This window comes from Burkholderia sp. SRS-25, assembly GCF_004343765.1.
Classification (GTDB): domain Bacteria; phylum Pseudomonadota; class Gammaproteobacteria; order Burkholderiales; family Burkholderiaceae; genus Burkholderia; species Burkholderia contaminans.
Genome location: NZ_PTXM01000010.1, coordinates 57672 through 172597, shown reverse-complemented (window position 1 = coordinate 172597; position 114926 = coordinate 57672). Strand labels below are relative to the sequence as shown.

97 protein-coding genes, 2 pseudogenes and 1 riboswitch (2 of these 100 cut by a window edge) are annotated in these 114926 nt (G+C 65.4%); of the genes and pseudogenes, 38 read left to right on the top strand and 61 right to left on the bottom strand.

From position 1 onward, the window contains the following. On the top strand, window positions 1-1185 hold the 3' portion of the coding sequence (locus C5O79_RS15795) for an MFS transporter (RefSeq protein ID WP_122475225.1). 264 nt of this gene lie to the left of the window's left edge; only the last 1185 of its 1449 coding nucleotides appear in the window; its start codon lies beyond the left edge, outside the window; it ends in the stop codon at window positions 1183-1185. A gap of 13 nt (window positions 1186-1198) precedes the next feature. On the opposite strand, the gene C5O79_RS15790 is transcribed toward C5O79_RS15795, so the two are convergent. After that, window positions 1199-1651, bottom strand: a complete 453-nt coding sequence (locus C5O79_RS15790) for a helix-turn-helix domain-containing protein (RefSeq protein ID WP_174242133.1) — start codon at window positions 1649-1651, stop codon at window positions 1199-1201. 153 nt (window positions 1652-1804) lie between these two features. On the opposite strand from C5O79_RS15790, the gene C5O79_RS15785 reads away from it, so the two are divergent. Beyond that, window positions 1805-3040, top strand: a complete 1236-nt coding sequence (locus C5O79_RS15785; RefSeq protein WP_122475218.1) for an MFS transporter — start codon at window positions 1805-1807, stop codon at window positions 3038-3040. A 132-nt stretch (window positions 3041-3172) separates the two neighbouring features. Here the strand turns inward: C5O79_RS15785 and C5O79_RS15780 are convergent, their stop codons facing one another. The 10 genes from C5O79_RS15780 to C5O79_RS15735 form a co-directional block, all read right to left on the bottom strand. Further along, window positions 3173-4339: a glycosyltransferase family 4 protein gene (locus C5O79_RS15780; RefSeq protein ID WP_046549987.1), complete on the bottom strand. Its 1167-nt coding sequence runs from the start codon at window positions 4337-4339 to the stop codon at window positions 3173-3175. Then, entirely contained in the window at window positions 4339-5523 is a 1185-nt protein-coding gene (locus C5O79_RS15775; protein WP_046549988.1) for a glycosyltransferase family 4 protein, read from the bottom strand. Before C5O79_RS15775 ends, C5O79_RS15780 begins: the two co-directional genes overlap by 1 nt. Continuing rightward, window positions 5520-6986 (bottom strand): glucose-6-phosphate isomerase, encoded by a 1467-nt coding sequence (locus tag C5O79_RS15770; RefSeq protein WP_046549989.1) that lies wholly within the window; start codon window positions 6984-6986, stop codon window positions 5520-5522. The genes C5O79_RS15775 and C5O79_RS15770 overlap by 4 nt, the downstream gene beginning before the upstream one ends. Window positions 6987-6996: 10 nt before the next feature. Then, window positions 6997-8145: a glycosyltransferase family 4 protein gene (locus tag C5O79_RS15765; RefSeq protein WP_122475215.1), complete on the bottom strand. Its 1149-nt coding sequence runs from the start codon at window positions 8143-8145 to the stop codon at window positions 6997-6999. Between the two features lie 43 nt (window positions 8146-8188). Further along, window positions 8189-9148: a glycosyltransferase family 2 protein gene (locus C5O79_RS15760; protein WP_122475213.1), complete on the bottom strand. Its 960-nt coding sequence runs from the start codon at window positions 9146-9148 to the stop codon at window positions 8189-8191. 64 nt (window positions 9149-9212) lie between these two features. Then, window positions 9213-11438, bottom strand: coding sequence for a polysaccharide biosynthesis tyrosine autokinase (locus C5O79_RS15755; protein WP_046549992.1), 2226 nt, complete (start codon window positions 11436-11438; stop codon window positions 9213-9215). 50 nt (window positions 11439-11488) lie between these two features. Beyond that, window positions 11489-12667, bottom strand: coding sequence for a polysaccharide biosynthesis/export family protein (locus C5O79_RS15750; RefSeq protein WP_039345284.1), 1179 nt, complete (start codon window positions 12665-12667; stop codon window positions 11489-11491). Beyond that, window positions 12661-13104 (bottom strand): low molecular weight protein-tyrosine-phosphatase, encoded by a 444-nt coding sequence (locus tag C5O79_RS15745; protein ID WP_027791027.1) that lies wholly within the window; start codon window positions 13102-13104, stop codon window positions 12661-12663. Before C5O79_RS15745 ends, C5O79_RS15750 begins: the two co-directional genes overlap by 7 nt. A 30-nt stretch (window positions 13105-13134) precedes the next feature. Next, window positions 13135-14547, bottom strand: a complete 1413-nt coding sequence (locus C5O79_RS15740) for a UDP-glucose/GDP-mannose dehydrogenase family protein (RefSeq protein ID WP_046549993.1) — start codon at window positions 14545-14547, stop codon at window positions 13135-13137. A 73-nt stretch (window positions 14548-14620) separates the two neighbouring features. Continuing rightward, complete coding sequence (locus tag C5O79_RS15735; protein ID WP_046550021.1) at window positions 14621-15994, bottom strand: undecaprenyl-phosphate glucose phosphotransferase; 1374 nt, start codon at window positions 15992-15994, stop codon at window positions 14621-14623. 428 nt (window positions 15995-16422) lie between these two features. Between C5O79_RS15735 and C5O79_RS15730 the strand changes: the two genes are divergently transcribed. Continuing rightward, window positions 16423-17949 carry a mannose-1-phosphate guanylyltransferase/mannose-6-phosphate isomerase gene (locus tag C5O79_RS15730; RefSeq protein WP_046549994.1) on the top strand — a complete coding sequence of 509 codons (1527 nt, stop codon included), beginning with the start codon at window positions 16423-16425 and terminating at the stop codon, window positions 17947-17949. Window positions 17950-18070: 121 nt separating this feature from the next. On the opposite strand, the gene C5O79_RS15725 is transcribed toward C5O79_RS15730, so the two are convergent. The 8 genes from C5O79_RS15725 to C5O79_RS15690 all read right to left on the bottom strand — a co-directional run bounded on the left by C5O79_RS15725 (window position 18071) and on the right by C5O79_RS15690 (window position 25228). Continuing rightward, window positions 18071-19012, bottom strand: coding sequence for a transposase (locus C5O79_RS15725; RefSeq protein ID WP_046549995.1), 942 nt, complete (start codon window positions 19010-19012; stop codon window positions 18071-18073). A 734-nt stretch (window positions 19013-19746) separates the two neighbouring features. After that, window positions 19747-20328, bottom strand: coding sequence for a DUF3501 family protein (locus C5O79_RS15720; protein WP_122475211.1), 582 nt, complete (start codon window positions 20326-20328; stop codon window positions 19747-19749). Between the two features lie 31 nt (window positions 20329-20359). Further along, window positions 20360-21697, bottom strand: a complete 1338-nt coding sequence (locus tag C5O79_RS15715; protein WP_046549997.1) for a heterodisulfide reductase-related iron-sulfur binding cluster — start codon at window positions 21695-21697, stop codon at window positions 20360-20362. A gap of 123 nt (window positions 21698-21820) precedes the next feature. After that, window positions 21821-22243 (bottom strand): rubrerythrin family protein, encoded by a 423-nt coding sequence (locus C5O79_RS15710; RefSeq protein ID WP_027791020.1) that lies wholly within the window; start codon window positions 22241-22243, stop codon window positions 21821-21823. 362 nt (window positions 22244-22605) lie between these two features. After that, window positions 22606-23874, bottom strand: coding sequence for a DUF6596 domain-containing protein (locus C5O79_RS15705; RefSeq protein ID WP_046549998.1), 1269 nt, complete (start codon window positions 23872-23874; stop codon window positions 22606-22608). Beyond that, window positions 23871-24287: an extradiol dioxygenase gene (locus C5O79_RS15700; RefSeq protein ID WP_046549999.1), complete on the bottom strand. Its 417-nt coding sequence runs from the start codon at window positions 24285-24287 to the stop codon at window positions 23871-23873. The genes C5O79_RS15705 and C5O79_RS15700 overlap by 4 nt, the downstream gene beginning before the upstream one ends. A 42-nt stretch (window positions 24288-24329) precedes the next feature. Beyond that, a complete protein-coding gene (locus C5O79_RS15695; protein ID WP_131931470.1) occupies window positions 24330-24749 on the bottom strand; it encodes a YciI family protein in 420 nt (139 codons plus the stop codon). Window positions 24750-24874: 125 nt separating this feature from the next. Beyond that, a complete protein-coding gene (locus C5O79_RS15690; protein ID WP_046550001.1) occupies window positions 24875-25228 on the bottom strand; it encodes a YciI family protein in 354 nt (117 codons plus the stop codon). A 204-nt stretch (window positions 25229-25432) separates the two neighbouring features. Between C5O79_RS15690 and C5O79_RS15685 the strand changes: the two genes are divergently transcribed. Further along, window positions 25433-27298, top strand: coding sequence for an ExeM/NucH family extracellular endonuclease (locus C5O79_RS15685; protein WP_131931468.1), 1866 nt, complete (start codon window positions 25433-25435; stop codon window positions 27296-27298). 33 nt (window positions 27299-27331) lie between these two features. Here C5O79_RS15685 and C5O79_RS15680 read toward each other — a convergent pair whose 3' ends face one another. Then, window positions 27332-27586, bottom strand: coding sequence for a hypothetical protein (locus tag C5O79_RS15680; protein ID WP_131931466.1), 255 nt, complete (start codon window positions 27584-27586; stop codon window positions 27332-27334). On the opposite strand from C5O79_RS15680, the gene C5O79_RS15675 reads away from it, so the two are divergent. The 3 genes from C5O79_RS15675 to C5O79_RS15665 all read left to right on the top strand — a co-directional run bounded on the left by C5O79_RS15675 (window position 27585) and on the right by C5O79_RS15665 (window position 29909). Next, complete coding sequence (locus C5O79_RS15675; protein ID WP_021157600.1) at window positions 27585-27971, top strand: DUF883 family protein; 387 nt, start codon at window positions 27585-27587, stop codon at window positions 27969-27971. The two genes, C5O79_RS15680 and C5O79_RS15675, sit on opposite strands and share 2 nt — an antisense overlap. 64 nt (window positions 27972-28035) lie before the next feature. After that, window positions 28036-28620, top strand: a complete 585-nt coding sequence (locus C5O79_RS15670) for a YSC84-related protein (RefSeq protein WP_039345326.1) — start codon at window positions 28036-28038, stop codon at window positions 28618-28620. Window positions 28621-28856: 236 nt separating this feature from the next. Then, window positions 28857-29909 (top strand): AI-2E family transporter, encoded by a 1053-nt coding sequence (locus C5O79_RS15665; protein WP_039345329.1) that lies wholly within the window; start codon window positions 28857-28859, stop codon window positions 29907-29909. A gap of 43 nt (window positions 29910-29952) precedes the next feature. On the opposite strand, the gene C5O79_RS15660 is transcribed toward C5O79_RS15665, so the two are convergent. From C5O79_RS15660 to C5O79_RS15635, 6 genes and pseudogenes are all read right to left on the bottom strand, one after another. Further along, a complete protein-coding gene (locus tag C5O79_RS15660; protein WP_122475205.1) occupies window positions 29953-30468 on the bottom strand; it encodes a thioesterase in 516 nt (171 codons plus the stop codon). Between the two features lie 206 nt (window positions 30469-30674). Next, window positions 30675-31691 carry an NADP-dependent oxidoreductase gene (locus C5O79_RS15655; protein WP_046549466.1) on the bottom strand — a complete coding sequence of 339 codons (1017 nt, stop codon included), beginning with the start codon at window positions 31689-31691 and terminating at the stop codon, window positions 30675-30677. A 37-nt stretch (window positions 31692-31728) separates the two neighbouring features. After that, the gene (locus tag C5O79_RS15650; protein ID WP_046549465.1) at window positions 31729-32517 is read right to left on the bottom strand and encodes an SDR family oxidoreductase; all 789 of its coding nucleotides are present in this window, start codon (window positions 32515-32517) and stop codon (window positions 31729-31731) included. Between the two features lie 467 nt (window positions 32518-32984). Beyond that, a complete protein-coding gene (locus C5O79_RS15645; RefSeq protein WP_047850332.1) occupies window positions 32985-33575 on the bottom strand; it encodes a phosphatase PAP2 family protein in 591 nt (196 codons plus the stop codon). An 81-nt stretch (window positions 33576-33656) separates the two neighbouring features. After that, window positions 33657-34973 carry an Nramp family divalent metal transporter gene (locus tag C5O79_RS15640; protein WP_047850333.1) on the bottom strand — a complete coding sequence of 439 codons (1317 nt, stop codon included), beginning with the start codon at window positions 34971-34973 and terminating at the stop codon, window positions 33657-33659. After that, a pseudogene (locus C5O79_RS15635) lies at window positions 34925-35974 on the bottom strand (helix-turn-helix domain-containing protein); the annotation flags it as partial. The pseudogene C5O79_RS15635 and the gene C5O79_RS15640, both read right to left, overlap by 49 nt. A gap of 497 nt (window positions 35975-36471) precedes the next feature. Here C5O79_RS15635 and C5O79_RS15630 point away from each other — a divergent pair. Beyond that, the gene (locus C5O79_RS15630; protein WP_122475199.1) at window positions 36472-37395 is read left to right on the top strand and encodes a LysR family transcriptional regulator; all 924 of its coding nucleotides are present in this window, start codon (window positions 36472-36474) and stop codon (window positions 37393-37395) included. A 104-nt stretch (window positions 37396-37499) separates the two neighbouring features. Then, window positions 37500-37901, top strand: coding sequence for an OsmC family protein (locus C5O79_RS15625; RefSeq protein WP_122475197.1), 402 nt, complete (start codon window positions 37500-37502; stop codon window positions 37899-37901). 103 nt (window positions 37902-38004) lie between these two features. Here C5O79_RS15625 and C5O79_RS15620 read toward each other — a convergent pair whose 3' ends face one another. Continuing rightward, on the bottom strand, window positions 38005-38886 hold the full coding sequence (locus C5O79_RS15620) for a Dyp-type peroxidase (protein WP_131931463.1): 882 nt from the start codon (window positions 38884-38886) through the stop codon (window positions 38005-38007). Window positions 38887-39375: 489 nt separating this feature from the next. Here C5O79_RS15620 and C5O79_RS15610 point away from each other — a divergent pair, with 489 nt between their 5' ends. Together C5O79_RS15610 and C5O79_RS15605 are read left to right on the top strand one after the other, a co-directional pair. Then, window positions 39376-41238, top strand: coding sequence for an ABC transporter ATP-binding protein (locus C5O79_RS15610; protein ID WP_122475192.1), 1863 nt, complete (start codon window positions 39376-39378; stop codon window positions 41236-41238). Between the two features lie 214 nt (window positions 41239-41452). Further along, a complete protein-coding gene (locus C5O79_RS15605; protein WP_046549458.1) occupies window positions 41453-42166 on the top strand; it encodes a riboflavin synthase in 714 nt (237 codons plus the stop codon). Between the two features lie 14 nt (window positions 42167-42180). On the opposite strand, the gene C5O79_RS15600 is transcribed toward C5O79_RS15605, so the two are convergent. The 3 genes from C5O79_RS15600 to C5O79_RS15590 form a co-directional block, all read right to left on the bottom strand. After that, the gene (locus C5O79_RS15600) at window positions 42181-42759 is read right to left on the bottom strand and encodes a hypothetical protein (protein WP_122475189.1); all 579 of its coding nucleotides are present in this window, start codon (window positions 42757-42759) and stop codon (window positions 42181-42183) included. An 88-nt stretch (window positions 42760-42847) separates the two neighbouring features. Beyond that, window positions 42848-44089, bottom strand: a complete 1242-nt coding sequence (locus C5O79_RS15595) for a voltage-gated chloride channel family protein (RefSeq protein ID WP_047851655.1) — start codon at window positions 44087-44089, stop codon at window positions 42848-42850. 79 nt (window positions 44090-44168) lie between these two features. After that, a riboswitch (Fluoride riboswitch) is annotated at window positions 44169-44272 on the bottom strand. A gap of 77 nt (window positions 44273-44349) precedes the next feature. After that, window positions 44350-45369, bottom strand: a complete 1020-nt coding sequence (locus tag C5O79_RS15590; RefSeq protein ID WP_122475187.1) for a chemotaxis response regulator protein-glutamate methylesterase — start codon at window positions 45367-45369, stop codon at window positions 44350-44352. Between the two features lie 119 nt (window positions 45370-45488). On the opposite strand from C5O79_RS15590, the gene C5O79_RS15585 reads away from it, so the two are divergent. Further along, entirely contained in the window at window positions 45489-46541 is a 1053-nt protein-coding gene (locus C5O79_RS15585; RefSeq protein WP_131931461.1) for an RNA-guided endonuclease TnpB family protein, read from the top strand. Between the two features lie 13 nt (window positions 46542-46554). On the opposite strand, the gene C5O79_RS15580 is transcribed toward C5O79_RS15585, so the two are convergent. The 9 genes from C5O79_RS15580 to C5O79_RS15535 form a co-directional block, all read right to left on the bottom strand. Beyond that, the gene (locus tag C5O79_RS15580) at window positions 46555-48864 is read right to left on the bottom strand and encodes a hybrid sensor histidine kinase/response regulator (protein ID WP_122475181.1); all 2310 of its coding nucleotides are present in this window, start codon (window positions 48862-48864) and stop codon (window positions 46555-46557) included. Continuing rightward, window positions 48861-49568, bottom strand: a complete 708-nt coding sequence (locus C5O79_RS15575; protein ID WP_122475179.1) for a chemotaxis protein CheW — start codon at window positions 49566-49568, stop codon at window positions 48861-48863. Before C5O79_RS15575 ends, C5O79_RS15580 begins: the two co-directional genes overlap by 4 nt. Before the next feature lie 46 nt (window positions 49569-49614). Then, window positions 49615-51033, bottom strand: coding sequence for a CheR family methyltransferase (locus tag C5O79_RS15570; protein ID WP_122475176.1), 1419 nt, complete (start codon window positions 51031-51033; stop codon window positions 49615-49617). Further along, complete coding sequence (locus C5O79_RS15565; RefSeq protein WP_046549451.1) at window positions 51030-51542, bottom strand: chemotaxis protein CheW; 513 nt, start codon at window positions 51540-51542, stop codon at window positions 51030-51032. The genes C5O79_RS15570 and C5O79_RS15565 overlap by 4 nt, the downstream gene beginning before the upstream one ends. Continuing rightward, complete coding sequence (locus C5O79_RS15560; protein ID WP_046549450.1) at window positions 51539-53215, bottom strand: methyl-accepting chemotaxis protein; 1677 nt, start codon at window positions 53213-53215, stop codon at window positions 51539-51541. Before C5O79_RS15560 ends, C5O79_RS15565 begins: the two co-directional genes overlap by 4 nt. A gap of 124 nt (window positions 53216-53339) precedes the next feature. Then, window positions 53340-54473 carry a hybrid sensor histidine kinase/response regulator gene (locus tag C5O79_RS15550; RefSeq protein WP_039344741.1) on the bottom strand — a complete coding sequence of 378 codons (1134 nt, stop codon included), beginning with the start codon at window positions 54471-54473 and terminating at the stop codon, window positions 53340-53342. Between the two features lie 483 nt (window positions 54474-54956). Continuing rightward, on the bottom strand, window positions 54957-56540 hold the full coding sequence (locus C5O79_RS15545) for a Na+/H+ antiporter (protein ID WP_046549449.1): 1584 nt from the start codon (window positions 56538-56540) through the stop codon (window positions 54957-54959). A 242-nt stretch (window positions 56541-56782) separates the two neighbouring features. Further along, window positions 56783-58216 carry an aldehyde dehydrogenase family protein gene (locus C5O79_RS15540; RefSeq protein WP_047851661.1) on the bottom strand — a complete coding sequence of 478 codons (1434 nt, stop codon included), beginning with the start codon at window positions 58214-58216 and terminating at the stop codon, window positions 56783-56785. A gap of 29 nt (window positions 58217-58245) precedes the next feature. Next, window positions 58246-59886, bottom strand: a complete 1641-nt coding sequence (locus C5O79_RS15535) for an acetolactate synthase large subunit (RefSeq protein ID WP_131931459.1) — start codon at window positions 59884-59886, stop codon at window positions 58246-58248. Between the two features lie 352 nt (window positions 59887-60238). On the opposite strand from C5O79_RS15535, the gene C5O79_RS15525 reads away from it, so the two are divergent. Both C5O79_RS15525 and C5O79_RS15520 read left to right on the top strand, forming a co-directional pair. Then, window positions 60239-60556, top strand: a complete 318-nt coding sequence (locus C5O79_RS15525; protein WP_163009049.1) for a type II toxin-antitoxin system RelE/ParE family toxin — start codon at window positions 60239-60241, stop codon at window positions 60554-60556. Window positions 60557-60559: 3 nt separating this feature from the next. Then, on the top strand, window positions 60560-60859 hold the full coding sequence (locus tag C5O79_RS15520) for an addiction module antidote protein (protein ID WP_039344756.1): 300 nt from the start codon (window positions 60560-60562) through the stop codon (window positions 60857-60859). A 48-nt stretch (window positions 60860-60907) separates the two neighbouring features. Here C5O79_RS15520 and C5O79_RS15515 read toward each other — a convergent pair whose 3' ends face one another. From C5O79_RS15515 to andAc, 5 genes are all read right to left on the bottom strand, one after another. After that, complete coding sequence (locus C5O79_RS15515) at window positions 60908-62194, bottom strand: DUF445 domain-containing protein (RefSeq protein ID WP_046549446.1); 1287 nt, start codon at window positions 62192-62194, stop codon at window positions 60908-60910. Window positions 62195-62364: 170 nt separating this feature from the next. After that, window positions 62365-63585: an anthranilate 1,2-dioxygenase system ferredoxin--NAD(+) reductase gene (gene andAa, locus C5O79_RS15510; protein ID WP_122475168.1), complete on the bottom strand. Its 1221-nt coding sequence runs from the start codon at window positions 63583-63585 to the stop codon at window positions 62365-62367. Further along, entirely contained in the window at window positions 63575-63901 is a 327-nt protein-coding gene (andAb, locus tag C5O79_RS15505) for an anthranilate 1,2-dioxygenase ferredoxin subunit AndAb (protein ID WP_006479527.1), read from the bottom strand. The genes andAa and andAb overlap by 11 nt, the downstream gene beginning before the upstream one ends. A 20-nt stretch (window positions 63902-63921) precedes the next feature. Next, window positions 63922-64410, bottom strand: coding sequence for an anthranilate 1,2-dioxygenase small subunit AndAd (gene andAd, locus C5O79_RS15500; protein ID WP_011355917.1), 489 nt, complete (start codon window positions 64408-64410; stop codon window positions 63922-63924). A 13-nt stretch (window positions 64411-64423) separates the two neighbouring features. Further along, window positions 64424-65695, bottom strand: coding sequence for an anthranilate 1,2-dioxygenase large subunit AndAc (gene andAc / locus C5O79_RS15495; RefSeq protein WP_039344770.1), 1272 nt, complete (start codon window positions 65693-65695; stop codon window positions 64424-64426). Window positions 65696-65908: 213 nt separating this feature from the next. Between andAc and andR the strand changes: the two genes are divergently transcribed. Further along, window positions 65909-66868, top strand: coding sequence for an anthranilate 1,2-dioxygenase regulatory protein AndR (andR, locus tag C5O79_RS15490; RefSeq protein WP_046549444.1), 960 nt, complete (start codon window positions 65909-65911; stop codon window positions 66866-66868). A 150-nt stretch (window positions 66869-67018) separates the two neighbouring features. Here the strand turns inward: andR and C5O79_RS15485 are convergent, their stop codons facing one another. Continuing rightward, window positions 67019-67909 carry a LysR family transcriptional regulator gene (locus tag C5O79_RS15485; RefSeq protein ID WP_046549443.1) on the bottom strand — a complete coding sequence of 297 codons (891 nt, stop codon included), beginning with the start codon at window positions 67907-67909 and terminating at the stop codon, window positions 67019-67021. A 91-nt stretch (window positions 67910-68000) separates the two neighbouring features. On the opposite strand from C5O79_RS15485, the gene C5O79_RS15480 reads away from it, so the two are divergent. The 3 genes from C5O79_RS15480 to catC are packed head-to-tail and all read left to right on the top strand — an operon-like array spanning window position 68001 to window position 70402. Beyond that, window positions 68001-69134: a muconate/chloromuconate family cycloisomerase gene (locus tag C5O79_RS15480; RefSeq protein ID WP_039344781.1), complete on the top strand. Its 1134-nt coding sequence runs from the start codon at window positions 68001-68003 to the stop codon at window positions 69132-69134. 31 nt (window positions 69135-69165) lie between these two features. Beyond that, complete coding sequence (catA, locus tag C5O79_RS15475; protein WP_039344784.1) at window positions 69166-70068, top strand: catechol 1,2-dioxygenase; 903 nt, start codon at window positions 69166-69168, stop codon at window positions 70066-70068. A gap of 43 nt (window positions 70069-70111) precedes the next feature. Continuing rightward, on the top strand, window positions 70112-70402 hold the full coding sequence (gene catC, locus C5O79_RS15470; protein ID WP_011355923.1) for a muconolactone Delta-isomerase: 291 nt from the start codon (window positions 70112-70114) through the stop codon (window positions 70400-70402). 105 nt (window positions 70403-70507) lie between these two features. On the opposite strand, the gene C5O79_RS15465 is transcribed toward catC, so the two are convergent. Both C5O79_RS15465 and C5O79_RS15460 read right to left on the bottom strand, forming a co-directional pair. Next, on the bottom strand, window positions 70508-71698 hold the full coding sequence (locus tag C5O79_RS15465) for a hypothetical protein (protein WP_047851666.1): 1191 nt from the start codon (window positions 71696-71698) through the stop codon (window positions 70508-70510). A 150-nt stretch (window positions 71699-71848) separates the two neighbouring features. Further along, a complete protein-coding gene (locus C5O79_RS15460; protein WP_122475166.1) occupies window positions 71849-72637 on the bottom strand; it encodes an NAD(P)H-dependent oxidoreductase in 789 nt (262 codons plus the stop codon). An 86-nt stretch (window positions 72638-72723) separates the two neighbouring features. Between C5O79_RS15460 and C5O79_RS15455 the strand changes: the two genes are divergently transcribed. Next, window positions 72724-73617 (top strand): LysR family transcriptional regulator, encoded by an 894-nt coding sequence (locus C5O79_RS15455; RefSeq protein WP_122475164.1) that lies wholly within the window; start codon window positions 72724-72726, stop codon window positions 73615-73617. A gap of 164 nt (window positions 73618-73781) precedes the next feature. Continuing rightward, window positions 73782-74186 (top strand): DUF2471 family protein, encoded by a 405-nt coding sequence (locus C5O79_RS15450; RefSeq protein ID WP_039344831.1) that lies wholly within the window; start codon window positions 73782-73784, stop codon window positions 74184-74186. Between the two features lie 176 nt (window positions 74187-74362). Here the strand turns inward: C5O79_RS15450 and C5O79_RS15445 are convergent, their stop codons facing one another. Then, the gene (locus tag C5O79_RS15445) at window positions 74363-76396 is read right to left on the bottom strand and encodes an NADPH-dependent 2,4-dienoyl-CoA reductase (RefSeq protein WP_131931457.1); all 2034 of its coding nucleotides are present in this window, start codon (window positions 76394-76396) and stop codon (window positions 74363-74365) included. 85 nt (window positions 76397-76481) lie between these two features. Between C5O79_RS15445 and C5O79_RS15440 the strand changes: the two genes are divergently transcribed. Genes C5O79_RS15440 through C5O79_RS38385 form a run of 3 tightly spaced genes read left to right on the top strand, consistent with a single transcriptional unit; the run spans window position 76482 to window position 78806 of the window. Beyond that, complete coding sequence (locus C5O79_RS15440; RefSeq protein WP_122475158.1) at window positions 76482-77564, top strand: AraC family transcriptional regulator; 1083 nt, start codon at window positions 76482-76484, stop codon at window positions 77562-77564. Next, window positions 77524-78207, top strand: a complete 684-nt coding sequence (locus C5O79_RS15435) for a hypothetical protein (RefSeq protein ID WP_240687913.1) — start codon at window positions 77524-77526, stop codon at window positions 78205-78207. The genes C5O79_RS15440 and C5O79_RS15435 overlap by 41 nt, the downstream gene beginning before the upstream one ends. Next, a complete protein-coding gene (locus tag C5O79_RS38385) occupies window positions 78204-78806 on the top strand; it encodes a hypothetical protein (RefSeq protein ID WP_063794578.1) in 603 nt (200 codons plus the stop codon). Before C5O79_RS15435 ends, C5O79_RS38385 begins: the two co-directional genes overlap by 4 nt. A 21-nt stretch (window positions 78807-78827) precedes the next feature. On the opposite strand, the gene C5O79_RS15425 is transcribed toward C5O79_RS38385, so the two are convergent. The 3 genes from C5O79_RS15425 to C5O79_RS15415 all read right to left on the bottom strand — a co-directional run bounded on the left by C5O79_RS15425 (window position 78828) and on the right by C5O79_RS15415 (window position 81134). Further along, a complete protein-coding gene (locus C5O79_RS15425; RefSeq protein ID WP_122475155.1) occupies window positions 78828-79277 on the bottom strand; it encodes a DUF126 domain-containing protein in 450 nt (149 codons plus the stop codon). Next, window positions 79270-80517 carry an aconitase X gene (locus C5O79_RS15420; protein ID WP_122475153.1) on the bottom strand — a complete coding sequence of 416 codons (1248 nt, stop codon included), beginning with the start codon at window positions 80515-80517 and terminating at the stop codon, window positions 79270-79272. The genes C5O79_RS15425 and C5O79_RS15420 overlap by 8 nt, the downstream gene beginning before the upstream one ends. A gap of 188 nt (window positions 80518-80705) precedes the next feature. Next, entirely contained in the window at window positions 80706-81134 is a 429-nt protein-coding gene (locus C5O79_RS15415; protein ID WP_122475150.1) for a MarR family winged helix-turn-helix transcriptional regulator, read from the bottom strand. A gap of 91 nt (window positions 81135-81225) precedes the next feature. On the opposite strand from C5O79_RS15415, the gene C5O79_RS15410 reads away from it, so the two are divergent. The 5 genes from C5O79_RS15410 (at window position 81226) to C5O79_RS15390 (ending at window position 86862) form a co-directional block, all read left to right on the top strand. Continuing rightward, on the top strand, window positions 81226-82146 hold the full coding sequence (locus C5O79_RS15410) for a LysR family transcriptional regulator (RefSeq protein ID WP_071332991.1): 921 nt from the start codon (window positions 81226-81228) through the stop codon (window positions 82144-82146). An 81-nt stretch (window positions 82147-82227) separates the two neighbouring features. Further along, window positions 82228-82659 (top strand): MarR family winged helix-turn-helix transcriptional regulator, encoded by a 432-nt coding sequence (locus tag C5O79_RS15405; protein ID WP_046549431.1) that lies wholly within the window; start codon window positions 82228-82230, stop codon window positions 82657-82659. Between the two features lie 64 nt (window positions 82660-82723). Next, complete coding sequence (locus tag C5O79_RS15400; protein WP_046549430.1) at window positions 82724-83818, top strand: HlyD family secretion protein; 1095 nt, start codon at window positions 82724-82726, stop codon at window positions 83816-83818. 13 nt (window positions 83819-83831) lie between these two features. Beyond that, on the top strand, window positions 83832-85406 hold the full coding sequence (locus tag C5O79_RS15395) for a DHA2 family efflux MFS transporter permease subunit (protein WP_122475148.1): 1575 nt from the start codon (window positions 83832-83834) through the stop codon (window positions 85404-85406). A gap of 19 nt (window positions 85407-85425) precedes the next feature. After that, entirely contained in the window at window positions 85426-86862 is a 1437-nt protein-coding gene (locus C5O79_RS15390) for an efflux transporter outer membrane subunit (RefSeq protein ID WP_122475146.1), read from the top strand. 105 nt (window positions 86863-86967) lie between these two features. On the opposite strand, the gene C5O79_RS15385 is transcribed toward C5O79_RS15390, so the two are convergent. After that, complete coding sequence (locus tag C5O79_RS15385; RefSeq protein WP_122475143.1) at window positions 86968-88203, bottom strand: IS256 family transposase; 1236 nt, start codon at window positions 88201-88203, stop codon at window positions 86968-86970. A gap of 485 nt (window positions 88204-88688) precedes the next feature. Here C5O79_RS15385 and C5O79_RS15380 point away from each other — a divergent pair, with 485 nt between their 5' ends. The 5 genes and pseudogenes from C5O79_RS15380 to C5O79_RS38570 all read left to right on the top strand — a co-directional run. Continuing rightward, window positions 88689-93305, top strand: coding sequence for an RHS repeat-associated core domain-containing protein (locus C5O79_RS15380; protein ID WP_163009017.1), 4617 nt, complete (start codon window positions 88689-88691; stop codon window positions 93303-93305). Between the two features lie 1311 nt (window positions 93306-94616). Next, window positions 94617-95132, top strand: coding sequence for a hypothetical protein (locus C5O79_RS15370; protein WP_131931455.1), 516 nt, complete (start codon window positions 94617-94619; stop codon window positions 95130-95132). A gap of 222 nt (window positions 95133-95354) precedes the next feature. Next, window positions 95355-95558, top strand: a complete 204-nt coding sequence (locus C5O79_RS38820) for an RHS domain-containing protein (RefSeq protein ID WP_167348401.1) — start codon at window positions 95355-95357, stop codon at window positions 95556-95558. An 18-nt stretch (window positions 95559-95576) separates the two neighbouring features. Further along, window positions 95577-95768 (top strand): RHS repeat-associated core domain-containing protein, encoded by a 192-nt coding sequence (locus C5O79_RS38815; protein WP_081421267.1) that lies wholly within the window; start codon window positions 95577-95579, stop codon window positions 95766-95768. 35 nt (window positions 95769-95803) lie between these two features. Then, window positions 95804-96029 (top strand): annotated as a pseudogene (locus tag C5O79_RS38570) (RND transporter); the annotation flags it as partial. Between the two features lie 259 nt (window positions 96030-96288). Here the strand turns inward: C5O79_RS38570 and C5O79_RS15355 are convergent. The 4 genes from C5O79_RS15355 to C5O79_RS15340 form a co-directional block, all read right to left on the bottom strand. Next, window positions 96289-96912: a LysE family transporter gene (locus C5O79_RS15355; RefSeq protein ID WP_046549426.1), complete on the bottom strand. Its 624-nt coding sequence runs from the start codon at window positions 96910-96912 to the stop codon at window positions 96289-96291. 144 nt (window positions 96913-97056) lie between these two features. Next, window positions 97057-97689, bottom strand: a complete 633-nt coding sequence (gene yfcF / locus C5O79_RS15350) for a glutathione transferase (protein ID WP_122475136.1) — start codon at window positions 97687-97689, stop codon at window positions 97057-97059. 143 nt (window positions 97690-97832) lie between these two features. Beyond that, on the bottom strand, window positions 97833-98243 hold the full coding sequence (locus C5O79_RS15345) for a TIGR02594 family protein (protein ID WP_122477349.1): 411 nt from the start codon (window positions 98241-98243) through the stop codon (window positions 97833-97835). 217 nt (window positions 98244-98460) lie between these two features. Beyond that, window positions 98461-99204: a helix-turn-helix transcriptional regulator gene (locus C5O79_RS15340; RefSeq protein ID WP_122475133.1), complete on the bottom strand. Its 744-nt coding sequence runs from the start codon at window positions 99202-99204 to the stop codon at window positions 98461-98463. A 151-nt stretch (window positions 99205-99355) separates the two neighbouring features. Between C5O79_RS15340 and C5O79_RS15335 the strand changes: the two genes are divergently transcribed. From C5O79_RS15335 to C5O79_RS15320, 4 genes are all read left to right on the top strand, one after another. Next, window positions 99356-99829, top strand: coding sequence for a cupin domain-containing protein (locus C5O79_RS15335; RefSeq protein WP_053060263.1), 474 nt, complete (start codon window positions 99356-99358; stop codon window positions 99827-99829). A gap of 105 nt (window positions 99830-99934) precedes the next feature. Next, window positions 99935-100846 carry a LysR substrate-binding domain-containing protein gene (locus C5O79_RS15330; RefSeq protein WP_122475128.1) on the top strand — a complete coding sequence of 304 codons (912 nt, stop codon included), beginning with the start codon at window positions 99935-99937 and terminating at the stop codon, window positions 100844-100846. Window positions 100847-100985: 139 nt separating this feature from the next. Next, a complete protein-coding gene (locus tag C5O79_RS15325; RefSeq protein WP_122475126.1) occupies window positions 100986-102302 on the top strand; it encodes an MFS transporter in 1317 nt (438 codons plus the stop codon). A 12-nt stretch (window positions 102303-102314) separates the two neighbouring features. Beyond that, window positions 102315-103556 (top strand): amidohydrolase family protein, encoded by a 1242-nt coding sequence (locus C5O79_RS15320; RefSeq protein WP_122475123.1) that lies wholly within the window; start codon window positions 102315-102317, stop codon window positions 103554-103556. Window positions 103557-103764: 208 nt separating this feature from the next. On the opposite strand, the gene C5O79_RS15315 is transcribed toward C5O79_RS15320, so the two are convergent. After that, on the bottom strand, window positions 103765-104061 hold the full coding sequence (locus C5O79_RS15315; RefSeq protein ID WP_075686987.1) for a hypothetical protein: 297 nt from the start codon (window positions 104059-104061) through the stop codon (window positions 103765-103767). A gap of 752 nt (window positions 104062-104813) precedes the next feature. Between C5O79_RS15315 and C5O79_RS15310 the strand changes: the two genes are divergently transcribed. Beyond that, complete coding sequence (locus C5O79_RS15310; RefSeq protein ID WP_131931453.1) at window positions 104814-109310, top strand: H-NS histone family protein; 4497 nt, start codon at window positions 104814-104816, stop codon at window positions 109308-109310. A 404-nt stretch (window positions 109311-109714) separates the two neighbouring features. Here the strand turns inward: C5O79_RS15310 and C5O79_RS15305 are convergent, their stop codons facing one another. The 4 genes from C5O79_RS15305 to C5O79_RS15290 all read right to left on the bottom strand — a co-directional run. After that, window positions 109715-110506: a hypothetical protein gene (locus C5O79_RS15305; RefSeq protein WP_131931451.1), complete on the bottom strand. Its 792-nt coding sequence runs from the start codon at window positions 110504-110506 to the stop codon at window positions 109715-109717. A gap of 18 nt (window positions 110507-110524) precedes the next feature. Beyond that, window positions 110525-113011: a VPA1262 family N-terminal domain-containing protein gene (locus tag C5O79_RS15300; RefSeq protein ID WP_131931449.1), complete on the bottom strand. Its 2487-nt coding sequence runs from the start codon at window positions 113009-113011 to the stop codon at window positions 110525-110527. Between the two features lie 425 nt (window positions 113012-113436). Continuing rightward, window positions 113437-114225: a hypothetical protein gene (locus C5O79_RS15295; protein WP_163009015.1), complete on the bottom strand. Its 789-nt coding sequence runs from the start codon at window positions 114223-114225 to the stop codon at window positions 113437-113439. Between the two features lie 105 nt (window positions 114226-114330). After that, window positions 114331-114926 carry the 3' portion of a methyl-accepting chemotaxis protein gene (locus C5O79_RS15290; protein WP_131931447.1) on the bottom strand. The gene runs 1267 nt beyond the window's last position, so 596 of the gene's 1863 nt are visible here — the last part of the coding sequence; the start codon falls outside the window, past its right edge; it ends in the stop codon at window positions 114331-114333.

The following is a 114926-nucleotide window of genomic DNA, read 5'->3' as shown; positions in this document are numbered from 1 at the left end:
GTGCTGTTCGCGCTGGCGTCGCTCGCGTGCGGCGCCGCCAGCGCGCCCGCGATGCTGATCGCGGCGCGCGCGCTGCAGGGCGTCGGCGCCGCGGCGATGCTGCCCAATTCGCTCGCACTGCTCAACGACGCGTGCCGGCACGACCCGCACCTGCGGGCGCGCGCCGTGGGCAGGTGGACGGCGGCCGGCTCGATTTCGATCGCGGCAGGCCCGGTGGTCGGCGGCGTGCTGATCGCGGCGTGGGGCTGGCGCGGCATCTTCCTCGTGAACCTGCCGCTGTGTGCGGCCGGGCTGGCGGCTGCCTTAGCATGGATCCCCGCGCGCCGTGCGGCGGCGGCGCCGGCTGCACCCTCCGGTTCCATCCGCGCACTCGACCTGCGCGGCCAGTTCATCGCGATCGCAATGCTGGCCGCACTGACCGGCGCCGTGATCGAATGGCGGCCGCTCGGCTTCACGCATCCGGTCGTCGCCGGCGGCTTCGCGCTGGCCGCCGTCGCCGCGCTCGCATTCGTTGCGGTGGAAGCGCGCACGGCCACGCCGATGTTGCCGTTATCGCTGTTCCGCCATCGCACCTTCAGCGCGGCCGTACTGTTCGGGATCTGCGTGAACCTCACGTACTACGGCACCGTGTTCGTGCTCGCGCTGTATCTGCAGCGCGCACGCGGCGAATCGGCGCTGCAGGCGGGCCTTGCGTTCCTGCCGCTGACCGGCGGCTTCCTGCTGTCGAACCTCGCCAGCGGGCGCGTCGTAGCGCGTCACGGCCCGCGTGCGCCGATGCTGGCGGGTGCGCTCGTCGCCGCACTCGGCTACGGGTCGCTGCATTTCATAGACGCGTCGACACCGCTGGCCGCCCTGCTCGTGCCATTCCTGCTGATTCCGACCGGCATGGGCTTCGCGGTGCCGGCGATGACGACCGCCGTGCTCGCATCGGTCGCGCCCGAACGGGCCGGCATCGCGTCGGCCGTGCTGAATACCGCGCGGCAGGCCGGCGGCGCGATGGGCGTGGCTGCGTTCGGCGCGCTCGCCGGCGGTAGCGGCGCGGGGCCGGTCGTGGACGGATTGCGGATCGAAACGGCCGTGTCGGTCGCGCTGCTCATCACCGCCGCGCTGCTCGCGACGCGGGTGCGGCCCGATGCGCATCGCGGCGCGCCGTCCGCGCGTCAGGCCGTGGCGGCGGCCGATTGAACCACGCGTGCGGTCACGCGTCGCCGATCTTCCTCACGACCGTCTCCGCCGCCTTCAAGGGCCGGCCGTCGTCATGCCGCAGCGCGAGCTTGCGGACCGCGCGCCCCGTGCTGCGATCGACCAGCACCGAATGCGGCTCGCCGCGCGCGAACAGGTTCGCCTCGCCCCACTGCCTCAGCATCACGATCACCGGAAACAGCCCTTCGCCCTTTTTGGTCAGCGCGTACTCCTGATACGCGGTGCCGTCGGATGCCGGCACGACGTCGAACACGCCGGCGTCCACCAGCATCTTCAGCCGGTCGGACAGGATGTTGCTCGCGACACCGAGGCTCGCGCGGAAATCGCCGAACCGGCGCACGCCGTCGAATGCATCGCGCACGATCAGCAACGCCCAGCGATCGCCGACGATATCGGTCGCCCGCGCCACCGGGCACGGCGAATCCGCACGACTTTTCTGCCTGGCCATGTTCCTCTCCGCAATCTTGCCGGCCACCTTCGCAGCAGCGCCGGCCATCCGTGCGCGGACATCTCGCCCGTCGCACAACAAGTTGCATTTTAAAACTACTTTTCCTACACTCCACACCAGTTTCAATTTGCAACTACATTGCACGAGGGAACCATGGAGTCTTCCTGTCATTCCGGCACCGTCGCATCGAACGTGCCGACACGTGCCGCGCATCCGGCCGACGGCGGCCGCCTGTCCGCGGCGCGCGTCGCGTTGCTGGCCGTCTGCTGCGCGGCCAGTGTCGCGAACGTCTACTACGCGCAACCGCTGCTCGATTCGATCGCGCGGGATTTCGGCGTGTCGCAGGCGGCCGTCGGCGGCGTCATCACGGCGACGCAGCTCGGCTGTGCGCTCGCGCTGCTGTTCGTCGTGCCGCTCGGCGACCTGCTGAACCGCAAGCGCCTGATCACCGTGCAGCTTCTGCTTCTGACGGCGGCCTGCATTGGTGTCGCCGCTTCGTCGACGCGCGTCGCGCTGCTGGCCGGGATGGTCGCGGTCGGGCTGCTCGGTACCGCAATGACGCAAGGGCTGATCGCATGCTCGGCCGCGCTCGCGGGCGCCGGCGAACGCGGGCGCGTGGTGGGCGCCGCACAGGGCGGCGTCGTGGTCGGGTTGCTGGCCGCGCGCTCGCTGGCGGGCGTCGTCACCGACATCGCGGGCTGGCGGGCCGTCTATCTGGTGTCGGGTGCGCTCGCGATCGCGATGCTCGTCGTGCTGTCGCGGTTGCTGCCGGACGAGAACGGCCCGCGCGAGCGCATCGGCTACGCGGCGCTGCTGCGATCGATGGTGTCGCTGCTGCGCGATGAACGCGTGCTGCGCGTGCGTGGCGCGATCGCGCTGCTGATGTTCGCGGCCTTCAGCATCTTCTGGAGCGCGCTGGTGCTGCCGCTGAGCGCACCGCCGCACGCGATGTCGCATACGCAGATCGGCGCATTCGGCCTCGTCGGCGCACTGGGTGCGGCGGCGGCCGCCCGCGCGGGCCGGCTCGCGGATCGCGGGCGCGGCGAAGCGACGACCGGCGTCGCGCTCGCGCTGCTCGCGTGTTCGTGGCTGCCGCTCGCGTTCGGCGATACGTCGATTGCATGGCTGATCGTCGGCATCGTGCTGCTCGATGTCGGCGGGCAGGCCGTCCACGTCGTCAACCAGAGCATGATTCTCGGCGCGCGGCCCGATGCGCATGCACGCCTCGTCGGCTGCTACATGCTGTTCTATTCGGCCGGCAGCGGGCTCGGCGCGATTGCGTCGACGATGATGTATGCGCGCGCCGGATGGACCGGCGTCTGCGTGCTCGGCGCGGTCGTGAGCGTGGCCGCGCTCGGCGCCTGGGCCGCGACGCTCAGGCGCGCGTAACGCGTGCCGGTGCCGCGTATCGGAGGGAGAGGAAAGCCGGCCCGCCCTCTACGGGCGGCCGGCCCGCGAACCGGCCCCGCGTGCGCCGGTTCGGCTTTCGGTTCGGCACGCTGGTAGCGCGCCGCAGCGCACTCAACCTGCCGCCTGGATCGCCTCTTCGTACACGCCGGCAACACGCCGCGCGATCACCGCGTTGTCGAAATGATCCCGTGCATAGCGCTTGCACGCGGCTTCGTCGGGCAGCGTGATCGCACCCGACAGCGCGGCACCGAGCCCTTCCGCGATCGCGTCCGCGCCCGTGGACGGCAGCACCAGATCGTCGGACAACCCGGCCACCGCCTCCGGCAGCCCGCCGACCGGCGTGACCAGCACGGGCGTGCCGGACGCGAGCGATTCGACGGTGATCAGCCCGAAGCCTTCGAGCGCGACCGTCGGCACGACGCTGACCGTCGCTGCGCGGTACAGCGCCGCGAGATGGTTGTCGGGCACGAAGCCGAGCAGCTTCACGTTGTCCTGCAACCCCGCCGCATCGATGCGCTGCTGCAGTTCCTCGCCGATCTTGCCCTTGCCGGCGATCAGCAGCAGCACGTCCGGGTGACGGTGCTTGAGGAGTCCGATCGCATCGATCAGGTCCTCCAGCCCCATGCGTCGCACGAGCCGGCGCACGGCCAGCACGATCGGCCGGTCCTGCGGCAGCTGCAGCTTGTGCCGCGCCTCGGCCGGCGTGAGCGGCGTATCGAACTGCGCGGTATCGACACAGCCCGGAATCACGCGCACGCGTGACGGATCGATCCCGTAGCGGTTAGTCAGGATCTGACCGAACGCCTGCGACAGCACGATCAACCGCGACGAACGCGTATAGACGGCCTGTTCGAGATAGCGCTTCGCGCGCTGGCCGAGCGACGCGGCGCCCTCGACCTGGCTTTCGTCGGCCCACGGCCCCTGGAAATGCGACACCTGCGGAATCCCGCGCGTGACGTCGAGACCCGGGAACGTGTATAGCGCGAAGTGCGACGAAATCACGTCCGGCCGCTCGCTGCGGATCTCCTCGCGCAACGCGCGGCGCGCGGCGAGCATCCGGCGTGCAAGCGACTCCGATGCGGGGCCGAAGCCCTGGATCGCACCGTCGGTGTCGTCGGCGACTTTCGGCGAGCCGGCGACGAGCCCGCGCACCTCGACGCCCGCGCCCGGCAGCGCGCCGACGAGCGAGTAGTACATCCGGTCGAGGCCGCCCGCACGTTCGGGGAACCAGTGCATGCCGATTTGCAACGATTTGATCGGCCGGGAAGATTGGGACATCACGTTTGCTCCTGCGTGACTGCATGCTCGGCCCGCTCGAATGCGGACGGCTGCGTGGGTTGGCCGATGCGCCGGTAGAGCGCGACATACTGGGCGCCCATGTGCGCCCAGCCGAAACGGGTCATCAGTTCGCGGGCGGCGTCACCCATCGCGCGACAGGTGTCGCGCGACGCCGCGAGCGAGCCGATCGCCTGCGCGAGTGCCGCCGGATCGTCCGGATCCTCCAGCACGATCCCGCATTCGCGCGTGATGATTTCCGCACCGCCCGCCGTGCGCGCGGTGACGACCGGCAGCCCGGCCGCCATCGCCTCGAGCAGCGACAGGCTCATCGCTTCGTAGCGCGACGGGAACACGTACGCGTCGACCGAGCGCATCAGCGTCGGCATGTTTTTGACCAGGCCGAGGAAATGCACGCGCGAATCGATGCCGAGCGCACGCGCCTCCTCCGGATACGGGCTGCCGGGCAAGTAGCCGGCCACCGCCAGGTGCACGTGCGCCGGCAGCTTCGTCAGCGCCTTCAGCACGGTGCCGAGGTTCTTGCGCGGCGTGCGCAGGTCGCCGACGAACAGCAGCAGGAATGCATCGTCCGGCAGCTTGAACGCCGCGCGGTCGGCCTGCGCACCCGCGAACGCGCTGGCGTCGACACCGTTGTAGATCACGCTGATCTTGCGGCTGTCGATGCCGAGCCCGGCGATCTCGTCGGCCACCTTCTGCGACACGGCCGTGATCGCGCGCGAACGCCGGTACGCCCAACGCTCGAGCGTGGTGTTCACGCGCGTATAGACGTACTGGTAGGCCGACCACAGCCCCTTCGTCGGCCCGAACGGATAGTACGGACTCTTGAACCAGCCGCCGTGCACGAAGTGCGCGGTATTCACGTCGGCCTTGATCCACGAAATGAAGCCGTTCACGTGCAGCACGTCGTATTCGCTGCGGTGCGCGCGCAGCCAGGCCGCGCTCTTCAGCGCGAACACCTGCTGCTTGACGAGATTCGACGGCCAGAAGCCGCCGACCTTCACGGGCACCCAGCGCACGCGCGGGTCGGCCAGCAGCTCGGGCGCGACATGCGACGCGACCAGCGTGACCTCGTAGTTCTCGGCCAGCGCCGCGCGCGCGATTTCGTAATTGACGCGGCCCTGCCCGTCGTTATGTCGCACGACGTGCGTGACGATCGCGATTCTCAATGGTCGCCTCCCCGTAAACGCGCGGCGGCCAGCAGGCGTTGTGCCTTTTGCCAGTGCGCCGCGGAAAGAATCGAAAAAATGGCTGTGAACATCAGCAGGCCGCCCGTGCCGATCAGCGAGTTCGTGAACACGAGCATCGCGAAGGTCGACAGGCACAGGCTCAGGCACGCACCGACGAACTTGTCCTTGCGCAGCTTGAACGCCGCGCGCAGCGTGCGGCCGAACAGCATCACGACGCCCGAGAGGTACAGCAGCGTGCCGGGCCAGCCGAGCACGAACGGCACGTTCATCACGCCGCTGTCGAAGCTGCCGTACTTGCCGAGCTCGCCGCTGTCGCTCGACAGCTTCGTGGATGCACCCGTCGCGCCCATCCCTTCGCCGGCCACGTCGGTGAACGCGGTCTGCGCGAAGGTGGCGTAGAACTTGTTGCGGTCGTCGTAGCTGCGGTCGTCCTTCAGGTTCGTGATCGACTGCAGACGCGCGCCGAGACGGTCGGCCACCGGCCCGACGGTCAGCAGCGGCACGCACAGGCCGACCAGCACGACGCCGCTGATCAGGATCCGCATCCGCACGCGGTTGTTCGACTGCGCGAGCTGGATCGCGAGCGCGATCACCCAGCCGCCCCACGTCGAGCGCACGAGACACAGCGCGAACGACACGAAACCGGCTGCCCCGGCGAACCAGCGGATCTTCTGCGGCGCGGCGAACACGAACACCAGCGCGCCCATGATCGCGAACGCGAACGGCCCGGACGAATTCATCGTGCTGAACACGCGCACGCCGTACGGCACCGGCTCGCCCTGCGAGCCCATGTCGGAACCGATCATCCACAGCACGTCCCACTGCGGCATCACGAAGTACTGCACGACGCCGTACAGGCCCATCACGAGCATGCCCCACATGAACGTGGACAGCAGCACATCGCGGTACTCGGGATAGTCGCGAGCATTGACCATGATGTGAAAGCCGATCAGCACCGGGTACACCCAGTTCGCAAGGTCGTAGGTCGCTGCCATCACGCCGCTCGACACGATCCCGACGAGGTAGGCATACGTGAGCCCGAACAGCATCAGCAGGATCGGAATCCCGCGCCGCTGCGCGAGCACGCGGTAATGCCGGATCAGCCCGAGGCCGGCGATCATCGTCACCGCGAGCGGCGCGACCTGGATCAGGCTCGTCGGCGTGAACGCGCCCTTCGACCAGTCGGCGAGACGCCGCACTTCCGGGCTCAGGAACCACACCCACCACATGAAGCCGACGTAGCGCGCCGGACTCTTGAAATACAGCCAGATGCCGACCGCGATGGCCAGCACCGGAAACGCGAGCGTCAGCACCTTGCCCTGGTGAATGGCGATCAACGCGGCCGTGAACGTCCACAGCCCGGCCTGCCCGACCCAGTGCTTCGACTCGGGAAGCCAGTTGCGTTTGCGCGACGGTGCGCGTTCGGCGGCAATCGTACTCATCGATCCGCTCTCACCGCGACGACGGGCGCGAATCCGCGAGCGGCATCGCCAGGCCCGCGGCAGCCGGCGTGCGGCGCCGACGCAGCATGTCGCGCGTGATCCGCACGTGCTGCTCGGCGAACGCCTGTGTGGTCAGGTCGCGATCGCGCAGGCATGCGGCGGCGGTCTGCGCGCACGCAAGCGCCCCGACCGGATCGGCCGCGAAGCGATCGGCGGCCTGGCGCATCGCCTGCGCGTCGAACGCCGGCACATAGGCGGCCGTATCGTGCGGGAAGTAGTCGCTGAGCCCGCCGACGTCCGACACGATCATCGGCTTGCCGACGGCGGCCGCCTCGAGCATCACCGTGATGCCCGACGCATGGAAGTTCGGCCGCAGCGGCACGACGATCACGTCGGCCCACGCGTACAGCTCGTGCTGTTTCGCGAGCCCCGATGCCGAGCCGATCTTCACGTTCGGCGCATGCCACTCGCGCGGCACGCGGCGGCGCGTCGCGAGCCGCACGTCGTAGCGCTCGTCGCCGCCGAACGCGGCGAGGAACGTGCGCCAGTCGCGGTCGCGGTCGTTGCCGATCGCCGCGATCCGCAGCGGCCGGTTCGGTTGCCATTGCAGCGGCTCGGTGATCGGGAAGTCCTGCGTGTTCAGCCCGTAGTAGACGAACTCGGCGTCGCGGCCGAGATAGCGGCGGCACAGGTCGGCGTTGTCGCGGGCCAGCGTGGTCAGCGCGTCGGCGCGCGCGATCAGCTTGCGGTACAGCCAGCGGCGCGGGCCGCCGAAGCTGTTCCACTTGTCGAACAGCCATACGCTCTGCGCGAGCAGCAGCGGGCGCTTGCCCTGCTCGCCGGCCAGCTTCAGGATCAGCGAAGCGGCGAGATGCTCCTGTTCCGTGTGCGTCCAGATCACGTCGGCGTTCAGCAGCGCGGCGCGGTTGCGCCACGCATGCACGACGTCGAAGCCGAGCGCCGCCTTCAGCGCGCGGCGCGCGAGGCTCGCGACACGGCTCTCGCCGCCGTCCTGCGAATAGGTCAGCCGGAATTCGTCGGATTCGGCATGGTGATAGCCGTACAGGCAGCCGATGTTCTCGCCTTTCCGGTAGGTACGCGGATCGGCGCCGTAAAACAGGTGAACGTGGACGTTGGTTGCAGCTTTCGTTGCAGTCATGCGAGCCCTCCGTGGGTGGCCGCGCGCGAGGCGCACAAGCCGTTCAAGACGTCACCGGCGGCATCGCCGCACGATGGGGGGCAAGGTTCGCGCGGCGGGCATCACGCGCACCGCGGCGCACCGCGCGCCAGTGCTCGCGGATCCGCTCGCGCTGCGCCGTATGCAGCGACAGCAGCACGTGCGCGAGGCCCGGATAGACGCGCGTGCCGACCAGCGTCCACCACCACCACGCGATCTCGCGCCGGAGGGGCGGCAGATGCTCGCGCAGGATCAGGTGCATGTTGTACGCGCCGTTGCTGATCGCATTCAGCGACGCGGCATCGCGCCGGTCGTCGTCGAAGCGCTCGGCCGGGAAATGATCGACCGCGATCGCCGGGTCGTAGACGAGCTTCCAGCCGTCGCGCTGCACACGCATGCTGAAACCCATGTCGTTGTGCACCTGCGCGCCGGCGCCGCGCAGCCGCGTGTCGAAGCGCAGCCGCTCGATCGCGGCGCGGCGGTAGCTCATGTTCGCGCCTTTCAGCATGTCGACTTCGCGCAGGCCGCCGACGCCGAGATGATGGTTGCCGACGATCTTGCCGGACAGCGTGAGCTGGCCGACGCGTTCGCGCGATTCGTCGAGCACGCGGCCCTTCTCGTGCACCCAGTCGCGCCCGCCGACCGCGCCCACGCGCGGATCGGCTTCGAACACCGACTCGACGCGCGCGAGCCAGTCGGGATGCGGCGCCGCGTCGTCGTCGGTGATCGCGACGATGTCGCCGTTCGCCGAGTCGAGCCCCTTGTTCAGCGCGGCGACCTGGCCCGGCACGTCGACCGACACGATGCGCAGCGGCAGCGCGCCGCCGACCGCCGGATCGGCGAGCCGTTCGTGCGTGGCGTCATCCTCCGGGCGCGCGACGACGATCACCTCGTCGGGCAGCCGATGCTGCCGCTGCAGCGCCAGCAGGCAGCGCGCGAGGTCGGCGGGACGCCGAAAAGTCGGAACGAGCACGGAAATTTTCATCGTTGATTCTCCTGTCGGCCGGGCGGGCAACACGCGCTGCCCGTCCGGTTACGTGCGATGCGGATCAGGCGCTCAGGTATTCATGCACGGCCGCATAGCCGCGGCCGTAGCCGCGCGCCTTCGGCGGCACGCCGTTGAAGATCCCGCCTTCCAGGTCGACGCCGGCGGTGCGCAGGCGCTTGATCGCGTCGGCGATCTCGCCTTCGGTATGCATGCCCGAGCGCAGCACGAGGAACGTCGAGCCGGCCATGCGGCCGATGATGGTCGCGTCGGTCACCGCCAGCACCGGCGGCGAATCGATCAGCACGACGTCGTAGCGCTTGCCGAGCCCTTCGAGGTATTGCGGCAGGCGCGTCGACATCAGCAGCTCCGACGGGTTCGGCGGGCGCGTGCCGGCCGAGATGAACGACAGGCCCTGCACCGGCGTCTCGCGCACGGCATCCTCGAGCGCCGACTGGTCGCTCAGCAGCTCGGACAGGCCCGGCTGCGACGTGAGGCCGAAGTAGCGGTCGAGCAGGCCGCGACGCATGTCGGCGTCGATCAGCAGCACACGCTTGCCAGAATGCGCGAGCAGCACCGCGAGGTTGACCGTCAGGAAGCTCTTGCCGATGCCCGGCGTCGGGCCCGTCAGCACGATCACGCGGTTCTTCGCATCCATCATCGCGAACTGCATCGCGGTGCGCAGGCTGCGCAGGCTCTCGACGCTGAGATCCTTCGGACGCAGGCTCGCGAGGATCGGACGGGTACGGCTGCCGCTCTTCTCGGCCTGCGCATCGAGCTTCACCTGCTCGGCGCTTTGCGGCACCAGCCCGTACAGCGGCAGGTTGAACGCGCGCTCGATGCGGTCGGGATCCTCGATGCCCTGGAACATGTTGCGGCGCAGGAACACGACGCCCGTGCCGAGAATCAGCCCGAGGAACACGGCGGCCGACAGGATCAGCACCTTCTTCGGCTTGACCGGATCGCCCGGACGCAGCGCCGAATCGACGAGGTGGATGTTGCCGCCCGTGCCGGCCTTCTGCACCGACAGCTCCTGCACGCGGTTCAGCAGCAGCACATAGATGTCCTCGGCAACCTTCGCGTCGCGCTGCAGCTGGACGGCCTTCACTTCGGTGGCCGGCAGGCTGCGGAAGCGGTTGCTGAACTTGTCCTTCTCGCCCTGCAGCTCCGCGAGCTGCTGCTTCGCGGCGATCACCATCGGATGCGAATCGGTGAAACGCTGCGCGAGCGACGCGAGCTGCAGGCGCTGCGCGGCGATCTGCTGCTCGTACTGCACGCTGCCCTCGAGGTAGACCTTCGCCTCGTCGCTCGCGTTGATCGAGCCCGACGTGCGCTGGTACTGCGTCAGCGCGGCTTCCGCGCGTTCGAGGTCGGCCTTCAGGCGCGGCTCCTCGCCCTTCAGGAAGTCGAGCATCTTGGTCGCTTCGGCCTGCTTCGCGACCACGTGCTGGTTCAGGTACGACTGCGCGAGCGCGTTCGCGATCGCGGCGGTCTGGTCCGGGTCCTTGCCTTCGAGCGAGATCTGCACGACGCCCGTCTGCTTGCCCTGCTCGGTCACCTGGATGCCGGTCTGGAAGCCGCTGATCGCATCGAGATCGTTGTAGCGGACCACCGTGAACTGCGTACCGGGGCGCGCGACGAGCTTCGACACGAGCAGCGTCACGCCGCCGCCCTGCGCCGCTTCGCCGACCTGGCCCGACAGCAGCCGCATGCCGTTCTGGTCGACGACCGAATAGGTGCCGTTCGGGCCGGCCGTCAGCGTCAGCTTCTTGCCCTCGAGCGCGGGCACGACGCTGATCGAATCGACGTCGGCCACTTCACCGCCCCATGCGTACGACTTCAGGCCGAGCCACGGCTTCGCCGGTACACCGGGCGTCGCGATGCGCGCGGCGACACCGCCGATCACCGGCAGCGTCTTCGGCACGACCGAGAAATTCAGCTTGAATTGCTCGACCACCGGCGCGACCACGCCGCGGCTCTTGATGATCTCGATTTCCGCGTCGGTCGGCGCCTGCTGCGGGCCGCTGTTGATCATCGCGCCCGTCTGCGTCTGCGTGAGCGCCTGCGACGTGTTGTCGTTGCCCTCGACCCGCACGTGCACGTCGGCCTGGTAGACCGGCTTCGCGATGTAGCAGTAGAGGCCGGCGAGCGCGACGACCGTGACCGCGATACCGAGCAGCAGCCAGATGTCGTCCATGATCACCTGGAGCAGCTGGCCGAGGACGACGTCCTCTTCCTCGGTTTTCGCGGACAGATCCGCGTAGGAGTGTTTCGCTTGCGTGTTCACCATTCGTTCCCGCTTGAGTGGTGCCGGGGGGCGGGCGCCGCCCCGGCGGGCTATCAGCGCGTGATTTGCCGCATGTAGAAGATCGTCTGGATCGTCGGCAGGACCTGCTGCAGCACACGGTTGAACTGCACCGAGCTGGCCGTGCTGACGTAGACGACGTCGAGCGGTTGAAGCGGGAAGCGGCTCGACAGCATCAGCGCGTCCGGCTGCGTCATGTCGAGGCGGAACACTTCAGGCTTCGTCGGGTTGTCGCGCATTCCGCGCATCACGTAGATCTTGCGCGGGTTCGCATCGGTGTCGAGGATGCCGCCACCCGCGGTCAGCGCGTCGGCGATGCTCAGGCGGCCCTTGAGCATCGGCACCGTGACCGGCGTCTTGACCTCGCCCATGATGAACACACGGCTGTCGCTGCGGTCCGGCACGTTGATGATGTCGCCCGGCTGCAGCATCACGTTCTGCTTCACCTCGCCGCGATCGAGCACGCCGTTCGCGTCGAGCGTGTAGAGCTTGCCGTCGCGCGTCAGGCGCACGCGCTGCAGGTCGGCCTCGTTGGTCGAGCCGCCCGAGCGCGAGATCGCGTCGACGAGCGTCAGCGGCACGTCGCTCACCGCGAGCGGGCCCGGCTGCTTCACCTCGCCCGTCACCTGCACCTTCTGGCTGCGGAACGACAGCACGCGCACGTCGAGCTGCGGATTCTTCACGTAGCGCGACAGCGTGGTGGCCATCTGCTCGCGGATCTGCGCGACCGTCTTGCCGGCCACCTTGATGCGGCCGACGAACGGGAAGAAGATCGTGCCGTCGGCGGCGACCGTCTGGCCGTACGGATCGGCCTGGCCCGGCAGCGCGGTCGTATACGGCTGCTGCAGCGCACCCGCGACCGTCTGCGTCGTGTTGCCGCCGCTCGAGAACGACTGGCCCTGCGGCGTCGTCAGCTCGGGGTGGTCCCACACGGTGACGCCGAGGATGTCCTGCGGGCCGACGCGGTACACGTACTCCGACGGATCGGTGTAACGTCCGGGCGGCAGCGGATGGTCGACCTGCGCCTTCTGCAGCTGGTCCATCACCACTTTGGCGTCGATGTAATGAACCGGATAGGTTTCGGCCGCTTGCTGCCGGCCTTCGTCCTTCAGGTTCGACGAGTCGAGGTAGTTGCCGGGCGCGGTTGCACAGGCTGACAGGAAAGTCGTCAGCGCGACGGCAAGCGCCACCGGGCGCATCGGGCGTTTCAGCATAGTTTCTGTAGCCATCCTTGAACCAGACGTTCGATCAGTGAGTAGCTCTCGCGGTAATCGGCCTCGGGGCCGCCGTGCGGATCGGCAATCTCTGCCCCTTCCCACTTGCCGAGCAGGTGGACCTTGCCGCGCGCGAACGGATCGACCTTTTCGACGGCCGCAATCTGTCCGCGCTCGCTGACGAGAATCAGGTCGGCGTCGCGCACGATCCGGCGCGACAGCCGCCGCGAGCGGTGGGTCGTCGCATCGACGCCCCGCTCGGCGAGCAACTGACGCATCACCGGATCGATGCCGTCGCCGTCGTTCGCATGCACGCCCGCCGAGTGGAACGTCGGGCGCGGGCCGCCGCGCGACGCGGCGTGCGACTTGAACAGCATTTCCGCCGCCGGGCTACGGCAGACGTTCGCGTGGCAGACGATCAGGATGTTCCGGAACATGGCGTCTCGTAACGAGTGACGGGAAACGGGTTACGCGCTCGCGGGCGCGGTGCCCGGCACGCGGGCGGCGACGGCCTGGCGCGAGCCCGGCCGGCCGATCGGGTGGTATTCGATGCCCTGCTCGCTCATCGTCTCCGGCTCGTACAGGTTGCGGCCGTCGAAGATCACGGGCGTCTTCCACAGGCGGCCGAGCGCGATGAAGTCGGGGCTCTTGAAGATCTTCCATTCGGTGACGATCACGAGTGCGTCGGCATCGCGCGCGGCCTGCGCCTCGTCGTCGACGAAGCTCAGGCGCTCGAGCCAGCTCGGGTGATCGGCGAGATCGAGCGCGATCACGCGGCGCGCTTCCTCCTGCGCGACCGGGTCGTACGCGGCGATGCGCGCCCCGCGCGACAGCAGCTCGGCGATCAGCTCGCGGCTCGGCGCTTCGCGCATGTCGTCGGTGTTCGGCTTGAACGCGAGGCCCCAGATGGCGAACGTGCGGCCGGTCAGATCTTCACCAAAGCGCGCGACGATCTTGTCGGCCAGCACGCGCTTTTGCGTCGCGTTGACCGACGACACGGCCTTCAGGATCTGCAGCGACTGGCCGTGCTCGTCGGCCGTACGGATCAGCGCTTCGACGTCCTTCGGGAAGCACGAGCCGCCGTAGCCGCAGCCGGCGTACAGGAAGTGATAGCCGATGCGCGGATCGGAGCCGATCCCGCGGCGCACGGCCTCGATGTCCGCGCCGAAACGGTCGGCGAGGTTCGCCAGCTCGTTCATGAACGAGATGCGGGTCGCGAGCATCGCGTTCGCCGCGTATTTCGTGAACTCGGCCGAGCGCACGTCCATGTACAGCGTGCGTTCGTGGTTGCGGTTGAACGGCGCGTAGAGCTTCTTCATCAGCTCGCGGGCGCGCTCGCCCGGCACGTCGTCGTCGCAGCCGATCACGATGCGGTCCGGCCGCGTGAAATCGTCGACCGCCGCGCCTTCCTTCAGGAATTCCGGATTCGACACGACCGAGAACATCTGGTCGCCGCCGCGCTTCGCGAGCTCTTCCGCCACCGCCGCGCGCACGCGCTCGGCCGTGCCGACCGGCACCGTCGACTTGTCGACGATCACCTTGAAGCCCGTCATGTAGCGGCCGATGTTGCGCGCTGCCGCCAGCACGTATTGCAGGTCGGCCGAACCGTCCTCGTCGGGCGGCGTGCCGACCGCGATGAACTGCACGTCGCCGTGCGCGACCGCGGCCTCGATATCGGTCGAGAAGCGCAGGCGGCCCGCCGAGCGGTTGCGCGCGATCACTTCCTTGAGGCCCGGCTCGTGGATCGGCACGCCGCCGTTGTTCAGGATGTCGATCTTTGCCTGGTCGACGTCGAGACAGAACACGTCGTGCCCGATGTCGGCGAGACATGCGCCGGTGACAAGACCTACGTAACCGCTGCCGATGATAGTCAGATTCATGATGTGTCGGACCTCTTGACCAATGATTCGAAATTCGTAAAACCGGAATGCCTGCGTGGCGCGATCTCGGTGCTCAGTACGCGTTGCTGCCGGTGAAGCCTTTCCAGAGCGTCAGCACGACGATCTTGATGTCGAGCCAGAACGACCAGTTCTGCATGTAGTACAGATCGAGCTTCACGCGGCCCATCATCTTCTCGATCTGGTCGGTCTCGCCGCGAAAGCCGTTGATCTGCGCCCACCCGGTGATGCCCGGCTTGATCCGGTAGCGGAACATGTAGCCCTTGACCAGATCCTTGTAGATGTCGTCGTGCGCGAGCGCATGCGGGCGCGGGCCGACGACCGACATCTCGCCCTTCAGCACATTGATGAACTGCGGCAGCTCGTCGAGGCTCGTACGGCGCAGGAACCGGCCGACCGGCGTCACGCGCGAATCGTTCTTCTTCGCCTGCGTGACCTGCCCCGCCACTTCCTCGTGCACCTTCATCGAGCGGAACTTGTAGATCTCGAACTCGTGCCCGTCGATGCCCTTGCGCTTCTGGCGGAAGAACACCGGCCCGCGCGACGTCAGCTTGATCAGGCACGCGATCAGCAGCATCACCGGGGCGAGGCCCGTGAGCGCCACCAGCGCGAACGCCCGGTCGAACACGAACTTCGGCAGAATCCGCACGTCGGTGATCGGCGACGCCGCGAGGTTGATCGCCGGCACGCCGAGCACCTCGACCACTTCCTGGTTGAAGAACGACAGCGTGCGCACGTCCGGGATGAAGCGGATATTCACGAAGTCGTGGCGGAACACCGTCACGATCTGGTGAATCCGGCGCTCTTCCGTGATCGGCAGCGTGAGCCACAGCTCGCTGATCGCGCGGCTGCGCACCAGCCACACCAGCGATTCGAACTGCCGCTCGATGCGCACGTCGTCGAGCGCGACTTCGCCCGGCGCTTCGCTTTCGTCGTACACGCACACCGGGTTGAAACCGGCTTCCGGCCGCGCCCGCATCTGGGCGATCAGCCGCCGCGCCGCCGGCGTCCCGCCGACGATCGCGACCGCCTTCAGGTTGTAGCCGCCGCGGCGCAGTTGCCGCAGCACGACGTGCACGCAGGCCTTCGAACCCGCGAGCAGCGCCATCGTCACGAGTGCCCAGTACCCCAGCCACAGTCGCGACAGGTCGCCCGACTGATGAAAGCTGAAGCTCAACAGGATGCCCGCCAGCTCGACCACCAGCCATGCGAACGCAACCCGCCCCACCAGCCCGACGAGACGCTTGCCGCGCCACGACTGGTAGATGCCGAACGCGGGAAAGCACACGACGACGAGCAGGCAATCGAACAGCATCATCGTGCGCTGCAGGTCGTTGAGCCAGATGCCGCCACCGTGCAGCGCGGCGGCGAGCAGCGCCCCCGTCACGACCATCGCGATATCGATGACTCTCGCCAGCACGCTCAACATGTCTGCTTCCTCTTTGAACAGGCGTTTGCCGAACAGCTCCTTGCGCGACCCGTGCCGCGCATTCGATTCAAACGTTGCATGACGCTATTGAAGCGGTAAGAAATTGTCGCCTCAAGCGTACAAGTATTTCGAAAAATAATCGGAAATTATTGCTGCGATGTTTTTGAATAAATTCGGCACGTTTTCCCGAAATTCCCATGAATCGGAAATATTTCGGAAGCTTTACGACTTCCGCTCACCCTTTGCGGGCGGTCAAGAGCAGCCTATTTACCGATTTATTTTTTATTTTTTTATTTGCATCGGATGCTGGCGCGGAAAATTCTTCCAGATGAATGCGCGGCGAATATCCGGCAATGGATCCGGTTTTATTGTCGATTTACTTCATGCTACAACGACAGGCACTGACTTCAACCGTGGAGAGTGTCCTCATGAATGCTCCGGCCGTGGCTGCCGAAACGCGCCATTCTTCTTCCACCGCGCCCGCCGCCGGCACGCGTGTCGCCGTGCAACCGGTGATTCTCGCCGGCGGGTCCGGCACGCGCCTGTGGCCGATGTCGCGCGAACGTTTCCCGAAACAACTGATCGGCCTGCTTGGCGAACATTCGCTGCTGCAGTCGACCGCGCTGCGCCTCGACGGCCTCGCGGCCGACCATCCGCTGAACGACGACGTGCTGATCGTATGCGGCGAGGATCACCGTTTCACCACCGCCGAGCAGTTGCGGCTGACCGGCAAATCGGCGTCGATCATGCTCGAGCCGATCGGCCGCGACACCGCGCCCGCGCTGACGCTCGCCGCGTTTCGGCTGGTCGCCGGCGGCAACGACGCGGTGATGACCGTGATGCCGGCCGACCATGCGGTCGCCGACCTGCCGCGCTTCCACGCGGCCGTCGCGGCCGGCGTGCATTGCGCGATGCAAGGCAAGATCGCGACGATGGGCATCGTGCCGAAGCACCCGGAAACCGGCTTCGGCTACATCCGCGTCGGCGCGCCGCTCGGCGACGCCGCCACGGGCAAACTCGACGTGCGCCGCCTCGACCGCTTCGTCGAGAAACCGCATCTCGAACTCGCTCAGCAGTACGTCGCATCGGGCGAATACTGGTGGAACAGCGGCATCTTCATCGTTCGCGCCTCGGTCTGGCTGAAGGCGATCCGCCAGCTCGAACCGGCAATCTACGCGGCCTGCGAACAGGCCGTCGCCCAGGGCAAGGCCGATGGCGATTTCTTCCGCATCGATCGCGAAGCGTTCGCCGCGTCGCCGTCGAACTCGATCGACTACGCGGTGATGGAGCCGCTCGCGAGCCTGCCGCAACTGTGCGAGAGCGTCGTCGTGCCGCTCGACGCGGGCTGGTCGGACGTCGGCTCGTGGGACGCGATCTGGCAGATCTCGCCGAAGGACGAGGCCGAGAACGTCGGCCGCGGCCACGTGCTGTTCGAGGGCGCGGAATCGACGTTCGCGCATTCGGAAAGCCGGCTCGTCGCCTGCGTGGGCACGCAGAACCTCGTCGTCGTCGAAACGCCGGACGCCGTGCTCGTCGCGGACAAGTCGCGCGTGCAGGACGTCAAGAAAATCGTCGGGCGCATCAAGGCGCAACGCGGCACGGAAGCAACCGATCACCGCAAGGTGCATCGCCCGTGGGGCCACTACGACTCGGTCGACATGGGCGAGCGCTTCCAGGTGAAACGCATCGTCGTGAAGCCGGGCGCGCAACTGTCGCTGCAGATGCATCACCATCGCGCCGAGCACTGGATCGTCGTCTGCGGCACCGCGCGCATCACGCGCGGCGACGAAACGTTCCTGCTGTCCGAAAACGAATCGACATATATCCCGCTCGGCGTGTCGCACCGCCTGGAGAACCCGGGCAAGATGCCGCTCGAGCTGATCGAAGTGCAGTCGGGCGCGTATCTCGGCGAGGACGACATCGTCCGCTTCGACGATACCTACGGCCGGCAGTAACGCACGTGCACAGGGGGCGCCGCTTCGACAGCGGCGCCCCGGCAACGCAGGCATGGAAAGACGGGACTTCCGCGCGGGCGTCGTGGCACACGACGGCCCGCGCGTCTCGGCGGGTCGGCGATCAGCCGACTCGGTACACGTACTCGCGGCGCTCCGGTTGCACCGGATCGTTGCGGCTTTCGGACAGCGCACCCGCATGGCGCTCGGCGATGAAGCGATGGATGTCCGACTCGGCACGCGCAAGTGCGGACAAGCCGGCCAGCACCTCGCCTTGCGGCTCGCGCGCCGGTTCGTCGCTCGCACCATGGCGATCGATCCACTGGCGCGCCCAGTCGAGCGCGAACTGCTCGGCTTCCTCGGCATCGGTGAAGCGCGGGCCGATCAGGCCGGAGCGCTCGACGCGTCGGTCGTCCTGCGTAATCTCGGCCCACGCGCGATACATCAGGTTCTGCACGGGCTGCGCGATGCCGCAGATCGTATAGCCGCGATAGCTGTCGACTTGCGGTTCGGCCGCGGCGAAGCTCGCCGACGACGCATGCGCATGGCGCAACTCCGCAGACGGCGCACCGGGCACCGCGAACGACGCGGCCGACGGATCGACGACTTCGTCGACCGGCCTCGCGCTCATCGACGCGCCCTCGCCCTCCCAAACGTTTGCCTGAGCGACCGGCAATTGCCACGACTCGGGGTTCTGCCAGAACACGCCGCGCAAGCGGTCGTTGTCGGGCGCGGGCTCGGCACGGCGTGCGGGCACGACCGGCTCCGGCGGCGGCGGGATATACGCGAACGTGCGCCCGCTGAACTGGGTCAGCACGTCGATCATCTGCAGCAGCGTGCCGGACGCGAGCCACTCCTCGTAGCGGCGGCGGCACGTCGGCCCGGACGGATAGCGACCGGGCAGCTTCGACCACGCTTCACCGGTCGTCAGGATCCAGAGCACCGCGTTGGCAACGACGCGCGGTTCGGCTCGCGGACGCCCGCGGCGGTTCAGCCGGATGGGTTCATCGGCGATCAGCGTTGAAAGACGAAACCACTCTTCATCGGTAAGCTCATCGAAGAACATAGTAGATCTCTCCACGCAGCCAGGCCGGGGCTGCGATTGGCGGCGCCGTCACGACACATCGCGTCGCAGGGCGGCCAGGTTGCACATTATGGTTATCCGGAGTTGTGCATCCCGGTGCGGCACCGCACTTTCACGGTGCCGACATTCCCGGCAATGACGCACAAATCACGGTCTCACTCCAATGTGGGAATTTTTGTGCACGAAGCATACCATCCCTAGGGTTTATCTCAATATGACAATGACTTAATGTTACGCACTGAAACAACCTGCCACGGGTGCGCAATGTATTTACGCTTGAATTTTTTTGCGGGATCTTTATGCCCGTCGCTGCAAAGGCCCGTCTGGCGGGGCTCCGCAGCGTATGAGGAATGGCTTTTCATGGGCATTTTCGGGCTGCTCCGACCCCTGCCGGCAACAATCCCGCGCATTGCTGCCCGACATCGGTAAATCAGGGTGAAAAGCGTAACAAGATATTCACGAATCGGTAAATCATTCAAATTCGACCGATTTTAATTATCTCCGTGCACAATCTTTTTATTGTTTCTCTGCGAGTGATGAAAGCGTTGTGACATGCGATGCACATTTTTCGCCACGCGCAAACTCGTGACGTCTGTTACATCTTCGGGGCGGCGGGCGAGCGATCGCGCCGCAACGGAGGCGGCAATGCCGTTTCGGGTCGGAACGGAAGAGGAAAAACCGGTGGATGGGCGATGCCGGACGTTGCAGCGGACGCGTCAGCGCAGATCGACGGCCAGCGCTGCGGTCACGTCCGCGTCCACGCGCTGCGGCGGCATCGTGTACGCCGGGTGATCGCAACCGATCGACAGCGACGCCCCGCCCCTGAGCGCCGCGCGCATCGGCGCGTCGAGCTCGAAGCGCACGAAGTGCACGGCCGACGTCTTCTCGGCGGTGTCGCGGTCGAGATCCTCATCTGCGATCGCGTAGACGCGCGTGTGTCCGTCGACCTGCAGGTACACGCGATCCTCGACACCGATCAGCCGGGCGAGCGCCGCGCGCCGTTCGATCTCGTGCTCGTACTCGATCTGCATCGTTGCCTTCAGGTTCGTGCCGTCGGGCACGAGCGGCAGATACGCGTCCAGCTCGCCTTCGATGCCGGCCTGGTCGAAGATCTTCTCGATGTGCAGCATCTCCTGGATCTGATAGCGGATCGTCGTTTCGTCCTCGAACAGGAAGCGCAGGTGGTTGCCCAGCGCCACCGCGCGGCGGCGCTTGTACGCGACGAGCCGCGCATGTTCGGCCTTGCGGATCTTCGCGTACGCTTCGAGCGTCAGCAGGGAATCGCGGGTCAACGTCATGGGAGGTCCTCGTGGATCGGCCGGCGGCGGCTCAGATGCCGTATGCGCGGCGCAGCAGCGTAAGCGGATGCGCGAGCGGCGCGGACGGCAGCCCCTTGTCGTCGATGCCCTGCACGATGTGATGACCGGCCAGCGCGCAGTCCGACGACACGAAATCCGGCTGCGGCTCGGCCATCGCCTTGAACACGGGGCCGCCGATCCGCATCGCGTCCGCGTGAAACCCCTTCTTCACGCCGAACGTGCCCGCGTGGCCCGAGCAGCGCTCGACGACATTCACGCGCGTGTCGGGCACGAGCGACAGCGCGTCGGCCGTCTTGCGGCCGATGTTCTGCACGCGCGCATGGCACGGCACGTGATACGAGACGGTGCCGAGGCCCGTCTTGAAATCGGTCTTCAGCAGTCCGTCGCGATGCCGCGCGATCACGTATTCGAACGGATCCCAGAACGCTTCGGCCACCGCGCGCACCGCTTCGTCGCCGGGGAACATCAGCGGCAGTTCGCTCTTGTACATCAGCACGCAGCTCGGGATCGCGCCGATCAGCGCATAGCCTTCGCGCGCATAGCGTTCGAGCACGGGCAGGTTCACGTCCTTCTTCGCGGCCACGCCGGCGAGATTGCCCTGCTCGAGCAGCGGCATCCCGCAGCAGGCTTCGCGCGTGACGAGCTCGTACGGAATGTCGTTGTGCGCGAGGATCGCGAGCAGGTCGTGGCCGATGCCGGGCTCGTTGAAATTCACGTAGCACGTCGCGTAGATCGCGACCTTGCCGGGCGTGCGTTCGCCGTCGCGCACCGGCAAGCCGTCCGACGGCTTCGCCGTGCGCCGGAACTTGCGCGGCGCGAATTCCGGCAGCCACGCATCGCGATCGACGCCGAGCGTCGCCTCGAGCGCATGGCGCGCAGGCGGCGTGCGGTTCACCGCGTTCACCGCCTGCGTGACGATCGGAATGCCGGCGAAGTGGCCGAGCGCGTCGGTGTTCGACAGCACCTTGTCGCGCAACGTCGCTTCGCCGCGCTTGTAGCGCGCGGCCTTGCCGCGCAGCATCAGGTGCGGGAAATCGACGTTCCATGCATGCGGCGGCACGTACGGGCATTTCGTCATGTAGCAGAGGTCGCACAGGTAGCACTGGTCGACGACCTTGCCGAACGCGGCCTTCGGCACCTCCTCGATATCGCCCATCGGCGTGTCGTCGACCAGATCGAACAGCGTCGGAAACGCGCCGCACAACGACACGCAGCGCCGGCACCCGGCGCAGATGTCGAACACGCGCGTCATTTCCGCATCGATCGCGGCCTGGTCGTAGAACGCATCGGACTGCCAGTCGAGCGGATGCCGGGTCGGGGCTTCGAGACTGCCTTCCTTGTGGGGCATGGGGCGCTCCATCCAGCGTGGCGCGCATGCGCGCCAGCGCCGCCCGCCCGATGCGGGCAGCGATGAACGAACAGCCGGCCGCTTGCCGGTCGCACGGCCTGCCGTGCGGCCCGCGGCGGCCCGTCAGTCGACGAGACTGTCCAGCGCCTTCGTGTAGCGGTTCGCGTGGCTGCGTTCGGCTTTCGCGAGCGTCTCGAACCAGTTCGCGATTTCGTCGAAACCTTCGTCGCGCGCGGTCTTCGCCATGCCCGGATACATGTCGGTGTATTCGTGCGTTTCGCCGGCGATCGCCGATTCGAGATTCTGCCGCGATGAACCGAACGGCAAGCCCGTTGCCGGATCGCCGACGGCCTCCAGGTACTCGAGGTGGCCGTGCGCATGGCCGGTTTCGCCTTCGGCGGTCGAGCGGAACAGCGCGGCGACGTCGTTCTGGCCTTCGACGTCAGCCTTCGAAGCGAAATACAGATAACGCCGGTTCGCCTGCGATTCGCCCGCGAATGCGGCCTTCAGGTTCTCTTCGGTTTTGCTGCCCTTGAGTTGAGCCATTTGCGCCTCCGTTCGAGTCGGCGCGGCCGCGTGCGAAGCCGGGCCGATCAGGTATGTGGGGAACGATGCGGGTGCCGCGGCGCGCGCATCGTGCTCTTCAATCTAGGCGCTCGCGTTCGCATCCCCCAATAGGCTTTTTCAATCCGGGTGATAGTGCTTGGCAGAGGAGCGGCGAGCGGTGCGGGGAGCGCGGAGTGGCAAGCGCCGCTGGGAGGCGGCTGGCACACGGTGTGCCGGGTTCGCTCGTGGCTTGTGGCTTGTGGCTTGTGGCTTGTGGCTTGTGGCTTGTGGCTTGTGGCTTGTGGCTTGTGGCTCGTGGCTTGTGGCTCGTGGCTCTCGGCGTGCGCCGAGAGCCGCGCGCGTCACGCGTCCGTCGCGCGCCGGAGCAGCAACTCGCGCTCGCGCTCGTTGCGCGTCAGTTCCGCCGCGCGGCGGAATTCGGCCTTCGCCTCGTCGGCACGGCCCAGCTTCGCCAGCAGGTCGCCGCGCACGCTCGGCAGCCAGTGATAGCGCGCAAGCGCGGGATCGTCGCGCAGCGCGTCGACGAGTTCGAGCGCCGCAGCGGGCCCGAACGCCATCCCGACGGCCACCGCGCGATTCAGCTCGACGACGGGCGACGGTGAGACTTCGGCGAGCGCGTCATACAGCGCGACGATCTGCGCCCAGTCCGTATCCGACGCTTGCCGAGCACGCGCATGGCAGGCGGCCAGCGCGGCCTGCAGCGCATACGGCCCGCGTACGCCGCCGAGCTTCGTCGCACGTTCGAGCGCCGCGAGGCCGCGCCGGATCAGCAGCGGATCCCAGCGACTGCGATCCTGGTCGAGCAGCAGCACGGGACGGCCCTGCGCATCGGTACGCGCATGCATGCGCGACGCCTGCAGCTCCATCAGCGCGACGAGCCCGAGCACCTCGCTCTCGTCCGGCGCCAGCCCGGCCAGCACCCGGCCGAGCCGCAACGCCTCGTCGCACAGCGCCGGGCGCGTCCAGTCGTCGCCCGAGGTCGCCGCATGGCCTTCGTTGAACACGAGATAGATCACTTCGAGCACCGACGCGAGCCGCGCGGGCCGCGCATCGGCCGCCGGCACCTCGAACGGCACGTGCGCCGCCGCGAGCGTGCGCTTGGCGCGCACGATCCGCTGCGCGATCGTCGGCTCGGGCGTGAGGAAGGCGCGCGCGATCTCGCCCGTCGTCAGCCCGCCTAGCAGCCGCAGCGTGAGTGCCACGCGCGCATCGGTCGACAGCACCGGATGGCATGACGTGAAGATCAGCCGCAGAAGATCGTCGCCGATGTCGTCGTCGCTCGCGTCGGCAAGCGCCTCCGCGATGTCGGGGACGACGTGCGCTTCGAGCGCGTCCATCTCGTGGCCGAGCTGGTCGCGCTTCGCCGCGTGGAGCGACTCCTGCCGGACACGATCGAGTGCGCGACGCTTCACGGCCGTCATCAGCCATGCGGCCGGGTTGTCGGGCACGCCGTCGACGGGCCAGTGCTCGAGCGCCGTGACGAGCGTGTCCTGCGCCAGTTCCTCGGCCACGCCGACGTCGCGCACCACGCGCGCGGCGCGCGCGATGATCTTGGGCGCCTCGATCCGCCAGACCGCTTCGATCGCACGGTGAGTCGCCTCACGCGTCACGACGCCTGCCCCTCGGTGGAAGCGTCCAGCGGCATGGCCATCAGTTCCCATGCATGGCCGTCCGGATCGTCGAACCCATGGCCATACATGTTCGGGTACTCGCGCGGCGCCTGCGGCGCGGACCCGCCGGCCGCCAGCGCCTTCGCGACGATCGCGTCGACCTCGGCCCGGCTGTCGCACGACAGGCACGACAGGACCTGCACCTGCGTTGCCGGATCGATGATGGTTTTGCCGGTGAACGTCTGGAAAAACGGCCGCACGAGCAGCATCGCGAAGATCGCGTCGCTGATCTTGATGCAGGCGGCCTGGTCATTGGTATAGGCCGGTACGACCTCGAAGCCGAGCGCCTGGTAGAACGCCTTCGAGCGCGGCAGGTCGGCCACGGGCAGGTTGATGAAGACCATCTTGTGCATGTCGGGTGCTCCCGGTGAGGTTGGATTCAGGCGGGCAATCAGTCAGGCGCCGGGACGGCCGACGTGGAGTTCGCGGAACCGCTCGACCGCGTCGCTCGGCGTGAGGTCGTCGAGCTCGAACAGCGGCCGCACCTCGATCTCGCAATCCATCTCGGCGCCGAACGGCGCGGGGAACCGGCGCGTCCATTCGAGCGCTTCATCGCGCGACCGCACCTGGATCAGCGTATAGCCGGCAATCAGTTCCTTCGTTTCGGCGAACGGTCCGTCGATCACGGTGCCCTTGCCGCCCGTGTAGCGCACGCGCCACCCACGCGCGCTTGGCCGCAGCCCGTTCGCGTCGAGCAGCACGCCGGCCCTGGCCAGTTCTTCGTGATAGACGGTCATGGCCTCGACCAGCCGGTTGTCCGGCAATGCGTCGGATTCGCTGACGGCGTTCGCCCGGATCATGATCATGAATCGCATCGTTCACTCCTTGTCGTCGGTGGAAGGCGGCGCCGATTCATCGGTGCCTTATCCGGACGACGGCCGGAAGACGACCGGATCGACATATTCCGCGACATATCAGGGTAAATACCGAGTCGCGACCTTCACAGGAAGCACGGGCCGACCGCCCGCACCTCGACCGTGCACCATTGCGCGGCCGGGCACTGGCGCGCAATCTCGATCGCTTCCTCGCGCGTGTCGACGTCGACGATGAAGAAGCCGCCGACCATCTCCTTCGCCTCCGCGAACGGGCCGTCGATCAGGCGCGTCTCGCCGTCGCGCACCTGCACGCGCGTGCCGCGCTCGGATCGCTCCAGCGACTCGACGCCGCGCAGCACGCCGCGCGCCTTCAGCGTCTCGGCGAAATCGACCATCCGCGCGTACAACGCCTGACCTTCGTCGAGCGTGCGTTCGGCGCGCTGGTCGGTCGGCTCGACAATCAACAGCATGTAAGACATGGATTTCTCCTGTGGGAACGGGGCGCGGCGGCGTTCGCTGCGCGATCGGGATGCGCCGGCCGATGCAAAAGCGTAGCAGCCGCCGTGCGGCTTGCATCGTCGGCCGATCGGCAACTGGCCGGACGGCCATTTCGACCGCTTCCTGACATTTTGCCGTCAAGATGCCTTCCCGAACCGTCGGATTTTCTTCCTGTGGACCGCCCCATGTCACGCCTGCTTGTGCCGCTTGCCATTGCACCGTTCATCGCCCTCGCCGCGCTGGCCGCTCCCCCTGCCCGGCCGGCCGTGGCCGCGCCGCCGGTCAGCGCCGGCTGCGGCGGCGCAACCACGCCCATTGCCGACCTTCGCCGCGCTGGCGGCCCGTCGCCGCTGGCCGGGCAAACGACCTCGATAGAAGCGGTCGTCACTGCTGCGTTCGGCGGCGCCCACGGCCTCGGCGGCTTCTTCGTCCAGCAGGCCGACGCGCAGCGCCGGCACCGGCCGGGCGTCCCCGAAGGCATGTTCGTATACGCGCCAAACGCCAGCGCGAAGGCCGGCGATCTCGTGCACCTCACGGGCCGCGTCGACGAGCGCTACGGCCGGACGCAATTCACGCTGTCTGGCGGCGTGGCCGTCTGCGCCCGCAGGCAAAAGGTCACGCCCGCAACGCTCACGCTGCCCGTCGCCACCGAGGCGGTGCTGGCCGCGCTTGAAGGCATGCGGGTGCGCCTGCCGCAAACCCTGACCGTCAGCGATACCCACGAACTCGGCCGCTACGGCAGCATCGTCCTCAGCCATGGCCGGCTGCGCGTCCCGACCCACGTCGCACCGCCGGCCGAGGCTGCCGCGATCGCGACCGCCAACGCACGCAACCGCATCGTGCTCGACGACGGCTCGAGCCGCCGCGATCCCTCAATCGTGCGCTATCCGCCGCCGTCGCTGAGCGCCGTCAACACGCTGCGTGCGGGCTACACGGTACGAGGCGTCGAAGGCGTGCTCGAACTGCGCTACGGCGCATGGCGGCTGCAACCGGTTGCCGGCGCGGCGCCGGTGTTCGATGCCGCCCCGAACCCGCGTACCGAGGCGCCGGCCCGGCACCCGGATGCCGACGTGCGCATCGTGTCGTTCAACGTATTCAACTATTTCAACGGCGACGGGAGCGGCGGCGGATTCGATGCCCCGGCCAACCGCGGCGCGAAAACGCCCGCCGCGTTTGCGCGGCAGGAGACGAAGATCGTCGCGGCGTTGCGCGCGCTGCGTGCCGACGTGATCGGGCTGATGGAGATCGCGAACAACGGCCACGGCAACGCGAGCGCCGCCCAGCGTCTCGCCGCGCAACTCGGCGACGGCTGGCGCGCGGTCGAACCCGGCACCGCGCGCCTCGGCCGCGATGCGATCGCAGTCGCGCTGCTGTACGACAGCCGCACGGTCGAGCCGGCCGGGCACGCCGCGACCGTCGCACTCGGCGGCCGGCACCGCCCGCCGCTCGCGCAGACGTTCCGCCGCATCGGCGGCACGCGCGCCTTCACGGTCGCGGTCAATCACCTGAAATCGAAGAACTGCCCGAACGCGACCGGCGCCGATCGTGACCAGTCGGACGGCCAGGGCTGCTGGAATGCGGCGCGCACGCGAGCCGCCGCGCGCGTCGCCGACTGGCTCGCCACATCGCCGACCGGCACCACGGCCGATGGCGTGCTGCTGATCGGCGACCTGAACAGCTACGCGAAGGAAGACCCGGTGCGCGCGCTCGAGTCGCGCAGCTACGAGAACCTGGTGGCCCGCTTCGTCGGCGATGCTGCGTACAGCTACGTATTTCGCGGCGAAGCGGGCAGCCTTGACCACGCGCTGGCCACGCCGGCGCTCGCCGCGCGTGTGAGGGCCGTGCACGTCTGGCGCATCAATGCCGACGAGCCGGCCGCCCTGCAACCCGTGCCCGATTACAAAACGTCCGCACATCGGTCGATTTATTACGCACCCGACGCGTATCGGTCATCGGATCACGATCCCGTCGTGATCGACGTCGCGCTTGGCGATGGCGGCACGCCAGCAGCCCCGGGCACGAACCGTGCTCTTCCAGCAGGCGTCGATTAGTGCATTTGCATCAGCACGAGGCTTGCAACGGCACTATTTACCTGATGGCCCTGGCGACGCGATATTTACCGGACCTTCACCGTGTACCGAAGCCCGATACGCCGCTTCGCCCGGAATGCGAATTTTTTTCAATCGCCGCGCCGCCCCGTGCGGCGGGGCTTTGCGGCAATCCTGCCGACGAATTGAAAATTTGTCTCGAAACAAAATCGGGCCAAGTGAATCACACAGGTTGCTGGGATTCGTCTTATCTTCAAATTTGCCTTGTAATCGAAGGAGGATAAACACCATGGCGCTCACCGACTCGATCGAACACAAGCTGGACCGCGGCCTCTCCGACATTCGTCGCACGGGCCGGCGCGTGGGGCGCACGACGCGCTCGGCCGCCCGCGACCTGCATGCCGACGTCACCGACGATCTGCGCGGGCTGGTCGACGAACTGGAAGATCTGCTGAAAAACGATGGCGACGGCGATATCGCCGCGCTGCGCAAGCGCGTGCAATCCAGACTCGATGAAGCGCGCGGCGCGCTCGACCACGCGTCGGGCAGCGCGGCCGCCCGGCTGCGCGATTCGGCCGAACGCGTGTCGCAGGTCGTGCAGGACAACCCGTGGCAAACCGCCGGCGTCGTCGCCGGCCTCGCGTTCGTTGCGGGCCTGCTCCTTGCCCGCCGTTGAGCGGAGCCGGCTGCCACGCGCCCGCCCCGTCCGTCCTCAATCAGACAAACGAAGGAGAAACGCCATGCAAAAGACCTTTGCCATGAAAGCCGCCGCCGCCGTCCTGCTCGGCAGCCTCGCGCTCGCCGGCTGCACGACCACCCCGGACAAACCGGATGGCGCCGCGGCCAGCGCGTCGAAGCGCCAGTCGATCGACGCCAGCGTCAACGCGACGCTGTCGCGCCTCTACTCGACGGTGCCGGGTTCGCGTGAACTCGTCGCGAAATCACGCGGCGTGCTCGTGTTCCCGAACGTGCTGCAAGCCGGCTTCATCGTCGGCGGCCAGTCCGGCAACGGCGCGCTGCGCGTAGGCGGCAGCACGGTCGGCTATTACAACACGTCGTCGCTGTCGGTCGGCCTGCAGGCCGGCGCGCAGTCGAAGGCGATCGTGTTCCTGTTCATGACGCAGGATGCGCTCGACTCGTTCCGCAAGTCCGAAGGCTGGGCCGCGGGCGCCGACGCCTCGGTCGCAGTCGTGAAGGTCGGCGCGAACGGCGCGGTCGACTCCAATACCGCCACCGCCCCGGTCGAGGTGCTGATCCTGACCAACGCGGGCCTGATGGGCGACCTGTCGGTGAACGGCACCAAGGTCACGAAGCTCAACATCTGACGATGCGGCACGCGGCGTCACGCCGCGTTTGCTTCCCGGCAGCGCCGCGGCCCAGGCCGCGGCGTTTTCGCATGGGCCGCGCGCAGCGGCTATGATGGCGGCGCCTTTGCGGGCATACTCCGCTTCGGGCCGCCCTGCGTCGCATTTCGCCGCGAACCCGTGACGATCGGGAACCGATCGCGCGCGGGGCAACGAGATTCAATCAAACCACGCATCAATCTGCGCGAACGTCATCCATGGAAAGCGGACACGACCACCAAAAATTCTTCTATTTCCTGCTGGCCGCGGTCACCGTCGGACTCTGCTGGATCCTCGCGCCGTTTTCCGGAGCCGTGTTCTGGGGCACCATTCTCGCGATCCTGTTCCAGCCCGTGCAGCGCTGGCTCGCCGCCCGCTTCGGCAAGCGGCGCAACCTGGCCGCGCTCGTCACACTGTCGCTGATCGTCCTGATCGTGATCCTGCCGCTCGTGTTCGTCGCCGCGACGCTCGTGCAGGAAATCGCGTACGTGTACCAGGAGCTCAAGGACGCCCAGCCGAACTATTCGCAGTATTTCCACGACATCATTCACGCGCTGCCGACGTCGATCCAGAACCTGCTGCAGAAATACGGGCTGACCAACATCCCGGGCATCCAGAAGAAGCTGACCGACGGCGCCGCGCAAATCAGCCAGTTCGCGGCCACCCAAGCGCTCAGCATCGGCCAGAACACGTTCCAGTTCGTCGTGAGCTTCGGCGTGATGCTGTACATGGTGTTCTTCCTGCTGCGCGACGGCGGCGAGATCGGCCGCCGCGTGCGCCGCGCGCTGCCGCTCGACGAGGAGCACAAGAACCTGCTGCTCGCGAAGTTCACGACCGTCGTGCGCGCAACGGTGAAGGGCAACATCGCGGTCGCGCTCGTGCAGGGCGCGCTCGGCGGCCTGATCTTCTGGATCCTCGGTATCGAGGGCGTGGTGCTGTGGGGCGCGCTGATGGCGTTCCTGTCGCTGCTGCCCGCGATCGGCGCGAGCCTCGTATGGGTGCCGGCCGCGCTCTACTTCCTGATGATCGGCGCGGTCTGGAAGTGCGTGATCCTCGTCGCGTTCTGCGTGGGCGTGATCGGCCTCGTCGACAACCTGCTGCGCCCGATTCTCGTCGGCAAGGACACGAAGATGCCCGACTGGGTCGTGCTGATTTCGACGCTCGGCGGGATGGCGCTGTTCGGCATCAACGGCTTCGTGATCGGGCCGCTCGTCGCCGCGCTGTTCATGGCGAGCTGGGATATCTACGCGCGCGCCGAACAGGGCGAATGACGCATCGCGTGGCCGCATGCCACGCACCTGCCAGCACGCGCCGTCATGGATGGCGAATGCGGATCACGACGGGCGCCTCGGCGCCCGTTTCTTCATCCGCTGCGAGCCTCATCACGCCGCCATACGGGCCCACGCGATACGTGCGGCCCGATACCAGCGGCACGCTTCGATCGTCGTGCGCATCGCGCCACGTTGCACGCACGCGCGCCGCGACATCGGGCGAGAACGCCGCACCGTCGGGCCCGACCAGCGCCACATGGGCGCCCGGCAAACGCCGGCCATGTGCATCGAATCGCAGCGTTGCAGCCGACCCGCCGTTCGCCACCTCTCGTCCTTCGACCACCACGCCCGACGGTGCGTCGAGCGTCACATCGTAGAGATCGACGAGCGCGCCGGCGAACCGCACGATGCCGTCCGACGCGGCGTGCCCGGCCGCCACCGCATTCGACATCGCGAACGCCACGCCAAGCCCGATTGCGACCTGCCGCACGGCACCGGCACACCGCACCGTTCGATTGCGCATCGCCACCGATGCCGCCCGCTTCGCGTCGTTTCGCATGTTCCCTCTCCTCTTGCGCGTGACCAGAAAAAAAGGCGGCGTGACGCGTCGGTCACGCCGCCTGTCTGCTGGCAATCACTTTAGGGAGAGACGTCCGGACAATATATGGGACAAGTCCGAAACTAAGGCCCGACAAATCGAACCCGCTGCGTTCACGGCCCTCGCGACAGCGTACGAACGGCATCGCACGCTGCGCGGCAGGCCGGTCACGCGCCGGGATCGACGCGCAGCACGAGCTTGCCGCGATGGTCGCCGTCGAACAGGCGATTCAGCACGTCAGGTGCATTCTCGAGACCGTCTGCAACAGTCTCCTCGGCCTTGAGCCGGCCGTCGCGCAGCCAGCCCGCGAGCGTCTGCACGGCTTCACGGCTCTTGCGATAGTCGAGGATCAGGAAGCCGCGCATCGTCAGCCGCTTCGAGATCAGCACGCCGACGTCGTCCGCCGCGCGCCCGCTGTTGTAGTTCGAAATCACGCCGCACAGCGCGACACGCCCGCCGATCACCATCCGCGACAGCACCGCGCGCATCACCTCGCCGCCGACATTTTCGAAGTTCACGTGCACGCCGTCCGGCGTCGCCGCCTTCAGTTGCTGACGGAAATCGTCGGCCTTGTAGTCGACGGCCGCGTCGAAGCCGAGCGTCTCGGTCAGGTAGCGGCACTTGTCCGCGCCACCCGCGATGCCGACCACGCGTGCGCCGTGGATCTTGCCGATCTGCCCGGCGATCGAGCCGACCGAGCCGGCCGCCGCCGATACCACGAGCGTCTCGCCCGGCTGCACCGGCGCGATGTCGGTCAGCCCGTAGTACGCGGTCAGCCCGCTCATCCCGCACGCGCCGAGCAGCGTCGGCAGCGGCAGGCCCGACTGCGCGGGCAGCTTCACGAGCTGCGCGGCCTGCTCGGCCGGCACGACCGCGTAGTCCTGCCAGCCGACGAGCCCCTGCACGAGATCGCCTTCCGCGAAACCCGCGTTGCGCGACGCGACCACGCGGCCGATACCGAGCGCGCGCATCACCTCGCCGATCGCGACGGGCGGCAGGTACTGCGGCACGTCGCTCATCCACACGCGGTTGGTCGGGTCCATCGACAGGTACAGCACGCGCACGAGCACCTCGCCGTCGGCAAGCGCCGGCACCGGCGTCTCGACGAGCGAGAAGTGTTCGCGGCCGACCCGTCCTTCCGGGCGCGTCTTCAGCAACAGTTGGCGGTTCACGGGTGTGGACATGATGTTCTCCTCCGGTCGTTGTAGTTCGGGATGCGCGTCAGACCGCGCACATGCCGCCGTCGATCACGAGTTCGGCGGCCGTCACGAAGCGGCTCTCGTCTGACGCGAGATACACGGCCGCGTGCGCGACGTCGTCCGGCTCGCCGAGCCGGCGCAGCGGAATGCCGCGCGCGAGCTTGCGCGTCGCGTCGCGTTCGCCGAGCGACTGGAACAGCGGCTCGACGATCCCCGTGCGGATGAACGCCGGGTGAATCGAATTGCAGCGCACGTCGATCTCGCGGCGTGCGCAGTCGATCGCGACCGACTTCGTCAACGACGCGACCGCCGCCTTCGACGCGTTGTACGCGGTGAAATCCGGCTCGACCTTGAACGCGGCGACCGACGAGATGTTGATGATCGACGCGGGATGGCTTTCGGCCAGATACGACAGCGCGTGCTTGCAGCCGAGCACGATGCTCTCGACGTTGATCGCCATCACGCGCCGCCACTCGTCCAGTTCGATCTGCGCGGGCGAGCCGATCGAGCCGACGCCCGCGTTGTTGACGAGCACCGACAGCCCGCCCATCGCATCGACCGCCTGCGCGAGCAGCGCCTGCCAGCGTGCTTCGTCGCGCACGTCCTGCGTCGCGGCGAACGCGACCGGCGTCGCATGGCCCGCGTTGAGTTCCTGCGCGAATGCGTCGAGCACCGCGGCTTCCGCGATGTCGGTCACGAACACGCGCGCGCCCTGCTCGACCATCCGGCGCGCGATCGCGCGGCCGAGGCCGCCCGCGGCGCCCGTGATGTATGCGCACTTGCCGGCAAGGCGCGAAGAAACGACTGTCATGTGACCTGCTCCTATCGTGAATCGTCGTCGCGGAACGCTGCCGCGACGGGTGGGCCGTGCCTGTTCCGGCCGACGCGGGCCGGTTGACCGTGCCTCGACATCACGAGGCGCCGCACGGTTTCCGCGAGTATATCGACATGAACCTGACGCGTGCCGGACGCGCCGAGCCGCGTGCCCCGGTTGAACGACAGCCAGCGTACGCGAATGCCGCCAATCGATGAAATGAATAATCGTTATGCCCGGTCATAGGCCCTGTTCATGACCTTCGCGTGTCGATGCGCATGCACGGGCCGGCGGCACCTGCGGATCATGTCGACCGGCCGGTTCGTTGATTCAGGGAATGACGAGGCGCGGCGTTCCGCGTCGACGCGAAAGCGGCCGGGAAGACTGACGGTGTGGAATCGTGCAACCGCCGGGCGAATGCCGGCGGCAATAAGGCAGCGCCGGGGCGCCGCGACAGGCTTCCGTCAGAATCCGTCGCCCGACGGCGCGCGCACGAACGCGCAGAGTTGCGGCGAGTGGGTGTCGATCATCTGCTGGAACGGCGCACGGTGCCCGTACGCGATGCCCGACACGAGCAGCAGGCAGACGGCCGCGACGCGCGGCGAGAATGCCCGCTGCCGCGCGCTGTCGTAGCCGCGCAGGAACACCAGCGCGACCAGCGCGCCGAGCATCCAGCCGACGATCACTTCCGGAACGGTGTGCGAATGATCGAACACGCGCGCGACGGCCGTGACCGCGCCGACGGCCAGCCCGGCCGCGATGCCGGGCGCCTTGCCCGGCCGGAACGCCTGCCAGAGCATCGACAGCGCGACGGTCCACACGGACGTCGACAGCATCGTATGGCCGCTGATCACGCGGAAATCGAATTGCGGCAGCTCGATGCCGCAGCCGGCATAAAGGATCTTGGTGGCGCCGACGAGGCCCATGCCGGCGGCAAGCAGCACGCCCCAGCGGACGGCGAGGCGCCAGTCGGTCAGTGCGAACCACGCCGCGCAGGTCAGCGCGATCGGCAAGGTCAGCGCGGCATCGCCGATGTTGCTGATTTCACTCCACATAACGGACTTCGGACGACGATCGAAAGGCCGCAGTTTACCGCATGCGCGCCGCGCGCCTGTGTCAGCCTGTGACAGGCTGTATCAGCCCGCGACACCGGTAATCAGCAGCAGGTTCGTGCCGGTGATGACGACGAACAGCGCCCACGCGGCAATCTGCATCCCGCGCCCGATCGTGTGCTCGCCCATCGTGTTGCGATCGCTGACCGAGCGGATCAGCGGCCACATCGCGAACGGCAGCTGCAGGCTCAGCAGCACCTGGCTCCACACGAGCAGCTGCCCGACCGAGCCGTCGCCGAGCCACAGCACGCCGATCAGTGCCGGCACGAGCGCGAGCCCGCGCGTGATCAGCCGGCGCTGGTAGCACGGGATCTTCGTATGCAGGAAACCGTCCATGATGACCTGGCCGGCGATCGTGCCGGTCAGCGTCGAGCTCTGCCCCGACGCGAGCAGCGCGATGCCGAACAGCAGCGCGGCCGCGCCGCCCGCGATCGGCGTAATCAGTTTGTAGGCCTGCTCGATGTCGGTCACGTTGTGCTGGCCCGTTGCGTGGAACGCTGCGCCCGCGACGACCAGGATCGCCGCGTTGACGAGCATCGCAACGAACAGCGACACGCAGGTATCGATGCGCACCAGCGCGAGCGTGTCGCGGATCATCCCGCGCGCGCCGCCGACCACGTGCCGCGTCTGCACGACCGACGAATGCAGGTACAGGTTGTGCGGCATGATCGTCGCGCCGACGATGCCGAGCGCGAGCACGATCGCGTCCTTGCGGTCGTGACCCGGATCGCCCGGCACCAGCCCGCCGACCACCGCGTGCCAGTCGGGCGGCGTGATCGCGACCTGCGCGACGAAGCAGAACGCCATCGTCGCGATCAGCGCGAGCACGATCGCCTCGATCTGCCGGAACCCCTTGCCCTGCAGGCCGAGCACGATCACCGTGTCGAGCGCGGTCAGCACGACGCCCCACGCGAGCGGCACGCCGAGCAGCAGCTTGAACGCGAGCGCGCAGCCGAGCACTTCCGCGATGTCGCAAGCGATGATCGACACTTCGGCGGTCACCCACTGCACGAGGCGGCCGAACCGGCCGTAGCGGTCGTAGCTGGCCTGCGCGAGATCCTTGCCGGCAACGAGGCCGAGCCGCGCGGCGAGCATCTGCAGGAAGATCGCCGCGAGGCTCGAGAACGCGACGACCCACAGCAGCGAATAGCCGAACTGCGAGCCGGCCTGGATGTCGGTCGCCCAGTTGCCGGGATCCATGTAGCCGATCGCGACCAGCAGGCCGGGGCCGAAGAAGCGCTTGAGCTTCTGCCAGCGCGGCGCGCCGGCATCGATCGTGATGCTGCCCTTGACTTCCGACGGGCAGAAAGGGGCGGTGGCGGTAGTGGGAAGGAAGGACATGGAAAACAGGGCTCGAGATCGTGACAGGACGATTCTACGGGTATCCGCCCGATTTTCTCCCGCGTGGCGTCTCACGCGGCGCGATGCCCCTCGGTGCCGTCGCCGGCCCCCTCGCCCGCATCGGCCGGCCTCACGCCACGGGTGAGGATCCTTTCGCGCTCGGTGACGCGGAATTCGGTCGGCGACATCAGCATGCGCTGGCGAAACAGCTTCGCGAGCCGCTCGCCGCTGCCGAAGCCGGTGCGGCGCGCGACCTTATCCGCCGGCAGCGTCGTGTGGACCAGCATGTGGCATGCGCGCTCGAGCCGCACGTGCTGGACGAACTCGGTCGGCGTCACGCCGATTTCCTTCTTGAAGCGCCGCAGGAAGTTGCGCTCGCTCATCGCGGCGGCCTGGGCCGCGTTCGCGATCGAGATGCGGTTCACGCTCTGCGCGCGCAGCCGCTGCGCCGACATCCGGATCGACGGGCTCGCGCTCAGCTCGCGAAAGGCCCACATCGACTGCGTATAGCGCTGCTCGACCGGCCGCAGCAGGTTGCTGGCGATCTCCTGCGCGGCGATGTCGCCGAGCTCGACGCGGAACATGTCGAGCACGGCGGCGAATACGTCGGTTTCGCCGGCCTGCAGCTCGACCGTCGTGGCGCCCCGTCGCGCGCCGCGGCCGGGCTGCCCGTCGATCGCCGCCGACGGACGCGGCATGGCCGCGAGCGTGGGCAGGTCCATCCCGTCGACGATCCAGCGCGCATGACGGCGAATGTCCGAGAGGCGACGCCGCAGTGCGTCGTCCCAGTTGACGGCCGCGCGGTCGCCGTGAAGATGAAAGAACGCGAGCGCGCGGCGGCCGTGCTCGTCGCCGAGCGGCTCCGCCGCAATGCTCACGCCGGATGACGACTGCAACAGCCCCCCGCTTTCGGATACGTACTTCAGCTGGTAGTCAGCACTGTATGCGTGCAGGCGATTCGCCAGGTTGAAAGCCTCGCCAAGACGCGCGGCCTGGGCCAACGAAAATCCCGTACTCAAATAGATAACGACCCATCTCTGATCTGCTGCATTCACTGGCCAAGCCCCCGACTTGTTCGACTTCTTCTAATACCGTCGAACTGTCAGGCTTATATTTGGTTTGAATGCGTGCGACAGGACGGCTATCCCGAAATATGAAGCGACGGCATCTTAGCCGAACGGGTCGCGCCTTTGGCGCGAAATGGCCGACGTGGACAGCATGATGGCGGATTACTACAGGCTGTTACGGTTTGCTGACGGCCCTGTATGGAATTGCCCGGGCCGATATCGCCCATTATTGCGATTGTGTGTGTCGCAATCCGCGCATTTCATTGCGACTTATTGCGTCGGATATCCGGATAAATGCACAACCGAATATCGGCTCGAACGATATCGATTCGTATCCCATGCCATCGATTGCCACACAGGAAAACCCGCCGCATCCGTAGCCTGCGCATCCTTTAGAATCGGTCCACCCTTCACCACGCCACCCGCGCCCCGTGCCCGCCGATCACCGTCTCGACCTGAACCTGTTTCGCGTGCTCGACGCCGTCTACGTGCATGGCGGCATCGGCGCGGCCGCCCGCGCGCTGCACCTCACGCAGCCGGCCGTCACACATGCGCTCAACCGGCTGCGCGCGCATTTCGACGATCCGCTGTTCGTGCGGCAGGGCAATCGCGTCGTCGCAACCGAACGCACGCGGTCGATCATCGCGGACGTGCAGTTGCACCTGACGGGCCTGCAAGGCACCGCGCGCGCACCGTCGGCATTCGATCCCGCGACGCTCGACCTGAGCATCGCGGTCGGTATTCGCGACGTGCTCGAATCGATCGCGCTGCCGCGGATCGTCGCCGCGTTCGCCGATGAAGCGCCGGGCCTGCGGCTCGTGAGCCGCCGCATCGCGGTGGCCGACATCGAGCGCGAACTCGCATCGGGCAATCTCGATCTCGCCGTCGATCGCCGCGTGCCGACCGGCCCGCGCATCGCCACCGAACACCTGCTCGACGATTCGCTCGTCGTCGCGCTGCGCGGCGATCATCCGCTTGCGCGCGAACCGCTGCGGCGCGCCGACTATTTCGCGGCGCAGCATGTCTCGGTGTCGTCGCTCGGCGAGCCGCAATCGCTCGACGTGCTGCTCGGCAACGACGGCCGCTTCCGCGATATCCGGCTCACCTGCCAGCACTATTTCGCCGCGTGCCAGATCGCCGCGACCGGCAACCTGCTGGTCACGCTGCCGCACACCTATGCGTTGCGGATGGCCGCGCTGCTGCCGATCGTCGTGCGGCCGCTGCCGTTGCGGCTCAAGCCGTTCCCGCTCCTCGCGTACTGGCACGAATCGCGCGATGCCGATCGCGCGCACCAGTGGGTGCGCGAGCGCATCGCCACGCTCGTGCGCAGCAGCGCCGGCGCCGCCGACGCATAGCGCGCGGCGCACGCCTTCAAGATCGGGACGGTATGCTGACGGCTGCACGCCGCCACGCGGCGCCCGCTTCCCTGTTCCCTCTTCCCGCTGACCGGAGAATACCCATGTCGCTCATCCATGCCGCCGCCGTCTTCGACGCCGATGCGCCCGACTACGTCGTCCAGCTGCAGGCCGGCACGCACGCAATGACCGGCGACGAAGCGCCCCGCGAAGGCGGCCAGGATCGCGGGCCGGCGCCGTACGAGTTCGTGCTGGCCGGCCTCGCGCAATGCACGGCCGCGACGCTGCGCATGTATATGCAGCGCAAGACGTGGCCGGCCACGCGCATCGACGTGCGCACCGAGTTGCATGCCGATCGCGACGGCACGCAATACGTGCGCCGCGTCGTGACGCTCGACGGCCCGCTCGATGAAGCGCAACGCCAGCGCCTCGCCGAAATCTGCGAGAAAACACCGGTCACGCAGTTCATCAAGCGCGGCACGCGGATCGACACGACGCTGAACTGACACGCCACGCACGAACGCACGCGGCACACGGTCGCCGCGCAAAAAAGAAACGGGGGGCCGCGCACGATGCGCGGCCCCCCGTTTCGTCGAACCCGTCAGGCGCTTACAGGCCGAGCGCGGACAGGTCGAGCTTGCCGTCCTTCAGCGGCGGGCACCAGAAATACGCACCCGTCAGCGGCCGCGTGAAGCGGAACAGGCCGTCGACGATCCCGTCTTCCGCGCCGCTCATCCGGCGCATCTGCACGTCGAACGCGCGGAACGAGCAGCCGAACGCGACGAAGTAGAGGCCCGCGCGACGCGCGTCCGACCACGGCGACGAACGGCGCAGCATGAACGCCTCGGGCTCGAAGCTTTCCTGCGCGGTGCGCTTCACATGCGCGAACTCGGGTGCGTCGTCGAGTTCTTCGTTGTCCGAGCGGCGGCGCCCGACGATGTTGTCCATGTCGCCCGACGGGATGCGCTCCATCTGGTCGAAGTCGTGCAGCCATTGCTGGACCGCGACGAAGCTCGCCCCGTCGAGCCCCTCGTCCTGCCCCGTCACGATCGCCGCGGCCACCGCTTCGTCGCCTTCCGGGTTTTCCGTGCCGTCCTCGTAGCCGGACAGGTCGCGATCGTTCGAATAGCGGAAACCGTCGACCGCGTCCTGCAGCGCAAACGCCGGCGCCAGCGCGCGTTCGATCGCCCGTGCGCGCAGCACGATCTCGCCGCGATCGTCGCCGCGCAGCCAGACCCACACGTCGGCCGGCGTCGCCGGCAGCGTGCGGTCCTTCACCGCGAACGCCGGGAATTCGGTCAGGCCCGGCACCGGACGCCCGAGGTACGCCGCCAGCGCATGCCCGAACCCGACCACCGTGTCGCGTCCGTCGACGATCTCGCGCAGCGCGGCCAGCGCCGCCGCCACATTGCCGTCATTCGACATCGTGAAAGTGAGGTATCGGGCCGCCGAATCGATCGGGGCCAGGATGCCTTGCTGAACGTCGCTCATCGTTTCCTCAGGAATGTATCGTGGTGAATCTGCGAGGGCCGCGGCGGCGTGCGCCGCAGACGCCGAAGTGTAATCGACGCGCGTGCCGGCCCTTGCGCTGCCGCACTGGGGAAAGGCACCAAAAGAAGGGCCGAAACCCTGAATACTAACGTATCGACGCTGCAACGCCGCATTCGTCAGACGTTGCGGCGCGCCCTTCACTGCTGATAAAATCTTTTCGCGTCTTTTCGGCGTCTTTTCAACCGTTCACTTCAGGGGAGGTGCAGATGTTCCGAATGCCAGCAACCTTCCCGAACGTGGTCCCACGGCTCAGCTGATCCAGCCCGCCGTCCGCGCCGGCTCCCGAGTTTTCCGCTAACCCGTCAGCCGCGCCGTTTCCCGACAGCCCGTTTCGTTTTCCGCCCGCGATTTTCGCGCGGCCCGGCTGTTGCGTTTTCGATGTTCTCCGAACCGGAAAGTCCCGTCGCGCGATGCGCCGGGCAACGATAAATGACCAGAAAAACCTCCCATCTGGGCGGCCAGGCATTCCAGGCCGTCTTCGGCTTCACCTTCCGCTACTGGCGCAAGCAGCCGGCACGCACCGCCCTGGTCGCGAGCCTCGCACTGCTCGCCGCGCTCGCCGACGTGCTCACGCCGCTGTTCGCGGGCCGCCTCGTCGACGCGCTGTCGACCGGCCTGTCCGATCGCGCCGCCGCGTGGCATGCGGCGCTCGTCGCGTTCGGCACGCTCGCCGCGCTCGGCCTCGGCGCGACGGTGCTGCGGCAAGGCGTCTACCTGAACATCATCACGCTCACGTTGAAGATGATGAGCGAGATCGCGGCTGCGTCGTTCCATCGCGTGCAGCGCTTCTCGACCGACTGGCACGCGAACAGCTTCGCGGGCTCGACCGTGCGCAAGATCACGCGCGGAATCTGGGCGCTCGACCTGCTGAACGACACCGTGCTGATCGCGCTGCTGCCGTCGGTCACGATGCTCGTCGGCGCCACCGTGCTGCTCGGCACGCACTGGCCCGTGATGGGGCTCGTCGTCGGCGCGGGTTCGCTGCTGTACATCACGGTAACGGTGGCCGTGTCGCTCGGCATCGTCGCGCCGGCCGCGCGGCTCGGCAACCTGTGGGACACGCGCATGGGCGGCGCGCTCGCCGATGCCGTGAGCTGCAACGCGGTCGTCAAGGCGTTCGGCGCGGAAACGCGCGAGGAAGCGCGGCTCGCGCGCGTGATCGGCAAGTGGCGGCAACGCACGCGCCGCACGTGGGTGCGCGGCACGCTCAACGGCGGGTTGCAGGGCGCGATGCTCGTGGCGATGCAGGCCGCGATGATCGGTGTCGCGCTGCGGCTGTGGGTGAACGACGAGGCGAGCGTCGGCGACATCGCGTTCGCGCTGACGATGTTCTTCATGCTGCAGGGCTACCTGCGCGACGTCGGCATGCACATCCGCAACCTGCAGCGCTCCGTGAACGACATGGAAGAACTCGTCGCGCTCGAACGCCAGCCGCTCGGCATCGACGATCGTCCCGGCGCGCCGGCGATCCGGATCGAACAAGGCGAGATCCGCTTCGAGCACGTGACGTTCCGCTACGACAACCATCCGGTGCCGCTGTACGACGATTTCTCGATGCGGATCGCGCCGGGCGAGCGCGTGGGCCTCGTCGGCCACTCGGGGTCGGGCAAGACGTCGTTCATCAAGCTGATCCAGCGCCTGTACGACGTGTCGGGCGGCCGCATCACGATCGACGGCCAGGACATCGCGCAGGTACGGCAGGATTCGCTGCGCAGCCAGATCGCGATCGTCCAGCAGGAGCCCGTGCTGTTTCACCGCACGCTCGCGGAGAACATCGCGTATGCGCGCCCCGACGCGAGCCGGGCCGACATCGAGCGCGCCGCGCGGCTCGCCAGCGCGCACGACTTCATCGCCACGCTGCCGGACGGCTATGACACGCTCGTCGGCGAGCGCGGGATCAAGCTGTCGGGCGGTGAACGCCAGCGGGTCGCGATTGCACGCGCGTTCCTCGCCGATGCGCCGATCCTGATCCTCGACGAAGCCACGTCGAGCCTCGACAGCGAAAGCGAGCTGCTGATCCAGCAGGCGATGGAGCGGCTGATGGTCGGCCGCACGACGCTCGTGGTCGCGCACCGGCTGTCGACCGTGCGCGCGCTCGACCGGCTGCTGGTGCTCGATCGCGGCAAGGTGATCGAGGAAGGCAGCCACGACGCGCTGATCCGGATCGACGGCGGCACCTATCGCCGGCTGTTCGAGCGGCAGGCGCTGGAGCTTGCGAAGGGGCTCGCCGATTCGCCGCGGCGCACGGCGGACGACGATGCCGGGCCGCTCGGCGAGCCGGCCGAGGCGTGACGCAAGCGTAGCGCGGCACGCGCCGACGGTGCGGTCATCACCGCCGGCGCGCGTCGACAAACGGATCCGGATCGAGGCCGTGCCAGGTGCACGGTCTTTTTTTGGCCTGCGCCTCGCGCCTCGCGCCTGCCGCCCCGATGCCGCGCGCCACGACGTGCCCTTTTCCGGTATCCCTTATCATGTCGACCAGGAAATTTGCGACTAGGGATCGACCATGTTTACAGGAATTGTCCAGGGCGTTGCCACCATCAAGCGCATCGCCGATCACGGGGAACTGAGAACCTTCAGCATCGAATTCCCGGAGCACTTTACCGACGATATCGAGATCGGCGCGAGCGTGTCGGTCGACGGCGTCTGCCTGACGGTAACGACCATCCATTCGCCGGAGCTGATCGACTTCGACGTGATGCTGCCGAGCCTGCGGATCACCACGCTGGCCGATCTCACGACGGGCGCGCACATCAACGTGGAGCGGGCCGCCAAGGACGGCGCGGAGATCGGCGGGCATCCGCTGTCGGGCCACGTGGATTTCACCGGGACCATCCGGCACATCGCGATGTCCGAACACAACCGGATGGTGCGCATCGGCGTGCCGGAGGCGTTCAAGCGGTATGTGTTCGCGAAGGGCTATATCGCGATCAACGGCTGCAGCCTGACGGTGTCCGACGTCAACCGCGACGAAGGCTGGTTCGATGTCTGGCTGATTCCCGAAACGCGCCGCGCGACGACCTTCGACGCGAAGGGCGTCAACGACACCGTCAACATCGAGATCGAGCGCAGCACGCAGGTGGTCGTCGATACGATCCGGGAAGCGGTCAAGGAGACGCTCGGCGAACTGAACGGCGTCGTCACCGCGTTGCTGGCGGAAAAAGGCATCGATATCGAGGAACTGCTGGCGCGGCATGTCGCGCGGCTGCCGAAGCAGTAACGGCTGCCGGGAAGCTAGGTGATCCGCTGGATCACCGAGTACCGGCCGCCGTCGGAAAACACCTCGACCCACGGCTCCGATTCCTCGAACGTCCAGAGGACGAGATCGAGGCCGATCAGTTCGTCGTCGTCGGGCCAGGGCATGTTCCATCCGCCCGCGACGGCCACCACCCCGCCCGTGTACAGCGGGCATTGCGCCATCCACTCACGCTCGTAGTCGTGCGCCGCGATGCCCTTGAAGTTGCTGTTGAATCCCCAGTCGCGTTGCCAGCCGTGCGCGTCGAGATAGGCGTCGATCGCGGCGGAGCCGAAGCGGAACACCGCTTCGATCGGCGGGAGCGACGTTGCATCGGTTCGGTACAGCGGGCGTTCGGACCGAACCGGTTGCGTAGCGGTTTCCACGCGGCCTGATGCTCCGTCCGCGTCGAGATACACGTTCAGCCACGTGCCTTCACGCTCGACGGAAAGGCACAACGCGCCCGCCTCGACGCCATGCCAATAGCCGGTGACGGGCTCGCCATCTTCCGCAAAGCGGTATTGATGGGATGGCCTGGCGAGGCGCCGCGCTTCGATCAGAAAGTCTTCCAGCGTCATTGGGTGCTCCCTGACGGGTTTCCGGCATTCCGTGAATGGCATCGGCGCACGGTTGACGGAGATGAGCAGCGGTCATGCTGTCTCACGCTCACTCCGCCTCCACCTGCGCCCCCTTCCCCACCGCCACCCGCTGCGCGCGATAGATCCCCGCGTGCCCCGAGAACAGATACGCGACCACGCACGCGACGATCGCATACACGCCGATATCCGCGCCGAACAGTTCGATCGCCATGATCGTCGATGCGATCGGCGTATTGGCCGCGCCTGCGAACACCGCGACGAAGCCGAGCCCCGCGAGCACGGGCACCGGCAACGCCAGCACCTGGCCGAGCGCGTTGCCGAGCGTCGCGCCGATGTAGAACAGCGGCGTCACTTCGCCGCCCTTGAACCCCGACGCGAGCGTGACGACGGTGAACGCGAACTTGCCCGCGAAATCGTAGAGCGGCAACGGGCCATGAAACGCGGCCTCGATCGTCGGGATGCCGAGGCCGAGATACTGCGGCACGTTCAGCGCGGTGGCGGCCGCGGCGACCAGCAGGCCGCCGAGCACCGGCTGCAGCGGCGCATAGCGGACGACTTTGCGGAACCACGCGGTCAGCGCATGCGTCGCGAACGCAAACAGCCGCCCGACCACGCCGAACGCGATGCCCGCGACGACCGTCACGGCCAGCCCCGTCGCCGACACGGCCGGCACGAACGGAATCGCATAGGCCGTGTGATGCACGCCCCACGCGCGGCAGACGACGTCCGCGACGATGGCCGATGCAACGCAGGTCAGCAGCGCGTCGTACCGCACGCGCCCGATCGCGAGCACCTCGAGCCCGAACACGGCGCCCGCGAGCGGCGTGCCGAACACCGATGCGAAACCGGCCGCGATGCCGCCCATCAGCAGCACGCGGCGATGCTCCCGATCGAGACGGAACACGTGCGTGACGCGATCGGCGAGCGCGCCGCCCATCTGCACGGCGGTACCCTCGCGCCCGGCCGAACCGCCAAACAGGTGCGTGACGACGGTCGCGACGAGCACGAGCGGCGCCATCCGCTTCGGCACGAGCGCCTTCGGGTCGTGAATCTCGTCGATCAGCAGGTTGTTGCCGCGCGCGACGGACTGGCCGAAGCGATGGTAGATCCAGCCGGTCGCGAAACCGGCGGCCGGCAGCCCCCACAGCAGCCACGGATGCGCGACGCGTGTGCCGGTCGCCCAGTCGAGCGCGATCAGGAACAGGGCGGAAGCCGTGCCGGCCAGCGTGCCAAGCAGGGCCGAGAGCGCGAGCCAGCGGCACACATAGCGCACGGTCGCGAGAAGATCGGCAGAAGTCGTGAAAAACATGATTTCCAGATTCGACGGAACATCAAAACCTGGGCGGCAGAAACCCGCATGGACGGCCTGCGACCTCCTGACGACCCAGGAACACGCAGGCATCATCAGCCGGGCTGACCGGCGGTTGAGGGCCGCACCGTGCGCAACGCGCCGACTACGACCGCAGGGAGGCATGCCATCTCCGCAGGCCGCCATTGTACGCGACGCCCCGCGCCGCCCGCAATGCGGCCACGGCACGGCAACGGCGTCACGCGCGCCGCAGGGCGCCGTCAGTCGCGCAGCGGACGCGTGATGCGCGAGATCAGCTGCGGCGCGATCCGCTCGAGCGGCAGGATCGCCGACGCCGCGCCGATCGCCGCGGCCGCCTTCGGCATCCCGTAGACGGCGCTGGTCGCCTCGTCCTGCGCGATCGTGTAGCAGCCCTTCGCGCGCATCGCCTTCAGGCCGAGCGCGCCGTCGCGCCCCATGCCCGTCAGCAGCACGCCGAACGCCTCGCCCTGCCAGCCGTCGGCGACGCTGTTGAAGAACACGTCGATCGACGGCCGGTACGGCGTCTCGACCGGATGCCGCGTATAGCCGAGCACGCCGCGCGGCGACAGGGTCAGGTGATCGTTGGTCGCCGCGAGCAGCACTTCGCCGGCCTGCGGCACGCTGCCCTGCCGCGCGACGCGCACCGGCAGCCGCGTATAGCCGTCGAGCCACTCGGCCATTCCCAGCGCGAACGCCTGGTCGACGTGCTGGACGATCACGATCGCCGCCGGAAAATCACCCGGCAGCGCCCGCAACAGCGCAGTCAGCGCAGTCGGCCCGCCTGCGGACGCGCCGATCGCGACGAGCGTCGGCTGGCCGCGCTCGGGCGCCGGCCCCGGCGGCACAAGGGCCGTGGCGCGGCTTTCGAGCAGCCGGCCGATCTGGTCGATCTTCGCGAGCAGCGCCTGCGGCGACGCATCCGTCGACAGCCCGAGCGCGAGCGTCGGCGTATCGACCGCATCGAGCGCACCGGCGCCCATCGCCTCGTACACCGACGATGTATTCGCGCTGACGCTCGCCGTCACGATCAGGATCGCGCACGGCGCGCGCGCCATGATCTGGCGCGTCGCGGCCACGCCGTCGACCTTCGGCATCACGAGATCCATCAGCACGACATCGGGCGGATGCGCGACGCAGAAATCCACCGCCTCGTCGCCGTCGGTCGCGACCCACAGCACGCGGTGATCCGTGCGCAGCGCGATCACGCGGCGCAGTGCCTCCACGGCCAGCGGCAAGTCGTTGACGATGCCGATGTTCATCAGGATTTGCTCCGAGGAACCCCGCCATTTCCCCCAAGGGGACTTCCTTCGGGGCGGATGGCGGGAAGGAAAGGAATGCTGTTGACAGGCAGCTTCTTCGACGGGTTAGGATCACCGGCATGATCCTTGTCTACCGCTACCGCGTGAAGTCGCTCAACGGACTGCTCAACAAGCAGAGCCGTGCGGTGAACTACGTCTGGAACTTCTGCAATGACACGCAGAAGCACGCGCTCAAGTGGAGCAAGAAGTGGCCGACCGGGTTTGATCTGAACGTGCTGACGACGGGGAGCAGCAAGGAACTCGGCATCCACTCCGGCACGATCAACGCGACGTGCGAGCAATATGCGAAGTCGCGCAGCCAACACCGACGCCCTTACCTGCGCTATCGCGGCAGAAAATCGCTGGGCTGGGTGCCGCTGAAGGGCCGTGACCTGAAGCGCGAAGGCGAAGCGTTTCGCTTTGCCGGCAACACCTTCCGCGTGTTCAACAGCCGGGCGCTTCCCGAAGGCAAGATCAAGGACGGGAGCAACTTTGCACAGGATGCACGCGGCAACTGGTTCCTCAACATCGTGATCGAGGTGCCCGATGTTCAGGCTCGAGCGATCCGTTCTGGTGTTGGCATCGATCTCGGCCTGAAAGACTTCGCCACACTTTCGACGGGCGAGAGACTGCCTAACGATCGGTTCGGTCGATGCGCGGCCGAGAAGCTGGCGAAAGCGCAACGGGCACGAAAGCACAAGCGGCATATCGCGAAGCTGCACGCCAAGGTGGCGAATGCCCGTGCCGATTTCCAGCATAAACTCGCGCTCGATCTGGTGCGGCGCTTCGATTACATCGCGGTCGGCAACGTGTCGCCTGTCAAACTCGCCAGAATCAGGATGGCGAAGAGCGTCTACGACGCGTCCTGGTCGTCCTTCCGAAACAAGCTCCGCTACAAAGCGATCGTGCACGGGGCCACGTTCGAGGAAGTCGACGAAAGCGGTTCGACCCAGTCCTGTTCGGCGTGCGGATCGAAAGACAACACGGCGCGGCCGAAAGGTATCGCAGGACTGAGAATAAGAGAATGGGCCTGCAGTGACTGTGGTGTCGAGCATGATCGTGATATCAACGCTGCGCTGAACATTCTCCGATGCGGACGTGCATCGCCAGGTGTGGGAATCCTCCGCCTTTAGGCGGTGGAGGACGTCAACCGCGCGCGTCTCCGATCAGGTCGTGCACGGCGTCGAGCAACGCCTCGTCGTGGAAGCTGCTCTTCGCGAGGTAGTAGTCGGCGCCCGCATCAAGCCCGCGACGGCGATCCTCGTCGCGATCCTTGTACGACACGATCATCACCGGCAGGCGCTTGAGCATCGGATCGCCCTTGATCAGCGTGACGAGCTCGATGCCGTCCATCCGCGGCATGTCGACGTCCGTGACGACGAGATCGAACGCATCACTGCGCACCGCGTTCCAGCCTTCCATCCCGTCGACCGCGACCGTCACGTCGTAGCCGCGCTTTTCCAGCAGCTTGCGTTCGAGCTCGCGCACCGTCAGCGAATCGTCGACGACGAGCACGCGGCGGCGCCGGTCGGCGAGCGCGAGCTGCGGATCACGCGTGAGCCGCGCGAGCTGCCCGCCGCGCACGAGCTTGTCGACCGAGCGGATCAGGTCCTCGACGTCGACGATCAGCACCGGGTCGCCGTTCTCGAGCAGCGCGCCGGCCGCGATGTTCTGGATCTTGTGCAGGCGGCTGTCGAGCGGCTGCACGACGAGCATCCGCTCGCCGAGGAAGCGGTCGACCGCGACGCCGTACAACTCCGGCTCCGCACCGACGACCACGACCGCCGTGCTCGTGCGCCCGACGTCGGGCTCGCCCGCATCGAGCAACTGGTGCGCGGCGACGAGGCCCGCGCGCCGGCCGTCGAACGGGAAATGCGGCTGCCCTTCGAGCACGTCGATATCGTCGTGCGCGAGCTCCAGCGTGCGGCGCACGTGCGCGAGCGGAAACGCATACGGCTCGCCGCCCACTTCGACGAGCAGGCTGCGGATCACCGACAGCGTGAGCGGCAACTGCAGCACGAAGCGCATGCCCGCGCCCGGTTCGTTGAAGATCCGCACCGCGCCGCGCACGCCGCGCACCATCTCCTGCACCGCGTCGAGCCCGACGCCGCGGCCCGACACGTCGGTCACCGCATCGCGCATCGAGAAGCCCGGCAGCAGCAGGAATTCGAGCAGTTCCGGATCGGACAGCCGCGCGGCCGTCTCGTCGTCGGTCAGGCGCTGGCGCACGACGGCCGCGCGCAGCGCGTCCATGTCGACACCCGGCCCGTCGTCGATCACGCTGACCAGCAGCGAGCCGGCGCTGTGGCGCGCCTCCAGCGTCACGCTCGCCTCGGCCGGCTTGCCGCGCGCTCGCCGCGCCTCCGGCGAATCGACGCCGTGGTCGATCGCATTGCGCAGCAGGTGGCCGAGCGGCGCGTCGAGCAGGTCGAGGATGTCGCGGTCGACCTGCGTGCCCTCGCCGACGATCGAGAAACGCACCTGCTTGCCGAGCGAGCGCGCGAGATCGCGGACGATGCGCGGGTATGCGCGCGTCGCGTCGCCGAACGGCCGCATCCGGCACTGCAGCGCCTCGTCGTACAGCTGCTCGGCGATATGCGTGCTGCGCCGCTCGAAGCGGTCGAATTCGTCCATGCGCTCGGCGAGCGAACGCTGCAGGTCGTTGAGCATGTGCCGCACTTCGTTCATCGATGCGAGCATGCCCGGGTCGAGATCGTCGGCAAATTGTTCGTACATCAAATCGAGTGACCGGGCCGCGTCGCGCTGGGCGCGCTTCACGCGCAGCATCGATTCGGCGAACGGCTTGAGCCAGCGCGATTCGACCAGCGATTCGCCGGACAGGCTCAGCAGCCGGTTCAGCGTGTCCGCACGCACGCGGCGCATCGCGCCGGCGCCGGCCACGCGGCCGGCCTGGGCCGGATCGGGCACCCCGCCCGATACCGCAAGCGGCAGCACCGCGGCGCTCGCCCCGACGGGTTCGTTCGCGGCGCCGTCGTGCTCCCGATACGGGACGATCGACGGCGGCACCGGCGGCGGGACCGCGGCCGCCGCCTGCATCGTCTGCGCGCCGTCTGCGCCGGTCAGCGCCGCCGCGAACACGTCGATCTCCGTCTGCGTGACGGGCTGCCCTTGCGGATCGCCGACGCGCACCAGCAGATCGACGCCCGCCAGCAGCACGTCGACGTGCGTGGCCGTCAGCGCGATCGTGCCGGCCTGCGCGGCGACGAAGCACTCTTCCATCCGCCCTGCGATGTCGACGCCGAGCGGCACGCCGACGATGCGCGCGGCGCCTTTCAGCGAGTGCGCGGCGCGCATGCACGCCTCGAGCGCGACGGAATCGGGTTCACCCGATTCGAGCGCGAGCAGCCGCTCGGACAGCGCCTGGGTCTGCGTGCGCGTCTCCTCGCGATACAGCTCGAGCAGCGACAGGTGGCTCAGGTCGTCATCGCCGCTCATCGCATGCTCCGTGTGACTGCGTCGAACAGGCGGTCGTCGTCGAGCAGGCCCACCGACTTGCCGCGCCACGACAGCACGCCGCGCGACAGGCCGGCGCTCGCGCGCCCGACCGTCGCCGGCACGGGCACCCAGTCGGAGGCGCCGAAGCGCAGCACACCCTCGACTTCGTCGACCGGAAACACGACGGGCTCGCCCTGGTGCGCCGCCACCAGCAGCCGCGTGAAGCGGTCGTCGTCACCGTCGTTGCGGCCCTGGCCGGCATCGAGGCCGAGCAGCGCGCCGATCGAGATCGCGATGCGCAGCGTGCCACGGATGTTGACCACGCCGCGCACGGCCGAATTGCGCCGATGCGGCAGCGAATGGATCGGGCGCGTGCCGGCGATCTCGCGCAGCACGCCGATCGGCAGCGCGAGCCATTCGTCGGCTACACGGAACGCCAGCGCCGCATGGTGCGCATCGGCGTCGGCGTCGTGCACGTGCGGCGCGCCGGGCGCGCTCATCCGGCGCGTGGTGTCGGCCATCTCGGCGCCGTCGAGCGGACGCTCGAGCAGCTTCGCCGCGTGATACGCGTACACCGGACAGTTCAGGCAGCGCAGGCAGTCGTTCAGCCGCTCGCACGTGCGGTCGCCGCGCGTGCCGATCCGGTTCCAGCAATCGTCGACGTCGATCGTCGTCTCGTCAAAGGCAGCGGCGGCGCGGTTCATGGAATCCTCTGGTCATCACGGTGTCGGTCCCCAACCCATGGTCTCGTCAGCCGGCCGAGCGCCGTGCGCGCTCGAGCAGCCATTGCGCGCCCGCACGATCGCCGCCGACGTCGAGCAGCGTCGCGAGATGGGTCAGCGCTTCGTGGTGCGTGGGCCGCAGGTACAGCGCCTTCCGGTAGAAGTCGCCGGCTTCCGCAGCGCGGCCGCGCGCATCCGCGATCAGCCCGTTCAGGTAGAACGCATCGGCATGCGGCCCGACGCGCGCCGAGAACTGCGCGAGCACGCGCTCGGCCTCGTCGAACGCGCCGGCATTCGCCAGCGCCTGCGCCTCTTCCAGCGTCGGCGCGGGTCGCTCCGCCACCGGTGCGAGCGACCCGGCCGATTCGGCCGATTCGGCCGCCGTCACCGGCAGGTCGCCCCGTGTGTCGAGCGCGGCCGCGCGCATGGCCGGCGGCGCCGCCGCGAACGGCTGACGTGTGTCGTCGAGCCAGGCCGGCGGCGCGACCGCCAGCACCGAGCGTGCCGCCGCAAGCGGTGCAACCGTGAAACGCTCCGCGCGCCGGTACGGTGCTGCCGCCGCCAGCGGTGCCGCCTGCCGGGCCGCGAATACGTCGGGCGCCGCGGCGGCGGCCTCGCGATGAAACGCGAACGCCAGCGGCACGCGCGCCGAGCGCATCCCGTGCCGCATCGCGACGCCCGTTTCGGCAGGCCCGACGAACAGCATGCCATCGTCGGCCAGGCGCTCGTCGAGCGAGCGGATCACGCGATCCTGCGCGTCGCGATCGAAGTAGATCAGCACGTTTCGGCAGAACACGAAATCGTAGCGAATGCCAGTATCCACGGCCGGCTCCACGAGGTTCGCCTGACTGAACTGCACGCATGCACGCACGCGCTCGTCGAGCAGCCAGCCGTCGCGGGTCGGCGTGAAGTACCGCGCGCGAAACTCCGTCGCGGTGCCGCGGAACGCATTGCGCCCGTAGCAGCCGAGCCGCGCCTGCTCGATCGCGCGCGCGCTGAGGTCGATCGCGTCGATCGTGAAGCTGGCCGGGTCGAGCCCTGCGTCGAGCAGCGCCATCGCCGCCGAATACGGCTCCTCGCCCGTCGAGCACGGCGCGCTCAGCACGCGGATCACGCGGCCTGGCAGCGCGGCGAGCCGTTCCGTCGCGAGCCGCGCGAGCGTCGCGAAGGCCTCGCGGTCGCGGAAAAACCAGGTCTCGGGCACGACGAACAGCTCGATCAGCGCACGCCGCTCGTCGGCCGACGCGTTGAGCTGCTGCCAGTAGGCGTCGAGCGCGTCCTGCGTCACGGGCGGCCGCGCCGCCGACAGCAGGCGCTCGCCGTCCGCCTGCAGCGCATGCACGCGTTCCGTCAGCGCGCGGGTCAGGAAATCGTTGCCGAGCGAATCGGGGTCGATGCCGGTCTCGCGCAGCAGCCAGCCGCGAAATCGCGATTCGGACTCTTTCATGCGGACTCTCCCCCGTGGCCCGGCAGGCCGTCGAACAGATACAGGCGCGCGACGTCGTCGACCAGGTCGGACACCGATACCTGCTGCACGACGCCATCGGGCGTATTCGCGACGGGCCCGAGCCAGCGCGTGCGTGCGGTCGAGATGCCGCTCGACCGGAACGCCGCGCGGTCGATCCGCATCGTCTGCGTCGCGCGCTCGACGATCAGCCCGATCGTGCGCTCGCCGCCCGCTTCGTCCGCGCGGTAGCGGACCATCACGAGCCGCGTCGAGCGCAGCGCATGCGCGCGGCGCCCGAGCGCCAGCATCGGCACGTCGATCACCGGCACCGGCTGGCCGCCGCGCATCAGCAGCCCGGCGATCCATTCGGGTGCGCCGGGCACGGCCTTCGTGACCGCGAGCGGCAGCACCTCGTCGATGCCGGCTGCGTCGAGCGCATAGCGTTCGCCGTCGAGCTCGAACATCAGGAACAGCGCGTGGGCGCCGTTCTGCGGGTCGGCGCGCGTCACGCGTCGACCTTGAAGCGCGATACGCTGGTGCGCAACTGGTTCGCCACGAGCGTCAGGTCGTCGATCGCCTGCGACGACTGGCGCAGCGACTCGGCCGTCTGCTGCGCGGCCTCCGACAGCTGCGACAGCGCCTGCGTGATCTGCTCGGCGCCGTTCGCCTGCGTCTGCATCCCTTCGTTGACCATCTGGAAGCGCGGCGCGAGCGTCTGCACCTCGGCGATGATCTGCGACAACTGCCCGCCGACCTGCTGCACGTCGAGCATCCCGCGGCGCACTTCCTCGGAGAACTTGTCCATCCCCATCACGCCCGCCGACACCGCCGACTGGATTTCCTTCACCGTCTGCTCGATGTCGTAGGTCGCCACCGCCGTCTGGTCGGCGAGGCGGCGGATCTCGGTCGCGACGACCGCGAAGCCGCGGCCGTATTCGCCGGCCTTCTCGGCCTCGATCGCCGCGTTCAGCGACAGCAGGTTGGTCTGGTCGGCCACCTTGGTGATCGTCGCGACCACCTGGTTGATGTTCAGCGCCTTCTCGTTGAGGATCGCGAGCTTCGCGTTCACCGAACCGGCCGCGTCCATCACGCTGCGCATCGTCTCGCCCATCCGCGTGAGCCCGCTCTGGCTCACGCCCGCGAGCGTCGCCGACTGCTCGGCCACGCCGGCCACCTCGTTCATCGTGCGCAGCAGGTCGCGCGACGTCGCGAAGATCTCGCGCGAGGTCGCGCCGATCTCGGTCGTCGTCGCCGCGGTTTCGTTCGCGGTCGCCTGCTGTTCGCGCGACGTCGCCGCGATCTCGGCCACCGACGTCGTCACCTGCAGCGACGACTGCTGCGCGCGGGCGACGAGCTCGGTCAGCTCGTCGGCCATCCGGTTGAAGCCCGTCTCGAGCGTGCCGAATTCGTCGCGGCGGCGCAGGTCGAGGCGGCGCGTCAGGTTGCCGGTGCGCATCACGTCGTGCACCTCGACGAGCCGCGCCATCGGCATGGTCACCGAACGGTACAGCACGTAGCCGAGCCCGAGCGCGGACAGCAGCATGATCGCCAGCGCGGTCGCGAGCACCGCCTCGGTGTCCTGCACCGATTCGCGGATCAACTTAGCCGACTGATCGGCGAACCTGCGGTTCTCCTGCACCAGGATGTTCGCATCCTGCACGACCTCGTTCCACTGCGGCAGCGCCTTGGCGTACGCGCCGACTGCGTCGTCGCGCGACGCGCGGTGTTTCTGCACCGCATCGTTCAACAGCGGAAGATAGCGGTCGTACGCGCCACGGAACGTCGCGAAGCGCGCACGGTCGTCGTCGCGAAACATCGACGCCTGATAGTCGATCGACAGCGCTTCGACCTGTTTCGTCGCATCCGCGATCTTCGCGAGATCGCGCTGCACGGCATCGGGATCGGTCTCGACGAACGTCGCCTGCTGCAGCAGCACGAACGATTCGTTGACCGACGCGCGCAGCGATGCCGCGAGGTAGACGCCGGGCAGCGAGTCGCGCTCGATGCTGACGGCCTCGCTGTTGATCGCTCGCAGTCGCTCGTAGGAGACGCCGGCTGTCACCAGCATCAGCACGAACAGCACGCCGAAGCTGAGCAGGATGCGATTGCCGAGCGTCAGCCGGGCAGCGCCGATCGTCGGATGCAGGCTTTCATTGGTCGCGCGGGGCGTCACGGTGGCCATGTTCGTTATGGGCTTTATAAAATCAGCGTTAAAAAAATCCACGCCCGCCTGCGCGCCGGACGGCGCGCCACGAGCGCATCAGGGTCTCTCGGGCAGCGCGGCGCCGGCAGGCCGCGCCGCGAAATCACCGCTCCGCTTGCGCCGGCAGCCGAAGCGCGACCATGAAGCCGCGCGCCGTATTGCGCATCAGGATCTGGCCGCGATGCCGCGCCGCCGTCGCGCGGACGAACGCGAGCCCGAGGCCGAAGCCGCCGCGCGCCGCGCCATGCGCGGATTCGAGCTGCACGAACGACTCCGTCGCGGCCGTGCGCTGCTCCGGCGCGATTCCCGCGCCGGTGTCCTCGACACCGATCAGCCACGCGCCGTCCTCGCTGCCCAGCGTGCAGTGCACGTCCGTGCCCGCCGGGCCGTACTTCAGCCCGTTGTCGATCAGGTTCGCGACCGCGCGCGTCAGCATCATGCGGTCGCCCATCGTCACGCACTCGGTATCGGGCACGTGCGCGGCAACCCGGCTGCCGAGCCCGGCCGCCTTCTCCCACAGCTGGTCGACGGCGTCGAGCACGATCTCGTTGAGACTCACGACCTCGTGCGCACGGCGCTCGGACTGCGCGCGGGTCAGGTGGATGAAGCCGTCGGCCAGCGCGAGCGCGCGCCGCGCATGGCCGGCAATGCGCTCCATGATCGCCGGCATTTCGCCGTGCTCGCTCCGGTAGACTTCGAGCAGCGCCAGGATCGACGTCTGCGGCGAACGCATGTCGTGCGAGAGGAAATCGAGCGCCTCGTCGCGCTGCCGGGACATCAGGTAGGAATTCGAGTGATAGCGGATGCGGGCAGCCAGCTCCATCGCGTCGGGGAGCTTCACCAGGTAGTCGTTCGCGCCGGCGATGAACGCCTCGCGCTTGACGATCGGCTCCTCCTTCGCGGACAGCACGATGATCGGCACGCGAGCGGTGCCGGCGTCCGCACGCCACGCGCGAACCAGATCGAGGCCGTCGATCTCCGGCATCACGAGATCCTGCAGGATGACAGTCGGCTTCACGTCGCGTGCGACCGCCATCGCCCGGTGCGCGTCGGTGCACACGTGCAGGTCGATGTCATGTTCGCTGCGCAGCGCGCGGCGGATTACTTCGCCGACGAACGGTTGATCGTCGACGAGAAGGACCGATAACCCCGATTCAAGACAATCCGAGGCATTATCACCGCTCGATTCTTTCATAAATACAGTTTCAAACGCCGATTCTCCAATCGATTCTTTCATAGGAGTTGTTTATCAGACTTGGACGCTATCTTATTTCAGCGGTTGAAAACCCCGCCTGATTCCGCCGAATTGGCCTGTCGGCACCGCCTTGCAGGGTTTCGGACGCCGATTTTCTCCCCGTTGGCGGCCGCATTACCTCCGCATCCTTTCTCTCAATAAACATAACCGGCTGATTCTAAATGAAATTAGAACACAGCATCTATCTCAATCCGGTTTAGTTTTGCCAAATATGCAGAAAGAGACGGAAACAGTTAAATCGGATCATTTCCGGATTCGGAAGACGATAACGTTTGCGAGAACGGCGCGATAAGGTTTGCATGCGCTGCAAGGCTGGCTGCCGCCGCATTTGAGGGCCGGATGAAAATCCGCCGAATCGGTGGGCGCGCGAAAGAAAAAAGGCGCGCCCGGCAACGATCGGCCCGGGCGCGCTTCGGGCCGGCTGGCGCCGGCCGCTCGATGGCGAGGTGACGAAGGTGTGCGGCCTTACCCGCGCGCGTGCTGCGCGGACACTTCCTGCAGGTCGAGGTCGCGTTCGAGAGCGTGCAGCATCTCGTCGTGGATGCGCCCCGAACGGTGCAGGCGCAACAGTTCCGCGCGCCCGGCCCGGATCGCGGCCAGCACGACGTCGTAGTGCGCGGCGCGCACTTCAGCCGGATACGTCGGCTCGTTCTTCGTCCGCTCCGTCAACTCCGCGCGATACGTGTACTGCTCGAGCAGGCGCGGATGGATCACGACCCCGTTCTCGTCGCGCACGAGCGGCTGGATCGCCGCGAGCTGTGCCGCCTCGACGTACGCCCACGTCTGCGGCTCGGTCAGGTGGTGCGACGCGCGGTCTTCACGCTGCGGCAGGCGCAGCAACCGGATCAGCGGCCCGATCGTCGTGCCCTGCAGCAGCACGGTGACGAGGATCACCGCAAACGACGCGACCAGGATCACGTCGCGGCCGGGCATCGCCTCGGGCAGCGACAACGCGATCGCCAACGTGACGACGCCGCGCATCCCGGCCCAGCTCATGATCGTCGCGGCCTTCCAGTCGGGCGCTTCGCCGCGCCGCGCGATCCCGCGCACCGGCCACTTCAGCGCCTCGACCGCGTAGATCCACACGAAGCGCGACACGATCACCGCCGCCAGCACCGCGAGCGTCGGCTGCACCATCGTGGCGAGCACCTGCTCGAAACCGCCGAGCCGGTGGATCGCGCCGCGCAGCGACAGCCCGATCAGCACGAACACCATCGCTTCGAGCAGGAACACGATGACCTGCCAGAACGCAGTGCCGCGCGTGCGCACGGCCGCCGAGAACACCTCGTGCTGATGCCAGCCGACGATCATGCCGGCCGTGACGGTGGCGATCACGCCGGACACTTCGACCATCTCCCCGGCGATGTACGCGATCCAGCCGGCGATCACCGCGACGGTGATCACGAGGTAGTCGTCGTCGAGCAGCTTCAGGAACCACACGACGAGCTTGCCGACCACGAAGCCGACCACCACGCCGCCGAGCCCGAGCTCCGCGAAACCCACGACCGCATGGCCGAGGCTGAAGGTGCCCGACAGCGCCGCGACGACTGCGAAGCGAAACAGCACGAGACCGGCCGCATCGTTCAGCAGGCTTTCGCCTTCGAGCAGCACCATCAGCCGGCGCGGCAGCGCGACGCGTTCGAGCACGGCCTTCGCCGCAACGGCGTCGGGCGGCGACACGATCGCGCCGAGTGCGAAGCACGCGGCCCACGGCAGCGACGGCGCCACCCAGTGCACGGCGAAGCCGACCGCGAAGGTCGTGAACACGACCGCGCCGATCGCGAGCAGCAGGATGCCGCCGACGTTGCGCTTGAACTCCTCCCATACCGAGAAGTACGCGCCGTCCATCAGCAGCGGCGGCAGGAACACCAGCAGCACCAGTTCCGGATCGAGATTGATCGGCGGCAGGCCGGGAATGAACGCGATGCCGATCCCGCCGATCAGCAGCGCGGCCGCGGGCGGCAGCCGCAGCCGCTTGGCGATGCATTCGAGCGCGACGATCGCGAGAAATGACAACAAAACCAGCTTGAATGCCGAGACGGGGGACATGAATCGACCTCGTGAAGAATGAATTCGCGCTTTCCGGTGTCGTACCCCGGTCGGCAGTTTCGCGCGATTACATCATGAGGCGAGGCCCGCAGTCGAGCCTGTTCGGGCAGCGCTGCACGCGCTGCGGGTACGGTGCAGGCGGGATGCCGGCGCGACGCATGCAGCGCCATGGAAAACGGCACGCGGGCCGGCCCGATCGCCCGCCCGCGTGCCGTCGCGGCACCGCGCTGCCTGCCCGCGCGTTACCGGCGCCGCACGACCATCAGCCGCGGCTCGGTCATGTCCTCGATCGCGTAGCGGATCCCTTCGCGGCCGAGGCCCGAATCCTTCACGCCGCCGTACGGCATGTTGTCGACGCGGAACGACGGCACGTCGTTGATCACGACGCCGCCGACCTCCAGCTCGTCCCACGCGCGCTGCGCATGCGCGAGCGAATCGGTGAACACGCCGGCCTGCAGCCCGAAGTCGCTGTCGTTCACGCGTGCGAGCGCATCGTCGAACCGGTCGAACTTCTCGAGGATCGCGACGGGGCCGAATGCCTCCTTCCGATACAGGTCCTGCTCGTGCCCGACGTTTTCCAGCAGCGTCGCCTCGAACATCGCGCCATCGACCTTGCCGCCCGCGACGATCTTCGCGCCCGCCGCGACGGCCGCATCCATCCAGCCCGACAGCCGGCGCGATTCGGATTCGGAGATCATCGGGCCGACGAACGTCGACGGATCCTTCGGGTCCCCCATCTTCAGCGAACGCGTCTTCGCGATCAGTTTCTCGCGCAGTGCGGCGTACAGGTCGGCATGCACGAGGATCCGCTGCACGCCGATGCAGCTCTGGCCCGACTGGTAATACGCGCCGAACGCAAGACGCTCGACCACGTAGTCGAGCTGGTCGCGCTGATCCGCATCGACGATCGCGGCCGCGTTGCCGCCGAGCTCCAGCACGACTTTCTTCTTGCCGGCCTTCTCCTTCAGCGCCCAGCCGACGGCCGGCGAACCCGTGAACGACAGCAGCTTGAACCGCTCGTCGGTCGTGAACAGGTCGGCGCCGTCGCGATGCGCGGGCAGCACCGAGAATGCGCCCTTCGGCAAGTCGGTTTCCGCGAGCACCTCGCCGATGATCAGCGCGCCGATCGGCGTGCGGCTCGCCGGCTTGAGCACGAACGGGCAGCCCGCCGCGAGCGCGGGCGCGACCTTGTGTGCGGCGAGATTCAGCGGGAAGTTGAACGGCGAGATGAACGAGCACGGGCCGACCGGCACGCGCTTCGTGTAGCCCGTATAGCCCTGCGCACGCGCGGAGATCTCGAGGTTGATGATTTCGCCGTCGATACGCACCGATTCCTCGGACGCCACGCGGAACGTGTCGATCAGCCGCGTCACTTCGCCCTTCGAATCGTTGATCGGCTTGCCGGCCTCGATGCACAGCGCCTCGGCAAGCTCGTCGAAGCGCTCGCGAAAACGCGCGACGCAATGGTCGAGCACGGCCTGCCGCTTGTAGGCCGGCATTTCGCGCATCGGCTTCGCGGCATCGACCGCCGCGCCGATCGCGGCGTCGATGGCCTTCGCGTCGGCCAGCGCGACGCGTGTCGCGACCTTGCCGCTGAACTTGTCCGTCACGTCCAGATCGGTGTTCGCGTAGACGGCTTCGTTGGCGAGGTAGTACGGATAGGTTTCCTTCAACATGGAACGACTCCTTCCTGTGAACGGGACATTCAGAGTTGCGCCGACAGGCGCTTGATCTCGCGGTTCAGCACGCGCTCGTTGTCCGAGTAATCGATCGGCACGTCGATCACGTGCACGCCCGGCGACGAGAAACACTCGCGCAGCAGCGGCTCGAGATCGTCGGCCGATTCGACGCGATGCCCGTGCGCACCGTAGCTTTGCGCATACGCGACGAAATCGGGGTTCTGCAGCGTCATCGCGAAATCGGGGAAATTCATGTTCTCCTGCTTCCAGCGGATCATCCCGAACGCGTCGTCGCGCAGGATCATCACGACGAGGTCGAGCTTCAGCCGCACGGCCGTTTCGAGCTCCTGCGAATTCATCATGAAACCGCCGTCGCCGCACACGGCGATCACCTTGCGCTGCGGATGCACGATCTTCGTCGCGATCGCCGACGGCAGGCCCGCGCCCATCGACGCGAGCGCGTTGTCGAGCAGCAGCGAATTCGGCTCGTGCGCGCGCCAGTAGCGCGCGAACCAGATCTTGTACATCCCGTTGTCGAGACAGACGATGCCGTCGACCGGCATCGCGTTGTACAGATCGTTGACGATCCGCACCGGGTACATCGGGAAGCGCGGATCGTGCTGGCCCTTCTCCAGATGGGCGTCGAAATGCTCCTTGATCATTGCGAAGCGCGCGAAATCCCAGTGCGGCTGCGGCGCGAGCGCCTCATTCATCTGCCACACCGCGTTCGCGATGTCGCCGACCACCTCGATCTGCGGGAAATAGACGGGATCCACCTGCGCGCCGAGGAAGTTCACGTGGATCACGGTCTTGTCGTCGGTACGCATGAAGAACGGCGGCTTCTCGATCACGTCGTGGCCGACGTTGATGATGCAGTCCGCATGCTCGATCGCACGGTGCACGAAATCGCCGTCGGACAGCGTCGCGTTGCCGAGCCACAGCGGGTGCGTCTCGTCGATCACGCCCTTGCCCATCTGCGTCGTGAAGAACGGGATGCCCGTCTTGTCGACGAATTCGAGCAGCATCTTGCAGGTGGTCTTGCGGTTGCCGCCCGCGCCGATCATCAGGAGCGGATGGCGCGCGGCCTGGATCGCGTCGACCGCATGCGCGACCGCCTTCTCCTCGGCCACCGGTCGCCGGCTGTAGCTGCGCGGAATCGGCTTGCCGTCGCCCTCCTCGTGCGCGATGTCTTCCGGCAGCTCGAGGTGCGCGGCGCCCGGGCGCTCTTCCTCCGCGCGGCGGAACGCCTCGCGTATGGCCGACGGGATGTTGCCGATCGACACGATCTGCCGCGTGAACTTCGTGAGCGGCTGCATCATGTCGACCACGTCGACGATCTGGAAGTGGCCCTGCTTGCTGGACTTGATCGGCTTCTGCCCGGTGATCATCAGCATCGGCATGCCGCCGAGTTGCGCATAGGCGGCGGCCGTCACGAAGTTCGTCGCACCGGGCCCGAGCGTGGCGATACACACGCCGGTGCGGCCCGTCAGGCGGCCGTAGGTGGCGGCCATGAACCCGGCCGCCTGCTCGTGCCGGGTCAGCACGAGCTTGATCTTCGATCGCCGCAGCGATTCGAGCAGATCGAGGTTTTCCTCGCCGGGAATGCCGAACACGTACTCGACGCCTTCGGCTTCCAGCGCCTTCACGAACAGATCCGATGCTTTCATGGGGGACTCTCGGTTGATGCCGCCTGCCCGGCCTACGGACACGCAGCGTTCAGAACGCGCGCCGGCCTACGGCACGCGGACGCTTTACCTACTGGACACAAACCACGGCACTGCCCGCCGCGCAACCCGCAATGCACGGCGGCGCCTCCGGATACCGGAGGACAAACGGACCCGCCCGCGCACGGCAAACACGCACGGGCGGCAAAGACGTTTTTGATTGTAGACGGATTCGGAAGATCCCGACTTCGGCCGAACGGCCATTCGGCACACAAGCGAAGCGTGCGGCCCTACCGTAGCGGCATCGACATTCAACCCATCGAGCCTGTGAACCATGGTTGACATACTGCAATCCATGCCCTACAGTGCGCCTACGTTCAGCATCCGGACCACCGACGTCTTCGACACCTGGTTTGCCGGCCTGCAGGATCGCGTCGCGAAGCGCCGCATCCAGGCACGCATCGACCGCCTCTCGATGGGCAATCCGGGCGACTGGAAGTCCGCCGGCTCGCCGGTCGTCGAGATGCGGATCGACCACGGCCCGGGCTATCGCGTCCACTACGTCCGGCGCGGAACGATCTGGGTCATCCTGCTCTGCGGCGGCGATAAATCGACGCAACAGGCCAACATCCGCGCCGCGCACGCGATGCTCGCGCATCTCGACATGGAGTAACCGATGGACAAGATCAGCACCCGGCCGTGGGATTCGGCCGATCATCTGAAAACCGAAGACGACATGGCCGACTACTTCGAAGCGTGCCTGCAGGAAGCCGGCGACGATCCGGCCTTCATCGCACATGCGCTCGGCGTGATCGCGCGTGCACGCGGCATGTCGCAGGTCGCGCGCGATGCGGGCCTGTCGCGCGAAGGGCTGTACAAGGCGCTGTCGCACGACGGCAACCCCAGCTTCGGCACGATCCTGAAGGTCATCAAGGCGCTCGGCCTGCAACTGCACGGCTCGAAAGCGCACGCATGATGCGCGGGCTCGGCCCGTCGCGCCCGCCGCGCGATACGCGCGGCCGTGTCAGTGCAGCCAGCCGGCTGCCCAGCGTGGCACCAGCGATACCAGATACAACCCGAGCCCGATCAGCCCGCCGACCAGCGTGCCGTTGATGCGGATGTATTGCAGATCCTTGCCGATGTTCAGCTCGATCTGCCGCGACATCTCGCGCGCGTCCCAGTTGCGCACCGTGTCGCGGATGTGGCGCATCAGGAAATCCGCGAAATCCGGCGCCATCTCGTGCACGGCCTTCTCGACGTGCTCGTTCAGCGACGCACGCAATGCCGGACTCTCCGCGAGCCGCGCACCGAGCCAGCCGCCGAGCATCGCGGCCTGCCGGTGCAGCGCCGAATCGGGGCGCGCGAGATCGGCCTTCAGCCACGCGCGCAACTGATCCCACAGGTCGCGCACATAGTCGTTGAACGCGGCGCCGTCGCGGATATAACGCTTGATCTCGTCGCCCTTCTCGATGAACGCGGGGTCGTGCTTCAACCGCTCGGTCAGCCGCACGACCGTCCGGTCGAAGCGTTGCCGCAGTTCGTGCTCGGGGTCGGCCGCCACGCCCTCCAGCACACGGCTCACGGCGCTGGCGAGCATCCGCGCGCCGTTCTCGCCGAACCACTGCGTCGGCATGATCTTCTCGACCTTCGGGTACTGCGTCTTCAGCCATTCGACGATGAAGCCCGCGATCACCTCGCGGTTCTCCTCCTTGTCGAGCACGTCCACCACCTGTTCGATCGCATCGTCGAGCAGCGCCTGGTGGCGGCCGTCCTTCGTCAGCGTATCGAGGATCGCGCCGGCCGACTGCGACAGGTCGATCCGGTCGATCACCGCGCGAAACGCGTCATGCACGAACGTCTGGATCCGTGCGTCGTCGGTCATGTCGAGCGCGAAACTCATCAGCTTCGTCACGTAGCCGCCGAGCGCCTCGGTGTTCGCCGGCTCGCCGAGCCACGCGCCGAGTTTCTGCGCGGGATCGTGCTGGCGGATCTGCGCGGCGAGCGCATCCGGGCCGAGGAACTTCTCGCGCACGAACACCGCGAGGTTGTCGGCGATCTTGTCCTTGTTCTTCGGAATGATCTCGGTGTGGCGCGACACGAACGGGATCGGCACGCGGCGAAACAGCGCGACGACCGCGAACCAGTCGGCGAGCGCGCCGACCATCGCGGCTTCGGCCACGGCCTTGATGCCGTCGACCCACGGGCCGCGCGGCAGCAGGATCGTCGTGACGAACACCGCGACGGCGGCCAGCAGCAGCCACAGCGCGCGGCGCTTGCTGCGTTTCAGTTCGAGGGCTTTGTCTGGCGTCATGGGCAACGGGTCGGGCGAACGATGCCGCTAATATGCACCGGATGCCGGGCTGCCGACAAACATTGCGACGCGCGCCGAGCGACACGCACACCGCCGGATCGTCCCGGCGGATCACACACGGCGCCGGCCGGCATCGTCACCGCATGCCGGGCCGGACGACCGTGCACCTGCTACATGAACGTCTTCAGGTTCACCGCCGGATCCGCAAGCTTCAGCGGGTCCGGCACCGCCCCCGCCGCCATCAACCGGCGGGATGCGCCGATGTCTCGCCCCAGGTTCGCTGCGGCCACCGCGACGATCCTGCCGTCATCCCCCAGCCCGAACACCGTGAACGGCCCGTTCGCCGGATCGCCGCGCACGACGATCGTGCGCTCGCTGCCGAACAGCCCGAGCATCTGCAGGTTGCAGTCGTACTGATCGGACCACAGCCACGGCAACTCGGCATAGGCCTCGTCGGCGCCGAGGAGGTTCGCGGCCGCGACGGCCGGCTGGTTTTCGGCGACCTGCCACGATTCGATCCGCACGTGGCGCCCGAGCAGCGGATTGAAGTGCATCGTCACCTCGCCCGCCGCGAAGATCGCGGGATCGACCGTGCGGCAGCCCGCGTCGACGCGAATCCCGTTGTCGACATCGAGCCCGGCCGCCTGCGCCAGCTCGACATTCGGCACCACTCCGATACCGACCACGACGAGATCGGCCGGCACGTCGCCGTGATCGGTCTCGACGATCGCGCCGCCGCCCGGCGCGCGACGGATCTCGCGCGGCAATGTCGCCATCTGGAAAACCACGCCGCGCGCATCGTGCAACTGATGCGCATACGCACCGACCACTTCCGGCAACGCACGCTGCAGCAGGCGCGGCGCCGGATCGATCACCGTCACGTCGCACCCGAGCTGGCGCGCCGCCGCCGCGACCTCGAGCCCGATGAACCCGCCGCCGAGCACCGCCACGCGGCGACCCGGCGCAAGCTGCGCGCGCAACGCACGCGCATCGTCGACCGTGCGGACGTAATGCGGCGTCACGCCTTCGTCGATCGCGCCGCCGAACGTGCGCACCCGCGAGCCTGTCGCGAGCACGAGCCGCGCATACGGGAGCGTCGCACCATCGTCGAGCCGCACGCGCTGCGCATCGCGCTCGATCGCGTCGACACGCGTACCAAGCCGCAGCTCGATGCGCTGCGCGTCGTACCACGCCGCGTCACGCACGAACGCGCGCTGCTCGCCGCCTTCCGTCAACAGCGCATCCTTCGACAGCGCGGGCCGGTCGTACGGCAGCTCGCGCTCCGCGCCGATCATCACGATGCGCGCCGCCGCGTCGCGCTCGCGCAGCGCTTCGGCCGTGCGCCGCGCGGCATGCCCGGCGCCGACGATCACGAACGGATCAGCCGACATTGACTTCCACCTGCCCGTCGACGATCCGGATCGGATAGGTCCGCACCGGTTCCGTGATCGGCGCGCATTTCGGCGCGCCGGTGCGGATGTCGATCAGCCCCTGGTGCAGCGGGCATTCGACGCAGCCGTCCTCCACATAGCCTTCCGACAGCCGCGCATGGCCGTGCGTGCAGAGGTCGTGCATCGCGAACAGTTCGTCGCCGATCCGGAACACGGCGATCGGCTTCTGGCCGGCGACACGCGCCGCCGGTTCGTCTTCGGAGAATTCGTCGAAAGCGCCGAGCGGATGCCACTCGGCCAGCGTTGCTTCGGTCATGTCTGTTCCTTGCTTCCGTATCAGATCGGGGTGGCGAGCAGCGTCTGCACGCGCGACGTGTCGTAGATCACCCGCTTGGTCTTGTAGCGCAGCCCGTCCGGCGTGCGCACGACCGTGTCGTAGTACTTGCCGGCCTGGTACACGTTCGACTCGCCGTTGCTGCGCGTCTGCACGACGACGTAGTTGCTCTCCGTGTCGATCTCGCCGTCGCGTTCCGCGACGATCGTGAGGCCCGACGTCATATGCCGGTACGTGTGCTCTTCGTAGATGTTCGCGTGCCGCAGCGACACCACGCGGTCGCGCAGCATCCGCTGGTTCGTGCAGTGGACGATCCCGACCGGCAGCCCGAGGTCGGCGTTTTCCTTCGGCACGATTTCGTACGTGCAGTCCTCGGTGAACATCGTCGGCCAGGCTTCGAGCCGGTTGTTGTCGAGGTGCCCGATATAGCGGTTCTGGAGCATGTAAATCTCGAACCACGTCTTCATGTCTTCCGTCAGGTTTTCCATCATTGCGTGCTCCCGCTCAATAGCCCATCAGCTTCTGGTAGCCGACCCAGAACTTGCGGATCAGGCTTTCGGTGATCACCGTGTCCTGCTGGTCCGGATTGCCGCGCGACATTTCGATCACCGACGTCGCGTCGCCGTCGCGCACCGTGCCGCGCTGCACGAGCTCGGTCGCCTCCGTGTCCTCCATCGAGATGTAGCCGGCCGGCCCGACGAGGTTCGCCTGCTTGATGCGCAGCGCGCGCAGCTCGGGCGTATCGTCCGCGTAACCGAAGAAGTGGAAGATCAGTTCGAAGTTGTCGGGGCCTTTCGGCAGGATCTGCCGTGCGACCAGCGTGTTGTGGATCTGCTGGATCACGAGCTGCGGGAAGATCGGCTGGATATGGTTCGTGCAGTCCTCGTCGTATTCCGACACGAGATCGAGAATCGATTCGTCTTCCAGATGAAAGCCTTCGTCGAACGAACGGATGTTCTGCTGCTTGTACGCGGCCGACGTGTCGTCGCCCGTCTTCGTCACCGTGATGATGCTGTGCAGCCCGTGGTTCGCATCCGGAATCGAGCGCGCCTTCATCCCGACGCGGAAGATGTTGAAGGTCGTATGGAACAGGTGCAGCATGCTCGCGTGATACGGGTCCTTCACGTTCTCCATGTACAGCTTCCAGTTCGACTTCGAATACTGGCGCGTGCAGCCGAGATACTCGATCGGCTTGTGGAAGATCCGGTCGATCCACGGCCGCATCTGCTCGCCGAGATAGTCGGGCAGCGGCATCACGTCGTCGCTGAAGGTCGCGAACACGAGGCCGCGATAGCTGTCGACGCGCAGCTTGCGCAGCCCGTGCTGCTTCGGATCGAAGTCGGCCGGCATCCCGGACATCCCCTTCTGGCCGCGCCGGAACGGCACGCCGAGCAGGTTGCCCGAGTTGTCGAAGCTCCACTGGTGATAGACGCACGTGTGCGAGCTCGCGTTGCCGCGCGACTTGCGGCATACCTGCGCGCCGCGGTGCGCGCAGCGGTTCACCCACGCGGAAAGCGTGCCGTCCTCGGTGCGCGTGACGACCACCGGCGTATCGCCGACGAACGTGCTCTTGAAGTCGCCGGCGTTCGGGATTTCCGCTTCCAGCGCGACGAAGTTCCACGTAGGGCCGCGGAAGATGCGTTCCTGCTCGCGATCGTAGACCGCGCGCGAGCTGAACACCTTGTACGGCACGCGCGAGCCGTCGTCGTGCGGGAAGGTCACGTCGGACGCGTCGTCGCGCGTGGCGAAAACGACGGGCGATTCTGTCTGCTCCATGTCGGACTCCTTGTCGATCCGTTGCGTTGATTGCATGGAGCCGATTTTTGAAAAGCTAATATTCGCCGTCTATCCGGAAAGTGCGATTGCGGCGGTGCAATATCCACTTTCGGCGGATTTCTGCGCTAGCATGACGACACACACGACCCGGCGCACGATCGCGACCCATTGATCGGATCGAAGCGCTCGCCGTCCACACCAAGGCTGATGCCCATGTCCCCAACGTCGTTCGAGCCGCTCGCGCTGCGCGCGCACCGGCTGTTCGAATCCCGCGATCTCGACGAGACGCGCGAGCGCATCTCGCGCGTGATGCAGCCGCATGCGCTGCTGCCGAACGGCCGCACGCGTGGCGCGTCGCACATGGATTTCGTCAGGCTGGGCGGGCTCGGGATCGGCACGATCGCGTTCGGCGACGCGATGCGCGTGCAGGTCGACGCGGTCGACGGCTACTACCTGCTGATGTTCTGCCTGTCCGGCCAGGCCGAGGTGCGCGCGATGGGACGGCAGCTCGGCGTCGACGGCCAGACCGGCGTGCTGTGTGCGCCCGGTGAGCGCTTCGACGCGGTGCTCTCGGCCGATTGCGAGCAGTTCGTGCTGCGCATCGACGCGGCGACCGTCGGCTCGCTGACCGGCGACCCGCGCGCGACGCTCGATCCCGTGCTGCACGTCAGCGACGCCGCGCTTGCCGCATGGCGCCAGCAACTGATGCTCGTCGCACGCTCGCCCGAGTTGCTCGAACGCGCGAACGCGAACCCGCGCGTCGCGTCGCAGCTCGAGCACCTGCTGATCGACCTGCTGATCGAAGGCCACCCGCCGTCCGTGCTGCAGGCGTCGCACCGCGACCCGGCGCCGGGCTTCGTGCGGCGCGCGCAGGAGTTCGTGAACGCGCACTACGCGCAGCCGCTGCAGCTCGCCGATATCGTCCAGGCCGCCAACGTGCCTGAACGGACCCTGCGCGACGCGTTCCTGCAGTTCCGCGGGATGAGCCCGATGCAATACCTGCGCGCGACGCGGCTCGACCATGCGCGCGAGCTGCTGCGCGGCGCGGCGTCCGAGCGGCGGATCGCCGATGTCGCGCTCGATTGCGGATTTACCCACCTGGGGCGGTTCGCGATCGCGTATCGGGAGAAGTTCGGGGAATCGCCGTCTGAAACGCTCGACAGGAAGCGGTAACGTCGTCGCGCACGCTCGCGCGGCCGGCGGCTTGCGTAACCGGGAAAGCCCTCAATCGACAGGGCATGAAATCGCGACGCCCTCCCCGCATTTGCGCGCGTCTGCCGAAACAGACCGTTAGTTGCGATTCAATGAAGTGAATAACGCTTGTCACCCCGCCGGCACGATCATTGCCCGCGCAATCGCACAGAACGCAGCCGTCGCCGCGCTTTCGCCGTGCAGCCTACGACTCATGATGATCGGCGACGTCGCGGCCGGCTCCGGCAACCGCCGGTAGACCACGCCCTTCACGCGCACCCCTTCCACGCTCTCCGGCACCAGCGACACGCCGACCTGCGCGGCCACGAGCCCGAGCGCCGTCTGCAGCTCGCGCACCTCGTGAACGGCCGCCGGCACCAGCGCGCCGTCGCGCAACGCCGACAGTTGCTGATCGGCGAAGCTCGGCCGCGGTGTGCTCGGATAGACGATCAGCGTCTCGTTCGCGATATCCGCGAGCGTCAGCGGCCGGGCCGGATCGGCAAGCGGATGCCCGACCGGCAGCGCGGCGATCAGCTTTTCCTCGATCAGCGCCTCGCGCACCAGCTGGTCATCGTCGAAGCGCAGCCGGCCGAAGCCCACGTCGATCCGCCCGCCCTTCAACGCGCCGAGCTGTTCGAGGGTGAACATTTCGATCAGCGACAACTCGACGTCCGGCTGCGCCTCGCGAAACGCGCGGATCACGTCCGGCAGCGCGCCGTACAGCGTCGACGGCACGAAGCCGATCACGATCCGCTCCGACAGCTGCGCGAGCCGCCGTGTCAGCGGGCCGAGCTCGTCGGCCTGGTCGACGAGGCGCTTCGCCTGCGCGTAGAACACGCGCCCCGCATCGGTCAGTTTCAGCGGGCGCGCACCGCGCTCGAACAGCGGCAGCCCGATCTCGTCCTCGATCGCCTGGAGCTGGCGGCTGAGCGGCGGCTGCGTCATGTGCAGCCGCTCCGCGGCCCGCGTGATGTTCATTTCCTCGGCGACGGCGATGAAGTAGCGGAGCTGACGCAATTCCATTTCATGCCTCAAAGGTATGGAAGTAGTCGGAAAGAGTGTTGGACGACGCGGGGCGGGAATTCCTACCATGTGCACCAACAGGAGGAATCGCATGATAGCAACTGCCGCCACCATCGAACGCATCGAGACGCTGCTCGTCGACGTGCCAACGATCCGACCCCACAAATTGTCGGTCGCCACGATGAATTGCCAGACCCTCGTGCTGGTGCGTGTTCGATGCACGGACGGTATCGAAGGCGTCGGCGAGGCGACGACCATCGGCGGTCTCGCGTACGGCGAGGAGAGCCCCGAGAGCATCAAGGTCAACATCGACACCTACTTCGCGCCGCTGCTGCAGGGCATGGATGCGACCCGCCCGGGCGCCGCGCTGGCGCGCGCCCGCAAGCTGTTCCAGGGCAACCGCTTCGCGAAGTGCGCGCTCGAGACCGCGCTGTTCGACGCGCAGGCGCGCCGCCTCGGCGTGCCGCTGTCCGAACTGTTCGGCGGCCGCCGGACCGATGCGGTCGATGTCGCATGGACGCTTGCGAGCGGCGATACGCAGCGCGACATCGCGGAAGCCGAAGCGATGCTCGACGCGCGCCGCCACCGCGCGTTCAAGCTGAAGATCGGCTCGAACGCAGTGGCCGACGACGTCGCGCACGTGATCGCGATCAAGCGTGCGCTCGGCGAACGCGGCGACGTGCGCGTCGACGTGAACCAGGCATGGAGTGAAACCGACGCGATCTGGGCCGGCGCACGACTCGCCGAAGCCGGCGTGAGCCTTGTCGAGCAACCGATTGCCGCGACCAACCGCGCGGGGCTGAAACGCCTCACGCAACTGGCGCAGGTGCCGATCATGGCCGACGAGGCGCTGCACGGCCCCGTCGATGCGTTCGCGCTCGCACAGGATCGCGCGGCCGACGTGTTCGCGGTGAAGATCGCGCAGTCGGGCGGCCTGCAGGGTGCGGCGAGCGTCGCGTCGATCGCGGCGGCGGCAGGCATCGAACTGTACGGCGGCACGATGCTCGAGGGCGCGGCCGGCACGATGGCGTCCGCGCAATTGTTCAGCACGTTCGACTCGCTGAAATGGGGCACCGAACTGTTCGGCCCGCTGCTGCTCACCGAGGAAATCCTCGTCGAGCCGCTGCGCTACGCGGATTTCAAGCTGCACCTGCCGGCCGCGCCCGGCCTCGGCATCACCTTCGACTGGGCCCGCATCGAACGGATGCGACGCGACGCCCGCTGACCCCACACGACAACCGAAACCGGAGACACAGATGAACAAGCAAGCCATCGACGCACTGCTGAAGACCTTCGACGACGCCGCCGAGAAGCCGGGCAACCCGCGCGTGCGCGCGATCGTCAACCGGATCGTGAAGGACATCTGCTACACGATCGAGGACTTCGACGTGCAGCCGAGCGAATTCTGGACGGCGCTGAACTACCTGAACGAAGCCGGCCGCGAATTCGGGCTGATCGCCGCGGGCCTCGGCCTCGAGCGCTTCCTCGACGTGCGCATGGACGAAGCCGAGGAAAAGGCCGGCATCCAGGGCGGCACGCCGCGCACGATCGAAGGGCCGCTGTATGTCGCCGGCGCGCCGGAATCGGTCGGCCATGCGCGTCTCGACGACGGCACCGATCCCGGCCAGACGCTCATCATGCGCGGCCAGGTGCTGGGCCAGGACGGCGCGCCGATCGCGAACGCGCTGGTCGAGGTGTGGCACGCGAACCATCTCGGCAACTACTCGTACTTCGATCAGTCGCAGCCTGCGTTCAACCTGCGCCGCTCGATCCGTACCGATGCCGAAGGCCGCTACAGCTTCCGCAGCGTGCTGCCGGTGGGCTACAGCGTGCCGCCGGGCAGCAAGACCGAGCAACTGCTCGACCAGCTCGGCCGCCACGGCCATCGCCCGGCGCACATTCACTTCTTCGTTTCGGCGGACGGTTATCGTAAGCTGACGACGCAGATCAACATCGATGGCGATCCGCATCTGTGGGACGACTTCGCGTTCGCGACGCGCGACGGGTTGATCCCGCCGGTGAAGCAGGCCGAAGGCGCGGAAGGCAAGCCGTATGGCGTCGACGGGCAGTTCGCGCTGATCGACTTCGATTTCTCGCTGCTCAAGGAAAAGCAGGACGTGCCGGGCAGCGAAGTCGAGCGGGCCCGCGCGCAGGCGTGAGTGGCCTGCCGATTCGACGAACCGATAACGCAAGGAGTGCAGGATGCTGTTTCATGTGGAAATGACCGTCCGTCTGCCGACGGACATGGATCCGGTCAAGGCGGCCACGCTGAAGGCCGAAGAAAAGGCGATGTGCCAGCGGCTGATGAACGAAGGAACCTGGCGGCATCTGTGGCGGATCGCCGGGCAGTATGCGAACGTCAGTATTTTCGATGTGGAAAGCGTGCAGCAGCTGCATGACCTGTTGAGTCAGCTGCCGTTGTTTCCGTATATGGAGATGGAAGTGCGGGCGCTGTGCCGGCATCCTTCTTCGGTGCGGGAAGACGATCGGTAAGCACACGGTCGAGCACCAACAAGAAAGACGGGCGGCCTGCGATTGCCTCGCAGGCCGCCCGTTTCATTTCGTCATCCGCAGCGGTCGATCACGTTGCCGCGCAGCCTACTTCTGCTTCTCCGCCTCCATCTTGTCGGCGACTTCGTCGCCATACACCTTCGCGACGCGTCGCGCGACAATCGCTTCCATCAGCGTCTTGTCGAAATCGTCGGTGGTCTTCCAGCCGCTGCCATCCTTGACGAACGTGAAATCGCCCTTCAACTGCAGCATCGACGGGGCGCCGATCGCACCGAGCAGCCGGTCGCGATAATCGATCAGCAACGGACACGACACATGGTCGCCGTCGATCTGCTTGCAGTCGGAGGCCGGCATGACGCCGAGCACGCTGCTCGTCAGCGTCGTCGGCTTGTCGTCGCCGAACATCGGCTTGCCGTAGCTCGGCATGCGCGCCGATACGTCCTTGTCGAGTTGCGCGACGCCCGCCATGAAAGCCGTGTTGATGACGTCGCGGCCGAGCGGTGCGCCGAGCTTCGGATCAAGGCCCTGCGCGCTGTAGCGAACCGTCACGTATCCGGGCGGGAACATCTGCACGACAAAGGCGCTCTTGTCCTTGTCGTCGCGCCGGACCACATAGCCGATCGTCGCGTGCTCATCGGCGATACTCACATCCACCAGGCAGCCGCGGGCGCGATTGGCCTCGTCGTAGCCGACTTCACGGGGGTTGCTGATATGCGGAAACGACTTGCTGCCCGGATCGAGCATTTGCATCGGGTTGTTGCGCATCATGTCCCTGCGCGCGTCGAACAACAGCGAATTCAGCGCCTTGGTAGTGCTCGACGCACCGCACGCGGGCGCCGATGCGGGCCACAACAGGTAAGCGCCCACCGCGAGTGCGGCAGCCAGGCCGCCGAAGCCGATCAGCATCTGCTTCTTCTTTTGCTCGCGCTGCATCGATGCGATCGTTTCGTTCCGACACCGTTCGAACCGGGGCGGATCGATCTCCTCCAGCACCGTCATCAGGACGATTTTCGCGTTGCCGCTCGCGTAGCGGCCGTCCAGCAGTTCGTGCGTGGCTTTCGCTTCGGCGTCCGCCGTCGTGTAGCCCTCGGCGATCAGCCAGTCGAGCATTTTGCGCGCGGAATCGGTGTCCGGAAGCTCGGCCGGTGCGTCCCGCAGTCGCTGGGTGACGCGTGCCGCCTGCTCCTCCGTCAGATAGCCGCCGGCTTCGAGTTCGATCAGCAGGACGGCACGGTTGTCATCGATCGGTTCTGCGTGGCCCGGTGGTTCGAAAGTCATCGTTGTTGTTCTCCGTCGAGACGGATTCGCTGCGAGGGCCATGCCGGCCTATTGTGCAGATGAATCGCGTCGGTCTCCGGAAACTACTTGATTTGGGCGCAGGTGTCGATATGCCCGCGCGTCGCTTTCTCGCGCGGGCCGCGCCATGCATCATCCATGCTCGTGCGCCAGATGCACCGCATACCCCACCTTCCCCGGCACGATCTCGTCCTTCAGCGTCAACGCCGGAATCTCGTAATCGCCCGCGTTCTGCCGCCGGAACGGGATCGGCTGCGTGGTCCACAGTTCGTCCAGGCGCCGGCCGAGCGCCGCACGCGTTTCGTCGAAGCGCACGTCGTTCATCTTCCCCGTCCGGTAGATCACGAACGGCGGCAGCACGTCGAAGCCCGGGTAATACAGCATCCCGTGCTGGATCGGGAACAACACGTCGTCGATCGGCCCGTTGATGCCGCGCGGGCTGTAATGCGACTGCCATCCGCCTGCCGTGACGATCACCATCGCGCGCTTGCCGCCAAACGAGCCTTCTCCATAACGATCGCCCCAATGCGTATCGGAATGCTCGCCCACGCCGTAGGCAAAGCCGCACGCATACACGCGCTCGAACCAGCCCTTCATGATCGCCGGCATCGAGAACCACCACAGCGGGAACTGCAGGATCACCGCATCGGCCCACCGCAGCTTGTCCTGTTCGCGCGCGATGTCTTCGCGCTGCGTGCCGGTTGCAAACGCGTGCTTCGAGTCGTTCGACGGGTCGAAACGCGCGTCCGGCTCACGCCCGGTCAAGTCGTCCGCGTCGAACGCAGCCTTCCAGTTCATTGCATACAGGTCGGTCACCTGCACCGCGTGGCCGGCCCCTTCGAGATGCGCAACGGAAAAGTCGCGCAATGCGCCGTTCAGCGAACGCGGTTCGGGATGGGCATAGACGATCAGCACATTCATGTTCGGTACTCCGTTGATTGAATGACTGCAGGATGCTGCCGCCAACGGTATATTTGAAATGAATTCCTGATATTCCAGGTATAGCCATGAATAATCTCAGGCGACTCGATCTCAATCTGCTCGTCACGCTGGACGTGCTGCTCGCCGAGCACAACGTCACGCGTGCGGCCGAAAAACTGAACATGTCGCAGCCGTCGGTGAGCGTGCAATTGCAGAAACTTCGCGACGTGTTCGGCGATCCGCTGTTGCTGCCGGGGCCGCGTGGAATGCGGCCGACCGCGCGCGCGGAAGCGCTGCGCGAACCGTTGCGCGATGCGCTCGAAGCGGTCGAGCGCGCGGTCGTTCCGGCCACGCCGTTCGATCCCGCGACCGCGACGAACACGTGGCGTGTGGCCGCGACCGACTACGGCGAATCGACGATCGTGCTGCCCGCGCTGAACACGCTGCGTTCGGCCGCACCCGCCACACGCGTCGCCGTGGTCGAGCTGGTGCCGCCGCGCATCGAGCAGGATGCCGAACGAAACGGCATCGATCTCGCCTTCCATACGACCGAAGGGTCGCCGCCCGGCATGCGGCGCTTGCCGCTGTTCACCGAGCGTTACGTGCTCATCGGCCGTGCCGGGCACCCGAAGCTGAAGCGGCGCCCGAGCCTCACGCAGTTCGGCACGCTCGAGCACGTGATCGTGTCGCCCGACGGTGGCGGCTTCTTCGGCGTGACAGACGAAGCGCTCGCGAAGGTGGGCGCCACGCGGCGCGTCGTGCTGTCGGTGCCGCATTTCCTGTTCGTGATGTCGGCCGTGGCCAGCACCGATCTCGTCGCGATGGTGCCCGAGCGGCTGGTGCGCGACGTGCCCGGATTACGGGTGGTGGAAGCGCCGGTCGACGTGCCCGGCTACGAAATGTCGATGCTGTGGCACGAACGCGTGCATCGCGATCCGGCGCATCGGTGGTTGCGGGAGACGATCGCGGCAGCAGTGTAGATCGGTCGCCTGCCCGGTACTGCCGGCCGCGTCGATCGCCATCGCACGAAATCCTTCATCCGGGGCTTGAAACCGCGCCAAACACTGTATATATTTACAGTGCTTTTGCACCATTTGACCCGAATTCCGTCATTCACAGACGAACGGACTTTTGTGAGGCGACCATGTTCCAGGCATCCGCATTCGATCCCGAGCAACCCGGCTTCAACCCCGTCCACTTCGAGCGCGCCGCGCAGCGGGCGGTCGTCGATCTGCAGCGTGTCGCGGGTGGCCCCGCACAGCGGGCGCTTGGTCTGCGGCGACGCACCCATCCCGCGGCCGTCCGCACGATGAGCTGGCAGGCACTGCTGAACGTCGAAGAGTTGGCATTCTCGAATGCCGGCTTCCTGAGCCGCAACGATCCGGCCGTCGTCGATGCGTTCATCCGGTTGCGCGATAGCCGCCTGGTCGCCGCGGATGTCGAGGAGCCGGTCGACTGGCGCCGCGACGATGACGATCTGCCGGCCATCTACCTGATCGTCAAGGCGATGCTGGAAGCGGAAGAGGAAGAACGCGCCGAAGCGGCGTGAGCGATGTGATGACCGTTCGCGGTCACGGCCTGTCGGCGTAGCGCCGCCACGTTGCGTGGCGGCGCGGCCGGCGCTGCTGCTCATTGCAGCGCTGCGCCCGCGAATCAGTGCATCAACCGAAGGGCCAGGAACCGCCGCGCGGCGTGCCTCCGGGTGGCCATTGCGGCGGCCGCCCGTTACAGCCGCGCGGCGAGCCGTGAGCCCTGATCGATCGCGCGCTTCGCGTCGAGCTCGGCGGCCAGTTCCGCGCCGCCGATCAGGTGCACCGAGCGCCCGGCCGCCTGCAGCGGCGCGAGCAATGCGCGCTGCGGCTCCTGCCCCGTGCAGAGCACGATCGTGTCGGCTTCGATCAGCTCGTGATCGGTGCGCTGCTCGCCGTATGACACGTGCAGCCCGCGCGCATCGATCAGTTCATAGTTCACGCCGCCGATCATCTTCACCTGCTTCATCTTCAGCGTCGCGCGGTGAATCCAGCCGGTCGTCTTGCCGAGCCCCTTGCCGAGCGGCGCGGCCTTGCGCTGCAGCAACGTCACTTCGCGCGCGGGCGCCGACACCTGCGCACGCGTCGCGCCGCCACGCGTCGTGGCCGGGTCGGTCACGCCCCACTCGGCCTTCCACTCTTCCAGGTCGAGCGCCGGCGACTCACCCTCCTGCACCAGATACTCGGCGACATCGAAGCCGATCCCGCCAGCCCCGACCACCGCGACACGCCGGCCGACCGGCTGCTTGACCGCGAGCACGTCGATGTAGCTGAGCACATTCGGCCCGTCCTGCCCCGGGATCTTCGGGTCGCGCGGCGCGACGCCGGTCGCGAGCACGATCTCGTCGTAGCCGCCCGCGATCAGGTCGTTCGCGTCGACGCGGCGGTTCAGGTGCAGGTTCACGCCGGTCAGCTCGATCTGGCGGCCGAAGTAGCTCAACGCTTCGTGAAACTCTTCCTTGCCGGGAATCCGCTTCGCCATGTTGAACTGGCCGCCGATCTCGGCCGCGCCGTCGAACAGGTCGACCTGATGGCCGCGCTGCGCGAGCACGGTCGAGCATGCGAGCCCGGCCGGCCCCGCACCGACCACCGCGATGCGTTTCGGCTGCGCAGCGGGCGTGTATTTCAGTTCCGTCTCGTGACACGCGCGCGGGTTCAGCAGGCACGACGCGATCTTGTTCTTGAACGCGTGATCGAGGCACGCCTGGTTGCAGCCGATGCACGTGTTGATCTCGTCGGCACGGCCCTGCGCGGCCTTGACCACGAACTCGGCATCCGCGAGCAGCGGGCGCGCCATCGACACCATGTCCGCGCAGCCGTCCGCGAGGATCTGCTCGGCCACTTCGGGGCGGTTGATCCGGTTGGTGGTCACGAGCGGAATGCCGACCTCCCCCTTCATCTTCTTCGTCACCCACGCGAACGCGCCGCGCGGCACCGACGTCGCGATCGTCGGCACACGCGCCTCGTGCCAGCCGATCCCCGTGTTGATGATGGTCGCGCCCGCGCGCTCGACGGCCTTCGCGAGCTGCACGGTTTCGCTCCAGTCGCTGCCGTCCGGAATCAGGTCGAGCATCGACAGCCGGTAGATCAGGATGAAATCGCGGCCAACCGCTTCGCGCGTGCGCTCGATGATCTCGATCGGCAGCCGGATGCGGTTCTCGTACGAACCGCCCCACTGGTCGGTGCGCTTGTTGGTATGCATCGAGATGAACTGGTTGATCAGGTAGCCTTCGGAGCCCATGATCTCGACCCCGTCATACCCGGCTTCACGCGCGAGCTTCGCGCAGCGGACGAACGCGCGAATCTGCCGCTCGACGCCGCGCGCGCTCAGTTCGTGCGGCGCGAACGGCGAGATCGGCGACTTGATCTTCGACGGTGCGACCGCGAACGGGTGATAGCCGTAGCGGCCGGTGTGCAGGATCTGCAGCGCGATCTTGCCGTCCTCCGCGTGCACGGCCTCCGTGATCTCGCGATGCCGCCGCGCGGCGGCCGACGTCATCAGCGTGCCGCCGAACGGCTTGGTCCAGCCGGCCACGTTCGGCGCGAAGCCGCCCGTCACGATCAGGCCGACGCCGCCACGCGCGCGTTCGGCGAAATATTCGGCGAGCCGCGGCAGCGTCTTGCGGCTGTCCTCGAGGCCCGTGTGCATCGAGCCCATCAGCACGCGGTTCTTCAACGTCGTGAAGCCGAGATCGAGCGGGGCGAGCAGGTGGGGAAAGGTCGTGGTCATGATGAGCGTGCCAATTCGTGCCAATGAGCGATGCGTGACATCGTAGGCGCGCGCCGCCTTGAACGTGAGGGGGCAAACAGCCATAATGCTTGTCATTTCCGGCCAAGACGACATGACCTCCCCTCTCGCCAAAGATCGCCTCGGGCTGCGCCGGCCGACGATTCCGGTCGCCTATCCGCGCCTGCTGCTGCAGGCGCTGGCCGCGCGCGGTGTCGACCCGGCCGCCGCGCGCGCCGGTACCGGCCTGCGCGACGCGGTATTGGCCGAACCGGACGCGCGCGTCGCGCCGTCGCAATGGGGGCGGCTCGTGCTCAACGCGATCGAGATCGGCGGCGATCCGGGCATCGGGCTCGCGTTCGGGCTGCTGCTGAAGCCGACTGTGCACGGATTTCTCGGCTATGCGACGCTGACCGCGCGGGACATCCGCGAAGCGCTCTCCGTCACGCAGCGTTACTTCCGGATGCGCAACCGCCAATATCGGCTGACCTATGCGGAAGACGAACGCGGCGCGACGCTCGAACTGCACGGCGTGCAGGCGAGCCCCGTGCTGCAGCATCACGTGATGTTCGAATTTGTACTGACGGGGCTCGCGCAGAACATCTCTCAATGGGCGGGGCGCGTGTCGCCGCCGATCAAGCTGCAATTCGCGTGGCCGGAGCCTTCCTATTTCGCGCGCTATCGCGACCAGCTCCCGCCGGTCGAATTCGGCTGCGCCGCCAACGCGCTGTGGATCGCGCGCGACGTGCTCGACTGGCCGCTGCCGCTCGCGGATGAAGTCGCGCACCGGCAGGCGCTCGTGCAGGTGGAGCGTGAATATGCGCAGGTGCGCCAGGAGGAAGGCGATCTGGTCGAACGCGTGCGCGCGGAACTGGCACGCGGCGCCGGCGATTACCCGGGACCGGAGACACTCGCCGACGCGCTGCTCGTATCCACACGCACGCTGCGGCGCCGGCTGGAAGAAGCCGGTTCGAGCTATCGGCAATTGCTCGACGAAGCGCGGTTTCGCGACGCGAAGCAGTTGCTTGCCGCATCGGATCTCGACCTGAAGACGATCGCCGAGCGGCTGCAATTCACCGACCCGGCGAATTTCACGCGCGCGTTCCGACGCTGGGCCGGGCAGACGCCGAGTGCGTATCGGGACGCCGCCGCGGACACGTCGCACGAATGATGCGGGGCTGCGGGCGGCACGACGTGCCTGCGCGGCATTTCATCGGTATGATCAATGCCACGCCAAAGCGGCGCCCACCGGCGCACTCTCCCGCCCCATGCCCAATCACATCACCCTCATCGATGCGACGATCGACCGTATCGACACGAACCTCATTCGTGTCGCGTCCGATATCAAGAAGGTGCCGCTGTATCGCCTGACGATGCAGGGCGCGTGCTACTTCATCGCGGCGGACGATATCGATGCGGAGGCGTTCAAGCAGATCGATCGATTGAAGCCCGGGATGGCGGTGCGTGCATGTGTCTTCGACGATCGCGGTCGCCGCAGCATCGCGTGGATCAAAGGCAACGACGTCGCAATCGCTCCTTACAACGTGTTCAGACAAAAGAGCAGCAACGTGTCGCTCCTCATCTGGGCGTCATGCATCTTCATGCTGAGCCTGCTGATCGACGGCGCCGCCTTCAAATCGGGCTGGGCGTTCGTCGGCGCGGTGACCCTGGTCGTCGGCATCATCAGCCTGCTGGGCACCCTGCTCGCGATCGCCGGCCTGTCCGAGCTGGTCTTCCGGCCCCAGCGGCGCGAAGCCCAGGAAAAGTGGCAATACGAACCGGCCAGTTTCACGGCGGAAAGGAGCAACAGATGAGCGATCGCACCATGCAGATCGCGTCCGGTTGCGTGACGTCGGTCAGCCAGAACACGATCAGTACGAAGGTCTGGAGCAACAACCTCGGCATGACCACGCAAAGCATCGAGGAGATTGCGCTCCAGCTCGACACGGTCGACGCACCGCTCACGCTCAGGACGGACAGCACGCGAAGCGTGTTCATCGTCGCGGGCGACCGGTTGACCGTTGCATACACGCAAGATCGGGATCGCCGCGCCATCTACGCTATCCGGAACGCGACCGACGGCTCGGTATATCTCGTTCGCACCGCGAAAGTCGCGGCTGCCCGCATGGATATCGTCGTAACGATCGGCATGCTGGTCGCCATGGCCATCACCATCGGCCTCGTGTCCGCGACGGAACGCAGCACGGACAGCGTGCTGGAAATATCCACGTGGTTCGGCGGCGCCGCGATCGCGCTCTTCATGCTGAGCACGATCCTGCGCACCGTGTTCGGCGCAATCTTGTGGCCCGAGATCCGGCGGCTCAGGCAGCCAGGCGGCAAGCGCGAGATGAATGCTGCCCGGCACGCACTGTCGCTCTCGAACGAAGAAACGTCGCACATTCGCTTCATCTGAGCCGATCCCGCGCACGAAACGTCAAAGGTCGACGCAAATCCTCGCGCCGCCATCCCCCTCTTCCGCTTCGATCCGCACCTCCCCCGCCGCGGCGATGATCGCGTCGTACACGTCGTCGCTCACGCACACCACCGGCACCGCGATCGCATACAGCTCGGCGGCCACGATCGCGCCGATCGAGATGATCAGGTCGCGCTCCTTCAGCACGATCGCGACCGGCCCCGCGCCGTTGCGCACCGCTTCCGCGAGCACGCTGCTGCTCGAACTCGAGCCCTTCGCGTGCGGCATCACCATCACCTTGCCGGCGAGGCTCGCGCCGGCCTGCGGATGCCCGCGATCGACGATCTTTCCCGCGCCGGAGTCGTAGCCGCCCCAGAAGCTGAGTGGCTTGTCGAGCACGAACGGGCGCGCGCACGCGCTGCCCGGCACGAGCGTATCGCCCGTCAAACCCTTGCGCGTGGCGTCAGTCATCGAATCTCACCTTTCCTTCGTATGCCGAACGAACGCATTCGCGCATGCTGCCGTACGCGACCGTCACGCCGATGTTCGCGGGCGCATACGACGCCCATTTCCCCGAATTGGTCATCACGAGCCCCGACAGTTGCTTCATCACCGGCGTGATGTACGTGCAGGTGTCCACGACGATCTGGATGCCGCGTGCCGCGAATTTCTCCGCGAGGCCGGCTTCGTCCAGCTCCCACAGGATGAACCGGCTCGTGTTCACGTAGAAATCGCAGGCCGGCTTGCCGTCGAACGCGTCGAGCAAGGTATCGAGCGTGCGGAATTCGGCCAGCGAGAAATGCGGCGTACCGAGCGCCACCGCGACGAGTGGATCGCCGGCCGCGCCGTGGTTCAGCGTGCGGCGAATCTCGTCGAGATCGGCCATCGTGACATCGATCGTGCGTTGCGCCGCTTGCCCGTGCAACGCGGCGTCGAGCGTGGGCGCCTCGGGCGTCACGCCAACCGCATGGAACAGCGCGACGGCGCCGCTCGATGCGGCAGCCGCGCCCAACGCCTTGAGTTCGTCTTCCGTGGTGTCCGCCGGCAGCCCGACGATCGCCGGCACCACCGCGCCCGCGATCCGCCCGATCAGCAGCCCGAGCGCAGCGAAATAGATGTCGCGCGACGCCAGGCGGCTGAAATCCGGTGCGTTGAACACGATCCGCGCGGCGCGGTTCGCTTCGACATGCAGCCCCGCATACGGCGCACGCCCGGTAATCGCGGCAGCCAGGTCAAGAAAATCGCCGTACCGGCTCGTCCGCGCGCCGAGCACCGAATTCGCGAACACGATCGCGTTCGATTCGGCCCATGCGATCTGCTCGCCTTTCGCGGGACGGTTCTTCAGTTGATAGGGCGCGCACGTGAAGCTCGATTCGCAGCCGAGCTGCAGATGCGCGTCCATCAGGCGCTGCGCATCGCGCTGGATCGTGCGGTCGCCGTGGTACAGCTCCGGATGGATCAGGTCGAGCGACCCGACGTTCAGCGTGGTCGGCACCGCGACCTTCGCGCCGGTATCGACGAAATACTCGACGAAATCGAGGCTGGTCTGGCCGTGGTAAAGGCAGCCGTCGATATGCGCGGACGTGATGTCGATCAGGTGCGGCGCGGACATCACTTGCGCCGTGCGCGCGACGATCCGCATCGCGCGCGCGACGCCGTCGCCGAAATCCCCGCGCAGCATGGCGCTGTCGCGGTCACTCAACTGCAGCATCGGTTGCTCCTCTGACGCGTGCCGGCGGCGCCGGCTCGTGAAATCCGTCAGGGGACTCTACAACTGGAAATAAAAACTGTCCAGATCGCCATCTATCCGGACAGTTTCAAAAACCAATTTACGCCACTGAGCGCCACGGAAGCGATCAATGGCTCGAATTTCGTTCCAGTTTGCCGCCAGCCCGCCGTCTAGCGTTCCGCGGTCACACTGAACAGCTCGTCGCGCAGCGCCTTCGCGCGATCGCGGCCGAACTGCGTCTCGAATTCGTCCTGCGCGGCCTGCCATGCGACTTTCGCTTCGGCGAACGTGCGCTCGCCCAGCTTCGTGAGGCTCAGCGCATGCGCACGCGGATCGTGCTCGGACGCGGCCGTTGCGACGAACCCGTCGCGCTGCAGCGGCTTCAGCGCGCGCAGCAGCGTCGTGCGATCCATCACGAGCGCATCGGCAAGCTCGCTCATCAGCAGGCCGGGCTGGCGCGTCAGGTTCGCCATGATCGAAAACTGGGCGGGCGTGACGCCCACCGGGGCCAGATGGCGCTCGTACAGTTGCGTGACGAAGCGCGCCGCCTGGCGCAGCGCGAGACAGTGGCACGCTTGGGTAATCGAGGTGTCGTTCATGTTTCGCAATTTAAATGTGCATATGCATAAAGTCAATGTACACTCCGCCGTAACAAGGCCGGCGGCCGGCCCTCGCGTCAAGGAGACGGACATGGACTACATCGACAAGCTGCGGATTTTCCGGTCGGTGGTGGAGATGCGCAGCTTCACGCGTGCCGCCGACATGCACGGCCTCGCGCGGCCTGTCGTGTCGCGCGCGGTCGCGGATCTCGAAGCGCGTTTCGGCAGCCGGCTGCTGCACCGGACCACGCGCCAGGTGTCGCTGACCGAAACGGCCGAGCGCATCTACGAGCGCTGCGCGGCCGTGCTCGACGAACTCGACTCGCTCGAAGCGGAAGCACAGGCGCCGACGCGCGAGCCCGAAGGCCTGCTGCGGCTCGTCGCGCACACGACGGCCGCGCTGAACCGGCTGGTGCCGCTGATCGCCGGCTTCAAGGCCGCACACCCGAAGGTGCGCCTCGACGTGACGCTGACCGAGCGCCCGGTCGATCTCGTCGGCGAAGGCTACGACATCGGCATCGTCGTGCCGTACATGCTGACGAACGAATCGACCGTCGTGCGAATGATCGAGCGGATTCCGCTCGTGATCGTCGCGACACCCGCATACCTGCGCGCCCATTCGCACCCGGTCGCGCCGGCAGATCTCGCCGACCATCCGTTCGTGCCGATGTCGCCGTCGCTGCGCCGGCCCGCGTTGTCGTTCCGCGTCGACGGCGACCTGCTGACCGTGCCGTTCCGCTTCGACATCTCGTCGAACAGCCCCGTCTTCAACCGCGAGATGGTGATGCACGACTTCGGCATCGGCGTCGTGCCGAAAACGCTCGTCCAGGCCGAACTCGCGTCGGGCGCGCTCGTGCAACTGCTCGCGGATGCCGATCTCGTCGACAAGTTCGTCGAGATCAAACTGGCTTACGCGAACCGCGCGCTGCTGCCCGCGAAGGTCAAGGCGTTCATCGACTACACGGCCGCCTATTGCGACCGCGAAGGCTGGATCGTTCCGGCTGCAGCCTGACGCCGATTGGTACAGCCGTGACAACAATCTGATCGCGCCCTGCCGCTCGCTTCGGGCCGCATTGCCCCCTAACATGTGTACATGCACAAGACGACGCTCACCGATGACGATTGCTTCGCGGTCCGGCAAGCCGCCCGCCGGATCTCGCAGTTCTACGAGCGCTATCTGTCGCGGGCGGGCGTGACGCCGTCGCAGTACAGCATTCTCGCGCTGCTGCGCGACCGGCCGGGCCTGACGATGGCGACGCTGTCGACCGTGCTGGTGATCGAACGCACCGCGCTGCTGCGCGCGCTCAAGCCGCTCGTCGGCGCGGCGCTGGTGGCGGGCCAGATCGAGCCGCGGTGCCGCCGCCAGACGTTCGCGCTGACCGCGCACGGCGAAACGAAGGTCGCCGACGCGCAGGTGCACTGGCTCGCCGCGCAGGAAGCGTTCGAGCAGCGGTTCGGGTCGACGCAGGCGGCCCGCCTGAGAGACGAATTGTTCCGGATCACGCACAACCTGCCGGAACGCTAGCCCCTTCCCCGATCGACGACATGCGGTCGATCGACTTGATAAGTGCATATACATAGGTGAATCGATGGATACGACCCAAGCCGCTGCCTCATCCCGTGAGGCAGCCACACTCGACCAGCCCGCGAAGCAACAGCGCCGCGTGCCGTGGATGCGCATCGCGGTGGGCGCCGTCGCCGTCGTCGTCGTCGCCGCCGCGCTCGACTGGCTGTTCGTGCTGCGTTTCCAGGAGAGCACCGACGATGCGTACGTCGGCGGCGACGTGACGGTGCTCGCGCCGAAGGTCAACGGCTTCGTCGACAAGATCCTCGTGACCGACAACCAGCGCGTGAAGGCCGGCGACGTGCTCGTGCAACTCGATGCGCGCGACTACGACGCGAAGCTCGCGCAGGCCAGCGCCGAAGTCGACAGCGCCCGCTCCGCCGTGACCGAACTCGAGGCGAAGCAGCAACTGCAATACGCGGTGATCGGCCAGCAGGCGGCCGACAAGAACGCGTCGTCGGCCGAGCTGACCCGCGCCGCCTCGGATCGCGTGCGCTACCGCGAGCTCGTGAAATCCGACGCCGTGTCGAACCAGATCGTCGAACGCGCGGACGCCGACTACTCGAAGGCCGGCGCCGCCGTCGAGCGCAGCGACGCCGCGCTGCTCGCGTCGAAGCGCCAGCTCGACGTGCTCGGCGCGCAGCTCGCCGATGCGCGGGCCCGCGTGAACACCGCACTTGCCGCGCAGCGCGTCGCCGCGCTCAACGTCGAATACACGACGATCCGCTCGCCGGTCGACGGCTACGTCGGCAACCGCACGGGCCGCGTCGGGATGCTCGCGAACGTCGGCGCACCGCTGCTGACGGTCGTGCCGGCGTCCGGCCTGTGGATCGACGCGAATTTCAAGGAAGACCAGCTGCGCAAGATGCACGCGGGCGATCGCGTCGACGTGTCGCTCGATGCGTCGAGCACGAAACTGCACGGCCGCGTCGACAGCCTCGCGCCCGCCACCGGCGCGACCTTCAGCGTGCTGCCGCCCGAGAACGCGACCGGCAACTTCACGAAGATCGTCCAGCGCGTGCCCGTGCGCGTGCATCTCGATCCGCAGCCGGGCCTCGAGCAGGTGCTGCGCCCCGGGCTCTCCGCGGTCGTGACCGTGCATACCGGCCGCGCGAGCTAAACGGGAGACGACGATGACCACCGCGTTTTCCGGCGACCCGGCGTCGCAACCGACCAAGCAGCGCGTGTTCGCGTTCGCGCTGATGTGCATCGGCTTCTTCATGGCGACGCTCGACATCCAGATCGTCGCATCGTCGCTGCGCGACATCGGCGGCGGCCTGTCCGCCAGCCAGGACGAACTGTCGTGGGTGCAAACGGCTTACCTGATTGCCGAGATCATCGTGATCCCGATGTCGGGCTGGCTGTCGAAAGTGATGTCGACGCGCTGGCTGTTCGCCGCATCGGCAGTCGGCTTCACGATCACCAGCATGCTGTGCGGCGTCGCGTGGGACATCAACTCGATGATCCTGTTTCGCGGGCTGCAGGGTGCGCTCGGCGCCGCGATGATCCCGACCGTGTTCACCACCGCGTTCGTGCTGTTCCCCGGCAAGCAGCGGCTGATTGCGTCGACGACCATCGGCGCGCTCGCGTCGCTCGCACCGGCGATCGGCCCCGTGATCGGCGGCTGGATCACCGATCAATGGTCGTGGCACTGGCTGTTCTACCTGAACCTCGTGCCGGGCATCGCGGTGGCCGCACTCGTGCCGCGCTACGTGCACATCGACGAACCCGACCTCAGCCTCATCAAGCGCGGCGACTATCTCGGCATCGTGCTGATGTCGGGCTTCCTCGGCTGCCTCGAATACGTGCTGGAGGAAGGCCCGCGCAAGAACTGGTTCGGCGACGACGCGATCGTGATCTGCGCGTGGATCTCCGGCATCTGCGGCTTCCTGTTCATCGTGCATGCGCTGACCGCGAAGGATCCGATCGTCGACCTGCGTGCGCTCGTCGTGCGCAACTTCGGGATCGGCAGCCTGCTGTCGTTCGTGACGGGCATCGGGATCTTCGTGACCGTGTTCCTGACGCCGCTGTTTCTTGCGCAGGTGCGTGCGTTCAGCTCGCTGCAGATCGGCATCGCGTTGCTGTCGGTCGGCGCGTTCCAGCTGGTCGCGCTTTGTGCGTATGCGTTTGCCGCACGGTTTTTCAGCCTGCGTTCGTTGCTCGTGTTCGGGCTGATCTGCTTCGGGCTCGGCTGTTACCTGTACACGCCGATCACGCACGACTGGGGCTGGCGCGAACTGCTGCTGCCGCAGGCGCTGCGCGGCATCGGCCAGCAGTTCAGCGTGCCGCCGATCGTGACGATGGCGCTCGGCTCGCTGCCGCAGTCGCGCCTGAAATCGGCGAGCGGCCTGTTCAACCTGATGCGCAATCTCGGCGGGGCGATCGGCATCGCGGTGAGTGCGACGATACTCAACGACCGGCTGAACTTTCATTACCTGCGCCTGAACGAGCACGTGAGCGCCGGCCAGCCGCAGGTCGCGTCGCTGCTCGATCGGCAGGCCGCGTACTGGTCGTCCGTGGCCGGCAACACGCTGGACACCGCGCAAGCCGGCCTCGCGAACCTGCACCACCTGATCTATCGCGAAGCGCTGACGCTCACCTATGCGGATGCGTACTACGCGCTGTCGCTGTGCTTCGTCGTCGCGTTGATCGCCGTCGTCTTCTCCAAACCCATTTCCCTGAACGCGCCGCCGCCGGACGCGCACTGAGGTCGAGGTCATCACCATCATGAAAAAACTTCTCGTCACCCTCGCCGTCAGCGCACTCGCCGCAGGATGTGCGGTGCAGCCCGCGCAGCATCCGGCGCTTCAGGAATCGGTCCGAACGCTCGCGCCGGATGGTTGGGATACCGATGTACCGCGCGCGGACATCGACGCCGCCGCATGGTGGGCGCAGTTCCACGATCCCGTGCTCGACAGGCTGATCGCCACCGTGCTCGACGGCAACCTCGATCTGCAGGCCGCCGCCGAACGCGTGAAGCAGGCGCAGGCGCTGACCGTGCAGAAGCGCGCGGTGCTGCTGCCCGAACTGGATGCGACCGCGCATGCGGCCGACGCACGGCAGAACACGCCGCCGCCGCTCGGGTATGTGCGGCGGGCCGGCGCGGGGCTCGCGCTGAGCTGGTCGCCGGATGTGTTCGGCGGCGAACGGCTCGATCTGCTGGCCGCGCAAGCCGAGCTCGTCGGGCAGAAACATGCGGAAGATGCGATGCGGCTCGCGCTCGCGGCCGATGCGGCTTCCGCGTATGTCGATTTGCGCTGGGCGCAGCAGGAACTGAAAATCCTGCAGGACAACGCGAAGATCCGGCAGCATGCGCTCGAACTCACGCGCAAGCGGCAGGCGTTCGGGCTGTCGACCGAGCTCGACGTTACGCGTGCGCAGAACCAGCTCGATGCACTCGAAGCGCGGATTCCGCCGACGCAGGCGCAGATCGCGCATCAGCTCAATCTGATTGCGGTGTATTCGGGGCGCACGCCGGAATCGGTCGATCGTCTGGTGCTGGCGCAGGCTGGTGAGATTCCTGCGCCGCCGGTTGGCACGCCGGGGACGTTGCCCTCGCAGGCGTTGCTGCGGCGGCCGGATGTGCTGACCGCGTATGCGCAGGTCGAGCGGCGGGCCGCGCAAGTCGGTGTGGCGAAGGCCGAGCGGTATCCGAAGTTTTCGTTGAACCTGACGGACGGAATTCTGGCCGCTTCGTATCTCGGGTTGCCTACGTTGACCGACAACCTGTTCAGCGCGGCATTGAGTGCGACGAGCCCGATCTTCAATGCGGGGCGCATTACCGCCGATATCGCGCAGAGCGAAAGCCGGATGCGCGAGTCTGAACTCGGGTTACGGCAGACGATGCTGCAGGCGTTGAGGGAAGTCGAGGATGCACGGGCGAATCTCGTCAGTTCCGATGAGGCGTCGCGCAGGCTCGGTAGTGCGCTTTCTGCGTCGGACAAGGCGCTTGGGTTGGCGAATCAGCTTTATAAGGGTGGCGCGACGGATTTTCTGGATGTGCTTTCCGCGCAGGAGGTTTATCTGCGGGATTCGGATTCGCTGAATCAGGTCAAGCGCGAGCACGCGCTGGCGGCGGTGGCGCTTTATCGGTCGCTTGGGGGTGGGTGGAGCAGGAATGACGCCGCGGGTGGGCCGGAGATGGAGGCTGTGGCGAAGGACTAAGCGCCGAGGTGTGCAGGGTTGGCTGGTCACTGAATGGTGGTGCCACTGCCCTGCACGAGGATGTGTGGAGGTATCCGGAATTTCGTGTGTGAGGCAGGTTGAGATTCAGACTCCAATGTTGAATCGTTCCGGGTAAAGCAGCGCGAACTGTGTCATGGCGCTCTTCCAATCGTGCCGGGAACCGGTCCACTTGACCACGACGTTGCGCAGCGCCAGCCAGATCAGTTTGAGCGCGGCCTCGTCCGATGGGAAGTGGCCCCGCGCCTTGATGATCTTCCGAAGCTGCATGTGCAACGACTCGATCGCGTTGGTCGTATCTACAATTTTCCGGATGTCAGGCGCGAAGGCGTGGAACGGAATCACCTGATCCCAGGCCCGGCGCCAGAGGGCGGCAACCGGTGGGTATTTCCTACCCCACGGGCTCGTATCGAACGCATCCAGCGCCACGGCGGCCGCTTCGGCCGACGGTGCCCGATAGATCTCCTTGAGCGCGGCTGCGACCGATTTCCGGACTTTCCAGCTGGCGAAGTCCAGCGAGTTCCGGATCAGATGCACGATGCAGGTCTGCACCGTCGTGTCCGGGAAGCCCTTCAGGCCGTCGACCACGGCGATCAGAATGTCCTGCACGCCGCGCAGCTTCAGGTCGTTCACCACCCGCAGCCAGAACTTGGCGCCTTCGGTCTGTTCGATCCAAAGGCCCAGCACGTCACGTGTGCCGTCGCGGCGCACGCCCAGTGCAAGGTAGATCGCCTTATTGCGCACCACGCCTTCGTCGCGGATCTTGACTCGCAAGGCATCGAAGAACACGACCGGGTACATCGGCTCGAGCGGCCGCTTCTGCCATTCGCGCACTTCGTCGATCACCGCGTCCGTGACGGTGCTGATGAAGTCCGGCGATACCTCGATGCCGTACATCTCCAGCAGGAAGCCCTGAATCTCCCGCACGCTCATGCCGCGGGCGTACATCGCGATGATCTTGTCGTCGAAGCCGGTGAAGCGTCGCTCGCCCTTGGCGATCAACACCGGATCGAAGGTGCCTTCGCGGTCGCGCGGAATCTCGACGTCGAGCAAGTAGTCGTCGGTTGCAACGCGTTTGCGGCTGGTGCCGTTGCGATGGTTCGTGCCGCCGCCCGGTTTGGCTTCACCCTTCTCGTAGCCAAGGTGGTGGGTCAGTTCGCCGCCCAGCGCACGCTCGAAGATCGCCTTCTTGAGCGCCGCGAACTGCTCGTTGATCGTTGCCCGATCCAGCGTTCCGGGCACCAGTTGCTTGATGAGTTCCGGGTCCAGGTTCAAGCCCTTGCCCGGCTCAATCGTCACTTCTTCCTTGCGTTTGCGTGGCATAAAGTGGCTCCTTGGCCATCAGTTTATGCCTCACACACAAAGGTTCGGATAGGCTCGGATGTGTCAGGACCGCCGCCCCTTGTACGCCCTTCGCGACGCCGAATCGGCTGACCTACGCCATGCGTAATATTAGCCGAGGACCCGGTCGAGGCTCCCCCAGCATTGCTGACGCGTGCCTTTTTCGACCTGGGTCAACGAGAACGGCTATGCGCTGCAATTGATTTCGTACAGTTATCAGACTATCTGAAAGGCTTTTCAGATCGATCCCATATTCACATCGCCAGCAAATCTTCACGCTTGCGTCTGGAGAATTCCATGTACGTCCACATCTGCTGAGCGCCTGCTGCTAGTCATTCCTTCACCGGAGGCAGTAGTTGTGGTGCTCGGCCCCTGGAGCACCTATGGCGAGCCAAGCACCTGAACCGTCCGCATCCTCCGCACGTCCCGTCACAGTCGCTCCGCTCAACCAGATCCAACTGAGTGACGTGGCACTGACCATCGGCGCTTTTGACCAATGGCTGGGCGCAATCACCGATGGAGCGGTGACCCTGGGTCGCCTGCGCGCCGTTGCAGGCAATCTTCCTGCCGTCCGGAATATCCTCAATCTGGCAGACCTGCTGGGCGATATCGTCACCCTCACCACACGCGAGGACCGTGATACCTCGGACTGGGCGATCGCGAGCATCAATCTGATCGGTCTGATGCCCGCTCCGGCCACCGCTCCCGCCCGCATGACGCTGCGGCCTACCCTGTTTCTGGCACGACAGGAACTCCTGAACAGCGGCAAGCCACTGATTGGGGAGGCGTTGCTCAACACGTTGGCGGTCAATCTGAACAGCAGCATCAAGGGCGAGTTGGACGACCTTGTTCAGCAAATTCAACGCGAGCTACCCGGTCTGATGGATGAGGCCGCCACGTTTGGCGAAACCCTCGTGCTGGATCTCGCCAGCGGTCTGGAGACCCTGAGTCAGGCGAGTGCCGCCGTCACTATAGCGACCGACAAGAACGAGTCGGGAAAGTCGTGGCGCGACCCCACCGAGGTGTTTTCCAACCTCTATGGCGCGGCAGTTCAATTCCAGCACGGTGCAGCAACCACAAGCCAGAGTCCCGCGGCCCAGAGCCTTTCAAAAGAAGCGCGCGCCAAGATTGCCGCAAACGCCCAACTACTGCGCAAGTTCGCCGCGCTCTTGGCCAGGCAGGTACGCGCGCAGGCCAATCCGGGGACGCAAGGTGGTGTCGGGTGGATCGTCGCCGGATTGCATCGGTCGCTCGAAGCGCGAGGGCCGAGCAGTGGGCTCGCCGCCAACATCAAGACCGACACGACGAGCCAGGCGCTAAACGCCCATCCCGGCGAACCCCTTGAGGTGCGCGTCAAAGAGCGCCCCGCTGAACAAGATGCCAACGCCTGCAAGATCGGTGCACCGTCAGGCACCGGCGGCAGCATCAGCTTTGCCACCGGGAGTGAAGCACTCAGCCAGACGGATTTCGTTCTATCCGGCCCATTTCCCATCAACTGGACACGCACCTACCGCTCCAGTCTCGGAGCCTTTGACGATGGCGAGCTGGGCGCGCGCTGGATCACCCCGTACACCACGCGCATCGACGTGACCGGCAAAGGCTTGCGCTACCACGGTGCCGACGGCCGCAGCCACGACTACCCGATGCCCAAGGTCGGACAGTTCCATGAAGATCGCATCGAAGACCTCACCCTGGTTCGTGTACGCGATCACGAGTTGGTGCTGTGCCGTGGCCACGAACGTCGCGAGACCTACCAGCGCCAAGCCGACCGCTACCTGCTGGTGCGGATCGAACTGCGCGGCGGCGCGGGCCTCTTGCTGGACTACGGCCACCGCGTTGGCAATCGCGCGGTGCTGTCCGACCTGATCACCTACCAGGACGACCCCAGCCAGGTGCATACCCACCTGAGCACCCTGGTGGGCGAAGCAGGCCGCATCACCGGCCTGTGGCTGATGGGCGAGCACGCTCCCCTGCGCCGCCTGAGCCTGTACCGCTACGACGAGGCGGGCGACCTCACGCTCGCCCAGGACGAGAACACCGCCGCGTGGACTTACCAGTATCAGCACCATTTGGTCACCCGCTACACCGATCGCACCGGGCGCGGCGTGAACCTGCAATGGCAGGGCGATGGGCCCGATGCTCGGGCGGTGCGCGAATGGGCGGATGACGGCAGCTTCGACACCCGCCTAGAGTGGGACGAGAACATCCGCCTGACTTATGTCACCGACGCCCATGGTCAGGAAACCCGGCACTACTACGACCACCTCGGCTACACCTACCGCATCATCCACCCGGACAAGCGTTCCGAATGGCTGTTCCGCGATGCCGCCAAGAACGTCGTGCACCACATCCACACCGATGGCAGCGAGGACCGCTACGCGTACGACGAGAACGGCAACCTGCTGGAACACACCCGCGCGGATGGCATGGTGGTGCACTATGCGTGGGACAGCCAGGACCAGCTCATCAAGATCAGCGACGCCGAAGGCGGCCTCTGGCTGCGCGACTACGACACCCGCGGCCGGCTCACCGAGGCCATCGACCCGCTGGGCAACAAGACCGAATACGCGTACAACCTGATGGGCCTGCCGATCGGCATCACCGATGCCAGCGGCAAGACCAAGCAGCTCGAGTACAACAGCAGTGGCCAACTCACCCGCTACGTGGACTGCTCGGCCAAGGCCAGCACCTGGGCCTACGACGAGCGCGGCCAACTCGTGCAGTTCACCAACGCGGCCGGCCAGGTCACTCGCTACCGCTACGAGGCTGGCCAGCTCGCCGCCATCCGCCACCCGGATGACAGCGAAGAGCACTTTGAGCGTGACGCCGAGGGCCGGTTGCTTTGTCACCGCAACGCGCTCGGTCGAACGACTACCTGGGACTATACCGAGGCCGGCCTGCTGGCCAAGCGCGTGGACGCCGCCGGCCAAAGCCTGCGCTACCAGTGGGACAAGCTCGGCCAACTCACCGCGCTGCGCAACGAGAACGGCCGCGATGCCGAGTTCCACTACGATCCGGTCGGCCGCCTGCTGGCGGAAACCGGCTTTGACGGCGCCACCACGCACTACCAGTACGAGCAAGCCACCGGCAAACTGGCGCGCGCCATCGACGGGCAGCGCATCACCGCCTACACCTTCGACCGGATGGGGCGCCTCACCGAGCGGCGCGCCGCGCTGCAAACCGGCGACGCAGCCCCGCGTGAGCAAGACTGGCAGGTCGAGACCTTTGCCTACGACCGCAACGGCAACCTGGCGCTGGCCAGCAACGCCGACAGCCGCCTGCAATGGTTCCACGACCCGGCCGGCAACCTGTTGCGTGAGCACCAGCATTACACCCGCCTGGGCCAGCCGCTGGTCGGGGTGTGGCAGCACGAATACGACGCGCTGAACCAGCGTATTGCCACCGTGCGCCCGGATGGTCACCGCGTCAGCTGGCTGACCTACGGCAGCGGCCACCTGCTGGCGCTGCAGCTCGACGAGCGCGAACTGGTCAGCTACGAGCGCGACGACCTGCACCGCGAAGTCGCACGCTTGCAAGGCAACCAGCTGCTGCAAACGCAGCAGTGGGATTCAATGGGACGGCTTAGCGAGCAGGTGCTGGCCCATGAAGCCAAGGGCCCGGTCGGGCAACCCGCAGGTGGCAGCCGCCTGCTGGTACGCGGCTACCGCTACGACGCCGGCGGCCAGCTCACCGACATCAATGACACGCGGCGCGGCCAGCTTGCCTACCGCTACGATCCGGTGGGCCGCTTGCTCGAAGCGCAAAGCCGGCTCGGCCACGAAACCTTCGACTTCGATCCGGCCAGCAACCTGATCGACCCGGCCGAGCAGCGCGAAGCCGAGCGCCAGCGCATGCCGCGCATCAAGGCGCTGGATAACTTGCTCAAGCAATACGCCGGCACCCACTACCAGTACGACGCGCGCGGCAACCTCACGCAACGCTGGCACAACGGCAAGGAAGGCCGCTTCACCTGGGATCTGTTCGACCGCCTCACCCACTACGAAGATGATCGCCTGAAGGTCGACTACACCTACGATGCACTCGGCCGGCGCCTGTCCAAGCACAGCCAGGCGCACTACGAGGAAAGAAGGGAAGCGGGGCCACACTGGAACCGCGCCGAACGGGTCAAGCGCAACCGCGAACTACAATGCGGCTTCACGCTGTACGGCTGGGATGGCGACACGCTGGCGTGGGAGAGCAAGATCGCCGACGAGGACGGCTTTGGTGCGCGCACCACGCACTATGTCTACGAGCCGGGTAGCTTTGTGCCAGTGGCGCAGGCGGTGCGCGGGGAAGCCATCGAATTGCTCGACCAGCCCGAGTATGGCGACTACTACCGGCCGGACGAAGACCCGCTATGGCTGCCGCCGCCGCCCGCGCCAGCCATCGACAGCTTGGCCTGGTACCAGTGCGACCACCTCGGCACGCCGCAGGAGCTGACCGACGAGCACAGCGAGATTGTGTGGAGCGCGGAGTACCGCGCCTGGGGCGTCGCGCAGGAGGCGATCAGGAAGGCGTCAGGGACGGCACTGATCGCCAACCCCATCCGCTTCCAGGGGCAGTACCATGACCATGAGTCGGGGCTGCACTACAACCGGTATCGCTATTACGATCCGAACTTGGGACGTTATATTATTCAGGATCCGATCGGATTGCGTGGCGGGATCAACGCCTATACTTACGTCAAAAACCCTGTTATCTGGATTGATCCACTCGGGTTGCAGGCAATGGGGCCAGTGCTACTTGGAATGGGCAATCTGTATCGCACCGATATTTTGCCGCCATTACCGAAAATAGCACAACACTCTATCGTAGGAAGCGCATTGGGAGATATATCTAATTTCCCCTGGCCACTTCAGCAAGTACCCGGTGAATGGGTCGGCGTAAACACGGCATGGACGATGCCTGAGTCATATTGCGCCGTAGGCTACTATGGCGACGATCCATTAGAAGATCTTCGCCCAACCGATAATTCTGGATCTAGCTGCAAAGCCAAACCTCAAAACGATGGTCAATATTTTTCCGTCAAAGGAAAAGATGGCAGAAAATTCACTTGTATAAAGGTAAAAATTTCCAAAAATTAAATTTATGAAAAATCATATCACGGTTATTTTGTACACAGGTTTATCCTTGCTGGTTATGGTTTTTGTCGCGACAAAATGCGGCATGCCGAGCTTTCAGGATGCCAGACAGCGATGCTCAGATGATTGTGGCAAGCGTGGAATGTTTGGCCGCTTGAGTGCCCCTTCCAGTTATTCTCCGCGACAGACTGTTCTGAACTACGAGTGCGAATGCTATTAAATCTCATATTAAATTGGCCTATCCCGGATTGCCCGGTGCACTTATGCACACAAAAGGGCAGGTACGCAGTAAGCTGACCCCGTGGCGTTGGACAGCCAAATTAGGCCGCCACGATCTTCCATCGGTGGCACCAATGAAAAATTCCAACCCGGCGGGCGCACTTAACTAAATAACATATCCTCCCTTCCCATCCGACGCGCTTCCGCCAGGACAATGGCGGGAGTAAATCTCCGCCAGCAAGAGCCACAGACATATTGATATTCATGATATTACAGGGATGATGCACTACAAAACAACAAGGCAATCGATGATTCAAACTTGACTTGCAAGGCAAGGAGGAGAAATTTTAAACATAAATTTTCGGTTAAGGGCACGGATAAGAGGAAATTCACTTTCACGAGAAATTCATTGAGATGAAGCGAATGGTGAAGATTGTTTTTTTATATTTTCCTTGCCGCCTTGATGGTGTTGTTTGTTTTGGCAAAATGTAGTGAGCCAAACATAAACGAGCGAGAGGATCAATGCCTCGAGGCTTGTGGCGACCGCGGCATGTTTGGGGTTTTGGAGGCACCTTTTCCAAATTCAACTAGAAACACCGCCGCAAATTATACGTGTAAATGTTATTGAGTGTGATCATGGCCGATGGATGCTTCCAGCAACTGCGGGAGACTGTCGTCAAGCGCACCGGCCTGCTGGAAGAAATTTGGCAGGAATCACCCTCAATGCGTTGCAATTCGAGAGAAGATGACGGGGCTGCAAAATGAACTGGACACGCGTTGGTCGGAACTGGTCGGAGGTCTTCCTGAGAGGATCGGACCCGGCGAACGCCTTGCTGAAACAATGCGTGGCCATCGAACCATAATTGACCAAAAAGACTCAATTCTTCGTCGATGGGAGAAACAGTATGACAAAGACTGCGACGATAACGATACGGACGATGGAAGCAGTACATGTCGTGCATGCCCGTCAGGCGGCACTGTGGTCAAAACTGCTGCGGGCATTGGGGCGACCTATGCCGCATACCGAGCTATTCGGATGATTCCATCCTTGGCACCACCTCTACGGTGGACTCTCCCTGCTAACGTGGCTGTACCATGACGACTACTGTTAACGATCTCCGAATTCGGATGCGCGCTTTACCGGCTAACTCCAGACGAAAAGAGATGGCCGAGATTGCGTTCGAGCTAGAGTATCTTTCTTTATTAGCTGCACCGCTGCCTAGAGATATATTCTCACTGTATCTGGAGGTGCTGTCAGATCCTCTAGTTTTCTCTAAGAGTGGCACAGATAACTTCATTTCTGGATTATATAATGAATTTGATAAACTCACCCTCGACCAAAAAAGCGCCCTATTAGAATCACTGGTCAATAATTCAAAAGAATATAATGACGATAAGTTGCGTTTCTCCGTTGGAGATATGATCGCGAGAAAGTACCCTATCCATGTTGCACTGGGTGCTTTCCGCCGAATGTGGTTTTCCGGTGAAAAACACTCCCAGACCATTGCTCAATTTGGTGTGAATGTCTTGTCTTTAGTGCTACCCAAAGAGGGGCCTGAGCGCGATGAGCTTCGCAAATTCGGATTGGAAATGGTGCGAAAGGAGAAGTAATCATCGATTGACGAACTATCGGCGCAATGGGCAACTCTATCTCCCAAGATACATCGCCATGATCTGCGCCCGCTCATGCCCCAACTCGCGGCTAGTAGCCAGCCGAGCCTGCGCATCCAGCGCGCGTTGAGCTGGAGTCAGCGTGCGCGCAGCAGGCCCGCCGGCAGCCGAAGCCTCCCAGCCGGTCAACGCATCATACCAATTGTGCCGGTGGCACAGGCGGTGCGCGACGACGTCATCGAATTGCTCGACCAGCCCGAGTACGGCGATTACTACCAGCAGGACGAAGACCCGCTGTGGGGCCCTCCGCCGCGTGCGCCGCAGATCAACAGCGTCGCGTGGTTCCAGTGCGATCACCTCGGCACACCGCAGGAGTTGACCGACGAGCACAGCGAGATTGCGTGGAGCGCGGAGTACCGTGCGTAGGGTGTCGCGCAGGAGGCGATCAGGAAAGCGGCCGGAGGCAAAGCTCCAATCGCAAACCCCGTCCGCTTCCAGGGGCAGTACCATGACCACGAGTCGGGGCTGCACTACAACAGGCATCGGTACTACGATCCTGAAGTGGGGCGATATATCAGTCTCGACCCGATAGGATTGCAAGCGGGGAGACAGGCTGCCCCATCACACAGCTTTTAACCACACCCTCGCTCGGAGGCGCCGCCCATCCGATACTGGATGCGGCCATGACCGCGACGGACAAACCGATTTTCTTCATCGATATTCCCTCTGGATGTGCTGTCCGCGCAGGAGGTTTATCTGCGGGATTCGGATTCGCTCAATCAGGTCAAGCGCGAGCATGCGCTGGCGGCGGTGGCGCTGTATCGGTCGCTTTGGGGTGGGTGGAGCAGGAATGAGGCGGTGGGTGGGCCGCAGGTGGGGGCTGTGGCGAAGAACTAGGCGTGATCACGATACGGCGCCGGCTTCCACACTTGCCGGCGCCCCGCTCGTCAGCCACACGATCCCAGACATTGGACCGACGACAACGCGATCAGATAAACCGCCGCCCACGCAATGCCCAGTCCTGCGATAACGGCGACGACAACGGTGACGATACGCGTGATGGGCTTGTGCCAGAACCGGATCGCAACGAACACGCCGGCAGCCAGCAGCCAGCAGGAGCACCATGAGGATCGGGCCGAGCACATTCATTGCAGCGTCATCGGTCGAGTGCCAGCTTCGCGCCGAGCCCCAGCAGGATCGTTCCCATCACCGCATCGATCGGCTTGCGCAGTTTCGCGTAGCCGACTTGCACACGGTTCGTCGAGAACAGCACGGCGACCGTGCAGAACCACGTCAGTGATACGGCGACGACCACGGCCAGCGTCGCGCCATGCATCCATGCCGGCGCCTGCGCGGGCAGCAGCGTGACGAACAGGCTGCCGAAGAACGCCGCGGCTTTCGGGTTGGTCAGGCCGACCAGCAGCCCTTTCCGGTAGGCGTGCACGCCGCCGCGAACGACCGGCTGGCTCGCGGCTTCAGCCAGCTGTGCCGACTGGCGCAGGCCCGACAGCGTCTTGATGCCCAGATAGATCAGGTAAGCGGCACCAGCGATGCGAATCGCCTCGTACAGCCACGCAAGCTTCGCGACGATCAGCCCGAGCCCGAAAATCGCCATCGCGGCCCAGACCGCATGCGACGACGCGATGCCCAGCGCAGCCAGCAGGCCCGCGCGGCGATTGCCGAGCGCATGGGACGAAACGGCGATCAGGTCGGGACCGGGGCTGACGCACGCCAGCAACATCACGCCGCCGACTGCGGCGAGTTGGGGAAGATAGCTCATGGCGGTTCGGGCGGATTCGGGTAAAGGAGGGGAAAGTCGGCTTACTCTAGCACGCCGATTTTGGTTGCATGCGGGACGGTCCAAGACGCGGCACGCGGGCAGCCAGCACCCGCTCTTTCCCACCGCGCCCCTTGCATCCGCGAATTACAACGGCGGCCGCTTCAGCTTCACCCAGCGCTGCACCGACGCCCGCTCCCACTGCGCACGCGCATAGTCGGCAAGGCGCTGCGGCACCGGATCGTCATTCAGCACCAGACGGTTCAGCATCACCGCCAGGTCGACATCGGCAATGCTCCACTCGCCGAACAGGTTGGCCGCGCCCGGCGCGAGCAGCTTGTCGGCAGCCACGAACAGCTTCTGCGCGGCGGCTTGCGCCAGGCTCGACAGCGGCTCGCTCGACGGCCCGTAGAACAGCACTTCGGTCGACCGCTCCGTCCGAACCGGCATCAGGTCGCTGCGCAGCCACGCCTGCACCTGCCGCGCCCGCGCACGCTGGCGCGGCTCGACCGGATAGAGCCGCGTGCCCGGGAAGATCTCGTCGAGATACTCGGTAATCGCCGACGATTCCGACAGCGCGAAATCGTCGTGCACGAGCGTCGGCACGCGTTGCGTCAGCGAGGTCGCCGCGTAGTCGGGTGCGAAATGCGCGCGGTTGCCGAGATCGACGGTCACCAGTTCGTAAGGCAGCGCCTTTTCCTCGAGCGCAACGAAAACCGACATCGCGTAAGGGCTCGCATATTGCGTATCGGCGTAGAGACGGAGATGACCGGTTTGCACTGCTGGCTCCTTGTGGGTGCGAAGGCCGGCGGCGGCTCGTTGATGCGCCGACAGGCTTCGGGTGGGTCGATGCGGTTGTGCGACAGGTTAGCAGCAGCCGATGCGGTGGTGATTGCAGTTTTGTGTCCGCTGCCGCGGCGAGATCATCCGGCGTCGGGCCAGCGGTATCCGATCACCTCGGTCAACGGGTACGCGAGCTCGCGGACTTCTTCCAGTTGGTTGCCGCCGAAGAGATACACCTGTTCGTCGTCGTGACGCAGGTAGAACCCGACATGCCCTTTCCAGCTCGCGGGATCGTCGCGCGTCAGGATCGCGATGCAGCCGTACACCGGGCGCTCCAGCGGCCGGCCCCATTCGAGCCACGAACGCGCGAGCGCGGAGCCCGTGCCGCGAACGCCGGCGTGCGTCATGCACCAGTTGACGAACGACGAGCACCAGGAAATCTTGTCGTCGTAGCCGACCAGGTTCGTCTGGTTGTTGTATTCGACGATGCGCGGGTTGATGCTGCCGGGCGGATGGCGGCGGATGCCGAGTTCGGCCATTGCGACAGGCATCCACGGCGGATGGCCGGTGTCCGGCTTGCTCTCGGAGGTTGATCGGGTCACGTCTGCCTCGATTCATGGAGATTGATCGCCAATCGTCGCATGAATCGCGTATGGCGACGAGCCCGCCGTCAACGCGATGCCCAATGTCATCCGCCATGCGGCGCTGGCGTGCCGACCGGCTCCGGTGGCGCGCTTCGCCATGCCGGCGCTCGGCGGCCGGGGCGCACTACGGCCTGGGTTGAAGCGCGCGGTATTTCGCGGGTGTCGTACCCAGCGCCTGCTTGAACATGTTGATGAAGCTCGTCACGGCCTCGTAGCCCAGTTCATCCGAGACCTGCTGCACGCTTCTGCCTTTCGCCAGCGCCTCGAGGGCGACCATCAGATGCAACTGCCGCCGCCATTTGCCGAACGACATGCCGGTCTCCTCGAACAAGCGCCGCGACAACGTCCGCTCGCCCATGCCGACGTGGCGGGACCATTCTTCCACGGTACGGCGATCGCCCGGCGAGGCGATCAGCGCCTGCGCGATCTGCCTGACACGAGGATGTCTCGGGATCGGAAAGTGCGTGTCCACCCGCTCCATGATGGCGAGCTCTTCGATCAACAGCTCGACCATCAACGCGTGTCGCCTGACGCCGGGTTGGGGCGGCCTGTTTGCCAGTTCGACGATGATCTCGCGCAGCATCGGGCTGATGCGCAGCGTGCGGCATTCATCCGGCAGCCCCGTCACCGATGGGTGAATGAAGACGAAGCACCCTTCGGCCGCGGGCGAAGCGCGGCTGACGTGAGGCAGCCCCGCGGGGAGCCACAGTGCGCAATGCGGCGGGATGATCCAATGCGCATCGCGCGCCTCGCAAGCCACCACACCCTGAAGCGACAGAACCAGCTGCCCGTCCGGATGGGTATGGCGGCGGCCTGCCACGCTTTCACTCAAGGCGCCGAAGCGCGCTGCGGTCACGGAAAAGGTCATCGGTCGAAGCGCAAGGAGATGTACATACGGGTTGTCGAGTTACACGTATTTTTTGTCAAAATACACGATATCCGCAAGCCTACCGCTCCAGTAACCTGCATGCCGAATGACGGACACCTCCGTCTGCCTGCCCCATGCCACTGGAGAACGAATGACTGACGCCACCACGATCGCGCGCATGATCGAATCCGCCGATGGACACCCTGTCCTGCATCCGTCGGGCGCCCGGATGAACATCAAGGTTTTCGCCGCCGAAACGGGCGGGGCTTATTCGCTCATGGAAACCGTGCTGCCCCCCGGCGGAACCGTGCCGTTGCACATCCATGAAGACGAGGACGAGAACAATTTCATTCTCGAAGGCGAGCTGACGATGCAGATCGGCGAGGTTCAGTACACCGCAAAGGCGGGCAGCTATGTGGTCGCGCCCAAGGGGATCACCCAGCAATTCCACAATGCCGGCACGGCGCCCTGCCGATTCCTGACGACGTTCACGCCCGGCGGGGCGGAAGGGTTCTTCAAGGAAGCGGGCGAGCTCGTGCGGCTGGCGGCCCCCGGCAAGCCTTCCGCCGACGCGCTTGCCGCGCTTCAACGCAAGTACAAGCTGCGCTACCTGCCGGCGGCTTGAGGCGGGCACGCTGCAGAGGGTCGGGCTTTCACTCATGCGGGGGGTTGCGATTCCGTCGCGATCCCCGCTTATGATGTCGCGAGGCACACGACCCTCACGCCCGCCATGCGCATCACGCCCCTGCCGCCCCTCCAGTGCCTCGTCGCGTTCGAAGCCGCCGTGCGGCACGCGAGCTTCACGCGCGCGGCCGCCGAGCTGCACCTGACCCAAAGCGCGATCAGCCGGCAGATCCAGCAGCTCGAGGAATTCCTCGGCCGCTCGCTGTTCGTGCGCGAACACCGTTCGCTGCGGCTGACGATTGCCGGCGAGCAATACGCGGCGCAGGTGCATCACCTCCTCACGCAATGCGCGGAAGCCACGCACGACGTAATGAAGCCCTACGGCGATCTCGAACTGACGATCGCATGCTCGTCCGGCGTGGCGCTGCTGTGGCTCACGCCGCGCCTGCCCGCGTTTCGCACCGCGTATCCGAACATCAAGCTGCGGCTGATCGTGCGCGACGGGCTCGCGTCGATGTCGCCGGCGGAGTTCGACGTGGGCATCTACTACGTGCGCCAGCAGGCGCCCGCCGAATACACCGCGCGGCGCCTCTTCGACGAGGAAGTGTTTCCCGTCTGCGCGCCAGGCTACCTGTCCGGCCGCACGCTCGACGCGGCCGATCTCGCGCACGAGACGCTGCTGCGCCTCGAGGACGGGCAGCGTCAGTGGATGTCGTGGTCCGAATGGTTCGACCAGAACGACATCGACCGGCAGAAGGCGCAGCCGCAGGACATCACGATCAACTCGTATCCGCAGATCGTGCAGATGACCATTCTCGGCCAGGGCATATCGCTCGGCTGGCGCTACATGATCGACGCGTGCATCGAAGCCGGGCTGCTCGTGCGCGTGACGGAGGCGTCCGCGAGCCACGGCGGCGGCTATTACGTGATCTCGCCAAACGACCGCGCGCAGAACCACGCCGCGCGCCTGTTCACACGCTGGCTGTTCGAACAGGCGGAGCGCCAGATGGCGCCCTGACCCATCCGGAACGCAACGCATGCGCCCAGCGCATGCGTGCATGCGAATCTTTCGTTTCAGAAAAAAATCCGGCTGTCCTTAGCATGGGATTCACGCGGGGCAGCCGTCCCGTCTTCTGATTCGGATAGAGGAAGAGACCATGCAAGGAACGCTTTCCCCGCGCGCCGCGCCTGCCGTCGACGCGGCCGTGCAGCAGCGCCGCCGCGCCATCGTCGCGACCGTGATCGGCAACGGCCTCGAATGGTTCGACTTCACCGTCTACAGCTTCTTCGCGGTCATCATCGCGAAACTGTTCTTTCCGACTGGCAACGAACTGACGTCCGTACTGCTGACCGTCGCGACGTTCGGCGTCGGCTTCTTCATGCGGCCCGTCGGCGGCATCGTGCTCGGCATCTACGCGGACAAGGTCGGGCGCAAGGCCGCGCTGTCGCTCACCATTCTCATGATGGCCGCCGGCACCGCGCTCATCGGGCTCGCGCCGACCTACGAACAGGCCGGTATCGCCGCGCCGCTGCTGATCGTCGTCGCGCGGCTGCTGCAAGGCTTCTCGGCCGGCGGCGAGATGGGCGGCGCCACCGCGTTCCTCACCGAGTACGCGCCGCCGGAGAAGCGCGCGTACTACTCGAGCTGGATCCAGTCGAGCATCGGCTTCGCGGTGCTGCTCGGCGCCGCGACCGGCACCTTCGTCACGACGTCGCTCGACGTGCAGGCGCTGCATAGCTGGGGCTGGCGGCTGCCGTTCCTGCTCGGAATCATCGTCGGGCCCGTCGGCTACTACATCCGCAGCCATATCGACGAGACGCCCGCATTCAGCGCCGTCGAAGCGCAGGCGAAAGAAAGCTCGCCGCTGAAGGAAGTGCTGTCCACCTACCCGCGCGAGACGTTCGCGAGCTTTTCGATGGTCATTCTGTGGACCGTCTGCACCTACGTGCTGCTCTTCTACATGCCGACGTATTCCGTGCGCACGCTGCATCTGCCGCAATCGACCGGTTTCGCGGCCGGCATGGTCGGCGGGCTGATGATCATGTGCTGCTCGCCGATCGTCGGCCGGCTCGCCGACGTGTGGGGACGGCGCGTGTTCCTGTCCGGATCGGCGCTGGCCATCTTCTTGCTCGCGTGGCCGATGTTCGCGTGGATCAACCATGCGCCCGGGTTCACGTCGCTGATCGTGTTCCAGGCCGTATTCGGCGTGCTGATCGCGACCTACACGGGGCCGATCCTCGCGGCGTTCGCCGAACTGTTCCCGACCAAGGTGCTGTCGACCGGGCTGTCCGTCGCGTACAACTTCGCGGTCACGATCTTCGGCGGCTTCGCGCCGTTCCTGATCACGTGGCTCATCGCCCGCACCGGCAGCAACATGGCGCCTGCTTTCTACGTGACGCTTGCGGCGGCCGTCAGCTTCATCGGGACGCGCTTCGTGAAGGACGCCAAGCGTGGCGCTTCCGTCAATCGATAAGGATCTCTCTCCATGACCATTACCGTGCTGCAAGGCGGCAACGTACTCGATCTCGAACGGGGCGTGCTGCTCGAACATCATCATGTCGTGATCGACGGCGACCGGATCGTCGAAGTAACCGATCGGCCGGTGGATTTTCCGAATGCGCGGGTGATCGACGTGCGCGGCAAGACCGTGATGCCGGGGTTCATCGATTGCCATGTGCACGTGCTGGCTTCGAATGCGAATCTCGGTGTGAATGCGACGCAGCCGAATATTCTTGCCGCGATTCGGTCGTTGCCGATTCTCGATGCGATGTTGTCGCGTGGGTTTACCAGCGTGCGGGATGCCGGGGGCGCGGATTGGAGCTTGATGCAGGCGGTCGAAACCGGGCTCGTGTCGGGGCCGCGGATTTTTCCGTCGGGAAAGGCGTTGTCTCAGACCGGCGGGCATGGGGACTTTCGGCCGCGTGGGGATTTGCTGGAGCCTTGTTCCTGCTGTTTCAGGACGGGGGCGATCGCTCGGGTGGTGGACGGGGTCGAAGGTGTGCGGCTCGCCGTGCGTGAGGAAATTCAGAAAGGCGCGACGCAGATCAAGATCATGGCGTCAGGCGGCGTGGCTTCGCCGACCGACCCGATTGCGAACACGCAGTATTCGGAGGATGAGATTCGGGCGATCGTGGATGAAGCCGAGGCCGCGAATACTTATGTGATGGCGCATGCGTATACGGGGCGGGCGATTGCTCGGGCGGTGCGCTGTGGGGTTAGGACGATCGAGCATGGGAATCTCGTGGATGAGACTGCGGCGAAGTTGATGCATGAGCATGGCGCGTTTGTGGTGCCTACGCTTGTCACTTATGACGCGCTGGCCAAACACGGCGCGGAGTTCGGGATGCCGCCCGAATCGGTGGCAAAGGTGGCTTCCGTTCAGCAGAAAGGACGCGAATCGCTGGAAATCTATGCGAACGCCGGCGTGAAGATGGGGTTCGGGTCGGATCTGCTCGGGGAAATGCACGCGTTTCAAAGCGGAGAGTTTCGGATTCGGGCCGAAGTGCTGGGGAATCTGGAAGCGCTCAGGTCGGCGACGACTGTGGCGGCGGAGATCGTCAATATGCAGGGGCAGCTTGGGGTGGTTGCCGTGGGGGCGATCGCCGACCTCGTCGTGCTGGATGGGAATCCGCTTGAAGATATCGGAGTCGTGGCCGATGAAGGCGCGCGGGTCGAGTATGTGTTGCAGCGGGGGGCGCTTGTGAAGCGGCAAGCCGGTGGGCGTTGATTTGATGACTTGACGCCATTCGGCTGTTTCGGCAGGCGACGTGTCGCCTCACGGGCCTTGCGGTCGTGACAGTTGTTGAAGGTGGCTGGAGGTGTGAGTCGCGGCGTTTGCGGCAATGGCCGGGGCGGTGTCGCCCCGGCAGTCAGTCGCATTCGGGAAACGCCTGCATTCCACTCGCCAGGGCCGCATCAAGCGGCCCTTGCAGGCGTTATAGCGGCGACGGTCCAGGGTCAGGATCGTGGTACGGCTGCTCTCGCAACGCCAACTGGCTGTAATCCGGCGTGATCGTGATCTGCCGGGTCACGTAGTTGGCATCCACGTATACGCGGTCGCCAGGCTTGAATCCGAAGATCTTGAAATCAATGTCGATCGCCTTCATCCACGGCAGATACGGCCAGCCTCGCTTGGGAAGGTCCGGGTAGTTGCGCAGGACCAGCTCAAACGTCTTCTGCATGTTGACCGGTTTGTTCTTTCTACGACGTGGCTTAGTATTGGCGTCAGCCATTTCCGACTCCTTGGGTGAGTTGGTGGTGGTCAGCGGGTCGTATGGGTTGCCGCCCATGCGGCCCGCGCTTCTTTGATGCCTTGGGTTTCCCCTTCTTTCTCCCCTCTTCGCTGGGTCTTGTTGGGCAAGACGGCTTTCTTTCGACCATCGGTGCGGAGGGGACTGCGTTCTACTCCCGATGACGAGAAGCATGGCTTCAAGACCAGTGTAGTTGGGCTGGCATCTCAGAAATGGGGGATTGGGGGGGATTGGCCGTTAGGTATAGGGAGCGTGTCCGTGCCTGATGCTTCATGTCAGTGATTCGGAGGACTTGTACCCTATGAATCGCTAGGGCCGATCGATCCAGAACTATTTCGATTGCGGGAAATACTTCAACCTCGACTCTTACTAAGCCGTATGGCACACGATCGTTGGCGCTCAACGCGTGAATTACGAACGGCCACACGCGGCCGTCCCTTAAGGACTGAGTTGGAACGCCACTCGTGCGCGATTACCGCCAACGCTAACGTCGGAAATCGATCCCTAGCCGCCACGCGGACCTCCGCAGTAAGTGGCGCGGGAGCAGACGTGCCTCGGAGAACTGCGCAGGTTCTTCGGAAGTTGCTCTGGAAACGTCGCCGGCGGAGTTCTCCCGCGCAGCCTAGGGGCTTGTCCAGACCTTCGATAAATCCCAAAATAGGTAGATAGGCAGCCGTGCTCAAACTCAGCCTAGCCGACAATAACGAAGAAGAATCTGACCGAGCTGCTCCGCGATGACTGATTATCTCGACCTAGAACGACGTTTTAGCCTCTTGACCGAGTACTCGGTCAAGGAGCTTCTGACCTTGAATATCTTTGGCCGCAAGCACTTAGGCTGGGAGCAACTCCTCGCCGGACGATTCTCGCTCATCACTGCACGCGCAAATTTCGGCAAAACAACGGAGCTGCGAGCTTGCGCGCAGCGCCTCCGTGACAACGGTCAGCATGCAGTGTTCGTTGCCCTTCACCGACTTCTCGAAGAATTCGACTTTCAAATCGCTCTTGAAGCCACCGAAGCCAAAGCATTCGAAGCATGGGAGGCCTCGCCCACCGAGCGACTGCACATGTTTGTTGATTCTCTGGATGAGGCAGTGCTAGGCCGGGAGTCGGGGCTACAGTCAGCTCTTCGTAGGGTGTCCAGGGCAGTTGGGCGTCCAGGTGCGGATGTCAGTTGGATTCTCTCGTCGCGCCCCGCTACTCTCACGCCTTCTGTTCTTGATGTTGTTCAAGAAGAACTTCGTGCAACGCTCTATGCGGGCGACGCGAACGACGAGTCGCCCGACGACACGTCAGAAGAAATGGAAGTAACCGAAGCTCCGAGCGCTGGACTCGCCGTGTTCGATGCCGGCAGCACGGTTAAGTCGAGGTCAGCCCCGAAGGAGCACTTGAAGGTCTTCCGGTTACTTCCCCTCTCAAGGAGGGCGGCGAGGTTGTACCTCGAGAATCGCCATAGTGTCGCTAACGGCAAGGCATTGCTGGAGGCAGCGCGGCGTTTCGGGCTAAATGAACTCGCGGATGGCCCCGGAAGTCTCGACGTACTGGCTTACGTCGACCCGGTGACCAATCCGCCTAGCGACCTAACCTCCGTCTTTGAGCGAATGGTTTCTGCTGTCCAGGCTCAGCAACGCTCAGACCGCCGCGAAACGCTGGTGGGACGGCCTTCCCCGGAGTGCCTGAACGAGGCTTTGGAGAAGCTCGCGGCAGCTTCAGCCGTTTGTCAGCTGCCAAATATGGAGTTGGCAGCGGATGTTCTCAGAGTGCAGGATGGAGTGCTGTCGTGCCGGCCGCTCGTGGGTTCTTTGCTCTCTGAAAGTTCATTGACGTATCTGCTTGGCTCCAGGCTGTTCATCGATTCGGGCCAGCATCAGGTCAAGCTTTATCCCGATCAACTGCTTCCCTATCTCGCCGCAAAGCGCCTCTCGTCCCTGGTTCAGTCGCCCGAAGACGCGCACCGGCTTGTTGCTGCGCTGTCGTGGAGGGCAGCGACTGGTGAATGTGGAGTACATCGAGCGCACCTGACTCTCGCCGGCTGGCTATCCACATTCAATGTGCACTGCAGGTTGGAGTTGCTAGAGGTTGAACCGCAGGCCGTTGCGTTCTTCGGTGACCTGCGCAGTACGCAAGTTCCGTTGGCGGACGCGAGCGCAGCACTGAAGCGCAGCGTGGAGCGGCTGGACACTTGCGGCGACACGCTAGGACGCAATCATTTCACTCTGACGGCGGAGAACTACTGGCAAGCCGCGAAGCCCGGAATTGAACCCACACTTCTGGAGGCCTACGACAGCGTTGGCTCTGACTGGCACGCACGCGTCGCGCTTCTCGATATCGCTACCTACGCTCGTCTGGATGTCTTCCGTGACAAGGTTCTGTCCGAGCATGGCAACGACTACGCGAAGCTGCTAGGAAATCCAGCCGAGCTCGTGTATCTGATGTCGCTCGAACGAGATGACGATGCTCAATCACTCGCTGATGCGGCTAAGACGTGCCCGCACCTTGAAGAACGAACGCTTCAGCTTCTTCTTAGCGAGCTTGCGTGGAGGACATTCGACGCTGACACGATCGCTGAACTGGCAAGCAAGCAGTACATATGCAACGGCGGCGGGTTCAATCTCACTTGGGCTCTCACACACGATGTCGCTGACTCCGCACGCCCGGAGCAACTTGCGGCGCTCACCGAGAGGTTGCTATGCCGCATGGTGAAAAGCTTTGACGCGAAGCGTTACGAGTACCAAGAAAGGTGCGACAACTTTGCAGATGCTGTTCAAGAGTTGATTGCGCTCGTTGTTCGAACCGATAGCCTTCCTGTCGAACGCGTCACCAAGCTGTGCCTGACGTACTACCAGGCGCACGGCAAGCTCCACTTTGGAAGCGGCGAGCAGGCTGAGCTCCGCGCTGCGCTGAAGGTGTCCGACGCCGTTCGCCGGGACCTACTTCGAGCAGCCATCGCTCAAAGTGACCGAACGCCTGAAGGAATCTGGAAGACGTTTGTCTCCTACGGGATGTACTCGCTTTGGCAAGATGGCGATGTTGATGCGCTTACCGAGCCTGGCTTCACCGAACTGGTATCCACGTTCAAGGAGAAGGCTGCTGCGCAGAAGTCGGTTACTCGGCCCCAAAAGGCGAAGCAAGAGAAGCTGGAGCTGGGCAAACAGTCCAAGGACGCGCTGTCGATCGAAATTGGTAGCGTGAGAGACGGCTCGAACACGAATGCGCTTGCCTGGATTGCCAATTGGCTATGCCGGACAAACCACGACGCACGCTACGGCGAGTGCGACTTCTCGGCGTTCGAAAAGGCAGCGGGCGTCGACCTTGCTAACGCCGCCCGAGCAGGGCTTAGCGCCATATGGCGCACGCGTGCACCGGAGTTTCAGGAGCACGAGCGCAACACCACATACTATGTGACCGTCGCCGGCCTTCAGGGGCTTCACCTTGATCTTGGAGATGGCGCCAAGCTTCCGGTGCTGTCCACCGCCGAGGTTAAGCGAGCTCTCTCCTACGGGCGCTTTGAAATCAACGGATATCCGAAGTGGTTCTGGTCCGTCGTGCGCGCCAATGAGGCGGTAGCCCTCGAGGAATTCCACGAAGTACTGGCCAAGGCAGACGCCGGCGCGGTATCAGCTGACCAGGCAGATGCTCTGATTCGGCATTTGCCGGACGCGCCTTCTGCGGTTCAGCGTGGCCTGTCCGGCGCGGCTTGGACGTTCGCGACAAGCTCAGCGAACGTTGACTCGTATGCGCTTACAGCTGCCCTGACCTGCGCGGTGGTTGAAGGGGCAGATCTAGACCAAGGCGCTTTCGAAGGCGAAGCTTGGTCGCACATGTCTGTAGCTTTCCGCGACCCACTGCCCACCCATGGTTCTCTCGCCTCACCTGGGGATACAGATGAGCAGAAAGTGCGTAGTGATCTTGAGGCCCGTATCAGCGCCATGACGCGCCTCCGCTCAAACGCGGTCGTGTGGGGGCTGTTCTGGCTGTTTCATTACTCGGCAACCTTCAGTGCGCGGTGGGACAGTTGGCGTGCAGCCGAGCAGCGCGCCGCGGAAGAATTCATATTCGATCTGGCCGCGTATGTCGGCCAGGACCAGCGGAGCCGTTTGAGCGGCTTAACAGAGAGAGGCATGGACGGCCTGAGGGCTCTCGCGGCCCTTTACGAGTGGGTGGTGACTGTCGTGCGTGAGCCCGACGATATCGTTCACGAAGATGGACGGGTGTTTCACGTTGGCGCCCGTGATCACGCACAGCGTCTTCGCGACTCGCTGCTCCCCGTAATCTCAAGTGCCAAGTCCCAAGCGGCCTACGTCGTACTGGACGACCTTCGAGAGAAGACCAGCGGGGCGCGAGCGAAATACATCAGGCAGTTGCAATTTCAGATGCGCGAAGAGGAAGCCTACGTCGTTCCAGTCACCCAGCAGAACTACGCCAAGTTCGAACGCGACTTCGCGCCTCCATCCATTGGATTCACCGCTTTCGCTCAAGCCGTCCACAACGACCTGCTCGCGGTACAACGTGACATCGAACATGGCGAATTCAGCCTTCGGCGTATGTTCAATCTTGTGGTCATGAAGCACATCAAGACGGAAACCGAAGGCCTGGCCCTCGAAGAAGACTTCCAGGCACTTCTCGGGAGCGAGTTGAATCATGCAAGCGGCGGTCGTTATGTCGTGACACTGGAGCCAATCCTTCCAGCGGCAACCCGGCGCGATGTGCTGTGTCAGGTAGGTGAACTTCGAGCCACTGTTGAGCTCAAGATGTCCGAGCGTTGGACTGTTGCCGACTACCTCGTGGCCTTGGACGAGCAGCTGAAGGGGCAGTACATGCAGACTCCGAACTCGAAGATTGGCTTCTTCGTAGTTGTGCTCCAGCGCCGTAGGACGTGGAACAACCCGGCTGGCGGTAAGTTGGATTTTGATGGCTTGATTGCGCTGCTCAAACGGAAGGCGCTGGAGTTGCAAGCTGCGGACCCCGCTCTCTTTTTGCGCATTATTGGCATTGACGCGGCGCCGCAAGACGATTTTCGCAAAACGATGGCCGTCACGAAGGCCGCCATAAGCGGACCCCCGAAGTATGCGGACGCGCATGGCAACACGTGGTCTGGAAAGGGGCGCCGGCCAAAGTGGGTGAACGACGCTCTCACTGCGGGGAAGATGCTAGCCGACTTTGAGATCAGCCAGCCTAAAGCTGGGACCGATTCGGCAATCTGCGCCCGGTGGGTTTCGGATCCGGGCGCGTGAGGATTCAGAAGGCGATAGCGCTTGGGTCGTGCCCCGGCTAGCTCACCGGAAAGGAGCCGGTCGCGACTGACCAATCCTGGCCGACAGTCGCCCAACGTGGGCGGCGACATTCGACCCGTTGTGAACATTCGTTTTGCCTAAAGCAGACGTTGGAAAAGCGCTTGGCGATCGAATGCGGCACTCCTGTGCTATCAGTCGATCGCTGCACTGTGTGACCGAAAACTCAACGAAAGACCTCGATCCCCACAATTATCGATACAGTCAGATAATTTCATCATTGCGGGGAGCACCGCGTTCAATCCTGTTGATCACTAGGGCCGCACTAATACTGAGTGAGTGAACACATCCGAACCACGCCGACGTGCCGGCCCTTATGGAAACGACAATTTCTGGTTCTAAGTCTGCTACCTCGGTAAACATTCACTCTCGAGGACATCTCTGGCGAGTCGAACTATCTCCTGTTGACCGATGAACTCAAGGTAGTCACCGCCAGCTATTACTGCCATTCCTATCAGAATGTACGGGTTTCTTCTCGACCATGGAGGAGGCGGCACTTTCGCATAGATAGGAGAGCCGCTCATGCCATCTAGGTCGTCGATAACGCCGCGATCCGTGATGCGCAATTTATGTGTGTGGGGGTATCTGCCACGACCAGCGTAGGTTCCCAGCAGCCTTGCGGAAGCTAGGCGTGCCCCATTGTCTTCGATGCCTACGTCTGGTGTCGTACTTGAAAATCCATGCACGATAAGCTTTGGTGGCGCCTCGCAGGAAGCTATTTTCTCCAATAATTCCGGAGTACTGTGTAGATCCGTAGAACGGTGTAGTGCAATCTCATAGAGGTCATGTCGCTCCTTCGAGGCAACCAAACAGGCAAGATCCATATCGCCGTCAGCTCCGACATAGTCATCGAAATTCGTACTTGCCTTTGCCAACCCAACGTGCGTGAAATTAACGCAGGTATCTATCGAAAGCGTCATCCCGCTGCTTGTTATGTCCGCTGGCACTAGTAATCTAGCTGCCGTTGCAGTCAGATCCGATCCCAAAGTTCCGAGACAGTGGCGGGCCGTTATCAGAAACAAGTAGCCGTCTAGTCTCGCAAAGAACCCCGTTCCATGCATTCCTAACCAGTCGCCATTCGCGGAGATCATATTTACGGTGCTCTGCGGAAGACCACCACTAGCTGTTTTCATGTTCATCGTCTACATCCAATGATTTCAGGCGAGCGCAGCACGAAGCGCTTTCTCAAAAATAGGCACAATCCAAGGATCCTCGAAAATTAAGTTAATGGCCGGTTCAATCTTATTTCCAAGGGAGCGACGTACATTGGCCACTTCCGCAGCTACAAAAGGAAGGTGATCCAAAAATGGATTTGGGTTGCGTTCTCTGACAATGTATGAATTTTCCGCAATTCTGGAACGCATCAGGCGTCCGATGAAATGAATGTAATCTGTAGCGATTCCGATCCGATGATCCTCGGGTGCAGAAGCGTGCACGGAAACCTTCAATGCTATGACCGAGAGGTACAATGCCGTGACGTGGGCATCCCAAGAGATAGCGTGCTCGTATCGCTGCGTCTCCACATCCGCAAGATAGCGAGCAACCTTCGTGTTAAGTTTTGACAGAACGAAATTGGTAGCCTTTGGCTTTCGTGCGATGGTTAAGCCGAGATTTGTGAGAGCAGCGCCTCGTGCATCAGGGTCCAAAAACCAACCGCTGCGCTTGCCCACATCTGGAACCATCGAAAAAACTTGCGCAAAATATTGCTCGTCCAGTCGGTTTGCAAGATCAATTTTACCAATATCTCGAATAAGCGAGGAAACGAAAATCACAATGGCGTCTCGGTGTCTTATTATTTTAAAAAGCTCGACACCAAATCTTTCCACATCGATATCTTCAGAACATTTTTCAAAAAATTCAGCAATCAACTTCTGAACTTCATCTTGATAGTCAATCCGATTGACGACGATATTCCATATTTTGGAAAGAAGAATTTCGGTCGAATTTTTCGACGGTACTCCATCGATATTTGTTACGTCCTGACATTCGCAAGTTGACGTATGAACAGTTGACTCCGAGTCGCGCTCCCAAATCACGTCAGGCACCAAACCCGTCAACTCTCCCCCTACGAGCTCTAAGATGTAGGTGTACACCCGCCACGCCGTAATTTGATCCAGTTTGCAGATCGCGAACGGCCAATCGCCGGCGGCCTTGCTTAGGCTATTCGACAATAGAAAAACATTTGGTGTGTTGCTTTGATCTACAAGACAAAGGTAGCGATCGTGAAAAGCCTGCCTTTTTCCGTCGCCTCGCTTGATATGAGTTATAGATATTTTTCCCGCGAGCTTCGGCTCCCACTCCTTAGCCAGACTCTTAAGCTTTTCTAAGTAGTCATTTGTGGCCGTCGTCGCGGCTGAATCGGCGTCTGGGTCAACTTTCCCCGGCGAGACAAGAATAATAAGCTCGGCCGTCTCGTTCCCCTGCCGAGCAACAACCCGTTCGAGCGCGCTACTCCCTAAGTACGGGTCCGCGAGAAAAGCCTTAACTAAACCCGGTTTCTCAAGCTTTTCTTTTATCCAGCGAATGACTTCCAGCTGCCCGTCAATTCCCTGCTCAAACCATGTGCTTTCAAGACTGGCAGATTGTGGTCCGATTAGTGTACTTACACGTGCATGGTTTTTCCGGAGTATATCAAGACCGCCAGAGCGGTCTTCCGCGGACGGCCCAACGAATGACGCAGTATGTATGCGTGCTCGGTTCTCGAGGTCGGGGCTTGGGGGCGCGCCGGGAAACGGTGAGGGAAGGCTGTCTACCAGACCGAAAGCCAATAGATTGAACTGAATTTGTTGAGTGAATTTTCTGCTTATTGCGTCGACAAGTTGACCGCTTTCATCAAAGACTGAAACTGATATGTCGGTGATATGAGAAGGAGCCTTGACAACGACCTCTCCGACGTTTGAAGCGATTCGAACGAGCTCTGATCCTAAAATTTCATCGAAATTTCCAAGTCTTACTTGCAGTGTATATCCCTTGTTTAGTGGAGCCGAACGGCGTCGAACAACTACGCATCGCATAGATGTCTTTGTCGCCGCGTCAGGCTTGACGGGGACAATGTCAAACAGCGGGCCGTCGACATTTGCAGTTGCGTCTAAGCGGGAAAAATATGCGATGCTTCCGAAGGATTGTCGAGCCCCTAGAACGCCGGCCACGCCAGACATGGAGCCGACGATGGACTCGATTGCTTTGAGTGCTTTCGGGACTGTCCCGTGGAATTGAGTTACTTCCAGGCGCTCAACTAGCGCCTGCAACAGCGAAGTGGTCGCAATACCACTACGATACAGCAGACCAACTCCGCTGATTGGCGCGCTGTTCCACCACTCTTCAATGACCAATGGCCCGTATGGTTGCCCGCTTATTGTTTGGCCTCCGGCGATCGGACAATCGTCTGGTATACAGAAGGTTCCCTGTTCGATGTCGGCAAGCAATTTTGTTTCTTGATCTGCTGTGATGAGTTCGTCCCACGTGACTAACTCAAGTTCAGTTCCCGGTATGGCGATACATCCACCTTCCCGGACGTGGAAATCTCTAGGTAGGTGTGGTGGCGGATACGCGCCGGAACCTCGTACTGAGCGAAGTTCGACATGGCATACAGTTGGGGCGAGTTGAGGGTCCGCGAGGCCAAAAACGGTAATAGCGGTAGGCATGTTTGGTGACTCAGGTGATGATTGTTATGATGGTGTACGAACAACTTCCACGGTCGTGGCCCTTTGGTCGGCTAGTCAACAGAGCGGCCCGTCTAAGAGTGCAAAGAGAGTCTAGACGCACCGAGCCAGCAAGTGTATGGAGATGGGTTGAGCGAGATGAATTGGTTTGAGGCGGCTGCATCACTAAAGCGGACTCGACACGGTCTAAGGTGGCATCGCGCATTGCGCTACTGGTCATTTTTCATGAATCCGTCAGAGCGAAGGGCTCTAAATGTAGAGCCCTCGCCATCTGTAATTGCTTCGCGCATAACGACACGTGGAAATGAGTGGTTGAATTGTTGACGATTTCGGCATTGATGTCGAATGAACGAAATTGGCTGACACCGAACGGTCGTTCGACAAAACTGGACAGAGACGGTTGCTCGCTATTGAACAACGTCATTCAGCATTACTTGCGCCTCGGACACAAGCTGCGAATATCGCCTTTGCACAGGCAAACGCTTCGCGAAACATTCCTGTCGCTTCTCCTCATCCACCCGCCCGACTCCACAAGCCGCAATCCCCGGCACCTTCACCTCCCGCCAGAGGACATAAACCCTCTCTCCTTGCTTGACAGAGACCGCCAACGTGTTCGGCCCTTCCGGCACCCCATCCTGGCTTTCCCCGAGCAGCAACGCCTTCACCACCGCATCAGCTGGCTTCCGCTTCACCGGCAACTCGGCAAACCGAAACGCCGCCGCATCATCGGCGAACACATCCGTATAAAAAGTCTCGTTATCGAAGATAACGGCAACATCATCCGTGGACTTTATCCCCGCGTCCGCCCTCTTCACCCAAGCCTTCAAAAGCGGAACTGTGGTAACCAGAAGACTCACCTTCTCGTCATCCGATTTCAAGAACAGCCCATCCGGCCCAGGCGTCATCCCGTCATCGGTGACAACACTTTGCACGTTACTCCCCGCCTTCCCAGAAAACCCTCTCGCCCTAACCGTCCCGACAAGCTTAACCAACCGCGCATTCACCTCAGCGGTGTATTTCTTGTCCAGATCCGCCTGATCTTCCATCCGCGCCGCTGTAATCGCGTCGACGGCTTTCTCCCGATAGGCAAGGTAAGAATCGGTAGGCGACGTAATCACCTTCGCCCCCACCGCAGCCGCCACCGCGACGAGCACTGCCGCCCCCACCCCGATCTTCCACTTGGAAATGCGTTTCATTTTTATAACCGTCACCGAATCCCGCGCAAACATGCAAAAACGGCCACCGTAACCCCACGGCAGCCGTCCCTCAGAAACGCCCTATTCTAAATCGCGAATCAGACTTTACTCATCCACCTTGAAAGCCGACACCAGCCGGGTCAACTCCGCCGCCTGCTGCTTCAAGCTCGCCGCAGCCGCCGCGCTTTCCTCGACCAACGCCGCATTCTGCTGCGTCATCTGATCGAGCGACTGCACCGCGTCCCCGATCTGGTCGATACCGGCACTCTGCTCCAGGCTCGCCTCAGCGATCTCGCTCATCATCGCGCTCACGCCCTGAACCTGCGACACCACATCGCGCATCACCTTCCCGGCCTCACTCACCAGCCGCGACCCGGTATTCACCGTGCCCGCGCTATGCTCGATCAGCGTCTTGATCTCCTTCGCCGCCTGCGCGCTGCGTTGCGCCAGATTCCGCACCTCAGAAGCCACCACCGCAAACCCGCGCCCCTGCTCCCCGGCGCGCGCCGCTTCCACCGCCGCATTCAACGCCAGAATATTCGTCTGAAACGAAATACTGTCGATCATCACGATGATCTCGGAGATCCGCTGCGACGCGTCGCTGATCTCCTGCATCGTGGTCACGACTTCACCCACCACCTGCCCGCCGCGCGCCGCCGTATCGGCGGCACCGTTGATCATCTTCGCGGCCGTCGTCGCCG

Excerpts from the sequence above, each read along its gene's own strand:
- C5O79_RS15790 (WP_174242133.1), bottom strand. The coding sequence starts at position 1,651 with ATGGCCAGGCAGAAAAGTCGTGCGGATTCGCCGTGCCCGGTGGCGCGG.
- C5O79_RS15785 (WP_122475218.1), top strand. The coding sequence starts at position 1,805 with ATGGAGTCTTCCTGTCATTCCGGCACCGTCGCATCGAACGTGCCGACA.
- C5O79_RS15780 (WP_046549987.1), bottom strand. The coding sequence starts at position 4,339 with ATGTCCCAATCTTCCCGGCCGATCAAATCGTTGCAAATCGGCATGCAC.
- C5O79_RS15770 (WP_046549989.1), bottom strand. The coding sequence starts at position 6,986 with ATGAGTACGATTGCCGCCGAACGCGCACCGTCGCGCAAACGCAACTGG.
- C5O79_RS15765 (WP_122475215.1), bottom strand. The coding sequence starts at position 8,145 with ATGACTGCAACGAAAGCTGCAACCAACGTCCACGTTCACCTGTTTTAC.
- C5O79_RS15760 (WP_122475213.1), bottom strand. The coding sequence starts at position 9,148 with ATGAAAATTTCCGTGCTCGTTCCGACTTTTCGGCGTCCCGCCGACCTC.
- C5O79_RS15755 (WP_046549992.1), bottom strand. The coding sequence starts at position 11,438 with ATGGTGAACACGCAAGCGAAACACTCCTACGCGGATCTGTCCGCGAAA.
- C5O79_RS15750 (WP_039345284.1), bottom strand. The coding sequence starts at position 12,667 with ATGCTGAAACGCCCGATGCGCCCGGTGGCGCTTGCCGTCGCGCTGACG.
- C5O79_RS15745 (WP_027791027.1), bottom strand. The coding sequence starts at position 13,104 with ATGTTCCGGAACATCCTGATCGTCTGCCACGCGAACGTCTGCCGTAGC.
- C5O79_RS15740 (WP_046549993.1), bottom strand. The coding sequence starts at position 14,547 with ATGAATCTGACTATCATCGGCAGCGGTTACGTAGGTCTTGTCACCGGC.
- C5O79_RS15735 (WP_046550021.1), bottom strand. The coding sequence starts at position 15,994 with ATGTTGAGCGTGCTGGCGAGAGTCATCGATATCGCGATGGTCGTGACG.
- C5O79_RS15730 (WP_046549994.1), top strand. The coding sequence starts at position 16,423 with ATGAATGCTCCGGCCGTGGCTGCCGAAACGCGCCATTCTTCTTCCACC.
- C5O79_RS15725 (WP_046549995.1), bottom strand. The coding sequence starts at position 19,012 with ATGTTCTTCGATGAGCTTACCGATGAAGAGTGGTTTCGTCTTTCAACG.
- C5O79_RS15720 (WP_122475211.1), bottom strand. The coding sequence starts at position 20,328 with ATGACGTTGACCCGCGATTCCCTGCTGACGCTCGAAGCGTACGCGAAG.
- C5O79_RS15715 (WP_046549997.1), bottom strand. The coding sequence starts at position 21,697 with ATGCCCCACAAGGAAGGCAGTCTCGAAGCCCCGACCCGGCATCCGCTC.
- C5O79_RS15710 (WP_027791020.1), bottom strand. The coding sequence starts at position 22,243 with ATGGCTCAACTCAAGGGCAGCAAAACCGAAGAGAACCTGAAGGCCGCA.
- C5O79_RS15700 (WP_046549999.1), bottom strand. The coding sequence starts at position 24,287 with ATGCACAAGATGGTCTTCATCAACCTGCCCGTGGCCGACCTGCCGCGC.
- C5O79_RS15695 (WP_131931470.1), bottom strand. The coding sequence starts at position 24,749 with ATGCGATTCATGATCATGATCCGGGCGAACGCCGTCAGCGAATCCGAC.
- C5O79_RS15690 (WP_046550001.1), bottom strand. The coding sequence starts at position 25,228 with ATGTCTTACATGCTGTTGATTGTCGAGCCGACCGACCAGCGCGCCGAA.
- C5O79_RS15685 (WP_131931468.1), top strand. The coding sequence starts at position 25,433 with ATGTCACGCCTGCTTGTGCCGCTTGCCATTGCACCGTTCATCGCCCTC.
- C5O79_RS15675 (WP_021157600.1), top strand. The coding sequence starts at position 27,585 with ATGGCGCTCACCGACTCGATCGAACACAAGCTGGACCGCGGCCTCTCC.
- C5O79_RS15680 (WP_131931466.1), bottom strand. The coding sequence starts at position 27,586 with ATGGTGTTTATCCTCCTTCGATTACAAGGCAAATTTGAAGATAAGACG.
- C5O79_RS15670 (WP_039345326.1), top strand. The coding sequence starts at position 28,036 with ATGCAAAAGACCTTTGCCATGAAAGCCGCCGCCGCCGTCCTGCTCGGC.
- C5O79_RS15665 (WP_039345329.1), top strand. The coding sequence starts at position 28,857 with ATGGAAAGCGGACACGACCACCAAAAATTCTTCTATTTCCTGCTGGCC.
- C5O79_RS15660 (WP_122475205.1), bottom strand. The coding sequence starts at position 30,468 with ATGCGAAACGACGCGAAGCGGGCGGCATCGGTGGCGATGCGCAATCGA.
- C5O79_RS15655 (WP_046549466.1), bottom strand. The coding sequence starts at position 31,691 with ATGTCCACACCCGTGAACCGCCAACTGTTGCTGAAGACGCGCCCGGAA.
- C5O79_RS15650 (WP_046549465.1), bottom strand. The coding sequence starts at position 32,517 with ATGACAGTCGTTTCTTCGCGCCTTGCCGGCAAGTGCGCATACATCACG.
- C5O79_RS15645 (WP_047850332.1), bottom strand. The coding sequence starts at position 33,575 with ATGTGGAGTGAAATCAGCAACATCGGCGATGCCGCGCTGACCTTGCCG.
- C5O79_RS15640 (WP_047850333.1), bottom strand. The coding sequence starts at position 34,973 with ATGTCCTTCCTTCCCACTACCGCCACCGCCCCTTTCTGCCCGTCGGAA.
- C5O79_RS15625 (WP_122475197.1), top strand. The coding sequence starts at position 37,500 with ATGTCGCTCATCCATGCCGCCGCCGTCTTCGACGCCGATGCGCCCGAC.
- C5O79_RS15620 (WP_131931463.1), bottom strand. The coding sequence starts at position 38,886 with ATGAGCGACGTTCAGCAAGGCATCCTGGCCCCGATCGATTCGGCGGCC.
- C5O79_RS15610 (WP_122475192.1), top strand. The coding sequence starts at position 39,376 with ATGACCAGAAAAACCTCCCATCTGGGCGGCCAGGCATTCCAGGCCGTC.
- C5O79_RS15605 (WP_046549458.1), top strand. The coding sequence starts at position 41,453 with ATGTTTACAGGAATTGTCCAGGGCGTTGCCACCATCAAGCGCATCGCC.
- C5O79_RS15600 (WP_122475189.1), bottom strand. The coding sequence starts at position 42,759 with ATGACGCTGGAAGACTTTCTGATCGAAGCGCGGCGCCTCGCCAGGCCA.
- C5O79_RS15595 (WP_047851655.1), bottom strand. The coding sequence starts at position 44,089 with ATGTTTTTCACGACTTCTGCCGATCTTCTCGCGACCGTGCGCTATGTG.
- C5O79_RS15590 (WP_122475187.1), bottom strand. The coding sequence starts at position 45,369 with ATGAACATCGGCATCGTCAACGACTTGCCGCTGGCCGTGGAGGCACTG.
- C5O79_RS15585 (WP_131931461.1), top strand. The coding sequence starts at position 45,489 with ATGATCCTTGTCTACCGCTACCGCGTGAAGTCGCTCAACGGACTGCTC.
- C5O79_RS15580 (WP_122475181.1), bottom strand. The coding sequence starts at position 48,864 with ATGAGCGGCGATGACGACCTGAGCCACCTGTCGCTGCTCGAGCTGTAT.
- C5O79_RS15575 (WP_122475179.1), bottom strand. The coding sequence starts at position 49,568 with ATGAACCGCGCCGCCGCTGCCTTTGACGAGACGACGATCGACGTCGAC.
- C5O79_RS15570 (WP_122475176.1), bottom strand. The coding sequence starts at position 51,033 with ATGAAAGAGTCCGAATCGCGATTTCGCGGCTGGCTGCTGCGCGAGACC.
- C5O79_RS15560 (WP_046549450.1), bottom strand. The coding sequence starts at position 53,215 with ATGGCCACCGTGACGCCCCGCGCGACCAATGAAAGCCTGCATCCGACG.
- C5O79_RS15550 (WP_039344741.1), bottom strand. The coding sequence starts at position 54,473 with ATGAAAGAATCGATTGGAGAATCGGCGTTTGAAACTGTATTTATGAAA.
- C5O79_RS15545 (WP_046549449.1), bottom strand. The coding sequence starts at position 56,540 with ATGTCCCCCGTCTCGGCATTCAAGCTGGTTTTGTTGTCATTTCTCGCG.
- C5O79_RS15540 (WP_047851661.1), bottom strand. The coding sequence starts at position 58,216 with ATGTTGAAGGAAACCTATCCGTACTACCTCGCCAACGAAGCCGTCTAC.
- C5O79_RS15535 (WP_131931459.1), bottom strand. The coding sequence starts at position 59,886 with ATGAAAGCATCGGATCTGTTCGTGAAGGCGCTGGAAGCCGAAGGCGTC.
- C5O79_RS15525 (WP_163009049.1), top strand. The coding sequence starts at position 60,239 with ATGCCCTACAGTGCGCCTACGTTCAGCATCCGGACCACCGACGTCTTC.
- C5O79_RS15520 (WP_039344756.1), top strand. The coding sequence starts at position 60,560 with ATGGACAAGATCAGCACCCGGCCGTGGGATTCGGCCGATCATCTGAAA.
- C5O79_RS15515 (WP_046549446.1), bottom strand. The coding sequence starts at position 62,194 with ATGACGCCAGACAAAGCCCTCGAACTGAAACGCAGCAAGCGCCGCGCG.
- andAa (WP_122475168.1), bottom strand. The coding sequence starts at position 63,585 with ATGTCGGCTGATCCGTTCGTGATCGTCGGCGCCGGGCATGCCGCGCGG.
- andAb (WP_006479527.1), bottom strand. The coding sequence starts at position 63,901 with ATGACCGAAGCAACGCTGGCCGAGTGGCATCCGCTCGGCGCTTTCGAC.
- andAd (WP_011355917.1), bottom strand. The coding sequence starts at position 64,410 with ATGATGGAAAACCTGACGGAAGACATGAAGACGTGGTTCGAGATTTAC.
- andAc (WP_039344770.1), bottom strand. The coding sequence starts at position 65,695 with ATGGAGCAGACAGAATCGCCCGTCGTTTTCGCCACGCGCGACGACGCG.
- andR (WP_046549444.1), top strand. The coding sequence starts at position 65,909 with ATGTCCCCAACGTCGTTCGAGCCGCTCGCGCTGCGCGCGCACCGGCTG.
- C5O79_RS15485 (WP_046549443.1), bottom strand. The coding sequence starts at position 67,909 with ATGGAATTGCGTCAGCTCCGCTACTTCATCGCCGTCGCCGAGGAAATG.
- C5O79_RS15480 (WP_039344781.1), top strand. The coding sequence starts at position 68,001 with ATGATAGCAACTGCCGCCACCATCGAACGCATCGAGACGCTGCTCGTC.
- catA (WP_039344784.1), top strand. The coding sequence starts at position 69,166 with ATGAACAAGCAAGCCATCGACGCACTGCTGAAGACCTTCGACGACGCC.
- catC (WP_011355923.1), top strand. The coding sequence starts at position 70,112 with ATGCTGTTTCATGTGGAAATGACCGTCCGTCTGCCGACGGACATGGAT.
- C5O79_RS15465 (WP_047851666.1), bottom strand. The coding sequence starts at position 71,698 with ATGACTTTCGAACCACCGGGCCACGCAGAACCGATCGATGACAACCGT.
- C5O79_RS15460 (WP_122475166.1), bottom strand. The coding sequence starts at position 72,637 with ATGAATGTGCTGATCGTCTATGCCCATCCCGAACCGCGTTCGCTGAAC.
- C5O79_RS15455 (WP_122475164.1), top strand. The coding sequence starts at position 72,724 with ATGAATAATCTCAGGCGACTCGATCTCAATCTGCTCGTCACGCTGGAC.
- C5O79_RS15450 (WP_039344831.1), top strand. The coding sequence starts at position 73,782 with ATGTTCCAGGCATCCGCATTCGATCCCGAGCAACCCGGCTTCAACCCC.
- C5O79_RS15445 (WP_131931457.1), bottom strand. The coding sequence starts at position 76,396 with ATGACCACGACCTTTCCCCACCTGCTCGCCCCGCTCGATCTCGGCTTC.
- C5O79_RS15440 (WP_122475158.1), top strand. The coding sequence starts at position 76,482 with ATGCTTGTCATTTCCGGCCAAGACGACATGACCTCCCCTCTCGCCAAA.
- C5O79_RS38385 (WP_063794578.1), top strand. The coding sequence starts at position 78,204 with ATGAGCGATCGCACCATGCAGATCGCGTCCGGTTGCGTGACGTCGGTC.
- C5O79_RS15425 (WP_122475155.1), bottom strand. The coding sequence starts at position 79,277 with ATGACTGACGCCACGCGCAAGGGTTTGACGGGCGATACGCTCGTGCCG.
- C5O79_RS15420 (WP_122475153.1), bottom strand. The coding sequence starts at position 80,517 with ATGCTGCAGTTGAGTGACCGCGACAGCGCCATGCTGCGCGGGGATTTC.
- C5O79_RS15415 (WP_122475150.1), bottom strand. The coding sequence starts at position 81,134 with ATGAACGACACCTCGATTACCCAAGCGTGCCACTGTCTCGCGCTGCGC.
- C5O79_RS15410 (WP_071332991.1), top strand. The coding sequence starts at position 81,226 with ATGGACTACATCGACAAGCTGCGGATTTTCCGGTCGGTGGTGGAGATG.
- C5O79_RS15405 (WP_046549431.1), top strand. The coding sequence starts at position 82,228 with ATGCACAAGACGACGCTCACCGATGACGATTGCTTCGCGGTCCGGCAA.
- C5O79_RS15400 (WP_046549430.1), top strand. The coding sequence starts at position 82,724 with ATGGATACGACCCAAGCCGCTGCCTCATCCCGTGAGGCAGCCACACTC.
- C5O79_RS15395 (WP_122475148.1), top strand. The coding sequence starts at position 83,832 with ATGACCACCGCGTTTTCCGGCGACCCGGCGTCGCAACCGACCAAGCAG.
- C5O79_RS15390 (WP_122475146.1), top strand. The coding sequence starts at position 85,426 with ATGAAAAAACTTCTCGTCACCCTCGCCGTCAGCGCACTCGCCGCAGGA.
- C5O79_RS15385 (WP_122475143.1), bottom strand. The coding sequence starts at position 88,203 with ATGCCACGCAAACGCAAGGAAGAAGTGACGATTGAGCCGGGCAAGGGC.
- C5O79_RS15370 (WP_131931455.1), top strand. The coding sequence starts at position 94,617 with ATGACGACTACTGTTAACGATCTCCGAATTCGGATGCGCGCTTTACCG.
- C5O79_RS15355 (WP_046549426.1), bottom strand. The coding sequence starts at position 96,912 with ATGAGCTATCTTCCCCAACTCGCCGCAGTCGGCGGCGTGATGTTGCTG.
- C5O79_RS15345 (WP_122477349.1), bottom strand. The coding sequence starts at position 98,243 with ATGCCTGTCGCAATGGCCGAACTCGGCATCCGCCGCCATCCGCCCGGC.
- C5O79_RS15340 (WP_122475133.1), bottom strand. The coding sequence starts at position 99,204 with ATGACCTTTTCCGTGACCGCAGCGCGCTTCGGCGCCTTGAGTGAAAGC.
- C5O79_RS15335 (WP_053060263.1), top strand. The coding sequence starts at position 99,356 with ATGACTGACGCCACCACGATCGCGCGCATGATCGAATCCGCCGATGGA.
- C5O79_RS15330 (WP_122475128.1), top strand. The coding sequence starts at position 99,935 with ATGCGCATCACGCCCCTGCCGCCCCTCCAGTGCCTCGTCGCGTTCGAA.
- C5O79_RS15325 (WP_122475126.1), top strand. The coding sequence starts at position 100,986 with ATGCAAGGAACGCTTTCCCCGCGCGCCGCGCCTGCCGTCGACGCGGCC.
- C5O79_RS15320 (WP_122475123.1), top strand. The coding sequence starts at position 102,315 with ATGACCATTACCGTGCTGCAAGGCGGCAACGTACTCGATCTCGAACGG.
- C5O79_RS15315 (WP_075686987.1), bottom strand. The coding sequence starts at position 104,061 with ATGGCTGACGCCAATACTAAGCCACGTCGTAGAAAGAACAAACCGGTC.
- C5O79_RS15310 (WP_131931453.1), top strand. The coding sequence starts at position 104,814 with ATGACTGATTATCTCGACCTAGAACGACGTTTTAGCCTCTTGACCGAG.
- C5O79_RS15305 (WP_131931451.1), bottom strand. The coding sequence starts at position 110,506 with ATGAACATGAAAACAGCTAGTGGTGGTCTTCCGCAGAGCACCGTAAAT.
- C5O79_RS15300 (WP_131931449.1), bottom strand. The coding sequence starts at position 113,011 with ATGCCTACCGCTATTACCGTTTTTGGCCTCGCGGACCCTCAACTCGCC.
- C5O79_RS15295 (WP_163009015.1), bottom strand. The coding sequence starts at position 114,225 with ATGAAACGCATTTCCAAGTGGAAGATCGGGGTGGGGGCGGCAGTGCTC.